The sequence below is a fragment of the Helicobacter sp. MIT 05-5294 genome, assembly GCF_000765675.1.
Lineage (GTDB): Bacteria > Campylobacterota > Campylobacteria > Campylobacterales > Helicobacteraceae > Helicobacter_D.
On sequence record NZ_JRPA02000002.1, the window covers coordinates 1 to 115,343 of the forward strand.

The 115,343-nt window shown below is 38.3% G+C and carries 118 protein-coding genes and 1 other RNA gene (1 of these 119 running past the window's edge); 90 read left to right on the forward strand and 29 right to left on the reverse strand.

Annotated features, from left to right (window positions below):
- Window positions 1-567 precede the first annotated feature (567 nt).
- Both LS69_RS01315 and LS69_RS10295 read right to left on the reverse strand, forming a co-directional pair.
- Complete coding sequence (locus LS69_RS01315; RefSeq protein ID WP_194145371.1) at window positions 568-795, reverse strand: hypothetical protein; 228 nt, start codon at window positions 793-795, stop codon at window positions 568-570.
- Window positions 746-895: a hypothetical protein gene (locus LS69_RS10295; protein WP_194145372.1), complete on the reverse strand. Its 150-nt coding sequence runs from the start codon at window positions 893-895 to the stop codon at window positions 746-748. Before LS69_RS10295 ends, LS69_RS01315 begins: the two co-directional genes overlap by 50 nt.
- A 326-nt stretch (window positions 896-1,221) precedes the next feature.
- Between LS69_RS10295 and rplU the strand changes: the two genes are divergently transcribed.
- The 20 genes from rplU (at window position 1,222) to LS69_RS01410 (ending at window position 21,506) form a co-directional block, all read left to right on the forward strand.
- On the forward strand, window positions 1,222-1,533 hold the full coding sequence (rplU, locus tag LS69_RS01320) for a 50S ribosomal protein L21 (protein ID WP_138121601.1): 312 nt from the start codon (window positions 1,222-1,224) through the stop codon (window positions 1,531-1,533).
- Window positions 1,534-1,554: 21 nt separating this feature from the next.
- Entirely contained in the window at window positions 1,555-1,812 is a 258-nt protein-coding gene (gene rpmA, locus LS69_RS01325; RefSeq protein WP_138121602.1) for a 50S ribosomal protein L27, read from the forward strand.
- Between the two features lie 76 nt (window positions 1,813-1,888).
- Window positions 1,889-3,001, forward strand: coding sequence for a GTPase ObgE (gene obgE / locus LS69_RS01330; protein ID WP_138121603.1), 1,113 nt, complete (start codon window positions 1,889-1,891; stop codon window positions 2,999-3,001).
- Window positions 2,988-3,770, forward strand: a complete 783-nt coding sequence (proB, locus tag LS69_RS01335) for a glutamate 5-kinase (RefSeq protein WP_138121604.1) — start codon at window positions 2,988-2,990, stop codon at window positions 3,768-3,770. The genes obgE and proB overlap by 14 nt, the downstream gene beginning before the upstream one ends.
- A gap of 235 nt (window positions 3,771-4,005) precedes the next feature.
- A complete protein-coding gene (locus LS69_RS01340; RefSeq protein WP_138121605.1) occupies window positions 4,006-4,587 on the forward strand; it encodes a DedA family protein in 582 nt (193 codons plus the stop codon).
- Window positions 4,588-4,609: 22 nt separating this feature from the next.
- Entirely contained in the window at window positions 4,610-6,037 is a 1,428-nt protein-coding gene (locus tag LS69_RS01345) for a leucyl aminopeptidase (protein ID WP_138121606.1), read from the forward strand.
- Between the two features lie 9 nt (window positions 6,038-6,046).
- The gene (ychF, locus tag LS69_RS01350) at window positions 6,047-7,153 is read left to right on the forward strand and encodes a redox-regulated ATPase YchF (RefSeq protein ID WP_138121607.1); all 1,107 of its coding nucleotides are present in this window, start codon (window positions 6,047-6,049) and stop codon (window positions 7,151-7,153) included.
- Window positions 7,154-7,342: 189 nt separating this feature from the next.
- Complete coding sequence (locus LS69_RS11030; RefSeq protein ID WP_275050950.1) at window positions 7,343-7,465, forward strand: hypothetical protein; 123 nt, start codon at window positions 7,343-7,345, stop codon at window positions 7,463-7,465.
- A 126-nt stretch (window positions 7,466-7,591) separates the two neighbouring features.
- A complete protein-coding gene (yajC, locus tag LS69_RS01355; RefSeq protein ID WP_138121608.1) occupies window positions 7,592-7,864 on the forward strand; it encodes a preprotein translocase subunit YajC in 273 nt (90 codons plus the stop codon).
- A 7-nt stretch (window positions 7,865-7,871) separates the two neighbouring features.
- Window positions 7,872-9,449, forward strand: coding sequence for a protein translocase subunit SecD (gene secD / locus LS69_RS01360; RefSeq protein WP_138121750.1), 1,578 nt, complete (start codon window positions 7,872-7,874; stop codon window positions 9,447-9,449).
- A 9-nt stretch (window positions 9,450-9,458) separates the two neighbouring features.
- Window positions 9,459-10,430, forward strand: coding sequence for a protein translocase subunit SecF (gene secF, locus LS69_RS01365; protein WP_138121609.1), 972 nt, complete (start codon window positions 9,459-9,461; stop codon window positions 10,428-10,430).
- Entirely contained in the window at window positions 10,430-10,771 is a 342-nt protein-coding gene (locus LS69_RS01370; protein WP_138121610.1) for a DUF6394 family protein, read from the forward strand. Before secF ends, LS69_RS01370 begins: the two co-directional genes overlap by 1 nt.
- 10 nt (window positions 10,772-10,781) lie before the next feature.
- Window positions 10,782-13,256: a leucine--tRNA ligase gene (gene leuS / locus LS69_RS01375; RefSeq protein ID WP_138121611.1), complete on the forward strand. Its 2,475-nt coding sequence runs from the start codon at window positions 10,782-10,784 to the stop codon at window positions 13,254-13,256.
- Window positions 13,256-13,777 (forward strand): LPS assembly lipoprotein LptE, encoded by a 522-nt coding sequence (lptE, locus tag LS69_RS01380; RefSeq protein ID WP_138121612.1) that lies wholly within the window; start codon window positions 13,256-13,258, stop codon window positions 13,775-13,777. The genes leuS and lptE overlap by 1 nt, the downstream gene beginning before the upstream one ends.
- Window positions 13,777-14,994, forward strand: a complete 1,218-nt coding sequence (locus LS69_RS01385; RefSeq protein WP_138121613.1) for a diguanylate cyclase — start codon at window positions 13,777-13,779, stop codon at window positions 14,992-14,994. Before lptE ends, LS69_RS01385 begins: the two co-directional genes overlap by 1 nt.
- Window positions 14,984-16,273, forward strand: coding sequence for a Mur ligase family protein (locus LS69_RS01390; RefSeq protein WP_138121614.1), 1,290 nt, complete (start codon window positions 14,984-14,986; stop codon window positions 16,271-16,273). The genes LS69_RS01385 and LS69_RS01390 overlap by 11 nt, the downstream gene beginning before the upstream one ends.
- A 9-nt stretch (window positions 16,274-16,282) precedes the next feature.
- Entirely contained in the window at window positions 16,283-17,218 is a 936-nt protein-coding gene (locus LS69_RS01395; protein ID WP_138121615.1) for a M23 family metallopeptidase, read from the forward strand.
- Entirely contained in the window at window positions 17,137-17,601 is a 465-nt protein-coding gene (locus tag LS69_RS01400; RefSeq protein ID WP_138121616.1) for a polymer-forming cytoskeletal protein, read from the forward strand. Before LS69_RS01395 ends, LS69_RS01400 begins: the two co-directional genes overlap by 82 nt.
- Complete coding sequence (mfd, locus tag LS69_RS01405) at window positions 17,588-20,632, forward strand: transcription-repair coupling factor (RefSeq protein ID WP_238699059.1); 3,045 nt, start codon at window positions 17,588-17,590, stop codon at window positions 20,630-20,632. The genes LS69_RS01400 and mfd overlap by 14 nt, the downstream gene beginning before the upstream one ends.
- A 49-nt stretch (window positions 20,633-20,681) precedes the next feature.
- The gene (locus LS69_RS01410) at window positions 20,682-21,506 is read left to right on the forward strand and encodes a TIGR00282 family metallophosphoesterase (protein WP_138121617.1); all 825 of its coding nucleotides are present in this window, start codon (window positions 20,682-20,684) and stop codon (window positions 21,504-21,506) included.
- Between the two features lie 269 nt (window positions 21,507-21,775).
- Here the strand turns inward: LS69_RS01410 and LS69_RS01415 are convergent, their stop codons facing one another.
- Window positions 21,776-21,985 (reverse strand): transcriptional regulator, encoded by a 210-nt coding sequence (locus tag LS69_RS01415; RefSeq protein ID WP_138121618.1) that lies wholly within the window; start codon window positions 21,983-21,985, stop codon window positions 21,776-21,778.
- Window positions 21,986-22,159: 174 nt separating this feature from the next.
- On the opposite strand from LS69_RS01415, the gene LS69_RS01420 reads away from it, so the two are divergent.
- From LS69_RS01420 to LS69_RS01445, 6 genes are all read left to right on the forward strand, one after another.
- Window positions 22,160-22,633: a hypothetical protein gene (locus LS69_RS01420; protein ID WP_138121619.1), complete on the forward strand. Its 474-nt coding sequence runs from the start codon at window positions 22,160-22,162 to the stop codon at window positions 22,631-22,633.
- A gap of 63 nt (window positions 22,634-22,696) precedes the next feature.
- Window positions 22,697-24,265, forward strand: coding sequence for a hypothetical protein (locus LS69_RS10300; RefSeq protein ID WP_194145373.1), 1,569 nt, complete (start codon window positions 22,697-22,699; stop codon window positions 24,263-24,265).
- Between the two features lie 432 nt (window positions 24,266-24,697).
- Window positions 24,698-25,201 (forward strand): ubiquinol-cytochrome c reductase iron-sulfur subunit, encoded by a 504-nt coding sequence (petA, locus tag LS69_RS01430; protein WP_138121620.1) that lies wholly within the window; start codon window positions 24,698-24,700, stop codon window positions 25,199-25,201.
- Window positions 25,202-25,211: 10 nt separating this feature from the next.
- Window positions 25,212-26,438 carry a cytochrome bc complex cytochrome b subunit gene (locus LS69_RS01435; protein ID WP_138121621.1) on the forward strand — a complete coding sequence of 409 codons (1,227 nt, stop codon included), beginning with the start codon at window positions 25,212-25,214 and terminating at the stop codon, window positions 26,436-26,438.
- 9 nt (window positions 26,439-26,447) lie between these two features.
- On the forward strand, window positions 26,448-27,293 hold the full coding sequence (locus LS69_RS01440) for a c-type cytochrome (protein WP_138121622.1): 846 nt from the start codon (window positions 26,448-26,450) through the stop codon (window positions 27,291-27,293).
- Between the two features lie 270 nt (window positions 27,294-27,563).
- Entirely contained in the window at window positions 27,564-28,001 is a 438-nt protein-coding gene (locus LS69_RS01445) for a GNAT family N-acetyltransferase (protein ID WP_138121623.1), read from the forward strand.
- On the opposite strand, the gene LS69_RS01450 is transcribed toward LS69_RS01445, so the two are convergent.
- From LS69_RS01450 to LS69_RS01460, 3 genes are read right to left on the reverse strand one after another with little or no spacing between them, the layout of a single operon-like run.
- Window positions 27,991-28,224 carry a hypothetical protein gene (locus LS69_RS01450; RefSeq protein ID WP_138121624.1) on the reverse strand — a complete coding sequence of 78 codons (234 nt, stop codon included), beginning with the start codon at window positions 28,222-28,224 and terminating at the stop codon, window positions 27,991-27,993. The genes LS69_RS01445 and LS69_RS01450 overlap by 11 nt on opposite strands.
- Window positions 28,166-29,569 carry an apolipoprotein N-acyltransferase gene (locus LS69_RS01455; RefSeq protein WP_238699060.1) on the reverse strand — a complete coding sequence of 468 codons (1,404 nt, stop codon included), beginning with the start codon at window positions 29,567-29,569 and terminating at the stop codon, window positions 28,166-28,168. Before LS69_RS01455 ends, LS69_RS01450 begins: the two co-directional genes overlap by 59 nt.
- Window positions 29,566-30,069 (reverse strand): YajQ family cyclic di-GMP-binding protein, encoded by a 504-nt coding sequence (locus tag LS69_RS01460; protein WP_138121625.1) that lies wholly within the window; start codon window positions 30,067-30,069, stop codon window positions 29,566-29,568. Before LS69_RS01460 ends, LS69_RS01455 begins: the two co-directional genes overlap by 4 nt.
- 121 nt (window positions 30,070-30,190) lie before the next feature.
- On the opposite strand from LS69_RS01460, the gene LS69_RS01465 reads away from it, so the two are divergent.
- From LS69_RS01465 to LS69_RS01485, 5 genes are read left to right on the forward strand one after another with little or no spacing between them, the layout of a single operon-like run.
- Window positions 30,191-30,727: a CvpA family protein gene (locus LS69_RS01465; protein ID WP_138121626.1), complete on the forward strand. Its 537-nt coding sequence runs from the start codon at window positions 30,191-30,193 to the stop codon at window positions 30,725-30,727.
- Between the two features lie 18 nt (window positions 30,728-30,745).
- Entirely contained in the window at window positions 30,746-32,254 is a 1,509-nt protein-coding gene (lysS, locus tag LS69_RS01470) for a lysine--tRNA ligase (RefSeq protein WP_138121627.1), read from the forward strand.
- Window positions 32,251-33,501, forward strand: coding sequence for a serine hydroxymethyltransferase (locus tag LS69_RS01475; RefSeq protein ID WP_138121628.1), 1,251 nt, complete (start codon window positions 32,251-32,253; stop codon window positions 33,499-33,501). Before lysS ends, LS69_RS01475 begins: the two co-directional genes overlap by 4 nt.
- Before the next feature lie 24 nt (window positions 33,502-33,525).
- Window positions 33,526-34,071, forward strand: coding sequence for a DUF1882 domain-containing protein (locus LS69_RS01480; RefSeq protein ID WP_138121629.1), 546 nt, complete (start codon window positions 33,526-33,528; stop codon window positions 34,069-34,071).
- A gap of 14 nt (window positions 34,072-34,085) precedes the next feature.
- Window positions 34,086-34,883, forward strand: a complete 798-nt coding sequence (locus LS69_RS01485; RefSeq protein ID WP_138121630.1) for an SPOR domain-containing protein — start codon at window positions 34,086-34,088, stop codon at window positions 34,881-34,883.
- A 387-nt stretch (window positions 34,884-35,270) separates the two neighbouring features.
- Here the strand turns inward: LS69_RS01485 and LS69_RS01490 are convergent, their stop codons facing one another.
- Window positions 35,271-35,555, reverse strand: coding sequence for a 4Fe-4S binding protein (locus tag LS69_RS01490; RefSeq protein WP_138121631.1), 285 nt, complete (start codon window positions 35,553-35,555; stop codon window positions 35,271-35,273).
- A gap of 150 nt (window positions 35,556-35,705) precedes the next feature.
- Between LS69_RS01490 and LS69_RS01495 the strand changes: the two genes are divergently transcribed.
- The 4 genes from LS69_RS01495 (at window position 35,706) to LS69_RS01510 (ending at window position 39,244) form a co-directional block, all read left to right on the forward strand.
- Entirely contained in the window at window positions 35,706-36,644 is a 939-nt protein-coding gene (locus LS69_RS01495) for a radical SAM protein (RefSeq protein ID WP_138121632.1), read from the forward strand.
- A 284-nt stretch (window positions 36,645-36,928) separates the two neighbouring features.
- Window positions 36,929-37,708, forward strand: a complete 780-nt coding sequence (locus LS69_RS01500) for an ABC transporter substrate-binding protein (RefSeq protein WP_138121633.1) — start codon at window positions 36,929-36,931, stop codon at window positions 37,706-37,708.
- 14 nt (window positions 37,709-37,722) lie between these two features.
- Window positions 37,723-38,424 carry an amino acid ABC transporter permease gene (locus LS69_RS01505; protein WP_138121634.1) on the forward strand — a complete coding sequence of 234 codons (702 nt, stop codon included), beginning with the start codon at window positions 37,723-37,725 and terminating at the stop codon, window positions 38,422-38,424.
- A 55-nt stretch (window positions 38,425-38,479) separates the two neighbouring features.
- Window positions 38,480-39,244 (forward strand): amino acid ABC transporter ATP-binding protein, encoded by a 765-nt coding sequence (locus tag LS69_RS01510; protein WP_238699066.1) that lies wholly within the window; start codon window positions 38,480-38,482, stop codon window positions 39,242-39,244.
- A gap of 53 nt (window positions 39,245-39,297) precedes the next feature.
- Here LS69_RS01510 and LS69_RS01515 read toward each other — a convergent pair whose 3' ends face one another.
- Window positions 39,298-40,647 (reverse strand): DASS family sodium-coupled anion symporter, encoded by a 1,350-nt coding sequence (locus tag LS69_RS01515; protein ID WP_138121636.1) that lies wholly within the window; start codon window positions 40,645-40,647, stop codon window positions 39,298-39,300.
- A gap of 7 nt (window positions 40,648-40,654) precedes the next feature.
- Entirely contained in the window at window positions 40,655-41,773 is a 1,119-nt protein-coding gene (gene dnaJ, locus LS69_RS01520; RefSeq protein ID WP_138121637.1) for a molecular chaperone DnaJ, read from the reverse strand.
- A gap of 157 nt (window positions 41,774-41,930) precedes the next feature.
- On the opposite strand from dnaJ, the gene LS69_RS01525 reads away from it, so the two are divergent.
- On the forward strand, window positions 41,931-42,758 hold the full coding sequence (locus tag LS69_RS01525; protein WP_238699061.1) for a TIGR02757 family protein: 828 nt from the start codon (window positions 41,931-41,933) through the stop codon (window positions 42,756-42,758).
- A 181-nt stretch (window positions 42,759-42,939) separates the two neighbouring features.
- Here LS69_RS01525 and LS69_RS01530 read toward each other — a convergent pair whose 3' ends face one another.
- Window positions 42,940-43,440 (reverse strand): hypothetical protein, encoded by a 501-nt coding sequence (locus LS69_RS01530; RefSeq protein ID WP_138121638.1) that lies wholly within the window; start codon window positions 43,438-43,440, stop codon window positions 42,940-42,942.
- A 154-nt stretch (window positions 43,441-43,594) separates the two neighbouring features.
- Here LS69_RS01530 and LS69_RS01535 point away from each other — a divergent pair, with 154 nt between their 5' ends.
- Entirely contained in the window at window positions 43,595-45,118 is a 1,524-nt protein-coding gene (locus LS69_RS01535; RefSeq protein WP_138121639.1) for a Na+/H+ antiporter NhaC family protein, read from the forward strand.
- A gap of 195 nt (window positions 45,119-45,313) precedes the next feature.
- Complete coding sequence (locus LS69_RS11035; protein WP_138121640.1) at window positions 45,314-46,408, forward strand: methyl-accepting chemotaxis protein; 1,095 nt, start codon at window positions 45,314-45,316, stop codon at window positions 46,406-46,408.
- A 391-nt stretch (window positions 46,409-46,799) separates the two neighbouring features.
- Here the strand turns inward: LS69_RS11035 and LS69_RS01545 are convergent, their stop codons facing one another.
- Entirely contained in the window at window positions 46,800-47,060 is a 261-nt protein-coding gene (locus LS69_RS01545) for a HypC/HybG/HupF family hydrogenase formation chaperone (RefSeq protein ID WP_138121641.1), read from the reverse strand.
- Complete coding sequence (gene hypB, locus LS69_RS01550) at window positions 47,038-47,730, reverse strand: hydrogenase nickel incorporation protein HypB (RefSeq protein ID WP_138121642.1); 693 nt, start codon at window positions 47,728-47,730, stop codon at window positions 47,038-47,040. The genes LS69_RS01545 and hypB overlap by 23 nt, the downstream gene beginning before the upstream one ends.
- Before the next feature lie 141 nt (window positions 47,731-47,871).
- Here hypB and ribA point away from each other — a divergent pair, with 141 nt between their 5' ends.
- Window positions 47,872-48,456, forward strand: coding sequence for a GTP cyclohydrolase II (gene ribA, locus LS69_RS01555; protein ID WP_138121643.1), 585 nt, complete (start codon window positions 47,872-47,874; stop codon window positions 48,454-48,456).
- Window positions 48,457-48,464: 8 nt separating this feature from the next.
- Window positions 48,465-49,694, forward strand: coding sequence for a molybdopterin molybdotransferase MoeA (locus tag LS69_RS01560; protein ID WP_138121644.1), 1,230 nt, complete (start codon window positions 48,465-48,467; stop codon window positions 49,692-49,694).
- A 34-nt stretch (window positions 49,695-49,728) separates the two neighbouring features.
- Here LS69_RS01560 and hypE read toward each other — a convergent pair whose 3' ends face one another.
- The 4 genes from hypE to LS69_RS01580 all read right to left on the reverse strand — a co-directional run bounded on the left by hypE (window position 49,729) and on the right by LS69_RS01580 (window position 51,978).
- The gene (hypE, locus tag LS69_RS01565) at window positions 49,729-50,754 is read right to left on the reverse strand and encodes a hydrogenase expression/formation protein HypE (protein WP_138121645.1); all 1,026 of its coding nucleotides are present in this window, start codon (window positions 50,752-50,754) and stop codon (window positions 49,729-49,731) included.
- 16 nt (window positions 50,755-50,770) lie between these two features.
- Window positions 50,771-51,097, reverse strand: an RNA gene (gene rnpB / locus LS69_RS01570) — RNase P RNA component class A.
- Window positions 51,098-51,200: 103 nt separating this feature from the next.
- Window positions 51,201-51,500, reverse strand: coding sequence for a YciI family protein (locus tag LS69_RS01575; protein ID WP_138121646.1), 300 nt, complete (start codon window positions 51,498-51,500; stop codon window positions 51,201-51,203).
- A 97-nt stretch (window positions 51,501-51,597) separates the two neighbouring features.
- Complete coding sequence (locus LS69_RS01580; RefSeq protein WP_138121647.1) at window positions 51,598-51,978, reverse strand: histidine triad nucleotide-binding protein; 381 nt, start codon at window positions 51,976-51,978, stop codon at window positions 51,598-51,600.
- Window positions 51,979-52,109: 131 nt separating this feature from the next.
- Here LS69_RS01580 and pheS point away from each other — a divergent pair, with 131 nt between their 5' ends.
- The 22 genes from pheS to LS69_RS01690 all read left to right on the forward strand — a co-directional run bounded on the left by pheS (window position 52,110) and on the right by LS69_RS01690 (window position 78,126).
- A complete protein-coding gene (pheS, locus tag LS69_RS01585) occupies window positions 52,110-53,105 on the forward strand; it encodes a phenylalanine--tRNA ligase subunit alpha (protein ID WP_138121648.1) in 996 nt (331 codons plus the stop codon).
- Window positions 53,102-55,468 (forward strand): phenylalanine--tRNA ligase subunit beta, encoded by a 2,367-nt coding sequence (pheT, locus tag LS69_RS01590; protein ID WP_138121649.1) that lies wholly within the window; start codon window positions 53,102-53,104, stop codon window positions 55,466-55,468. The genes pheS and pheT overlap by 4 nt, the downstream gene beginning before the upstream one ends.
- Complete coding sequence (gene aroA, locus LS69_RS01595; RefSeq protein WP_138121650.1) at window positions 55,465-56,769, forward strand: 3-phosphoshikimate 1-carboxyvinyltransferase; 1,305 nt, start codon at window positions 55,465-55,467, stop codon at window positions 56,767-56,769. Before pheT ends, aroA begins: the two co-directional genes overlap by 4 nt.
- Entirely contained in the window at window positions 56,770-57,594 is an 825-nt protein-coding gene (locus tag LS69_RS01600; RefSeq protein ID WP_138121651.1) for a 4-hydroxy-3-methylbut-2-enyl diphosphate reductase, read from the forward strand.
- Window positions 57,595-57,659: 65 nt separating this feature from the next.
- Window positions 57,660-59,339: a 30S ribosomal protein S1 gene (locus LS69_RS01605; protein WP_138121652.1), complete on the forward strand. Its 1,680-nt coding sequence runs from the start codon at window positions 57,660-57,662 to the stop codon at window positions 59,337-59,339.
- Between the two features lie 15 nt (window positions 59,340-59,354).
- Entirely contained in the window at window positions 59,355-59,840 is a 486-nt protein-coding gene (locus LS69_RS01610; protein ID WP_138121653.1) for a hypothetical protein, read from the forward strand.
- Window positions 59,841-59,857: 17 nt separating this feature from the next.
- A complete protein-coding gene (serA, locus tag LS69_RS01615; RefSeq protein WP_138121654.1) occupies window positions 59,858-61,441 on the forward strand; it encodes a phosphoglycerate dehydrogenase in 1,584 nt (527 codons plus the stop codon).
- Window positions 61,442-61,886: 445 nt separating this feature from the next.
- On the forward strand, window positions 61,887-62,432 hold the full coding sequence (locus tag LS69_RS01620) for a dTDP-4-dehydrorhamnose 3,5-epimerase family protein (RefSeq protein ID WP_138121655.1): 546 nt from the start codon (window positions 61,887-61,889) through the stop codon (window positions 62,430-62,432).
- Window positions 62,425-63,660 carry a GDP-L-fucose synthase gene (locus LS69_RS01625; RefSeq protein ID WP_138121656.1) on the forward strand — a complete coding sequence of 412 codons (1,236 nt, stop codon included), beginning with the start codon at window positions 62,425-62,427 and terminating at the stop codon, window positions 63,658-63,660. The genes LS69_RS01620 and LS69_RS01625 overlap by 8 nt, the downstream gene beginning before the upstream one ends.
- A complete protein-coding gene (locus tag LS69_RS01630; RefSeq protein ID WP_138121657.1) occupies window positions 63,653-64,717 on the forward strand; it encodes a GDP-L-fucose synthase in 1,065 nt (354 codons plus the stop codon). The genes LS69_RS01625 and LS69_RS01630 overlap by 8 nt, the downstream gene beginning before the upstream one ends.
- Before the next feature lie 79 nt (window positions 64,718-64,796).
- Window positions 64,797-66,017 (forward strand): DegT/DnrJ/EryC1/StrS family aminotransferase, encoded by a 1,221-nt coding sequence (locus tag LS69_RS01635; RefSeq protein ID WP_138121658.1) that lies wholly within the window; start codon window positions 64,797-64,799, stop codon window positions 66,015-66,017.
- Window positions 66,017-66,556, forward strand: coding sequence for a dTDP-4-dehydrorhamnose 3,5-epimerase family protein (locus LS69_RS01640; protein WP_138121659.1), 540 nt, complete (start codon window positions 66,017-66,019; stop codon window positions 66,554-66,556). The genes LS69_RS01635 and LS69_RS01640 overlap by 1 nt, the downstream gene beginning before the upstream one ends.
- 14 nt (window positions 66,557-66,570) lie before the next feature.
- Window positions 66,571-67,602, forward strand: coding sequence for a GDP-mannose 4,6-dehydratase (locus LS69_RS01645; RefSeq protein WP_138121660.1), 1,032 nt, complete (start codon window positions 66,571-66,573; stop codon window positions 67,600-67,602).
- Between the two features lie 4 nt (window positions 67,603-67,606).
- Window positions 67,607-68,629, forward strand: a complete 1,023-nt coding sequence (locus LS69_RS01650; RefSeq protein WP_138121661.1) for a dehydrogenase — start codon at window positions 67,607-67,609, stop codon at window positions 68,627-68,629.
- Complete coding sequence (locus LS69_RS01655; protein WP_138121662.1) at window positions 68,614-69,807, forward strand: class I SAM-dependent methyltransferase; 1,194 nt, start codon at window positions 68,614-68,616, stop codon at window positions 69,805-69,807. The genes LS69_RS01650 and LS69_RS01655 overlap by 16 nt, the downstream gene beginning before the upstream one ends.
- Before the next feature lie 55 nt (window positions 69,808-69,862).
- The gene (locus tag LS69_RS01660) at window positions 69,863-70,453 is read left to right on the forward strand and encodes a D-sedoheptulose 7-phosphate isomerase (protein ID WP_138121663.1); all 591 of its coding nucleotides are present in this window, start codon (window positions 69,863-69,865) and stop codon (window positions 70,451-70,453) included.
- The gene (locus LS69_RS01665) at window positions 70,453-71,127 is read left to right on the forward strand and encodes a nucleotidyltransferase family protein (RefSeq protein WP_138121664.1); all 675 of its coding nucleotides are present in this window, start codon (window positions 70,453-70,455) and stop codon (window positions 71,125-71,127) included. Before LS69_RS01660 ends, LS69_RS01665 begins: the two co-directional genes overlap by 1 nt.
- Before the next feature lie 57 nt (window positions 71,128-71,184).
- Window positions 71,185-73,425, forward strand: coding sequence for a hypothetical protein (locus tag LS69_RS01670; RefSeq protein WP_138121665.1), 2,241 nt, complete (start codon window positions 71,185-71,187; stop codon window positions 73,423-73,425).
- A gap of 219 nt (window positions 73,426-73,644) precedes the next feature.
- Entirely contained in the window at window positions 73,645-75,288 is a 1,644-nt protein-coding gene (locus LS69_RS01675) for an L-lactate permease (RefSeq protein WP_138121666.1), read from the forward strand.
- A gap of 9 nt (window positions 75,289-75,297) precedes the next feature.
- Entirely contained in the window at window positions 75,298-76,035 is a 738-nt protein-coding gene (locus LS69_RS01680; RefSeq protein WP_138121667.1) for a (Fe-S)-binding protein, read from the forward strand.
- Window positions 76,032-77,474 carry a LutB/LldF family L-lactate oxidation iron-sulfur protein gene (locus LS69_RS01685; protein WP_138121668.1) on the forward strand — a complete coding sequence of 481 codons (1,443 nt, stop codon included), beginning with the start codon at window positions 76,032-76,034 and terminating at the stop codon, window positions 77,472-77,474. Before LS69_RS01680 ends, LS69_RS01685 begins: the two co-directional genes overlap by 4 nt.
- The gene (locus LS69_RS01690; protein ID WP_138121669.1) at window positions 77,467-78,126 is read left to right on the forward strand and encodes a lactate utilization protein C; all 660 of its coding nucleotides are present in this window, start codon (window positions 77,467-77,469) and stop codon (window positions 78,124-78,126) included. The genes LS69_RS01685 and LS69_RS01690 overlap by 8 nt, the downstream gene beginning before the upstream one ends.
- 502 nt (window positions 78,127-78,628) lie before the next feature.
- Here LS69_RS01690 and LS69_RS01695 read toward each other — a convergent pair.
- The 7 genes from LS69_RS01695 to mltG form a co-directional block, all read right to left on the reverse strand.
- Complete coding sequence (locus LS69_RS01695) at window positions 78,629-79,729, reverse strand: radical SAM protein (RefSeq protein WP_238699062.1); 1,101 nt, start codon at window positions 79,727-79,729, stop codon at window positions 78,629-78,631.
- 163 nt (window positions 79,730-79,892) lie between these two features.
- Window positions 79,893-80,456, reverse strand: coding sequence for a 2-oxoacid:acceptor oxidoreductase family protein (locus tag LS69_RS01700; protein ID WP_138121670.1), 564 nt, complete (start codon window positions 80,454-80,456; stop codon window positions 79,893-79,895).
- Window positions 80,453-81,286 (reverse strand): 2-oxoglutarate ferredoxin oxidoreductase subunit beta, encoded by an 834-nt coding sequence (locus LS69_RS01705; protein WP_138121671.1) that lies wholly within the window; start codon window positions 81,284-81,286, stop codon window positions 80,453-80,455. Before LS69_RS01705 ends, LS69_RS01700 begins: the two co-directional genes overlap by 4 nt.
- A gap of 1 nt (window position 81,287) precedes the next feature.
- Window positions 81,288-82,415, reverse strand: coding sequence for a 2-oxoglutarate synthase subunit alpha (locus tag LS69_RS01710; protein ID WP_138121672.1), 1,128 nt, complete (start codon window positions 82,413-82,415; stop codon window positions 81,288-81,290).
- An 11-nt stretch (window positions 82,416-82,426) separates the two neighbouring features.
- Entirely contained in the window at window positions 82,427-82,738 is a 312-nt protein-coding gene (locus LS69_RS01715; protein WP_138121673.1) for a 4Fe-4S binding protein, read from the reverse strand.
- 94 nt (window positions 82,739-82,832) lie between these two features.
- Window positions 82,833-83,774 (reverse strand): malate dehydrogenase, encoded by a 942-nt coding sequence (locus LS69_RS01720; RefSeq protein WP_138121674.1) that lies wholly within the window; start codon window positions 83,772-83,774, stop codon window positions 82,833-82,835.
- Between the two features lie 165 nt (window positions 83,775-83,939).
- Window positions 83,940-84,890 (reverse strand): endolytic transglycosylase MltG, encoded by a 951-nt coding sequence (mltG, locus tag LS69_RS01725; RefSeq protein WP_138121675.1) that lies wholly within the window; start codon window positions 84,888-84,890, stop codon window positions 83,940-83,942.
- Here mltG and LS69_RS01730 point away from each other — a divergent pair.
- The gene (locus tag LS69_RS01730) at window positions 84,823-87,414 is read left to right on the forward strand and encodes an AsmA-like C-terminal domain-containing protein (RefSeq protein WP_138121676.1); all 2,592 of its coding nucleotides are present in this window, start codon (window positions 84,823-84,825) and stop codon (window positions 87,412-87,414) included. The genes mltG and LS69_RS01730 overlap by 68 nt on opposite strands.
- An 8-nt stretch (window positions 87,415-87,422) precedes the next feature.
- Window positions 87,423-88,127: an endonuclease III gene (gene nth, locus LS69_RS01735; RefSeq protein ID WP_138121677.1), complete on the forward strand. Its 705-nt coding sequence runs from the start codon at window positions 87,423-87,425 to the stop codon at window positions 88,125-88,127.
- A 17-nt stretch (window positions 88,128-88,144) separates the two neighbouring features.
- Here nth and LS69_RS01740 read toward each other — a convergent pair whose 3' ends face one another.
- On the reverse strand, window positions 88,145-88,510 hold the full coding sequence (locus tag LS69_RS01740; RefSeq protein ID WP_342747939.1) for a c-type cytochrome: 366 nt from the start codon (window positions 88,508-88,510) through the stop codon (window positions 88,145-88,147).
- Between the two features lie 73 nt (window positions 88,511-88,583).
- Between LS69_RS01740 and folD the strand changes: the two genes are divergently transcribed.
- The 5 genes from folD to LS69_RS01765 are packed head-to-tail and all read left to right on the forward strand — an operon-like array spanning window position 88,584 to window position 91,810.
- The gene (gene folD, locus LS69_RS01745; RefSeq protein ID WP_138121678.1) at window positions 88,584-89,435 is read left to right on the forward strand and encodes a bifunctional methylenetetrahydrofolate dehydrogenase/methenyltetrahydrofolate cyclohydrolase FolD; all 852 of its coding nucleotides are present in this window, start codon (window positions 88,584-88,586) and stop codon (window positions 89,433-89,435) included.
- Window positions 89,436-89,450: 15 nt separating this feature from the next.
- Window positions 89,451-90,275, forward strand: a complete 825-nt coding sequence (gene lepB / locus LS69_RS01750; protein WP_138121679.1) for a signal peptidase I — start codon at window positions 89,451-89,453, stop codon at window positions 90,273-90,275.
- Between the two features lie 60 nt (window positions 90,276-90,335).
- The gene (locus LS69_RS01755) at window positions 90,336-91,019 is read left to right on the forward strand and encodes a site-2 protease family protein (RefSeq protein WP_138121680.1); all 684 of its coding nucleotides are present in this window, start codon (window positions 90,336-90,338) and stop codon (window positions 91,017-91,019) included.
- Between the two features lie 8 nt (window positions 91,020-91,027).
- A complete protein-coding gene (gene rpiB, locus LS69_RS01760; protein WP_138121681.1) occupies window positions 91,028-91,450 on the forward strand; it encodes a ribose 5-phosphate isomerase B in 423 nt (140 codons plus the stop codon).
- Between the two features lie 21 nt (window positions 91,451-91,471).
- Complete coding sequence (locus tag LS69_RS01765) at window positions 91,472-91,810, forward strand: hypothetical protein (protein ID WP_138121756.1); 339 nt, start codon at window positions 91,472-91,474, stop codon at window positions 91,808-91,810.
- 18 nt (window positions 91,811-91,828) lie between these two features.
- Here LS69_RS01765 and LS69_RS01770 read toward each other — a convergent pair whose 3' ends face one another.
- From LS69_RS01770 to LS69_RS01785, 4 genes are all read right to left on the reverse strand, one after another.
- Entirely contained in the window at window positions 91,829-92,035 is a 207-nt protein-coding gene (locus LS69_RS01770) for a hypothetical protein (RefSeq protein WP_138121682.1), read from the reverse strand.
- 32 nt (window positions 92,036-92,067) lie between these two features.
- A complete protein-coding gene (kdsB, locus tag LS69_RS01775; RefSeq protein WP_138121683.1) occupies window positions 92,068-92,805 on the reverse strand; it encodes a 3-deoxy-manno-octulosonate cytidylyltransferase in 738 nt (245 codons plus the stop codon).
- A gap of 71 nt (window positions 92,806-92,876) precedes the next feature.
- A complete protein-coding gene (locus tag LS69_RS01780; protein WP_138121684.1) occupies window positions 92,877-93,587 on the reverse strand; it encodes a polyphenol oxidase family protein in 711 nt (236 codons plus the stop codon).
- Between the two features lie 12 nt (window positions 93,588-93,599).
- Window positions 93,600-94,595 (reverse strand): rod shape-determining protein, encoded by a 996-nt coding sequence (locus tag LS69_RS01785; RefSeq protein ID WP_138121685.1) that lies wholly within the window; start codon window positions 94,593-94,595, stop codon window positions 93,600-93,602.
- Between the two features lie 115 nt (window positions 94,596-94,710).
- On the opposite strand from LS69_RS01785, the gene LS69_RS01790 reads away from it, so the two are divergent.
- The 12 genes from LS69_RS01790 to LS69_RS01845 all read left to right on the forward strand — a co-directional run bounded on the left by LS69_RS01790 (window position 94,711) and on the right by LS69_RS01845 (window position 106,271).
- Window positions 94,711-95,937, forward strand: a complete 1,227-nt coding sequence (locus tag LS69_RS01790; RefSeq protein WP_138121686.1) for a M48 family metallopeptidase — start codon at window positions 94,711-94,713, stop codon at window positions 95,935-95,937.
- Window positions 95,937-96,839, forward strand: coding sequence for a HemK/PrmC family methyltransferase (locus LS69_RS01795; RefSeq protein ID WP_238699063.1), 903 nt, complete (start codon window positions 95,937-95,939; stop codon window positions 96,837-96,839). The genes LS69_RS01790 and LS69_RS01795 overlap by 1 nt, the downstream gene beginning before the upstream one ends.
- Window positions 96,840-96,988: 149 nt before the next feature.
- On the forward strand, window positions 96,989-98,347 hold the full coding sequence (gltX, locus tag LS69_RS01800) for a glutamate--tRNA ligase (protein ID WP_138121687.1): 1,359 nt from the start codon (window positions 96,989-96,991) through the stop codon (window positions 98,345-98,347).
- A gap of 1 nt (window position 98,348) precedes the next feature.
- Window positions 98,349-98,642, forward strand: coding sequence for a YggT family protein (locus LS69_RS01805; RefSeq protein ID WP_138121688.1), 294 nt, complete (start codon window positions 98,349-98,351; stop codon window positions 98,640-98,642).
- A gap of 19 nt (window positions 98,643-98,661) precedes the next feature.
- Complete coding sequence (locus tag LS69_RS01810; protein WP_138121689.1) at window positions 98,662-100,431, forward strand: lytic transglycosylase domain-containing protein; 1,770 nt, start codon at window positions 98,662-98,664, stop codon at window positions 100,429-100,431.
- Between the two features lie 98 nt (window positions 100,432-100,529).
- Window positions 100,530-100,739: a hypothetical protein gene (locus LS69_RS01815; RefSeq protein ID WP_138121690.1), complete on the forward strand. Its 210-nt coding sequence runs from the start codon at window positions 100,530-100,532 to the stop codon at window positions 100,737-100,739.
- Between the two features lie 234 nt (window positions 100,740-100,973).
- On the forward strand, window positions 100,974-101,240 hold the full coding sequence (locus LS69_RS01820; RefSeq protein ID WP_138121691.1) for a flagellar basal body rod C-terminal domain-containing protein: 267 nt from the start codon (window positions 100,974-100,976) through the stop codon (window positions 101,238-101,240).
- Between the two features lie 32 nt (window positions 101,241-101,272).
- Window positions 101,273-103,129 carry an arginine decarboxylase gene (speA, locus tag LS69_RS01825; protein ID WP_138121692.1) on the forward strand — a complete coding sequence of 619 codons (1,857 nt, stop codon included), beginning with the start codon at window positions 101,273-101,275 and terminating at the stop codon, window positions 103,127-103,129.
- On the forward strand, window positions 103,126-103,824 hold the full coding sequence (cysE, locus tag LS69_RS01830; protein WP_138121693.1) for a serine O-acetyltransferase: 699 nt from the start codon (window positions 103,126-103,128) through the stop codon (window positions 103,822-103,824). Before speA ends, cysE begins: the two co-directional genes overlap by 4 nt.
- Window positions 103,825-103,909: 85 nt before the next feature.
- Window positions 103,910-104,404, forward strand: coding sequence for a hypothetical protein (locus LS69_RS01835; protein ID WP_138121694.1), 495 nt, complete (start codon window positions 103,910-103,912; stop codon window positions 104,402-104,404).
- A gap of 146 nt (window positions 104,405-104,550) precedes the next feature.
- The gene (locus tag LS69_RS01840) at window positions 104,551-105,819 is read left to right on the forward strand and encodes a homoserine dehydrogenase (protein ID WP_138121695.1); all 1,269 of its coding nucleotides are present in this window, start codon (window positions 104,551-104,553) and stop codon (window positions 105,817-105,819) included.
- Window positions 105,820-105,902: 83 nt separating this feature from the next.
- The gene (locus LS69_RS01845) at window positions 105,903-106,271 is read left to right on the forward strand and encodes a YraN family protein (protein WP_138121758.1); all 369 of its coding nucleotides are present in this window, start codon (window positions 105,903-105,905) and stop codon (window positions 106,269-106,271) included.
- A 77-nt stretch (window positions 106,272-106,348) separates the two neighbouring features.
- Here LS69_RS01845 and LS69_RS01850 read toward each other — a convergent pair whose 3' ends face one another.
- Window positions 106,349-106,933, reverse strand: coding sequence for a hypothetical protein (locus LS69_RS01850; RefSeq protein ID WP_138121696.1), 585 nt, complete (start codon window positions 106,931-106,933; stop codon window positions 106,349-106,351).
- 300 nt (window positions 106,934-107,233) lie between these two features.
- Here LS69_RS01850 and LS69_RS01855 point away from each other — a divergent pair, with 300 nt between their 5' ends.
- From LS69_RS01855 to oadA, 9 genes are all read left to right on the forward strand, one after another.
- On the forward strand, window positions 107,234-108,061 hold the full coding sequence (locus LS69_RS01855) for a plasminogen-binding N-terminal domain-containing protein (RefSeq protein WP_138121697.1): 828 nt from the start codon (window positions 107,234-107,236) through the stop codon (window positions 108,059-108,061).
- Window positions 108,062-108,070: 9 nt separating this feature from the next.
- On the forward strand, window positions 108,071-109,450 hold the full coding sequence (gene glcD, locus LS69_RS01860; protein WP_138121698.1) for a glycolate oxidase subunit GlcD: 1,380 nt from the start codon (window positions 108,071-108,073) through the stop codon (window positions 109,448-109,450).
- 76 nt (window positions 109,451-109,526) lie between these two features.
- Entirely contained in the window at window positions 109,527-109,997 is a 471-nt protein-coding gene (fabZ, locus tag LS69_RS01865) for a 3-hydroxyacyl-ACP dehydratase FabZ (protein ID WP_138121699.1), read from the forward strand.
- Entirely contained in the window at window positions 109,994-110,800 is an 807-nt protein-coding gene (gene lpxA / locus LS69_RS01870) for an acyl-ACP--UDP-N-acetylglucosamine O-acyltransferase (RefSeq protein ID WP_138121700.1), read from the forward strand. Before fabZ ends, lpxA begins: the two co-directional genes overlap by 4 nt.
- Window positions 110,793-112,043 (forward strand): ATP-dependent protease ATP-binding subunit ClpX, encoded by a 1,251-nt coding sequence (gene clpX, locus LS69_RS01875; RefSeq protein WP_138121701.1) that lies wholly within the window; start codon window positions 110,793-110,795, stop codon window positions 112,041-112,043. The genes lpxA and clpX overlap by 8 nt, the downstream gene beginning before the upstream one ends.
- Window positions 112,044-112,067: 24 nt before the next feature.
- Window positions 112,068-113,102 (forward strand): rod shape-determining protein, encoded by a 1,035-nt coding sequence (locus LS69_RS01880; protein ID WP_138121702.1) that lies wholly within the window; start codon window positions 112,068-112,070, stop codon window positions 113,100-113,102.
- Between the two features lie 56 nt (window positions 113,103-113,158).
- The gene (gene mreC / locus LS69_RS01885; protein WP_138121703.1) at window positions 113,159-114,007 is read left to right on the forward strand and encodes a rod shape-determining protein MreC; all 849 of its coding nucleotides are present in this window, start codon (window positions 113,159-113,161) and stop codon (window positions 114,005-114,007) included.
- 245 nt (window positions 114,008-114,252) lie between these two features.
- Window positions 114,253-114,435, forward strand: coding sequence for a hypothetical protein (locus tag LS69_RS01890; RefSeq protein WP_138121704.1), 183 nt, complete (start codon window positions 114,253-114,255; stop codon window positions 114,433-114,435).
- A gap of 195 nt (window positions 114,436-114,630) precedes the next feature.
- Window positions 114,631-115,343: the 5' portion of a sodium-extruding oxaloacetate decarboxylase subunit alpha gene (gene oadA / locus LS69_RS01895; protein ID WP_138121759.1), read on the forward strand. Its footprint extends 1,075 nt past the window's final position; the window shows 713 of its 1,788 coding nt (coding positions 1-713); the start codon lies at window positions 114,631-114,633; its stop codon lies off the right edge, out of view.

The following is a 115,343-nucleotide window of genomic DNA, read 5'->3' on the forward strand; positions in this document are numbered from 1 at the left end:
TTAGAATCTCCCTCACAACTTAAACTCTATGAAGGTTATATCCATTGTAGTGGCTTACAATATCTATTACCTTTTACACAAAACTATATTAAACGATAATCTCATCTGCCAAAGGATTTTATGCTTCATATTTTTTTAGAAAAAATAGCTTAGAGCGCGTATCCCCAGGAGAAAGAATCTTTTACAATCTAGCACTAAAGACTTCTTGGGCATAAACAATGTAGGGGGTGATGGCACTTGAAGACTTGAATATCGCAAGGATTCTAGGTTTCACCCTCATAATGTCGCAGGAGCTCCTACTTCTTGCACCGAAGTTGTAAGTATCTAAACTGATTAAGGTTGGATATTCTTCTTCAGATAGACTATCCAACAACCGCCCAACATTAACCCGTAAAAAACAATCGCAACCAACGCTAATTTTTTCTTTTTTCTCCTTATAAGTGTTTTTCTACTAGATTGATGAGCTTTTTACTATTGTTGTGCAAACGACGAACAATTTCTCGCTTCTTATCCAAAATTTCTTCTGTATCCTCTGTGTGTAGCTCAATCCAACTTTCTTCTAAAGTTTCAACTTTTTGTTTGACGATTCCTTCCCAAAACTCTATTGCCTTTTGTCCTTATGGCAAAGACACAAACTTCAATTTCTCCTTGATACATTTCACAAAGAATCCTGTAGTTTTTCTCCGCTAGATTTGGATTTCTTTCATCTCCTCCACTCATAAAGGCGATGATTTTGCCATTAATCTCAACCAAAGCTATAAAATCTCCTGTTGTGAGATATTTTAAAGACTGCAATTTGGCGTCTTCTAAAAATTTTAAAAAACACCGTGATGATGATAGTTTTGCCAACTTCAGTTGCGTCTTTGAATTGTATAAAATGATTAATTTTAACCATTTTTACCTCCTTTTTTAAATATAAATTGAAAATAGTAGGTTGCAACAATAAGACATATTTTCTTGAATATTAATTTATAGTAAGAAATATTGTTGTAATTTGAAATCAAGATAAAATTTTATTTAATTCTCTCCATAGATTCGCACACTCTTCCACTGACAAGCCAACAACAAGATTAAATACCAAAACCATAGAATCCAAAACCACCTTCTAACAAAAACCAAATACACTATTTATTGCTTCAAGTAATCTTAATAAATTTTTAGCTAGAATCCCGACTTTTATTATTTTTAATAAAAAGAACTTCAAATTTAAGGAATTGTGTAATGTATGCAATTATTCAGAATGGAGGCAAACAATACAAGGTGAAGCAAGGCGATATTATTTTACTAGATTGCTTGAATCTTGAGCCAAAGTCAAAAGTTGAAGTGAAAGAAGTTTTAGCAATCTGCGAAAATGATGATGTGAAGCTCGGTGCGCCTTATATTGAGGGTGCAAAGGTTGAATTAGAAGTCATCAATGAGGGCAGAGGCAAAAAAGTCATCACTTTTAAGAAGCGTCGCAGAAAAGACAGCAAAACTAAGCGAGGCTTCAGGCGAGACTTTACACGCGTGCGTGTGATTAAAATCGTAGCTTAATTGCGACATTAAGGAGTTAATATGGCACACAAGAAAGGTCAGGGTAGCACCCAAAATAACCGTGATTCTGCGGGACGCCGCTTAGGTGTTAAGAAATTTGGCGGACAATTCGTTCGTGCGGGGAATATCATTATTCGCCAAAGAGGCACGAAAATCCACCCCGGAAATAATGTAGGAATGGGCAAAGACCATACAATTTTTGCTTTAATTGATGGCATTGTTTCTTTTGAAAGAAAAGATAGAGAACGCAAAAAAGTTTCTATTCTTCCTGCTTCTTAAACCTCTTTGTGGGATTCTAACTTTTAGGGTGAGATTTAGAATCCCAACGATTCTTTTTTAGTTTTAAGGTTATTTAATGTTTGTTGATAGTGTTGAAATCTTTGTATCTTCTGGCAAAGGTGGCGAGGGAGCCGTTTCGTTTCGTAGGGAAAAATATGTCTTAAATGGCGGTCCTGATGGCGGTGATGGTGGCAAAGGCGGCAATGTTTATTTTCAAGTGGATAATAATACCGATACACTTTCGTATTTTAGAGGACACAAACATTTCAAGGCGCAAAATGGACAACCCGGTCTCCCGCGCAACAAACACGGCAAAAAAGGCGAAGATTTAGTGATTATCGTGCCTCCGGGAACGCAAGTTTTTGAAGAGGACACACTCTTGTTGGATTTGTTAGAGGAAGAAGAAAAAATCTTGTTTTTAGAGGGTGGCAAAGGAGGTTTGGGAAATACGCATTTTAAAAGTGCAACCAACCAACGCCCAACCTATGCGCAAAAGGGCTTGTTGGGTGTAGAAAAAAAGATTCGTTTAGAGCTCAAATTAATCGCAGATGTGGGTTTGGTAGGCTTTCCAAATGTCGGCAAATCTACGCTTGTCAGCATCCTTTCTAATGCGAAGCCTGAAATTGCAAATTATGAATTTACTACCCTCATACCGAGTTTAGGAATCGTAAATGTCGGGGATTATCAATCTTTCGTGATTGCGGATATTCCGGGAATCATCGGTGGTGCGAGTGAGGGTAAAGGTTTAGGATTGGAGTTTTTGCGTCACATTGAACGCACACGATTCTTGCTTTTTGTGCTAGATATTGCAAACTATCGCACCTTAAAGGAGCAGTTCGCCACTCTAAAAACAGAATTAGAAAACTTCAGCTCTAAGCTATCAAATCGCCCTTTTGGGATTATGTTTTCTAAGATTGATACACAAAGTGAGGGTTTGCAAATGGAGGAAAATGAAGAATCCCAAAGCTTAGAAAAGCGCGTTGAAGAGTTTTTGGATACTTTTGGATTCCATTTGAAAAGAAAGGAATCTTTAATGTTTGTCCAAAAAGAAAAAGAGGATTTTGGAATTTCTTATGATTTTAATGCTCCTCTCTTTGTGGTGGGCGTTTCAAGCGTGAGTGGGAAAAATTTAGAATCGCTGCGCTTTCTTTTGTATTCCAGTTTAAAGGATTTAAATGCGCAAAAATAGAGTTGTGATTAAAGTAGGTAGCGCAATTTTAGTAGAAAACCGAAAAATAAATCTCGCACGGATAGAATCTCTAGTGAAACTCATCAGCGAATTAAGCGCGACTTATGAAGTGATTTTGGTATCTTCTGGCGCGGTTGCTTCGGGCTTCACTGCATTGGAATTGGACAAAAAAATAATGGCAAACAAACAAGCTTTGTCTGCCATCGGACAGCCGCTTTTAATGCAAATGTATGCCAAAGCATTGCAACCTTATGGAATCTTAAGTGCGCAAGTTTTGTTTTCTGCTTATGATTTGGATTCACGAAAACGCACACAAAACGCGCGTAATGCCGTAGAAATCTTGCTCCAAAACAAAGTATTGCCTATCATCAACGAAAACGACGCGACTGCAACGAGTGAGCTGAAGTTTTTAGGATTTGGCGATAATGACCAGCTTTCCGCTTATGTTACGCATTATTTTGACGCTTCTCTTTTAGCGATATTAAGCGATATTGATGGGTATTATGAAGAGAATCCAAAAGAGAATCCCAATGCAAAATTACGCAAGGTTGTAACAAAAATTTCAGAGGCAGAACTACAAGCCGAGGCGACACCTAATAATGCTTTTGCTACCGGTGGAATTGTAACAAAGCTAAAAGCCGCGCAATTTTTACTAGAAAACAATAAAGAAATGTTCCTCTCAAGTGGCAAGGATTTAGGCATTGTAAAAGAATTTTTGCTACAAGGTATACACTCCAAAGGCACACTTTTTACAAATAATAGTTTGTAATTTTGGTTTTGAAGTGATTAATGGGATTTTGCATAACGGTGGGTAACTCTTTTAGGCTTCTCGCAGTAGAAAATCTTAGCAACTTTGTGCAAAGACAAAAGACAACACTTAACGACTTTTTGCAATGCTGGGTTAGTGGTAACCTTAAGCAAAAATTTGCTAAAATGCGCAGTTTTTAAGTCAAATAAAGCATTTTGCATTTCAATTTGTATCTTTAGTTTAAGAAGTTTGCGCAATGGAAGAATTATTCACACAATGGCTGCAAGAATATGGTTATATTATTTTGTTTATTTGGAGCACTTTAGAGGGTGAGCTTGGGCTTATTATGGCTGGGATTATGTGCCACACTGGGCATATGACGATTCCTATTGCAATTATCGTTGCTGGATTTGGGGGATTTGTGGGAGATCAGGTGTATTTTTATATTGGACGCTACAACAAGCAATTCATCTATAAAAAGCTAAAAACCCAACGCAGGAAGTTTGCTTTAGCGCATTTGCTGTTGCAACGCTATGGTTGGCCTATTATTTTTGCGCAACGCTATCTATATGGTATGCGCACGGTGATTCCAATGAGTATTGGGGTTACGCGATATAGTGCGAAGACTTTTGCTTTTATCAACTTAATGAGTGCGATTGTTTGGGCTGCAATCACGATTTTACTTGCTTATTTCTTTGGTGAGCAACTCTTGCAAATCGTGCATTATGGCAAAGAACATTACTATATTGCGATTCCATTTGCAATTATTTTGGGTGGCGGAATTTATTATTATTTGCATAGAGCCACCGCAAAAGCAGAACAAAAAATCGCTAAATAAAGCTAAATAAGGAGAAAAATAAATGGAAATTTTAGCAAATTCTAAAAAAAGAGGAGATTTGGAAATCGTCCTTTTATATGATAAAAAGTTGCCAAAAAATCTAACAAAAGCTGAAAAAGAAGCGTTAGAGATTCGTAATTATAAGGGAGAGGGAAGTTGTTTTGTAGAATCAAGTAGAAAGTTTTTTGTTGGTGTTGAAAGTCATAATTATCCCTTTCCTAATGCTTTGCGCGATGCGTTAGCAAGTGCAGTGGGTGTGATTGGGAAGCTTAAAGTCAAGTCCGCCTCACTTCAAGTGAAAACAAAGCAAGAGGCTAGGGAAGTTTGCGAGGGGATAATGTTAGGTGCTTATTGCTTTGATACTTTCAAGACTAAGAAAAATGAAAATAACCTTAAAGAAGTGTATTTGCACACGACGCAATTTGCGCAAACTGATTTGGAATCTATCATTAAAGATTCCAAAATTTTAAGCGAAAGTGTGAATGCTATACGCGAATTAATCAATACGCCTCCGATGATTGCAACGCCAAAATATGTCGCGGATTTTGCACAAAGAATCGCGAAAGATTCCGGATTGGAATGCAAAGTTTATGATGAAAAATTTTTAAAATCAGAGAAAATGGGCGCATTTTTGGCAGTCGCAAAAGCAAGTGCAAACAAACCTTATCTTGTGCATTTAAGCTATAAACCTAAAGGCGCAAAGGGCAAAAAGTTGCCCAAAGTGGTTTTAGTGGGCAAAGGATTGACTTATGATTCCGGTGGGCTAAGCCTTAAACCCGGTGAGTTTATGACAACGATGAAATCAGACAAAAGTGGCGCGTGTGCGGTGCTTGGGATTTTGGAATCTGTGGCAAAACTTGGATTAAAAGCAGAAGTGCATGGGATTTTGGGGTTGGCAGAAAATATGATAGGAGGCGATGCGTATAAGCCCGATGATATTTTAATCGCGCGGAATCAAAAAAGCATTGAAGTGCGCAATACAGACGCGGAGGGGCGTTTGGTGTTGGCAGATTGTTTGAGTTTCGCAAGTGATTTAAATCCTGATGTGTTGATTGACCTTGCTACACTCACAGGAGCGTGTGTTGTGGCTTTGGGCGATTATAGCACGGGGATTATGGGATATAATCAAAAGCTTAAAGAAGACTTCGCCAAAGCAGCCTTTGAAGCGGGTGAGTTAAGCGGAATCTTGCCATTTAATCCTTATTTGAGAAAGCTATTTAATTCCGAAGTGGCGGATTTGTGCAATATCCCATCAAGTCGCTATGGAAGTGCGATTAGTGCAGGAATGTTTCTAGGTGAGTTTGTCAAAGAGTCTTTGGTGCAAAAATGGTTACATTTGGATATTGCAGGACCTGCCTATGTGGAAAAGGCTTGGGGTGTGAATCCCTTTGGGGCAAGTGGCGCAGGGATTCGTGCTGTTGTTCAATTTATTACAAATCTTGCGAAATAAAGGAAATTTATGGGGCTATCAATCGGAATTGTAGGACTTCCAAATGTCGGCAAATCCACGACTTTTAACGCGCTAACCAAAACCCAAAACGCACAATCTGCAAATTATCCTTTTTGCACCATTGAACCCAACAAAGCAATCGTGCCTGTGCCAGATACGCGCCTTGAAGAATTGGCAAAAATCGTGAATCCCCAAAAGATTCAACATTCTGTGGTGGAGTTTGTGGATATTGCAGGGCTTGTAAAGGGAGCAAGTCAGGGAGAGGGGCTAGGCAATCAGTTTTTGGCAAACATCAAGGAAACAGAGGTGGTTTTGCATATTGTGCGATGTTTTGAGGATTCCAATATTACACATGTGGAGGGCAGCATTGATCCTTTGCGTGATGTGGAAATTATTGAGACGGAATTATTGATTGCGGATATGCAGTCGTTGCAAAAGCGCATAGAGAGGCTAAATAGAAGTGCGAAAAGTGGCACAGATAAGGAAGCCAAGGCACAATTAGAAGTCGCACTTGCGCTTTTGGCTCATATTGAAAAGGGTTCGCCTGTGCGCGAATTTAACGATAAAAGCAATGAATGGTTTTTGCTTTTGGATAGAGAATTGCGATTCTTGAGTAACAAAGAAATCATTTATGGGGCAAATGTCGATGAGCAAGGGTTGGAATCGGATAATGAATTTGTCTTGCAACTCAAGCAATATGCCAAAAATAGCGGGGCGGAGGTAGTCAAACTCTGTTCTAAAATAGAAGAAGAATTAGTTGGTTTAAGCGAGGAAGAACAAGCGGAATTTCTTCAAGAATTAGGCGTGAGTGAGAGCGGATTAGACGCGATTATTCGTTTGGGATTTGAAAAATTAGGATTGATTAGCTATTTTACTGCGGGTGTGAAAGAAGTGCGTGCTTGGACGATTCATAAAGGCGATAAAGCACCTGTCGCGGCTGGAGTGATTCATAAGGATTTTGAAAAAGGATTTATCCGCGCTGAAGTGATTAGCTATGCGGACTTTGTGAAATATGGCGGTGAGAGCAAATCCAAAGAAGCGGGTGCTATGCGCGTAGAGGGCAAGGATTATATTGTCGTAGATGGCGATATTATGCACTTTAGATTCAATGTGTGATGCTTTTGTGATTTTAGAATCATTCGTCCTTGCGCGGAGTGAAGCGACAAAGTAGTCTATCATTTTATGAATTATTCACATTCTCTACCTCGTCATTGCGAGGCAACGCTGAAGCAATCCATAATCTCATATAAAGCGGATTCTACGACGGCGAGATTCAATAGTATAGATTTATAGCACGGGTGAAATTTGTTTCACAAATTGCACACCACGAGTTTTTATAAAGCTCTTGCAATGACTGCGGGTTTAGGATTATGGGTTGTTGAAATTATAGATTGCTATTTAATGCAGAATCTCGCAATGGCGCAGTAGTATAACGACGAAGATTCCACGCATTGTGCCTCTTAAATCGCGTGTGGCAAATTTCTATCCTTAAAGATTTAATTAGTAAAACTCTGCTAAAATCCGCATTTATTTTGCAAATTTAAAGGTTTAGTTATGGAAAATATCGGAAATACATTGACGCAGTTATTGCCTTTGATTGTTTTGATTGCGATTTTTTATCTTTTAATCATTCGTCCGCAACAAACACAGGCTAAAAAGCATAGAGAAATGGTTGCAGCACTTGATAAAGGTGATAAAATCGTAACAAGCGGAGGTTTTATTGTGGAGATTGTCAAGCGTGAGGAAGAATTTTTTATGGTGCGTTTAAACGACGATACAATCGTAAAACTCGCTAAAGATTATGTCGCTAAAAAGTTTGAGCAATAACCCAACGATGAAAAAAACTTTCAATTCTAAGCTACTTTTCTTTATCGTAGCGATTATTTTTGGAATCGCCCTTTCAATTCCCTCTTTTTTTCAAACCGCTGGACCTAAGATTGTGTTGGGGCTTGATTTGCAAGGAGGGTTGAATCTGCTTTTGGGCGTTAAAACGCAAGAAGCCATTAAGACGCGTTATTCTTCTGTTGCCTCGCAGATTAACTACTATGCGCTTGAAGAGCAAATTTTGCTGGACGCCTTAAGCGCAAAAGAAGATAATGTGAGTTTTGAATTGCTAGATTCTAATGAAAAATCCAAAATTGATGAATACTTAAAAGAGATTCCGGGTTTAAATATTGTAGAATCCAATCTTCATTACACGCTTTCTTTGACAGAATCCGAGATTGTCAATATAGAAAACTTTGCGATTGAACAAGCCATTGCAAATATTCGCAATCGTTTGGATCAATTTGGCTTATCCGAGCCAAGTGTAACCAAGCAAGGAGACGACGCGATTTTGGTGCAATTACCCGGTATCAAAACACAAGAAGAAGAGCAAAGGGCTTTGGAACTCATCTCCAAAGGTGGGCATTTGCAGATGATGGCAGTTGATGAAGCGCGTAATGCGAGAGTTTCAACTATGACAGAGCTAGAGGCGGAATCTTTTGGCGATGTGATTTTGCCTTTTATGAATAATACAGAACAAAAAATATTGCTTAAAGCGATTCCTATTTTAGATGGTGCAATGCTAACAGACGCGAGAGCGGCATACGACCAAAATGGACAGCCTATTATCAATTTCACACTTAATGCTCAAGGTGGCAAGATTTTTGGAGATTTCTCGGGAAAAAATGTCGGGAATCGTATGGCGGTCGTGCTTGATGGCAAGGTTTATTCCGCTCCTGTGATTCGTGAGAGAGTCGGTGGAGGAAGCGGACAAATTAGCGGTGGATTTAGTGTGCAAGAAGCAAGTGATATTGCAATTGCGCTTAGAAGTGGCGCATTACCCGCTCCAATCACCTTGCTAGAAAAACGAAGTGTAGGTCCCTCACTAGGAGCAGATAGCATCAAGGCTTCTTTGATTGCCCTGATTACCGGAGCTGTGCTTGTGATTGGCTTTATGATGTTTTATTATGGAATCGCAGGGCTGATTGCAAATGTGGCTATGGTGGTTAATATCCTCTTGATTGTTGCGGTTATGGCACTTTTTGGGGCGACTTTGACTTTGCCCGGTATGGCGGGGATTATTTTGACCGTGGGTATGGCAGTTGATGCGAATGTGATTATCAATGAAAGAATCCGCGAGGGATTCCGTGCAAGAGAAAATTTCGTTAAGTCTATGGAAAATGGCTATGCCAATGCCTCACGCGCGATTTTTGATTCTAATCTCACTTCTTTGTTTGCGGCGATTTTATTGTATGTGTGTGGGACAGGCACGATTAAAGGCTTCGCAATCACCATGACGATTGGAATCCTAGCTTCTATTATCACGGCTATTGTTGGGACACATGGAGTGTTTAGGGCATTGCAGAATCGCATTGTTAAATCAGGCAATTACGCGCTATGGTTTGGCTACAGAGAAACACGCAAATAAGGAAAGAGTATGGATTTTTTTAAGCATAATAAAATTTATGATTTTATGAAGATGTCCAGCTATGGAATCTTGCTTTCCCTAGTTTTGTTTGTGTTCTCGTTAGTTTTGTTTGTCAAGCCGGGTTTTAGCCTTGGCGTAGATTTCGCAGGAGGAACGCTTATCCAGCTACAATATAACACCCCTGCACCTTTATCGGAGATTCGCTCCAAATTAGAAGCGGTAGAATCCTATAAAGGAGCGCAAGTTAGCGAGTTTGGCTCACCAGAAGAAATTTTAATCAAACTTCCAACCGCAACTTCTAATGTCAATCAAGATATTGGGGAAGAAGTTGCTAGGGTTTTGCAGGATACAGGAGAATTAAGTATTCGGCGGGTGGATATTGTAGGTCCAAAAGTCGGAAGCGAATTGCAAGAAAAGGGGACTTTAGCCCTTGTTTTGGCTTTGGTGAGCATTATGCTTTATGTTTCCTATCGTTATGAATGGCGTTTTGCTTTGGCGGCGGTTTTGGCATTAGTGCATGATGTGGTGATTTCTGCGGGTGCGGTGATTTTGTTTGATATTGATTTGAATTTAGAGGTGATTGCTGCACTTTTAACGCTAATTGGCTATTCTATTAACGATACGATTATTATCTTTGATAGAATCCGAGAAACGATTGGTTTGCGCGCCAATGATAATTTGGAAAATGTGATTAATGAGGCACTTTCTGCGACACTTTCGCGCACAATGCTGACTTCGCTTACAATGTTTTTCTCTGTCTTTACGCTTTATCTTTTTGGCGGAGAGATTATCAAAGGATTTAGTTTGCCAATGTTAGTTGGCTCAATTGTGGGAAGTTATAGCTCAATTTTTGTTGCAAGTAAATTGGTGGTTTTGTTTAAATTTGATTTGAAAAAATACCACCAAAAAGTCGCAGAATCCGAACGCAAAGCATTAGAAAAAAAGAAATTGCGTGAAATGTATGAAAAAGGAAGAGTGTAATGGATTGGGGCAAAGTTCTTTTTATATTTTTTATTTTGATGAGTTTGACTTCAACGGTGGGCTTTTTGTATGACCAAAGCTTGGTGATGTTGTTTATTGCCGGGGGAGTGAATCTTCTATCTACGATTCTAAAAGTCGGGGTGCGCAGTTTTATGTCTGCCGAGCTTATGGCGGCTTCTCTTGTCGCAGATTTGCATTTAATTCCTGCTTTTATTTATATGCAGGTTTTTGATAATATCAATGTCGCAGTTGCTTTGGCACTTGGTGCAGTGGTGGCAAATATAGTATCTATCGTGTTTGTAGCTATTGAAAGTATTAAAAGCTATAACGATTATAATTAGGAGCTAAATCGTGGAATACAATGCAAAAGTAATTGAAAAAAAATGGCAGAATTTTTGGGAAGAAAATGGGCTTTATGAGCCAAAGCCTGATAAATCTTTACCTAAAAAATACATTTTAAGTATGTTTCCTTATCCTAGTGGCAATATCCATATGGGGCATGTCCGCAATTACTGCATTAGCGATGCGATTGCTAGAAAATTCCGCAAAGATGGCTTTAATGTCCTGCACCCTATTGGTTGGGACGCTTTTGGAATGCCTGCAGAAAATGCTGCAATCAAGCACAAAACACACCCTAAAGCTTGGACTTATTCTAATATTGAAAATATGAAGCGACAACTTTATAGCTTGGGATTCTCATTTTCTAAAACGCGCGAACTTGCGACTTGCGATTTGATTTATTCTAAATGGGAACAAAACCTCTTCATTGCGATGTGGGAAAAAGGCTTGATTTATCGCAAAAAAGGCTTTTTGAATTGGTGTCCAAAAGATCAAACCGTGCTTGCCAATGAACAAGTGATTGAGGGGAAATGTTGGCGTTGTGATACTCCTGTGGTGCAAAAAGAAATGTATCAATATTATATTAAAATCACGGATTATGCGCAGGAATTACTAGACGATTTAGACGCTTTAGAGGGTAAATGGCCTAACCAAGTGCTAACAATGCAGAGAAATTGGATAGGAAAATCCAAAGGCTTAAGCTTCGCGTTTTTACTAGAAAAAAAGATAGAATCCTCCACAGAAACTTTAGAATCTATAGAGGTTTTTACGACGCGTCCTGATACGATTTTTGGCGTGAGTTTTGTCGCTTTAGCACCAGAACACCCTTTGGTAAAAGCAGTTTTGGAAAATGCGCAAAACTATGGAATCTCTGAAGAGCAAAAAGCGCAGATTGTGGCGATTCAAAATACAAGCGAAAGAGAGAGGGCGCAGCAAGAAAAATTAGGAATCCCACTTGGAATTTCCGTGATTCACCCCTTAACCCAAGTTAAGATTCCGCTTTGGGTGGCGAATTTCGTGCTTATGAGTTATGGAAGTGGGGCAGTGATGAGCGTCCCAGCGCACGATGGACGCGATTATGAGTTTGCCAAAAAATACAATCTTCCAATTATTCCGGTGATTGCTCCTAAGGATTCTGGTGAAAAAGCACAAGAAAATAGTTGCGCAGAAGACTTTTATGATGGAGGTGGAATCCTCATTCATTCCAATGAATATAATGGCTTAGATAATGAAGAGGCGAAAGCAAAAATTATTGAATATTTTGAAAAGAATCAACTAGGAAAAGCAGTTGTGAATTTCAAGTTGCGGGATTGGGGTGTTTCAAGGCAACGATATTGGGGGACGCCGATTCCATTGATTCATTGTCCTAAATGCGGAATCGTTCCTGAAAAAAACCTACCTGTTGCTTTGCCTGAAGATGTCGTGATTGACGGGGAGGGGAATCCATTAGACAAACATCCTTATTGGAAGTATTGTGCGTGTCCAAAATGCGGTGCAAATGCGCTTAGAGAAACAGACACGCTAGATACTTTTGTGGAATCTAGTTGGTATTTTTTGCGCTACACGACACCTCAAGAATTGCGCGAAGATGAGGTTTTTTCGCGCGAAGATGAAAAGTATTGGATGAATGTTGATGAATATATCGGCGGGATTGAACATGCGATTTTGCATTTGCTTTATTCAAGATTTTTTACAAAAGTCTTACGCTCACTTGGATTAACGGATTCTAATGAGCCATTTTCTCATCTTCTCACGCAAGGTATGGTAACCAAAGAGGGCGCAAAAATGAGCAAATCTAAGGGAAATGTCGTAGACCCCGAAGAGATTATCACACAATATGGCGCGGATACTGCGCGTTTGTTTATTTTGTTTGCCGCTCCTCCTGTGCGCGAGTTGGAGTGGAATGATTCCGCACTAGAAGGTTCTTATCGCTTTATTAAAAGGCTTTGTGCTAAGGTAGAAAAAATACAAAAAAGCCAAAGTTTGCCCACAATAGAATCCAAAAATCTAAGCGAAAAAGAAAGATGTGCGCGTAAAAAAGTCTATGAGGCTTTGAAAAAATATCAAGAAACTTTTTGCCATGAAAGCGGCTATGCTTTTAATACGCTGATTGCGGCGTGTATGGAAGCTTTGAATGCACTAAATGAGCAAGATAATGTAGAGATTTGGAGTGAGGGATATTTCATACTTTTAAATATCTTAGAGCCGATTATCCCGCATATTTGTTGGGAGCTAAGTCAAGAATATTTTGGTTTGCAAAACTTCAAAGAGATTCCGCTAGATGAAGAAGCACTCAAAGAGGATTCTATCGTAATGGCAATTACGATTAATGGAAAGAGACGCGGAGAGATTAAAGCGGATTTGAACACAGAAGAAAAACAAATCCTAGAACTCGCCAAGAGGGAAGTTGCCAAATGGATAGAGGGCAAAACCATTATAAAAGAAATTGTTGTGCCAAATAAACTTGTTAATTTCGTGGTTAAATAATGGCAAAAATTTCTAAAATCTCTCTTTTTGCTGCATTTTTTTGCGCATTTTTGATTCTCCTTAGTGCGTGTGGCTATCAGCCCATAGCGCATAAAACTAAAAAAGCAGTGGGGGAAAGGGTTTTTGTGGAAGTCAAAATCAATCCACGCGACCCACAAAATAGCGTGGCATTAAAAGACGAAATCACACAAGCAATTTTTGAACGATTGGGCGTGAATGTCTCCAATAAAGCAGATTCTGATTCTACTATTGAAGTGCAATTACAGCACATAAGATTTTCTTCACTCGCGGAGAATCGCGTAGGATTTGCGACTTTTTATCGTTGTGAAGTGAGTGTGGAGTTTAAGTATTTCAATGCTTCAACACAAAAAACAAGGATATTCTCCAAAAAAGGTTTTCATAACTTTTCGCTTGATAACACCTCTATTATCACAGATTCTGTGCGCTTAGAAGCAATCAACGAAGCAGTGATTCAAGCGGTTGATGGTTTTATCTCACAAATAGGAATTGAAACACAATAATGCAAAATGCCCAAATCATTGCTAGAGAAGCATTAAAAGAATTGTTAAAAGAGGGTAAAGAGCCAACTCCGGAGCTTTATGAAGAGGCATTTTATGCACAGGCGAAAAAATTAGGAAACAATGTAGGAGAGAGGGGATTTAGCATAGAAAAAATCCTTGAAATGTTGGACAAAGAAATCAAGGCAAGTTTTTTTAATCGTCCATTTAAAAGCAAAAATGAACTTATTACGGCTTTGGTAAAATCTATCCATCATCTTTTCTTTTATAAAAAAAATTTTTACACTCAACTAGAGATTCTCAAATTGCTTTTGCGTTTGCTTTCCACCCATCCACAAAAGGAAATCAGCCAACTTGCCAAAGGGCAATTGCTAGAGATTGACAAGCTTAATGCACAATCTATGCAAATGTGGCGTGAGCGTTGGGCGGAACAAATCAAAGCCATTTCCGAATTGGATTTCGTGGATTTAGTAAAGGGTTTGGAGATTTTAAGTGGTTTTAAGATTCCAGATTCTCCCTTTCATCAGTGGCAAAAGGAAGTGCAGAGGGCTTTGGAAAAGGGCATTAGTAAAGAAAATAAACTGAAGTTTTTGCAACAATTAGAGGGAATCTTAAAAGAACAATTTACCAAAGCGCAAAATCAATCAGAAGAAATAAGCAAAGAGATTCCAAAAGAAAACAAACCACAGCCTCCCCAAAAACCCGCTCCTTTGAAATACCAACAAATCTCTTCTCTGCCTATTGACGCGATGACGACGCTTGTAAGTAAGCAAGGCATGCAAGAAGTTTTGGATTTCGCGGAATCGCAATTTATAGAACACCAAAAAAATTATTCGGTGATTGTGTTTGGAATTGCAGCCTATGAAAAAATCAAAGAACATTTTGGGGTAGAAGCGGCGAAGCGCGTATTGGCGACTTTGGGGAGATTGTTGAAGCAATACAGCAATGAAAGCGACTTGATTGCCTATTATGGCGAGGAAGAGTTTTTGGCATGTTTGTTGGAGCGCACGAAAGAAGAGGCAATCGCATTTATCCGCAATTTGGATTCTATTGTTAGTCAGAGTATTTTTATGTTTCAGCAAACACGCATTCATATTTCGCTAAGCGCACAAGCTTCTCATCGGGTGGAATCCGCGAGTTTGGAAAGTATGCTCAAGATTAGTTTAGAAGCATTTGAAAGACATAAAGACTCGAAAGGAATCATACAATATGAATCTTAACGCGCACAATCAAACACAATTAGAAAGATTTTTGGACGAAAAAGGCGCAGAATATGCTCCCTTTGATCCCACGCGTGCGCCAAGAATTTTGAAGCAATTACAGATTCCAACTCCTCCTAAACGAATCATTGTGCAAGTGATTGGCACAAATGGCAAGGGAAGCACGGGGAGATTTTTAAGCCTGATGTTACACCAATTAGGAATCAAGGTGGGGCATTTTAGTTCGCCGCATTTGCTGACTTTGTGCGAGAGGTTTTGGAAAAATGGCGCGATTCTATCAAGAGATGCTTTAAATGAGGCATTTTTGGCACTTGATTCTATGGCGGAATCGCAATTAGAACAAGCAAGTTATTTTGAAGCTTTAACTTTTTTGGCATTGAAAGTCTTTGAAGATTGTGAAGTTTTGGTTCTTGAAGCGGGGCTTGGAGGCGAGTTTGATTCTACGACAACTTGTGCTAAAGCTGATTTGACGCTCTTTAGTAGCATTAGTTTAGATCATCAAGAAATCTTGGGAAATACTCTAGAAGAAATCGCCACAACAAAGCTTAAAGCAATGTCTAAAAGGGCAATTTTAGGATTCCAAAGTGAAGAACCCTATGGAGAAAAAGGCAAGGTTGCAGGTATTATTCAAAGAATCTCACAAAAAATCGCTGGAGAGAAACAAGCAAAACTAGAAATTTTAGATGTAATTCCAAGTGAAATTTCCCAATGGATTCTTGCGCGAAATTATCCGCACTATCAAGCACAAAACCTTACCCTTGCGTATCGTGGATTCCTAGCTGCGCAAGATTTGTTGGCTACAAAAAAAATTTGGAATCAAGAAAAGCTGCAAAGATTTGCGGGGAAATTTGCACTAGATTGTATGCTAGAATCCTTGCCTTTGTTAGATTTGCAAGGGCGTATGCAGAGATTTGCGCCCAATGTTTATTTAGATGTCGCGCATAATGTTGATGCAGCTTATGCACTTGTAAAGCAAATAAAAAATGATTCTTTTAGTCAAAATAAATGTGTTTTAGTTTATAATTCTTATTTTGATAAGAATCCCTATGCAATTTTGTCTATATTAAAGCCAATCATTAAGCGGGTGGAAATCCTAGAAGTGCCAAATGAGCGGATAATAGAAAAAGCGCAATTAGAAAAGATTTTACAAGAATTAGAGATAAAGTTTCAAGAATTTAAAATGATAGAAAAGCAAGAAAATTATTTAGTATGTGGTTCATTTAGTGTTGTTGCAGAGTTTTTGGCGCGTTTTTCAAAGACTTCAGAGAATGAAAATTAGGAAAAAAGAGTGAAGAATCGTTTTGTTGTTACTATTACTGATGTGAATGGTTCAAAGCAATATAATATCCGTCAGTATATGAAGCAAATTGTGCTTTATGTGATTTTGCTTGTTGTGGTGATTTTTTTCTTTAGTTTTATTTCCATTAAGCTTCTTTTAAAAGAAGTCAAGCAGATTGAGACTAAACGCGATTTAATGCAACAAGAATATCTAAAGATTAACGAGAAAAACGAGCAATTACGCGCTTTGGTTGATGAAAAAACCGAAGAATTAGTCAAGGTTTCTGACCGCATTGAAGACTTAGAGGGAATCGTTGGTTTGAGCGATCAGACAATAGAAGCACCGCAAGATTTGAGTTTGATTGAGCGTGTGGATTTGGCAAGAATCACAGGAGCGCAAAAAGCCTTTGTAATGCAATTAATTCCTAATGGTGCTCCATTACGCGGGAGTTATCGCGTTACTTCTGAATGGGGAACGCGCGTGAATCCTGTGTTGCAACGCACAGCCCCTCATAATGGTATAGATTTTGGCATACCTGTAGGGACGCCTATTTATGCACCCGCTGATGGCGTAGCAGATTTTACTAATAATGGTTATAATGGTGGCTATGGAATTATGGTAAAATTAGAACATTCTTTTGGGTTCAAAACATTTTATGCGCATTTGAGCAAAATTGTTGTGAATAAAGGGGATTTTGTGCAGCGCGGACAACTGATTGCGTATTCTGGGAATACCGGCAGAAGCACGGGACCACATTTGCATTATGAAATTCGTTATCTAAGTCGCGACCTTAATCCCCGTCCCTTTGTAGAATGGACAATGCGGGATTACACGCAAATTTTTGAAAAGGAGAAAAACATAAAATGGCAATCTTTGCTAACAATGATAAACAAATTAGCGGAAATTCAGGAAACACCAGTATTATTGCGCAGGGAACAAAGATAAAAGGTGATGTGATTAGTGAGTGCAATCTGCATATTGATGGCACTTTAGAGGGAAATATTATTGCTAAAACCAATGTCGCAATCGGAAAAAACGGAAGCGTCAATGGCAGTATTAACTCGGAACATTTGGTAGTGAGTGGGAAATTAATGGGAAATTGTGAATGCAATATCGTAGAGATTCTACCACAAGGCAGGATTGATGGTAGCATTACAGCAAAAGAGTTGATCATTGAAAAAACCGGAGAGTTTGTTGGACAAAGTGTTGTGTATAAAAATAACGAATTTACCAATGGATTTGACAAAGCAAACAGAGGTGGCTTAGATAAATCAAAGATTACACCCTTTAGCGTGAAAAAATCAGAGGACGGCGGTGATTCAAAGTAGCGTTTATGCGTTCTTAAAAAATTCCAAAAAAGAATTTCACCACCATTTCAAAAATGGCTTGGTGATAATAAGTGAAGAGAAGCAAAGCGCGTTAGGTGCTTGTGATGTTGCCCGATTTTTGGGATTTAATGCTTTTGTATTGCCCGACTTTCGCGCTCATTTTGGCGAGGATTTGCGTAGCTTCCAAGAGGAATTAGGTGAGATTTTCGCCACATTGCGAGGATTTTATGCTTGTAAAGGCGAAAAAATCCTCTTTAGCCCCCTTTCCACGCTGTTGCATTCTTTGCCAAATGCCAAATCTCTACAAGGCATTTCTTTGCAAGTGGGCGTAGATTACCCCCTTAAAGATTTCAAAGAAACTTTATTTCATCTAGGCTATGAATTTGTAGATTTAGTAGAGCTTAGCGGAGAAGTCTCGGTAAGAGGGGATATTGTGGATATTTTCACGCAAGATTCGCAACCTTATCGGATTACATTTTTTGGCGATGAATGTGAGAGTATCCGCAAATTTGATGTGCAAAACCAACTTTGCTCCAAAGAAGAATTAGAAACCCTCACGATTCCACCGGCTTTTTTTAATCTCAATGCAGAATCCTACACGACTTTACAAAATGCAATTTTAGAACAGCAAGATTCGTTTTTAAAAGATGTTTCAAATAGTAGCACAATGGCGAGTTTTGGGTTTTGGTATTTGGATATAATTAACGCTGCGCAAGATTTTTTGCAGACTTATCCTTTTGTATTATTACCCAATGTTAAGGAATTAGCAAAAGAAGTTTTGGGATTCAAAGAACAAAACGAACAAAGTTTGCAAAGAATCTTAAATGGCGTGGAAATAGAGAGAGATTCGCAATATCAAGACTTTGAATACCAATTCAATACGCTAAAGAATTTTTTGGAATTTCATAAAGATAAGCGCATTACGATTCTTGCCAAAACGGAATCTCAAGTGCGTCAAGCAGGGTTTTCGCTAACTGATACGCGATTCCGTTTTATGCTTGATTGGGATATTTCTGTTAATATCTTGGGCAAAGACGAGCTGATTTTATCTCTTAATTCTCCTCAAAAGCAGAAAAAGCGTGTAAAGGCTAAGATATTTTTAGATGAATTGAATCTTGGCGATTATGTGGTGCATTGTGATTATGGGGTGGCAATTTTTAACGGAATCGTTCAGGCAAATATTTTTGGCGCGACAAGAGATTTCATAGAGTTACGCTATCTTGGGGAAGACAAGCTACTTTTGCCGGTTGAAAACCTAGATAGAATTGACCGCTATGTGGCAGATAGTGGCGGGATTCCAATGCTAGACCGCTTAGGCAAAGGTTCGTTTGCAAAACTCAAAGAAAAAGTGCGAGAAAAGCTTTTTGTGATTGCCAATGCGATTATTGAACTCGCAGCAAAACGCGAATTGCTTGATGGTGCGGTTTTTGATGTTACAAAAGAAGAAATTTTGATTTTCCAAAACCAAAGTGGATTCCATTATACAGAAGACCAAACCCAAGCGATTGCGGAGATTTTCAAGGATTTAAGCAATGGGCGCGTAATGGATAGATTGCTAAGTGGAGATGTGGGATTTGGCAAAACTGAAGTTGCAATGAACGCGATGTTTGCGGCATTTTTAAGCGGCTACCAATCCGCCATTATCGCGCCGACAACCTTACTTGCTTACCAGCATTTTAATACCTTGCAGGAGCGATTCGCTCCTTTTGGGCTGAAACTCGCGCGACTAGATCGCTATGTCAGCGCAAAAGACAAAAAAACTATACTTAATGGGCTTAAAAATGGAGAATTAAACGCAGTTGTTGGCACACACACGCTTTTAAATGTGGAGTTTAAGAATCTCGCGTTGATTGTGGTTGATGAGGAGCATAAATTTGGTGTCAAGCAAAAAGAAAGAATCAAAGATTTAAGCCAAAATATTCACTTACTTTCTATGTCGGCTACTCCGATTCCGCGAACGCTAAATATGGCACTCTCGCGCATTAAAGGCTTAAGTGAGCTTAAGATTCCTCCTAGTGAGCGACAAGCCACAAGAACTTTTGTTAAAGCTTATGATGAGGTTTTGCTAAAAGAAGTGATATTGCGCGAAATTAGACGCAATGGGCAAGTGTTTTATATTTATAACAACATTGCCACGATTGCACGAAAAAAAGATGAAATCTTAAGCTTTTTGCCACAATTAAAAATCGCGATTCTGCATTCTCAAATCCCCTCTAATGAAGCAGAAGATATTGTGCTAGACTTCGCTAAGGGCAACTATCATCTTTTGCTTTGCACAAGTATCGTAGAATCCGGGATTCATCTGCCTAATGCCAATACAATTATCGTAGAGGGTGCGGATTGCTTTGGAATCGCAGATTTGCATCAGTTGCGCGGACGCGTAGGAAGAGGGAACAAAGAGGGATTCTGCTATCTTTTGGTGAAAGATTTTGAACACATCACTGCTGATGCTAAAAAACGACTTTTGGCGTTAGAGAAAAACTCGTTTTTAGGAAGTGGTGGCGCACTTGCTTATCATGATTTGGAGATTCGTGGCGGTGGGAATTTAGTCGGAGAAGCGCAAAGTGGACATATCAAAAACATAGGATATTCGCTTTATCTAAGAATGCTTGAAGAGGCGATTTTCACTCTAAGCGGAGATGTGCAACAAAAGCAAAACTCGGTTGATGTGAAGCTTAGTATCACGGCGTTTTTGAATCCTGAATTGATAGAATCCGAACGCTTACGATTGGAAATCTATCGGAGACTTTCTCGCGCTCAAGAAGAAAATGCAGTTTTTTTGATTGAAGGGGAGATTGAAGAGCGATTTGGGCGGTTGGATATTTATACAAGGCAGTTTTTGGATTTGATTCGCATTAAGATTATTGCGCGAAATTGCGGAATCGCAAGTATTTTAAATTACCAGCAAAACATTTCTTTCGTGGATTTAAAGGGTGAGAAATTCACGCTTAAGGCGACAAGCAAGGACGAGGACGATTTGCTTAAGGCGGTTTTTGGGCATTTGGAGACTTTGAAATCGCAAAAATCGTAGATTCAAAGTTTGGGCGAAATAGGATTCTAAATAATTTTTAAGGAAAGCAATGCGTTTTGGGTTGATTGGAGATATTGTAGGCAAGATTGGGAGGCAACAAGTCGCTCGTTATCTTAAAGAAGCAAGAGAAAAATATCGCCTAGATTGCGTAGTGGCAAATGGCGAAAACGCAAGTCATGGATTTGGGCTTAGCATTTCTTGTATGCGGGAGTTGCAAGAAGCAGGTGTTGATGTCTTTACCGGCGGGAATCATATTTGGGATAAAAGGGATATTGTTTCGTTTTTGAGCTTAGAAAACTCTAGCGTTTTGCGTCCGCATAATTATCCGCAAGGCGTGGTGGGAAGTGGAATCTATCGCGGAAGTGTGCGTGAAGAATCCTTTGCGATTCTGAATTTAATGGGGCATTTTGGTATGCCTCAATGCGATAATGCCTTTATTTGTGCCAATCAAATCATAGAATCTTTGCGCCAACAAGGAATCGTAAATATCGTGCTAGATTTTCACGCGGAAGCGACGAGCGAAAAACGCGCAATGTTTTTGATGTTAAAAGGCAAGATTGGGGCGATTGTCGGCACGCATACGCATATTGGCACAGATGATTTGGAAATCTTTGATGGGACTTTTGGTGTGAGTGATATAGGAATGTGTGGCGCGAGAGAAAGTGTGATAGGAATGCGCGCGAAAGAGCCGATTGAGCGGTTTTTGACAGGTTTACCAAATCGTCTTGAAGTGCCGGAAGGAAGCGGAATCCCAAGCCTTTTTCAAATGATTGTTTGCGAGATTGTGCAGGGTCAATGCGTGGAGGCATTTAAGCTTAAAGCGGTGGATAATGGGGAGTTGCAAAAAACGCTAGAAGCAGTGAGGGATTCTTAGGTTCTTTCGTTATTACAGAATCGCGCCTTATCGTCATTGCGAGGCAACGCCGAAGCAATCCATGATTTAAAATTACTCACGATTCCGCCATTGCGTCATTGCGAGAATTGCAACGCAATTCGCGGCAATCTATAATTTAGAATCTCACCTTAAAGATTCTATTGCATTATTTTATTTGTAATTTATATTATAGATTGCCACGAAAATTTTTTAAATTTTCTCGCAAGGACGAAAAGCAGCTCTGCAAAAGTTAGTTATTTAGGATTCTATTATTTAAATCTCGCAATCTCATCTTGGAGATTCTGCTCCAAATCCGAAAGATAGTCATAGTTTTTCTTACTCTGCTCCAAGACTTCATCAAACTTAAAACCAAGCATAATAATGCGATAAAGATTGGGCTTGTGCTTCCTCCAATTATACAAAGTGCTAACATCAATCTCCAAATAATACGCCATATCTCGTTTGCTTCTTTTGGTCAAACCCTATCCTTAAAATCGCTAACTTTTGTTTTGATTTTACATAAAATTTTATTTATTCAAAACACTTGAAATATTCAATTAATTTATAGATAAAGCTTGAATATATCAATTGTTAAGATTTAAGAATAATAGTTGAATAATGCCGAATTTAATTTTCTAGCTTTGGAGGAAAAAATGGTAAAGATTAATCATTTTATAAGGGTTAAAGGTCAGCCAAATTCTGGTAAAACTACTACAATTACTTGGAGTTTCTTAAAGCTTTTGACGGAAAAACGATCTAATTTGAAGTGTTTAAGGTATCTTGAATATGGGGATTTTGTGGCTGTTATTGAGCGTAATGGAAAAATGATAGGTTTTGTTAGTGGAGGAGAAGCAATAGACGATGGTTATGAAGCCCTTTGTGAAATGTTTGAGGGTGAGATTGAAGTTTGCGTGTTTGCTACAAGAACTCATGGTGGTAGCAAAACAACTTTAGAGAAAATCTTGAGAGAAAATGACAAACAAGAAGCTGATGTGATTTTTAATAGCGGTTGGATTGACATGATGAAAGAGACACAAGAGCAAATGGTTGAAGTTAAAGAAGAAGTCGCTAATGAATTGCAAAAGCGAAGTGATGAGCTTCTTGAGCGAATCAAAGAATACTTATAAATACAAAGCTTAAAAATCAGGATTCCAAGGATTTTACCAAAGAATCCTAAAACAAGGGGGCAAATGCAATCTTCACCAAAACCTAAAAAAACCAAGATAGTTTTGCTAGGTGGGAGTAATTCTGTGGCTGTTAAAGGCTTACAGTTTGGACTAATGCAAGAACACATAGAGCTAACAAACCTAGCACTTGGTGCCACAGATAGTTTGCAGAATCTCTTTGAAATCTTCCATGTCAAAAACCAACAAGCATTGCAAGAAGCGGATTTTATCGTCATAGAGACGAATATTAACGATTCGCATATGATTCCAAAGGGTTTTAGTGTGCAAGTGATTGGGCGGAATCTCGCTTGGCTGTGTGAGGGGCTGTATCAGCTTGGCAAAAGGGTAGTTTGGCTTATCTTGCCATTCGTCCATGACAATCCCACACTCAATGCGTTTGTGAAGCAAAACGCAAACCATTATGGCTTCAATGTGATTGATATGCACGAAAGATATGCAAAACAAGGCTTAATGGAGTTTTTTAACACTAGCGATGCTTATCATCAAATTTATTCCTTGACAGCTTTAATGGGTGAGAAAATCATAGAATTTTTAGAGGATTTTAAACCTTTAAAGCCAAATGTAAGCAAGGCGCAAACTTTGCCACATTTTAAGATTCTAACTCCTGCTAGTCTTTTGGGCGCAGAATCCCTGCTTCCTTTTTCTTATAACAATTCTGCATACAATGAAGTGGCTTACAGAGTGAAGCGCGAGGATAGGCTGTATTTCCCAGAAGAGAGTAAGGGCTATGCGGTGGTTGGGATTAAGGTGTGGAGTTTTGGACTAAAGCATCAAAACAAAATGAGTTTTATCTTAGAAAATGCGCAAACAAAAATTGTTAAAATGATTCAAAATGGAGTTTTGCTCGTGCATTCTTTGAGAGATATTCTGTGGATTGATGAGGCGACTTGTTTTCGGATAAATACCGAAAATGAGCCGATGAGCGAATCTAGCGTGTGGTTGGACCAAAAAGCACAAGTCAGTGCGGATATTGATTATGTTGATGTGGTGGAGTTTTATCTCGCACATGGTGGGAAGTGGGATTATGAGATTCTTCCTTTAGAGGGCATAAAAGTAGAATCCCAATATGATTTTAGCTATTTAATCCCAAATGTTCTAGCCATCAAAGAAATGATAGAAGAATATAACGCACGAATGGATAAGAAGAGATTTGCTTCTTTGGAGAGTCAAATTAAGGCATTGAAAGATTCTAAACAAAATTCTAAAATAGTATTAGTAGGAGCGGATTTGCGGATTAAATCGCATCTTAGCTTTAGGCTTGGGAATGCGATGGTGCTAAATTCTAAGAGTTTGTGGGGAATGATAAGATTGCCTTATGTGTTAAGCTACATTAATGCTTCTTATAAACAAGAGCAAAGGCAATACCAAGAAAAAATTGCCAAAGACCCAACGCTAAAACTCCCTCCGTTAGAATCTTACGCGGATTATCAAGAAGCTTTAAAAATCAAAAACTACACTTCCTATAAACTAGGAGAGGGTTTAATGGTTGCGAATTGCGCGGGGAAAGGACGCACGATACTTTATCTCTTTAAAGCCTTTATGGCTAGAATTTTTGGCTTAAAAGTCGTATAATTTTTGTTTGTTATTCATTTGCTATTGTGTCGTTGCAGAATCTCGCCCCTTGTTATTGCGAGGAAGCGAAGCTGACGCGGCAATCTGTAATTTAGAATCTCTCCTTAAAGATTTCATTGTATTATTTTATTTGTCATTTACATTATGGATTGCCACAGCCTCTTTTCAGGGGCTTAGCAATGACGGCTAGGTAACCCACGATTCTATTGCCATAGAATCTTGCAAAGACAAAAGCAACCTTTGCACTTCTTGCAAGGACACAATGGTTATTTTGGTTTGTCGGATTTACAATTTTGCAACTTTTTGTAGCGTTTTAGTCGGGAAAATCACACAAAAATTTGCAGAGTTTTTTAAAAATAAAGTTTTCTTTTGATAAAATACTAAGTTTCTTAACAAAAATTTTAAGAATTTGTTTCAATGAGGAGGAAATAGATGGCAGAGAATGTCAATCGTAGAGATTTCCTTGGTATGACTCTAGGAGGGATTGCGGCTATTGGCGTTGGTGCGTCGTTGGTTGCGATGAAATCTTCTTGGGATCCATTGCCAAGTGTTGTTTCAGCTGGTTTCACAACTATTGATTTAAGCAGTATGGCTGATGGCGAATATAGACAAGTGGAGTATAGAGGCACACCTGTTTATGTGATTAAAAAAACTGCAGAAATGAAAAAATGTGAAGAAAGAGATGTGGTTGTGGGCAATGCAGATTATAGTTTAGGTATCCAAATTTGCACCCATTTAGGCTGTATTCCATCATACGATTCTAAATCTAGTGAGTTTCATTGCGCTTGTCATGGTGGGCGATTTGATGCTTGCGGTAGAAATGTATTTGGTCCTCCTCCAACTCCAATGGCGATTCCACCTTTTAAGATTGAGGGTGCGAAATTGGTGCTTGGCGAAGAAGGTCCTGAATACCTAAAACTTGTAGGCAAGGCATAAGGAGTAGCGTATGGCACAAATTCATAAAGCAGATGGCATTATTGATTGGTTGGATCAAAGGTTAGCGGTTAAGCCTTTGATGAAAGTTTTGATGACGGAATATTGGATTCCAAAAAACATTAATTTCCTTTGGGCAATGGGTGTGGTGTTGGTTGTCTTATTTAGTCTCTTGGTGATTTCTGGATTGTTTTTATTAATGTATTACAAGCCTGATACAAAACTCGCATTTGATAGCGTGAATTATACAATTATGCAAGAAGTGAAATATGGTTGGCTGTGGCGACATTTACACGCTGTGAGTGCGTCTGTTTGTTTCTTGGTGATTTATATTCATATGTTTGTTGCAATCTATTATGGTTCATACAAGCGCGGAAGAGAGATGATTTGGCTTACAGGTATGGTTCTTTTTGGTTTATTTTCCGCAGAAGCATTTAGTGGATATATGCTTCCTTGGGGACAAATGAGCTATTGGGCGGCAGCGGTTATTACAAACTTATTTGGCGGAATCCCTGTAATTGGGGCAGATTTGGTTGTATGGATTCGCGGAAACTTTATCGTAGCAGACGCGACTTTGACAAGATTCTTTATGCTACATGTTGTGTTGTTGCCTGTGGTGATTATGCTCGTGATTGCGGTGCATTTCTACTCTTTGAGGATTCCGCATGTTAACAACGCTTATGGCGAAGAATTAGACTTTGAAAAAGAAGCTGAAAAGTATAAAGCAGGCAACAAAAAAGAATCTAAAGTGATTCCATTTTGGCCTATGTTCTTATCTAAAGATTTCTTTGTGGCAAGCTTCTTCTTGGCGATTTTGTTCTATCTTACTTGCTATCATTTTGCCTTTGCGCTTGACCCGATTAACTTTGATCCCGCAGATCATCTTAAAACCCCGCCACATATTTATCCTGAATGGTATTTCTTGTGGAGCTATGAGATTTTAAGAGGTTTCTTCTTTAGCGCAGATTTAGGCTTGATTGCATTTGGAATCGCAAATGTTGTCTTTATGCTTTTGCCTTGGTTGGACCGCAGTGATGTTGTCGCACCCGCACACAAACGACCGGGATTTATGATTTTCTTCTGGCTTTTGGTTGCAGATATGATTATTCTTACGATTTGGGGTAAACTCCCTCCAACAGGTGCGAATGCTTACATTGGATTTGCCGCAACGATTGCATTCTTGGCATTGTTATTTGTTGTGTTACCGATAGTAACGAAGCTTGAAAACAAAGAAAAATAAGGAGCGATTATGAAAGAAATTTTAGCATTAATCGTTGTTGTGGTGCTTACCGGGATTATTTATTGGGGTGTTGAGCCTTTTGCGCATAGCCAAATGAATCCAGCAGTAGCTCCTGCAGATTATGAGTTTAAGGATTTGCAACCTCTTGCGGTTAAAGAGGGAAATGCTGCAAATGGCAAAGAGATTGTAACTACAAATTGTCTTGCTTGCCATTCTATTAAAGTAGAGGGAATGGAATCCCCATTTGCTCCAGAAGATGCACTTGCAGCTTATGGTGTCGTCCCACCGGATTTATCAACTGCAGGGTTGATTTATCAAGAAAACTTCTTGGGTAATGTTATCAAAAATGTTTCAGTTGCAACCAAGCAAACTCATAAATTTGATGGCAATCATCCAATGCCAGCATATTATGATATGATGAGTGATGAGGAAATTGCTGATATGGTTGCTTATTTGAAAAGCATTGCGCCAGAAACTTTAAGCAATAAGGAAGTTTTTGTTGATGCTTGTGGTCGTTGCCATAGTGTGCGCTATGATAAATGGAGTGCAGAGGGTGGTATGACGGATTATTTGGGTGCAAAAGTTCCTGATTTATCTATGATGATTCGCAGTAGAAGTTTGGATTATTTACATACCTTTATCAATGATCCACAAAAGCGACTTCCCGGCACTGCAATGCCACGCGTTGGCTTGACACAAGAAGCAGAAAATCAAGTCATTGCTTATATGGAATCTGTCGGTGATAGCAAAAAAGATGAGCGCGAAGCACTCGGCTACAAACTCATTATTTTTATGGTGATTATGGGCGTTGTGGCTTATTTGTGGAAACGCAAAATTTGGTCAGATGTGCATTAATCCATTCATCAAAGCAGGGTTTTTTCTCCTTGCTTTGATATTCTCTTTCTTTTAATTGGCTTTGATAAAACGCTTAAAAACTCTAAAACACATAACCAAAACATCTTTTAATCTTGCAAATATTAACTTTTGCGGTTTGGATTTACCATCAATAAGATTCTATCCAAAGAATCGGAAGCTACTTTAAAAAGACTTTTGTTAAAATATCGCAAATCCCAAATAAATCCATCTTGTCTTTGTCTGCGTGGAAATGTTTAAAAGGAATTGAGAATGCAATTAGTAGTGAAAAGCTTTGAAGAATTGAGTCTGGAGGAATTATACGAGATTCTTAAAATACGCGTTGCGGTGTTTGTGGTGGAGCAAAATTGCCCTTATCAAGAAATTGATGATAAAGATAAGCGAAGTTTTCATTTGTATCTTAAAGATGAAAAGGGAATTTTGGCGTATTGTCGCGTCGTGGAAGCGGAGGTTTCTTACAAAGAAGTTTCTATTGGTCGGGTGATTTCTGTGAGACGAAATTGTGGATTGGGGGAAATGATTGTCAAAGAGGGGATTAGAATTGCACAAGAAAAATTACAAGCAAAAGCAATAAGAATCGGCGCACAAGTCTATGCAAAGGGCTTTTATCAAAAATTTGGATTTGAACAAGTCTCGCAACAATACCTAGAAGATGGAATTTGGCATATTGAAATGTTACTCAAACTTTAAAAACCGCAGATTCCTTTTGAATGCTATAAATGTGATGATTTTGGGGCTGTATTTGTGATATTTGGCAGAGATTCTTTGAGATGGCTAAGAGATTCGTAAAGCCAAGTTTTAGCGCGGTGCAAAAGCATTTCGCGCCGATAGAATTATGCAGAATCTTAACAATGTTAAGGCTTAAGTGTGAAATCCAATGAAGCATTGCTAGAATGAAAAATTGTCGTTCCATAATTTTTAGCAAAATACAACATTAAGAGTTTTTGCAAAGTAGGTTCAATGCTTGGAGAAAACCACGCATTGTTGCTAATTGCGATGAGGTTTTGGGGAGAATTTTGATAAAACTCTTCCCTAGTTGCTTCATAGCAAATTGCGATTTGGAATCGCTCATTACCGATAAGTGTGGAGTTTGGCGATTGGAGTTTGGCTTGTTCAAAATCCTCCGCGCCTTCAAAAAAGGTCTTATTGATCCAACTTGCTAGAAAGTGAGGTAAAGGAATCTGCTCACCAAATGGCACGAGAATTTGCTTGTGAAAAACCTGCATTTCTCCATTTTGAAACAAATAAGCACTATTGAAGATTTTGTGATTCTCTTGATAAAGGGAGCCGGTTAGAATCGCAATGTCAGCACTCGCCTCTTTTAGGGATTCTATAAGGCTTGGATAGAGGTTTAATGCAAGTGGAAAGGCGGTTTCAGGGAGGATTACCAAATCATAATTTTGCGCCTTTGCTTGTCTTATTTTATCATAATTTTGCGCAATAATGGTTTGTAAATGTTTGGAATCCCAACGCAGATTTTGCGGGATATTAAGGCTTAAAGTTTGGATTTTTAGTTGTGTAGGGGTTTGAGGTTTGGGTTTAGAATCCCAATTTATAGAATCTTGAAAGCCAAAGAGTATTAAATAAAACGATAAAATCCAAACAACACCTGCTTTATAAAGCTTTTTTGTGAGCATAAGACTAAAAATCAGCACACCAATAAGAAGCAAAAATAGGGTGAATTTAGAGGGAGAAAAATAGCTTTTGCTTAGCATAGATTCTAGGATAAACCAATTAAAACCAAAAGGGTGAATCCACGAAGAGAGAGTGAGGGCAAACAAGCGATAAATAGGGCTTTTAAAAAAGCAAAAGAGATAAAATATCCCGCCATAAATCAGTGCAAAAACAATCCAAACCAATGGAATCAAATAGGCAATTCCAAAGAATCTAAAACTAAAACCAACCCAATAAAACCATAGGATTCCAATCAAAGCACCACAGATAAACGCACCCAAACGCGAAAGTTTAAAATATAAAAAGATTCCACAAAGTGCGCAAATTGTGGAGAAAATTGGGGCGTTAGAATCCCCTAAAAAATGCTCCAAGTAGATAAATGCACTGAAAAATAATGCGCACAAAGCCCCAATTAAGGAAGCAATCCATTTGTTTTGTGGAATCTCATCGCATAAAAATAGCCTTTCTCCAAAGTTTTTGGGATTCTTATTAGATTCGCCTTTGCGCACTTTTGTTTGGGCGGAATGCTTTTTTGTGCCCCTAGTCTTTGGTGTGTCTGATGAAAATTTTAGTGTGAATTTCACGCGAAATTTCCAAAGCTTAGAGAAATTTCTAACTCCATTTTGCGTAAATGCGCAATCACTTTTTGCAACTCGTCAATATCTTTTGCTTTGACGCGAATCTCGTTACCTAAAATCTGTGTGCTGACTTTGAATTTTTCGTTTTTAATCGTCGTATTGATAGTTTTGGTGCTTTTATCATCTAATACATCGTTAAGTTTATAGGTAATTTTTGTATTGCCACCACTTGCGGATTCCGTATTTTGCTCCTTAAGGACTTTTAATGAGAGATTGCGTTTGATGAGTTTGGAATCCAAAATATCTTTGATTGCCTTTGCTTTATTTGCGCTTGTTGCTAGGAGGGTTAGGGTTTTTTCTTTTTCATTGAAGTTTAGCTCTTTTGCCTTGTCGTCTTTGAAGTCAAAACGATTCTCCACTTCCTTTTTTGCTTGTTCTAGCGCGTTTTTAAACTCTTGAATCTCTACTTTTGCTGAAATATCAAAGCTATGTTCTTTTGCTGCCATTGTTGCTTCCTTTTGCGAAAAATTTACTAAAAATTATTAAATTTTATTTTAACATAAAATGTTTTTAGGTTTCTTTTGTGTAAAATACGCATTTTATTGAAATTTTGTTTCAAGGTGTGTAATGGAAGATTTTAGTTGGTTTGATTTGGTGTTGGGTGCTTTGATTCTGCTTTTGGCGATTCGGGGCGTGATTAATGGCTTCGTGCGCGAATTTTTTGGCTTTGTTGGAATCGTGGGTGGTGTGTATGGTGCTTCTGTTTATGGAAGTAGCGTAGGAGAATGGATTAGTGCGAATATCTACACTTTTAAAAACCCCTCCGCTATCTCTCTTGTAGGATTCTTGGTATTATTGGCAGTCATTTGGGGGGTTGCGTTGATTTTAGCAGAAATTGTGCAGAAATTAGTGCATTTAAGTGCATTGGGAGGATTGAATCGTATTTTGGGATTCTGTTTTGGTGCTTTAAAGATTTTTATGATTTTCGCGATTCTCCTTGCCACACTTGCCAATATCCAATTTGCTAGAAGTTTTATTGAAAAATACACGCAAGGAAGCTATCTTTATCCAATGTTGCTAAGCACAGGAACTGCGGTTATTAAGCTAGATGTTGTGCAGAATAACACACCCGAAATAGAGAATTTGCAGAAAAATATATTCTAAAATTTTAAAAGGTAAAAAATGTTTGAAAATGATGCTTATGTGCTTGGCAGAATCACAAAAGCCAATACATTACGCGAAATGGGAATCAATCCTTACGCAAATGGGATTTTAAAGGAATCCTCCACGCAAGATTTTTTGCGCGTATTTGATTCTCTTAAAGCCTTACCAGAAGGTGAGCAAAAAGACGAGAGCAAATCCGCGCAGATTGCAGGGCGCATTAAATTTGTTCGCTTAATGGGCAAAGCAGCGTTTATTAAGATTGAAGATACGCAAGGAATCTTGCAAATCTATCTATCCAAAAACGAATTAGGCGATGACTTTGATGTGTTTAAAAAATATATAGAAGTTGGCGATATTGTAATGGCAAAAGGGTTTCCTTTCGTAACAAAAACAGGTGAATTAAGCTTACATGCTTTAGAATTTAAGCTTTTGACGAAAGCCATTAGCCCTTTGCCGGAAAAATATCATGGATTGGTGGATATTGAATTGCGCTATCGTCAGAGATATTTGGATTTAATTATGAATAAAGAGGTGCGTGATAGCTTTGTGTTGCGTTCTCAAATCATTTCAAATGTGAGAAAGTTTTTTGAACAAAAAGGCTTTTTGGAAGTTGAAACACCCATGATGCACCCAATTCCCGGTGGAGCAAACGCAAAGCCTTTTGTAACTTATCACAATGCCTTGAATGTAGAGCGGTATTTAAGAATCGCACCTGAACTATATCTCAAACGCTTGATTGTCGGAGGGTTTGAAGCGATTTTTGAAATTAACCGAAATTTCCGCAATGAGGGTATGGACCATTCGCACAATCCGGAATTTACGATGATTGAATTTTATTGGGCGTATAAAGACTACAAAGATTTGATTAAAATCACGCAAGAATTGTTTGTGAGTTTATTAGAATCGTTAAATTTGCCTAAAACTTTACCTTTTGATGGCAAAGAGATTCAAATGGACCAATTCAAAGAAATTTCCTATATTGACGCACTAGTGGAGATTGGCGGGATTCCACGAGAAGTCGCAATCAATACAGATAAACTCTATGATTATTTGATACAATCAGGTGTGAAGTTGGAATCCAAAATGGAATTAGGAAAACTGCAAAGTGAAGCCTTTGATGCTTTTGTAGAAGAAAAACTCATCAATCCGACTTTTATCACAGATTTTCCGATTGCAATCAGCCCTCTTGCAAGGCGCAATGATAAAAATCCAGAAATTGCCGACCGCTTTGAATTGTTTATTGGAGGAAGTGAAATAGCCAATGGTTTTAGTGAGCTAAACGACCCATTAGACCAATTAGAGCGATTCAAAGAGCAGGTGAAGGCAAAAGAAGCGGGGGACGAAGAGGCGCAATATATGGACGAAGATTATATTGCAGCCCTTTCTTATGGTATGCCACCTACTGCGGGAGAGGGCATTGGGATTGACCGCTTAGTAATGTTATTGACGGGGAATACAACCATTAAAGATGTGATTTTATTTCCTGCATTAAAACCGCAAAAACCACAAAAAAGGATAGAAGAATGAGCTATATATTAGAAGAGCAAGACCCGGAAATTTTGGGCTTTATTAATCAAGAGTTGGAGCGTCAAAATACACATTTGGAGATGATTGCAAGTGAAAACTTCACCTTTCCAAGTGTTATGGAGGCTATGGGGAGTGTGCTGACCAATAAATACGCAGAGGGCTATCCTTATAAGCGATATTATGGCGGTTGTGAGTTTGTAGATAAAATTGAAGAATTAGCGATTAATCGCGCCAAAGAGCTTTTTGGTTGTGCTTTTGCTAATGTGCAGCCTCACGCGGGTTCACAGGCGAATTGTGCGGTTTATTCCGCGCTTTTAAAGCCTTATGATAAAATTTTGGGAATGGATTTAAGCCATGGGGGACATTTAACCCATGGAGCAAAAGTAAGCACCACAGGGCAAATGTATCAAAGTTTCTTTTATGGCGTGGAGCTTGATGGAAGGATTAATTACGACAAAGTTGCAGAGATTGCAAAAGTCGTCAAACCTAATTTAATCGTATGTGGTTTTAGTGCTTATTCAAGAGAGTTAGATTTCGCTCGTTTTAGAGAAATAGCCGATAGTGTAGGGGCAATTTTAATGGCGGATATTGCGCATATTGCTGGACTAGTTGTCGCGGGAGAATATCCGAATCCTTTTCCTTATGCAGATGTGGTAACAACAACGACACATAAGACTTTGCGCGGACCGCGTGGAGGATTGATTCTAACCAACGATGAAGAATATGCTAAGAAAATTGACAAAGCAGTATTTCCCGGAATACAGGGAGGACCGCTAATGCATGTGATTGCAGGTAAAGCAGTGGGGTTTGGTGAGAATCTAAAACCTTCTTGGAAAAATTACGCTAAACAGGTGAAAGCAAATGCGCGAGTGTTGGCAAAGGTGTTAATGGAGAGAAATTTCAAAATCGTGAGTGATGGCACAGATAATCATTTGATTTTGTTGTCTTTGTTGGATAAAGAATATAGTGGCAAAGATGCGGATTTGGCATTGGGTAATGCGGGAATCACGGTGAATAAAAACACCGTTCCGGGAGAAACACGAAGCCCCTTTGTAACGAGTGGTGTGCGCATTGGATCTCCTGCATTAACAGCAAGAGGATTCAAGGAAGCAGAGTTTGAAATTGTGGCAAATAAAATTGCAGATGTGCTAGATGATATAACAAATCTGCAAAAACAAGAAAAAATCAAGTCTGAATTAAAAGAACTTGCGCTAAAATTTCCTATTTATAATAAGGCAATTTTTTAAAGATTAAAGATAAGGGAGCGAGCAATGGTATCGGATATGGATTTAAAACTTATCAAAATGATTACTTCGCATTATTGGTTAAAGTCGCCGGGAATCGGAGAGAAAATTCATCATAATGGGAGAATCTTTTATGATAAATTCAAAAAAGTTGATGAACCCATAACACGCAATTTACTTCAAAGTCATTTTAAAAAAGAAATTATCATTGCGCATTCTTTGATTAACGCACACGATAAGGTGGAGAATATTGTTTTTGACTACAATGGATTCAATGCAGAACGCTTTTGGCATCGTGCGCAATTACTCTTAAGAGAAGAAGGGTTTATTAATTTTACTGCGTATGAAACCAAAACACCCGGACATTTGCATTTGTATGTGCATAAAGGACATACGACTTTTCAAGAAGCGTGTCAAATCTCTAAAATGTTAGGCGCGAAACTTGCACAAAAAATGCCAACAGAGTGGAAAATGTTTCCTTCGCTTGATATTCCCAAAAGTTTTAACATTCTAATTGTGCCTTATAATGTTTATAGAAAAGAACGCGGTGCTTCGTGGTCGAAACATATGTAAAGGAGGGTAAGGAAATGAAAGAGTTAGAATCCCATAAAGACACAACACACGATTTGGAATTAGATGATTTGCTTATTAGTAATGGCGAGGGAGATGAGTTAAAGGGCGGAAACAATAAAAAGTTGATTTTATTAAGCGCGATTGGTGTTTTATTATTCGCGGTTGTTGTATTGGTTGTTTATTTGTTTCAAGGAGATTCTCAAGATTCTGATTATAATACGCCAAATCTTGAAACACAAAAACCGATTGAATCTGCGACTTCTCAAAATGCACAGGCTTCAAATGCAAACCAACAAAATACAGATTTTGGACAAGTTCCGATTCAAAACAATACAAGCAGCGATGATCAATTCCAAGCGATTATTAACCAAATCAAAGCGCAACAAAGCGAGAATAACCCTGCATCACAGGCTTTGCCAACAGCTCCATCTACGACACCAAAAGCAGAATCCCCAAAACCTGCACAAACAACACAAGTAGCTCAAACTGCCCCAAGACAAGAAAGGCAAGAATCTCCAAAACCAAGCGTAAGCGATAGTTTTAGAGATGTTAGAGTCAATGATCCTGCCTTGCAAGGAAGTGAGGCGACAAGAGGATTTTATGTTCAAGTAGGTTCATTTAGTAAATTCTCTCCAAACAAGCAGCTATTGGGATTAATTAATGAGGGGAAATTCAGTTATCGTATGCAAAAATCAGGCGATAATAATCGTTTGTTGATTGGTCCGTATGGAACAAAACAAGAAGCTCAAGATAGATTAAGCGAGATTCGCTCCAAAATCAATAAAGATGCTTTTATTAAAGAGATTAAATAAGCTTCATACCTTTTTGACAATATCCGCTCACGCTTTGTGAGCGCAATTTTGCTACCGCGTTAAGTGTTGCTTTTTGTCATTGCGAGGAACGAGCGAAGCGAGAGAGTGGCGCACATTGTGCGTTAGCAATTTACCCACACTCGCAAATCCCCACGCTTAGAATCTCGCCTTAGAGATTCCATTATATTATTGATTGATTGTTTAGATTATGGATTGCTACGAAGTCGCATTTAGCAACTTCTCTCAATGACAGGTTTCCTTTTCTTGCCTATGAGTTTTGCATTAGGCTTTGACTAGGATTGTGATTGAATGTGAATTTCGGGATTCCGTTTGTATTTATCAGTATGAGAGAGTAAATCAGCCCCTTAAAGGAGCTAAAGAGAGTATCTATTCAACGACAGGCGTATGCGCACTTCTTTTGTCATTGCCAATATCGTCTCTGTGAGGTTGTGAGGCGACTACCGCGTCCCACACGATACAGCCTTCTGTTGGACAAGCGGACGCACAGGCGGGTTCGTCGTTATGTCCGACACATTCTACACATTTTTCACTATGAACAAAGTAGCAACCATCGTCATTTGGGTTGTCATCATCATCTACGATTGCTGTTACAGGACATTCGTCAATGCACGCACCACAGGCGATACAAATATCAGTAATTTTAACAGACATTATTTCTCCTTAAAATTTAAGTTTGAGTAACAAGTATATATTAAACTTCATAAAATAGTGCTTTAAAAATAAAATTAGCCCCACAAAGGCTATTTTATTGTGTAAAATAGTGTAAAATTGCTAATGAAATTATTTTTTAAGGCTTTATCTATGGGTGGTATTATTTTTGGTCCTGTGCGCTCTAGACGCTTTGGAGAATCTTTAGGTGTGGATTTGTCTCCTTATGTGAAGCAATGCAATTATGATTGCCTTTATTGCGAATTGGAGGGGAAAAAGGCGCAAGATTCTATGGAATCCCCTTTGGAAGTGGAGACGATTTTAAGAGAGATTCAGAAAGGATTGGCGCATTTTCCAAACATAGAATCCCTAACCATTACCGCAAATGGAGAGCCGACACTTTATCCTTATTTGTATGAGTTAATGTTGCGATTAGAAGATGTGAAAGGTGCGACACAGACTTTGCTTTTGACCAATGGTTCTTTGCTGTGTGAGCCTAGCATCGCACGCGCGTGTTTGTTGTTTGATAAGGTTAAGTTTTCGTTAGATGCGTTGAGTAAGGAAGTGTTTAAAAAGATTGACCGCCCGAGCAAAACAATCAATTTAGAGCAGGTATTACATGGAATCTATGACTTTAGTGCGGATTTTATGGGCGAATTGTATGCAGAGATTTTATTTGTTAAAAGCATTAATGATTCCTTAGAGGAAGTAAAAAAAATGGCAAAATTCCTTGCTCCTATGCGTTTAAAGAGATTAGATATTGGCACGATTGACCGCCCTCCAGCTTATAAAGTGGAGCGTATTTCAGAGAAGCAATTAGAATCTTTGGGAAGAATTTTTTTGGATTTTGGTATTCCAACCTTTGTTGCTAAAAGAATAGAATCCAATAGACAAGAGAATTTGATTTTAACCCAAGAGGAGATTCTTAAAACCCTTGCTATGCGCCCTCAAAGCTTACAAGACATCAGCACTCTTTGGCATTCCTCTACTAAAAAGATTTTGCAGGAATTGTTGCAAAGTGGCGCAGTGGAGAGAATAGAAAGCAATGGCGAGGAATTTTTTAGGATTCCTTATGACAATAAAATACAATAAAACATTGGTAAAATCGTAAGTTGGTAAATCTTCATTGAGAGACTTCGCAGAAGTCGTAGTAATCCATAATGTAGGCTACTAGAGGATATAATGGAATCTCTAAAGCGAGATTCTGTGTTATGGATTGCCACACTTCGCCACGCTTTGGCCGCAATGACGCAGTATGTAAGAATGCGAGAAAAAGGCTTTAAACGATAGATTGCATAAGAATTTTGATAAAACCTCCGCAAAGGCAATCAATTTTTGTTATAATCCAAATCCAATGTTTTCTTTAAGGAAGTGATATGCGAAAAATTGTCTGGACGAGTTTGTTGGTAGTTTGTGCGGTGGTTTGTTTGCAAGGGTGCAAAGGCGATGAGAAGCTGACAATGGCGACTGCTGCGGAGTTTCCTCCTTTTGAATATAAAGAGGGTAGTGCGTTTAAGGGGATTGATGTTGAGATTGCAGAAGAGATTGCTAGAAGATTGGGTAAGGATTTGGAGATTCAAGATATGGAGTTTGATTCTGTTGTGAGTGCGGTGAGTAGCAAAAATGCGGATTTTGGCGCAAGTGGTTTGACAATTAACGAGACGCGTTCAAAAGTCGTAGATTTTTCTACTCCTTATTATAATGCAAATCAAGTGGTGATTATTAACGAATCCGATTCTGAATTAAAAGCCATTGGTAGTGATGCTGCCGCACTTGTTAAGGCAATCAACGCAAGAGAGGGTATTAAAATCGGTGTGCAAACCGGCACAACCGGAGCATTTTATGCGCAAGGCGATAAGGATTGGGGATTTGATGGCTTTGCAAAAGCGGAAGTTAAAGGCTTTGTGAATGGTTCTTTGGCAGTAAGCGCATTGGTAAATGGGCAAGTGGATATTGTGATTATTGATGAAGCTCCTGCGCGTTTAATTTCCCAAAATTACGCGAATACGGAGGTTTTGAGTGCGTATTTGACAGAAGAAAGATATGGAATCGCAGTTAAAAAAGGAAACAAAGAATTGCTAGATTCTATCAATGGCGTTTTAGAAGCAATGAAAACAGAGGGTGTGTTGGATAAAATCATCAAAAAATACTATTAAAATAAAGTCATTTTATGCTAGATAAAATCAGTATTTTTTATAATCAACTCATCTTAAAGGGCGGTTATGCTCTTGTTGTTGAGGGATTGTTTGTTACGATTCTACTCGCTGTATGTGGTTTGTTAATTGGAATCTTTGTTGGCACACTCTTAGCAATTCTTATTACCAAAGAGGACAAAAACGCATTGGAGCGCGTATTAGTTGTAGTTGGCAAACTCTATGTGGGATTCTTTCGCGGGACGCCTATTGTTGTGCAATTATTATTTATTTATTTCGTGATTCTGCCGCTTTTTGGACTTGCAGGAAGCAATGCCTTGTTGGTGGCAGTTGTTATTTTTGGCTTGAATAGTGGCGCGTATGTGAGCGAGATTATTCGTGGCGGAATCCTAAGCGTAGATAGTGGGCAAAACGAAGCAGCAAGGGCTCTTGGGCTAAATTCCAAACAAAGTATGCATTTTGTGGTTTTCCCCCAAGCCTTGAAAAACGCCTTGCCAAATTTAGGCAATGAGTTTATTACCCTACTTAAGGAAACTTCAGTGGCAAACTATGTAACCGTGCATGACTTAACTTATGCGTTTAAGACGATTGGAAGCGCAAGTTATGAATATATGATTCCATATTTTTTCTTAGCGTTTTGTTATCTTGTGTTGGTGATGTTGGCAAGTTTTATCGTTAAAAAATACGAAGGGAAACTAAGAAAAAGTGATAAGCGTTAGAAATTTAGTCAAAAAATATTATGAGAGTGGCACAAAAGAAAGCAAAAAAGAAAAAATCGTGCTTGATGGCTTGAATGTGGAGTTTGAACGCGGTGAAAAAGTCGTGATTGTCGGACCTAGTGGAAGTGGCAAAAGCACTTTTTTGCGTTGTTTGAATTTGCTTGAAACCCCAAATAGTGGCGAGATTTGGCTAGAGAATCGGAGAATCTCTGAAATCAGCATAGATTTATATCCGGAGCTTTCTGCGTTTAAAGGAAAGCAGTTGAAGCGTAAGATTCAAGAATACGACAAAAGAGACCGCCAAGATATTAATGAGGCGCGCGCCCAAATGGGTATGGTGTTCCAACATTTTAATTTGTTTAATAATTTAAATGTGTTAGAAAACATTACCTTAGCTCCTATGAAGCTTAAAAAAATGAGTGCTAATGAAGCAAGGGAAGTCGCGTTGGCTTTACTAGCGCGTGTGGGTTTGTATGATAAAGCCCATGAATATCCTGCGCGTTTAAGTGGGGGGCAGAAACAGAGGGTTGCGATTGCGCGTTCTCTTGCAATGAAGCCCAAGGTAATGCTTTTTGATGAGCCTACAAGTGCGTTAGATCCTGAAATGGTTGGGGGAGTTTTGGATTTAATGAAAAGTTTGGCAGAAGAAAAAATGAGTATGGTTTGCGTTACGCATGAAATGGGATTTGCTAAAGAAGTCGCTACGCGCGTTTTGTTTATGGAGCATGGCAAGATTTTAGAGGATTCCCCGCCGCAACACTTTTTTGATTCTCCTAAAAACGAGCGTTTGCAATACTTCTTAAGCCATATTCGGCGGTAAATTTATCCTAGAGATTCTGCGATTATGGAATCTCGCATTACTTTTTAAGACAATCAAACAAAACGCCAAACAAACCAAGCAAAAACAAGAATCAAAACAATAGAAAACAAATTGACAAATGCGCCGTATTTCATCATTTCTGTTTGTTTAATATAGCCTGTGCCATAGACGATTGCATTGGGAGGAGTGGCGACAGGTAGCATATAAGCGCAACTTGCACCAAAGCCAATCACGAGCGGAAGCACGGAATGTGGCATACCTAACGCATCTCCTACGACGCCAAAGATTGGCACTAATAACGCCGAACTTGCGGTGTTGCTTGTAAATTCTGTTAAAAAAATAATGAAAAGTGCGGAAGCAAGGATAATCATTAGCCAATTACTATGCCCAAAGAGCGCAGTAACGCCATTGGCAAGCACTGCACTCGCGCCAGAGTCTTTTAGAATCGCACTTAAGGCAAGTCCTCCACCAAAAAGCCATAAAACGCCCCAATCTGTGTTGCTTTGGATTTCTTTCCAAGTCGCAACACGCGTAATGCCTATGGCGACTGCACAAGCTAATGCAATCATAGAATCCAAATCTTTGATTCCGCCAAACCATTCGCTAAGTTTCGCGCTAAAAATCCAAGCAAGTGCAGTGATTCCAAAAATCACTAGAGTGATGATTTTTTTAGAATCCCATTGCGTTTTTTCTAATTTTAAATGAAAAGTTTGGTTTAAATTAGGTTTGAGTAGCAAATATAAAATTCCAACCATACAAGGTAACATAATGCACATAAATGGAATCCCAAGTTTCATCCACTCTAAAAAATTCATTCCAAGATAGGAAGCGGCGATGATATTAGGAGGGCTTCCAACCATTGTGCCAAACCCCCCAATTTCCGAGCTATAAGCGACGCCCAAAAGCACAAACAAAAAAGTCCCGCGATGTTTTGAAATTTCTAAATTAGACAGAATCCCAAGTGCTAAAGGCAACATAATCGCGGCAGTTGCTGTGTTGCTAATCCACATAGAGAGCAAAGCACTCACTCCAAAAAGCATTAGAATCGCTACGCCCATTTTGCCTTTGGCAAGGAGAATCAAGCGGTTAGCAATCAGCCTATCTAAGCCTTGAATGTGTAATGCGCTAGCGAGTGCGAATCCGCCAAAGAAAAGGAAAATTACCGGGTTTGCGAAAGTTTTGAGTGCATTGGTAACATCTTGCAATTCAAACAACACCGCAAGTAATGGCACAATTAATGCTGTGATAGTTGTATGGACAGCTTCGCTAACCCAAAGAATCCCGACAAATGCTAAAATGCAGATTCCAAGATTCGCTTCTTTGGTGAAAGGTAGCCAAACAAAAAGCGCACCAAATAATAAAATATCTATCCCAATAATCCATAAAGCCCTTTGAATCTGCATTTTCTCTCTATTTAAACCAATTTTTGATTTTTTCTACCAAACCTTCTAAGCAATTAATGGGCTTGGATTCTTCATAGCCAAAAGATTGGTGGAGTTGCAAGAGTAATTCGCGCTGTTTTTCGTCCAACTTATCAGGATATGAAATATTGGCAACAGCGATAAAATTCCCTCTTTTGCCACTATTGACACTTTTGATTCCTTCGCCATGGAAGATGAATTGTTGCTTGTCTTTGACACCCATAGGGATTTTGAGTTCCAATTCTTTGGTAAGGGCTGGAATCTTGATTGTTCCGCCAAGCATTACAAGTGTGAAAAATACCGGCACTTCTAAATAAACATCGTTGCGATGTCGGATAAAATGCGCATCTTCTTGCACGACAATTTCTACATACAAATCCCCGCGTGAGCCATCTGGCATTTGATTTCCGCGTCCTTGCACACGGATTTGATTTTGATTATCCACACCCTCTGGAATCTTAATTTCAAATTTTTCTTGTTTTTCTTGATAGCCTTTGCCGGAGCATTTTTGGCATTTCTCCGCGCTCATTTCTCCGCTTCCATGACATTTGGAGCAGGTTTGCGCGAAAGTCATAAAGCCTTGTGAAAAAGTCTCACGCCCACTTCCTTTACAAGCACTACAAGTCGTTACTTTGCCGTCTTTTGCGCCACTACCTTTGCAAGATTCGCAGGAGCTTTTGTAGAGAATCTCAATTTCTTTTTTGCAGCCAAATACCGCTTCATGGAAGCTAAGCTCTAGTTCTATGCCTAAATCACGCGAATATTTTTCGTTTTTCTTCTGCGCTCCGCCAAACCCGCCAAATCCTCCAAACCCTCCACCAAAAACGGAATTGAAAATATCAAAGATACTTCCCTCCATATCGCCAAATCCAAAACCGCTGGATTCCAAGCCTTTTTTGCCATAAGTATCATAGATTTGCCGCTTTTCTTTATCGCTTAAGACTTGATAGGCTTCATTGACTTTTTTAAACATTTCTTCAGCATTTTTATCGTCAGGATTCCTATCGGGGTGGTATTTTAACGCCATTTTACGATAAGCTTTTTTGATTTCTTCTCCACTTGCATTGCGTTCTATTTCTAGGATTTCGTAATAATCAAATTCTTCCAAAAATACTCCTAATCTTTAATGTTTTTTGGTAAATAAAAATTTCGCATTTTAGCGCAATCAAGTTTAGAAGTGATTAAAAAATCGGGATTGTTGTGGATAAAAATTTGATGATTTTTAAAGATTTTTGCTAAGATTCTAAAATTAATAAAGGAAAGTTATGGAATCCAAATGCGCACAATTTGCCCCAAAAATGCTTGAAACTCCAACTTCAAATCCTCAAGTTGCGATTGCACAAAAACTTAGGATTCCAAAGAATCCCTCCAAAAAATTCCTTTATCATTTGTTAGAAGAACAATATTATTTGTTTAATACCAAAGATTCTATTAATGAGAATTTGCCCGACCCGCTAGGCGTTGCAAGGGAGTTTCCAAGCGATAAAGTCGCACTATTTTGCGCCTTGTTTGCCTATGGCAATGTGCATTCTATCGTGAAGTTTTTGCAATCTTGTAACCTAAATGCACTTGTAAATCCCAAAGATTGCGCAATTTCTTGCACTTCTAAAGTCTATCGCTTTCAAAACAATGCAGAGATTCAATGGTTCTTCCAAACGCTTTTAAATTTGGAATCCCTGCAAGAGATTTTTTATCAAGGTTATCGATGCGATTCTATTTTGGGTGGCATTCGTTCCTTGCAAAGCACATTTTATCGCAAGTTAGACAAACCTACGCAAGGATTGCAATTTTTGCTAGGTTTGCTAGATTCTACTTCGCCGCTTAAAAGGTGGAATCTCTTTTTGCGTTGGGTTGTGCGTAAAGATTCTTTAGATTTGGGATATTGGGAGGGAGTAAAAAGAAGCGATTTGTTGTTGCCATTAGATACGCACACTTTTAGAATCGCTAGAAGATTGGGACTGCTAAAGCGAAAAACTTATGATTTTAAAGCTGTGTTGGAGTTGAGTGAAAATCTAAAGAGATTTGACGCCAATGACCCAATTAAATATGATTTTGCTTTGTATCGTATCGGGCAGTTAGGCTTGATAGAGTAGCATACCCTTTCGTCGTTGTGAGAAATTGTCAGACTTCGTGGCAATCTATAATGTAAGCTACAAATAAAATAATGCAATGGAATCTCTAAAGCGAGATTCTGTATTATGGATTGTCACAGCCCTTTGTCAGAGGCTTCGCATAACAGCGGCGTCTTGCCTATTGTATTTGCATAAGGGAGGATTAGAATCCGCCAAAATACCTAACCGCTCCAATTTTTCTATCCACTTGACTTAGTAGATTTAGATTCTCTTTGCTTAGATTTGTGTTTTGTAAAAGATTTTGGGTTTGTGTAGAATCTAGGCTTGGGTTAAATTTATACAGCACATCAAAGCCCATTTTTTCTTCCGCACTTAAGATTTCACTTTGTTGCATTGCATTGCCTAAGTTCCCTAAGCTTTCGGAATTTTTCGCGAAATTTTCACTGAAATTTTTGGCAAAATCTTGCAGCTTGGTAAGTTCAGAGCTGATTTCAAAAGAATCGTGAATCTCTGTTGTTGTGCTTGTGGGTTGAGTGCCTAAATCAAACAGGCTAGAGATTCCTTCAACGCCTTGCGTATTTTGTGTGCCAAAAAGCGAGTTAGAATCTTTAGAATATCCAATGTTGCTAGAATTTGTGCTTTGTTTTTGGGTGTAGGATTGGTTGAGCAAACTCCACGCATTGTTTTTGTCATTTACATTCATAGCTTTTCCTTTGAATCTAAAATTTACGATTGCTAAAGCAAATTTTATTCCAATATTTCAAATTGCTTAAATTGAAGTTTAAGGGCGGAGCGACTTAAGAAAACAGCAAAGGAATTATGCTACAATGCACACTTTTGATTGTTAGGAGTTTATAATGTATGCAGATTCTGCATTAAGCCTTGTTGTACCATTGTGTGTGATTGCATTAGTTTTTATTACGCGAAGAGTTGTATTCTCGCTATTTGCCGGAATCGTCCTTGCAAGTTTTATGCTAAACGATTCTTTTTTTGGTGCGTTAGAATATGTTTTTAATGTGATTGCAGGAGTGTTTTATAGCGATGGAGAAGTGCAATCTAATGCCTTGTATGTGTTTGGATTCTTGATTTTGCTTGGAATCTTGACACAATTAATGCAGTGTTCGGGCGGAATGAATGCGTTTGTGCATTGGGCTAGAGTGCGCGTCAAAAGTGCGCGTGGCTCGGAGTTTGTAGCTTTTGTTGCTGGAATCGTAATTTTTATTGATGATTATTTTAATGCTTTGACCGTGGGACAAATTGCGCGTCCTTTGAATGACGCAAACCATTCTACAAGGGAGCGTTTGGCTTATATTATTGATTCTACTTCTGCGCCGATTTGCATTTTAATGCCAATTTCAAGCTGGGGAGCTTATATTTTAGGAATTATGGGTGGATTGTTTGAAGAAACTTCAAGCTTTAGCGTGTTGGCACAAAGCATTTGGGGAAATTATTATGCTTGGTTTGCTTTGCTTGGAGTTTTTTTGACGATTTGGTGGCAGATTAACCTGCCTGTTATGCGCCATAATCAAGGTGTAGGCATAGAAGAGTTTGATGAAATCAAACCCCACAGCGGAGGGAGTGTTTGGCTTTTGGTGATTCCTATTGCAGCGTTGATTTTCTTCGTGGGATTCTTTATTTTTTATAGTGGCTTTCAAGAATCCAAAAGCTTTAATTTGATTGAAATGTTAGCTAATGCACAAACAGGATTTTCGCTGTTTTGGGGTGGAATCTGTGCTTTGGTGATTTCTGTGATCATTGCGTGGAATCGCATTGAGAGAAACGAATATTTTTTAATTACTAAAGACGGGTTTTTGTCTATGTTGCCCGCGAATCTCATTTTGATTTTGGCGTGGGCGATTGGACCGGTGATTAAAGAAGATTTGCAAACAGGGATTTATCTTGCGAATTTAAGTAAAGATTTCTTGGCAAGTGGCGTTTTGTCCGCTAATGTTGTCGCTCCGATTGTTTTGTTTGTGAGTGCAAGTTTTATCGCGTTTTGCACGGGAACGAGCTGGGGAACTTTCGCGATTATGTTGCCTATTGGTGCGAGTATTGCGACGATTAATGGGATTGATATGGCATTGAGTGTTTCAGCTGTTCTTGCAGGAGCAGTTTATGGCGACCATGCTTCGCCGATTTCTGATACTACGATTCTTTCAGCCACAGGAGCGGGTTGTTCGGTGCAAAGCCATTTTATCACACAGCTGCCTTATGCGACAACCACAGCTTTAGCGGCATTGGTGAGCTTTGGGGTGGCGGGTATTTCAGATTCGCTTATTTTGGGGTATTGTGTGGGATTCTTTTTAATGTTTGGAAGTTTTTATGGATATAAGAGATTTTTTAGCAAACCATTAGATTTTAAAGAGTTAAAAATTGCCTAAATATGGGGAATCTATATTTATTATAAATTTAAATTAGGATTAATATTTTTTATACCTGATTAAAATTGAGATAAAAAATCTCTGAAAATATTACCGACTTTAATTTGGTTTAATTTAATTAGTTATAAAATATTTATCTTAAAAATTTTAGATTCAGAAATGACAAACAAACTAAAAGCAAAGGAGAATAAAACGATGTTCGGCAGTCAATATAAAGAGCAACTACATCGTGTGTTGGAAGAAAATAAACTTCTTAAAGAGAAGCTTCAAGAGGCAAAAGCACACAATGAAGAGTTGCATACAAAGATTCAAGAAATGTCAGCAGAGGAGGAAAAGCCCGATAAAATCGGAACTTTTAAAAATATGACTTTATCTCTTGTGAATGGTTGTGGTAAAAACCTAAAAATACTTCAAGATGACTTTAGTAAGACCGTGGATTTGTTGCGTTCAGCAAAGTCTATTGCGGAAGGTAATAGAAAAAATTCTGTTGAGATTCAAGATATTTTAGCAGATGGTTTGTCTAATATGACTGCAAAACTTTCTGAATTTAATAGTATGATTACGCAGGTTCAAAATGACTTTACGGCAATTTCATCGGTAATTGCGCTGATTACAGACATTTCTGACCAAACGAATCTTTTGGCATTGAATGCGGCTATTGAAGCGGCAAGAGCCGGAGAGCATGGGCGAGGATTCGCAGTCGTGGCTGATGAGGTGAGAAAACTCGCAGAAAGAACGCAAAAAGCGACAAAAGAAATTGAGATGAACATCCAAGTGGTGCAACAAAACTTCTCCGAAGTGCAAACTTCTTCTGATGATATTATTAAAGAAATGGAGCATTTAGGCTCACAAAATGAAGTTTTAGAGCATATCAAGCAATCCGCCGACCAAATTTATATCGATACAGATAAAATTTTGACGGTTACTTTTGTCGGATTAATCAAGCTAGACCACTTGTTCTTTAAGATTAATGGCTATAAAGCAATCTTCAATGAAGATATGGAAGCGAAATTTGCAGGACATCATGATTGCCGTTTGGGTAAATGGTATGATACAGGCACAGGTAAGCAGTTGTTCTCACAATATGCAAGTTATCCAAAAATAGAGCCTCCACACCAAGGAGTGCATGATAATATCATTGCTGGACATTCTTTGATGAAGCAACACGGCGGTGCTCATGATTGTTTGGAAGATATTTACAAATACTTCCAAGCTGCCGAGTTGGCAAGTGATGATGTTGTAAAATATCTTGATGGTTTGGCAGAAGAAAAACTAGCAACCTTAGTATAAGAGTGCGTTTGCAAAACTAAATCTACAATATAAAGCGCGGAATCTATAAATCATTTTATGCGATTCCGCAAGTCTTTAAAATCTGCTATTTGTTTTTGTAAGGAATCGTAATGCGATTTTGTAATGTGCAAATGCGTGAGTTTGTATCTAAACTTGCAAATCTATAACCCAAAACAACCCGCCGTCATTGCAAGAAGTCTCTTAAAGTGTTACTTGCCATCATTGCGAGATTCTGCGGTAAGCGGAATTAAGGATTTCATTGCATTATTTCCTTGAAGACAACATTATAGATTGCCACGAGTTTTTAGTGAATCTCTCGCAATGACACAATGGCGACCTGCAATGATACTAGGCAACACGCATTTGTGGAATCTTGTAATAAAATGGCGATTTACGACATTCCTTTAAGTTCCGCTTCCTCTTCTTCAAGTGTTTTGATGATTTCTGCGTAAGTTTCTAAAGAAAGCTTGGCTTGTTCTGCGTCAATTTTGCCCATCACATAGCCGATATGAAGTAGCACATAATCGCCGATTTTGATTTCCTCATTCATCAAATCCAAACTTGCCTCACGCGTTACTCCAAGCGTATCAAGCATTGCGGTGTTGTTTGTAGAATCAATAGAAATGACTTTAGAAGGTATGGCAAGACACATAGTTTTTTTCCTTGTTTTGTTGTAAAAATTTGCAAAATTCGCGTTGGGATTCCACATCTTTAGAAGAAATTAGAAAAATCGGAATCTCTTTTTTGAGTTTTTCCAAATCCTCCTTGACTTGTGCGACTTTAAAGTTAAAAACATCTATCAAATCTGCTTTGGAAATAATCACTGCGTCGGCGCATAGGAAGATTGTAGGATATTTTAAGACTTTATCATCTCCCTCTGGTGTGGAGAGCAGCACGATATTCATATTTGCACCCAAATCATAACTTGCCGGACATACGAGATTGCCGACATTTTCTATAAAAATAAAATCCTTCAAATCTCCTTGTGCGCGTAAGATTCCTAATGCTTCTTGCACCATTAAAGCCTCTAGGTGGCACGCGTCCCCTGTGGTGATTTGGTGTGCATTGACGCCAAAAGTATTGAGGCGTGCCGCGTCGCGGTTGGTTTGCAAATCTCCCTCTATCACGCTAAATTCTAAGAGTTTGTGTTTGGCAAGATTCTCTAATAAAGTCGTTTTTCCACTGCCCGGAGAACTCATTAAATTAATAACAAAAAGATTGTCTTGCGCGTAAGTTTTGCGCAACTCCATTGCAACCTTGTCGTTTTTAGATAGAATCCTTTGTCCTATTTCAATGCTTCTTGTATTGCTTTGCGATTCCATTGCCAAATCCTTTTATTTTTGGCGCATTGTAGCTAAATTTAAAGAGAAATACAAAAGAAAATTTTGAAGTTTTAAACCGCAACTTATCACAAATTAGCTATATTTTAGTTTTAAATTTAAATTTTTATAAAGAGAAGTAAAATGATAGAAGTTTCAAAACAAGCCAATCTCCCAACGCAATTTGGGGATTTTAAAATCCAATCTTTTAGAGAAAAAAAGACCTTTGGAAATGAAACTTATGTGCTAGAACATTTAGTTTTAAGAACTACGGAGATTCCAGAGATTCCGCTTGTGCGTGTGCATTCTGAATGTCTAACAGGAGATGCGCTTTTAAGCCTTAAATGCGATTGTGGCGGCGAATTACACGCAGCATTGCAAAGAATCGCAAAGGAGCAGGGAATGTTGATTTATCTGCGTCAAGAGGGGCGCGGAATCGGGCTTTTTAATAAAGTTAATGCTTATGCTCTGCAAGATACAGGGCTAGACACGATTGAAGCGAATCTTGCTTTGGGATTCCAAGAAGATGAGCGTGATTATAAAATAGTCCAATTTATTTTTGATTATTACAAACTGCGTCAGATTCGTTTGCTGACCAACAATCCTGCTAAAATCAAGGCGTTTGAATCTATGATTGCCTTGCAAAGAGAGCCAATAATCGTGGAATGCAATGCGCACAATGCGCATTATTTGGAGGTTAAAAAAACCAAAATGGGACATTTACTTTAAGGAAAATTATGAAAACAAAAATCAGCTACGAAGAGGCAAAAGAGATTTTAGAATCCCAAAATATTGCGCCTTTATCAAAAGAACGCGTGTTTTTGCACGAAAGTTTGGGGCGTGTGTTAGCAGAGGATATTTTCGCTACACAAGATATGCCAGAAGTCGCGTGTTCTAATATGGACGGATATGCGGTTTATTCTAAGTTTTTGGGACTCCAAACACCTTTTGTGATTTTAGAAGAGAATCCCGCAGGAAACGCCAAAGAATGCGTGTTGCCACTTGATGCACCTTATGCGATTAAGACTTTCACGGGTGCTAGGATTCCACAAAATGCAGATGTTCTTGTGCCGCTTGAGCAAGTGCAAGTCGAAACAAAAGCGCAATCCCAGACCTTACATCTTTTGGAGATTCCAAAGGTTGGGCAATATATTAGAGAAAAGGGTGCGCATTATAAAAAAGGCGAGAATCTTCTCGCTAAAGGAATGCGGCTTAATGCGAATCATATCGGGCTTTTGGCGAGTTTGAATCGCGTGTTTGTGGAAGTTTATGAACGCGCCAAAGTCGGGATTCTAGTGAGTGGCAATGAATTGCTAGAGATTGGTGAAAATGCGCACGATGGGGCAAATATTTATAACGCTAATGGGCATTTGCTTGTCGCAAAAGTGCTTGAATGTGGCGGAATCCCAAAGCTTTATCCGATTCTAAAAGACCAAAAAGAACAGGTGGAAAATCGTGTCTCTTTGGCACTCCAAGAATGTGATTTGGTGGTAAGTAGCGGAGGGGCGAGTGTGGGGGATTATGATTTTATCACTGCATTTTGTAAGGAACACACGAGCGAAGTTGTGTTCAAAGGCGTTTCTATTAAGCCCGGACAGCATATATCCTATGCGCATTTTGGAGGTAAGCAATTCTTCGGTTTACCCGGATTTCCAAATTCTACTTTGGTAACCTTTGAGCTTTTTGTTAAGGAGATTTTGTTGCGTTTAAATGGAACGCATTTGCGCCAAATTATGCTAGAGATTCCATTAGTGCAAGATGTGAGTAAGACGGATTCGCGTTTGGAATTTCGCGTGTGCAATGTGCGTAATATCAAGGGAAAATGGACAATGGATTTTGAAGGCAAAAAAGACTTCCAAAGCGCGATTTTGAATAATTTTTGTCCGCTAGATTTTGCGTATAATGGATTATGTATTTTAGAAAATGCCAAAAAAGCAGGGGAGTTGGTGCAGGTGATTTTGTTGTAACTCTTTATGCGATTCCAGCGTGATTTACTCACATTTAGCAGATTCTAGGTAACAATTCCCCGCTTGGATAATCCAAAAATCTTCTTGCGCCAAAAGGCGTTTTTAGGATTACTTTTGCCGCATTTTCTGCGGTGGTATAACCAATTAATGCTGCGTTTTTTGCGCCTTTTTGATGGAGAATCTCTAAGGCTTTTTGTGCGTCTTCTTGTGCGACACATAGCACACACATTCCCTCATTGGCGAGATTATAGGCTTCAAAGCCGAGCAATTCGCAGATTCCGCGCACTTGTGGCAAAATAGGCAAACTCGCCTCTTCAATCTCTATGCCAATGTTTGAAGTATTTGCCCATTCGTTTAGCACACTTGCGATTCCGCCTCTTGTCGCATCACGCAAAGCATAGAGTTTGAGTTTAGCTTCAAAAAGGGGTTCAAGGATAGGATAAAGCAGGGTGCAGTCGCTTTGCAAATCGCTTTGCAATCCGATTCCCTCACGATTGGAATAAATCACCGCACCATGTGTGCCGATATTGCCACTAACCAAAATCGCGCAATCTTGCGGAATCCCAAATGCACTTAAACGCAAATGAGGATATAAAAACTCTCCTAGTGCGGTAGTTGTGATAAATATTTTATCCAAAGTGCCTTTGGGAAGCACTTTTGTATCCGCCGAAATGAGCTTCGCGCCACTTTCTTTTAGCGTGTTAGAAAAGGATTCTACAATGCGTTTTAAATCTGCAATCAAAAACCCCTCTTCAATCATAAAACTCGCACTTAAATAACGCGCCTTTGCTCCCATCATTGCGACATCATTGCAACTTCCACAAACGCAGAGTTTGCCAATATCTCCACCGGCAAAAAACAAAGGAGAGACGACATAGCCATCGGTGCTAATTGCGAATTTCTCTGCATTTTGGAGTGAGCCAATACCCGCGTCTTCGCCATTGCCTATTACACAACCTTCTAAAAGAGGACAAAAAAGCTCTGCAATAAGGCTTTGCGATTCTATACCGCCGCTTCCATGACTTAGCAAGATAGAATCCAAATTTGTTAAATGTTTCATAAAAACCCTCATAATCAAATTAGGTGTAGCGATAAGCCGAGTTCTGTTTATGTGGCTATTTATCTGGATTTTGTCTTGCAACAAAATTCTAGCGAAAGGTTCAAAATTTGGGATATTAACCATACCTTTCTTGCTGCGGATTGGGCTTGCAATACGAAGCAACTTGCGTTGCTTCTGGTGAGCTTTTACCTCGCCTTTTCACCCTTGCCATACCCCTTTGGGTGGGCGGTTTGTTTTCTGTTGCGCTTTCCCTTAGATTACTCTAGCCATTCTTTAAATGGAATCCTATCCCAATGCAGCTCGGACTTTCCTCTCTGTTTAGAGCAACCACTTGCTACACCTAAAAGGGATTGTAGCAAAAATGTAATAAAAAAGAGTTTTAAGTATGGAATCTTAAAAGAAGCACATAAAAAGCAAAGTTAAGGATTCCAACTTCAATGGTAGGTTTATTCACCTAAAAAACTTTTCAAAAATTCTTGATGCAATACAGGCGTAAATTCCAAAACTTGATGGGTCGCGACAGAATTGAGTGCGTAAGGATCGTTTTTAAAAAACTCTTCCGCATTTTCTCTGGAATCAAAAGTGCCAATTACGATTCCGCCAATTTTTGGATTCTGCGGTCCGCTTGCTAGGAGGTTACCACTCTCATAGCCTTTTTTCAAGAAAGCACGATGAGCGGGGAGAATCTCTTCAATTACATTCATAGGTTGGGTGTAGGTGATGAGAGTTACAAATAAATTTTTCATTGCATTTTTCCTTTAAAATTTTTATCAATTTCCTTGCCGTTTATCCAACAAAGCAAAACAAGATTTAGGAATCTTATCTAGGATTCCTAAATTATCTCTACATACCTTTTTTGGCGTCTTCTAGTCGTTGCTCATCAGAGATATTAGGAGCGAGATTGTCCCAACGCAACTTCGCGCCACCTAAGATATGGAAATGCAAATAAGGCACTTCTTGTCCGCCATCTACTCCGACATTGCTAATGATACGATAACCGCTTTTGTCTAAGTTCAAAGTGCGAGCGACTTCTTGAATAAAACTTGTAAAACCAGCCATTTCGCTAGGATTTAATTCCTGAAAGTCTTTGGCAAATTTCTTTGGAATCGCAAGAATATGCACGGGGGCTTTAGGGGAAATATCGTGAAATGCAAGGAAATCGTCGTTCTCTAACACTTTATTGCAGGGGATTTCACCTTTGATGATTTTTTCAAATATACTCATTTTTAAACCTTTTTAAAGTCATTTTTGAAATTTTACCTTATTTTCTCAATGGATTTACCTATAATTTTAAGAAAAGTAAATAAAACTTTACAATACAATCTCAAAATTATTTCATGAAAGTTGGGAAGAGAATGACAGAAATATTTTCTAAAATACAAAATGCGCAAACTACCGCAGAATTAGAGGAAATTCGTGTTTTAGTGATGGGCAAAAAGGGGAGTTTAACAGCAAGATTTGCTGCATTAAAATCTTGTCCAGAATCCGAAAAAAAGGCTTTGGCAAAGGAATTAAACACGCTCAAAATGGAGTTTGAAAAGGCTTTGGCGAACAAAAAAGAACAACTCGCGCTCAAAGAGCTTGAAGAAAAGCTAAGCGCAGAAAAAATTGATGTTTCGCTTTTTAGTTCAAGCTCACAAAAGGGCGCAAATCACCCTGTAATGTTGATGCTAGATAGAATCGTAGAATACTTTGTGGGAATGAATTTTTCTCTCAATGTCGGTCCTTTGGTTGAAGACGATTTTCATAATTTTGAAGCGTTAAATCTGCCCAAATATCACCCAGCAAGAGATATGCAGGATACTTTTTATTTCAAAGATGGCAAATTGCTGCGCACACACACTTCTCCTGTGCAAGTGCGCACAATGGAATCCCAAAAACCGCCCATTCGTATGATTTGCCCCGGAAGTGTGTTTCGGTGCGATTATGATTTGACGCATACTCCTATGTTTCATCAAGTAGAAGGGTTGGTTGTAGAAGAGGGCAAGGATTCTGTGAGCTTTGCGAATCTCAAATTTATTTTGGAAGATTTTTTGCGTTATATGTTTGGCGATGTTAAGGTGAGATTTCGTTCAAGCTTCTTTCCATTTACAGAACCGAGTGCAGAAGTGGATATGAGTTGTATTTTTTGCAAAGGTGCAGGTTGTCGTGTCTGCTCACATACAGGTTGGTTAGAAGTTTTGGGTTGTGGAGTTGTGCATAATAATGTATTTAAGGCAGTGGGTTATGAAAATGTGAGCGGATATGCTTTTGGGCTTGGTGTGGAGAGATTCGCAATGCTTATGTTTAGTGTGCCAGATTTACGGGCTTTCTTTGAAAGTGATTTAAGAATTTTGGAGCAATTTAAATGATTTTTACGCGCAGTATATTAAATCAAGTTTTATTAACAGAAAATGTCTCTTGTGAAGAGATTTGCAAAACCCTTAACAAAATAGGGCTAGAGGTGGAATCTTTCCAAAAAATCATTGCTCCTAACAAGGTGGTTGTGGGCAAGATTCTTGAATGCCAAAAGCACCCTGATGCAACCAAGCTCAATGTATGCAAAGTCGCAGTTGGTGGCGAAGATGGGGCTTTTGAAACGCGTCAAATTGTTTGCGGTGCGCCTAATGCAAGGGCGGGTATTTATGTCGCAGTCGCACTAGAGGGGGCAGAGTTACCACAAGTTACAATCCAAAAAGCCGTGCTTAGAGGTGTGGAGAGTTGCGGTATGTTGTGTTCTACCACAGAGCTTGGATTCCCAAAGGTTAATGATGGAATCGTAGAACTTGATTCTAGTATCGGCGAACTTGTGATTGGTAAAAATTTAAGCGAATATCCAAGCTTCAATGAAGAAGTGTTTGAAGTCTCCATCACACCTAATCGTGGGGATTGTATGAATTTGCTTGGAATCGCTAGAGACTTAAGCGTGGCGTTGAAGTTAGAACGCAAAGCAGTTTGTCTTATGCCAAAAATATCTGAAAATGCTCCCGGAATCGGGCGTGTGTTGCAAGTCGTAGCGAATGAAAAGAAACAAGCCTCCTTACTCTACAAAGTAATTGAAATTCAAACCTTTTCCTTGCCTTTAAATGTGGTTTTATTTTTGGCTTACAATGAGAAATTGGGCAATGATTGGCTAAGCAATGCGCTACACTTTGGGACACTCTTTAGCGGAGTGCTTTTGAATGCCTATCCGCAAAGCATTTGTCAGCTAGAAGATAAAAATGGCAAAATCGTGCTAAATCTGAAAAAAGACGCGCATGGGTTTGAATGTGTTTATCAAGAAGATAAAAAGCTCTCTATAATCGGCGTTAGTGGATATGAAAGTCTGCAACCAAAGTCAAAATTAGAAAACGAAAAAGAGTTTATTATTTTAGAAGCGAGTTATATCCCGCCAGAAGTGATTGCGCAAAAGGTGATGGAATCCAAGCTAAAAGTTGATGAGAAGATTTTTGCGTTTTCTTCACGCGGAAGCAATATGGATTTGAATCTTGGTTTATCTGTGCTTACAAATTTGCTTTTAAGCGGTGAAGCGGTGCTATATAATGACACACAAGAAGTTTTGAATCTTCCGACAAAAGAGCCAATCACCATAGAGATTCCATTGCTATCAAAAGTGATTGGTGTGGAGTTGGAAAAACTGCAAGTGATTAATATTTTAAAGGCGTTGGAGTTTAAAGTGGATCTTCCTAATGATGAGAAACTCTTAATTGCAACTCCGCCATTGTTTCGGCACGATGTTGTGGGATTCCAAGATATTGCAGAAGAGGTTATTCGTTTTGTGGGGATAGATAATGTTCCAAGTGCGCCTTTAAGATTTATCCAACAAGACCAAACAAACGAGGCTTTGAAGCTTTATCGCTACCGACGCAATCTTGCCAAAAAAGCCGTAAGCGTAGGATTTAATGAAGTCGTGCATTTCTTGTTTGAAAGCAAGGAAAAATTGCAACGCTATGGATTCCCTGTTTTGGAAAATCAATTAGAATTGCTCAATCCAATCACGCAAGATTTAAATACTTTGCGTAGCACTTTGCTAGTCGGGCTTGTGCGTGCAGCTGCACAGAATCGCAACAATGGATTCTCTGCTATTAGTTTTAGTGAAATTGGTATTGTTTATGATAAATGGCGTAACCAAAGCGAGAAAATGGCGTTTTTGCAAAGCGGATTATTAAGCGAGGAACTTTATCCCAATGCAAAGGGAATCAAGGGAGATTATTATGAGTTTTGTGATAGGATTGCGCGTGTGATAGGGGAGTTTAGTTTGGAATCCTTTAAAAGTGAAATTAGCTTATTTCATAGTGGGCAATGCGCAAAAGTCTTGCAAAATGGCAAGGAGATTGGAATCTTGGCTTCTTTGCATCCGCAAGTTGCATTGGAGTTTGGATTGGATTCTACTTATTTATGCGAAGTTTCTTTGGAGTCTATCAAAAACGCTTTGCCACAAGTCAAAATGTATTCTAAATTCCAAAAAGCACAGCGTGATTTAAGCGTGGTTTTGGATAGAGAGATTCCTTATTATAAGCTAAAAAATGCAATCCAAAGCTTGAAGATTCCGCATATTGTGAAGTTTTATCCGTTAGATGTTTATTATGATGAAGCCTTAGGTGATAAGTTGAGCTTGACGCTTCGTTTTGAATTGCAATCTGAAGTAAAAACACTAGAAGAAAAAGAGATTGAAGCGGCGATTCATCAAGTTTTAGAAATGCTTAAAGCGGATTTTAATGTGGAGTTACGATGAAATTAAAGGTTTTTAAATCACGCCAATTTACATTAGACACCGATAGAATTGCAGCGGATAAGTCTATTTCACATCGTTGCGCTATTTTTTCGCTTCTAAGTGATAAACCAAGCTTTGTGTGTAATTATTTAGAGGGTGAAGATACCTTAGATACCCTAAATATCGCCCAAAAGCTAGGTTTAAAGGTGCAAAGAGAGCAAGGCGGTTTGCGTTTGATTCCTCCATTGAAAATTGCCGAGCCTGATACGATTTTGTATTGTGGTAATGCGGGGACAGCGATTCGCCTTTATTTAGGGCTTTTGAGCGCACAACAAGGAATTTTTGTTCTAAGTGGCGATGAATATCTTAATAAGCGTCCGATGAAACGCGTAACCCAACCGCTAAAGAGCATAGGGGCGGAGATTATTGGGAGAGAAGAGGGGAATTTCGCTCCTTTGGTTGTATTGGGAAACGAAAAGCTTAAAAACTTTGATTATACAAGTAAGATTCCAAGTGCGCAAGTCAAATCCGCGATGATTTTAAGTGCGTTATTTGCGCAAGGAGATTCCCTCTATCGTGAGCCAGAGCTTAGCCGTGATCATAGTGAGAGAATCCTAAAGGGTATGGGTGCGCCCATAGAATCTAAGACTTTAGAAAATGGCACGATAGAGATTAAGATCCAATCTTTACAAGGAAGTAAGCTTGATTGCCTTGATATGGAGATTCCAGCAGACCCTTCTAGTGCATTTTTCTTTGCACTTGCAATCGCAATTACTCCCAATACGCAAGGAATCTTACGCAATGTTTTGCTGAATAAAACAAGAATAGAGGCTTTTAAAGTTTTGGAGCAAATGGGAGTGAAGATTCAATACAACCTTACTTCCGAAACCTATGAAAGCATAGGAGATATTGAAATTACAGCCCCTAGTTCTCTAAAAGCGGTGGAGGTGAGTCAAAATATCGCGTGGTTGATTGATGAGATTCCAGCAATCGCAATCGCAATGGCTTGTGCTAATGGAATCAGTCGTGTAACACAGGCAAAAGAATTGCGTGTTAAGGAGACAGACCGCATTTGCGCAGTGGTGGAGAATCTTAAGCTTTGTGGTATTGAAGCGAAGGAATTAGACGATGGGTTTGAGATTGTCGGGGGAGAGTTGCAAAGTGCGTGTGTGAAAAGCTTTGGCGATCATAGAATCGCAATGAGCTTTGCAATCGCAGGGCTTGTGTGTGGAATGGAGATTGAAAACGCGGAGTATATTAATGTTTCTTTCCCGAATTTCTTGGAGATTTTAGAATCCATCACTTCCATAGAGAGAAATTAAATGCGCGTGAAATTGGCTAAAAACTATGGATTTTGTTTTGGTGTAAGACGCGCAATTAAACTCGCAGAAAGCAAACCCAATGGCATTACTCTAGGCTCTTTGATTCATAATTCCAAAGAAATCAATCGCTTAAAAGAAAAGTTTAATGTGGTTGTGAATGAAAATATTGAGGAGATTCCACCCAATGCTGAAGTGATTATCCGCACTCATGGAATCCCAAAACAGGATTTGCAAAGACTAAAAGAAAAAACTTCCAAAATCACTGATGCGACTTGTCCTTTTGTAACCAAACCACAAGTGATTTGTGAAAAAATGAGCGCACAGGGTTATCAGATTATTATTTTTGGCGATATGAAGCACCCAGAAGTCAAGGGCGTGATGAGTTATTGTGAAAGCGACCCAATAGTGGTGGAAAGTTTGGAGGTTTTAAAATCCGCAAAACTCGCAGAAAAAGTCGCATTAATCTCACAAACAACCAAAAATATTGAATTGTTTTTAGAAATTGCTAACTATTTGATTCGTAATTGCTCCGAATGTAGAGTGTTTAATACGATTTGCAATGCGACATTTGATAATCAAGATTCTGCGCGGAATCTTGCAAAAGAAGTTGATGTAATGGTGATTGTGGGCGGGAAGAATTCCTCTAATACCAAGCAACTTTATAATATCTCTAAGGAGCATTGCGAGGATTGCTATTTGATTGAGGATTTTTTGGAGTTAAATCCATTATGGTTTGAAAATAAAAATTTGTGTGGAGTGAGCGCGGGAGCTTCAACGCCAAATTGGATTATTGAAAAAGTTGTAAAAACGATTGAAAATTATTAATTTTTATACTTTTAAAAGGCAAATTTTAATAAAATTGAAAGATTTTATTTTTAAAAAGGGCACAGATGGCTGTTGGAATTAACACACACGAGTTAGAAAAGATAGTGATTGACGAAAATGAAGATTTTGCTTCAATGTTTGAGCAATTTGAAAAGAGAGAGAGTGAGAGCGTTTCACAAGGTGAGATTGTAGCAATCAATAACGACCAAGTAATTATTGCGGTTTCTGGTGAGAAAAAAGAGGGCATTATTTCAATTGACGAAATTAAAGATGCAAAGGGTGAATTGTTATTTAAAGAGGGTGATTCGTTGCCGATTGTTATTGTTGGCAAACGCAATGAACAGCCAATTGTTTCTTATAAAAAAGCAATTCGTAGAGAAAAAGTGCGCCAATATATCAAAGATTTAGGCGAAGATTACAAAGATAAGATTGTAGAGGGCGTTGTAACAAGAAGAAACAAAGGCGGATATGTTGTTGAAAGTGAAGGTATAGAGTTTTTTATGCCAAAATTTGCAGCCGCTTTCAAAGAAGGTAGCAAGGTTGAGGGTAAAAAAATCAAAGCTTGTATCATCAATGTGAAGCCCGATGAAGATAGCATTGTGATTTCACGCAAACGACTTTTTGAGATTGAAAATACATTTAAAAAAGATGCGATTGACAATCTTCTTAAACAAGATGGAATCTTACAAGGCAAAGTCAAGAAGATTACGAGTTTTGGAATGTTTGTCGATGTAGAGGGCGTAGAGGGATTAGTGCATTATACAGAAATTAGCTACAAAGGACCTGTGAATCCTTCTAAGCTTTATAAGGAAGAAGACATTGTGCCTGTTAAAGTGCTAAACTACGACAAAGACAAGAGGCGCCTAGCACTTTCTATTAAGGCAACAACTGACGATCCTTGGAAAGAGATTGAGAACGAATTAGAAGTGGGCGATGCGATTAAAGTAACCGTGAGCAATATTGAACCCTATGGCGTGTTTGTGGATTTAGGAAACGACATTGAGGGATTCTTGCATATTTCTGAAATTTCCTGGAATAAAAACATTCAAAACCCTGAAGAGTTTTTAAAAGCAGGGCAAGAGATTGATGTTGAAGTGATTGAAATTGATACAAAAGATCGTCGTCTAAGAGTTTCTTTGAAAAAGCTACTTGATAAGCCTTTTGAGCAATTTGCTAAGAAACATAGAGAGGGAGAGGTTTTAAAAGGTGTGGTTGCAACGCTTACGGATTTTGGTGCTTTTGTTAAGCTAGATAATATTGATGGTTTGTTGCACAATGAAGATGCTTATTGGAATAAAAATGAGAAGTGCAAGGACTTGATGAAAGTGGGCGAGACGATTGAAGTAAAAATTGCCAAAATTGATAGAGAAAAAGAGCGCATTTCTTTAACAAGAAAGGGCTTGATTGCCTCACCTGTAGAGGAATTTGCTAAAAAATATTCTATGGACGATGCGGTTGTTGGAATCGTTAGAGATATTAAAGACTTTGGCGTGTTTATCAAGATTGACGACGAAATGGACGCTTTGATTCGCAACGAGGATTTACCACCGCTTAAAAAAGAAGAAGTCAAAGTCGGCGATAAAATTAATGGCGTGATTTCTTTGATTGACGCAGAAAACAATAGGATTCGTGTTTCTGTGCGCAGACTAGAAAGACAAAAAGAAAAAGCGAATCTTAAAAACTTCAATAGCAATACCAATGACAAAATGACTTTAGGGGATATTATTAAGGATCAAATCCAATAATTAAAGTAAAATAATATGCAAGCAAGAGTATTAATCGGAATCTTTTCTATTCTCACTTGCATTTTATTGTTTGTTTTGATTCGTGGTTATATTGAAGCAATGAATGTTTATTCTTTGCCCAAAGTCAGCCCTTACGAACTTGCCCAATTTGATAGCAATAAAACCAAACCGCTCGCGATGCCAGATTGGCTTGATAGATTGTCAGGACAAGATGAGCGTGAGTTTATTTACCCCGCTTCAGAAATGCAAGTCAAGTTACTTTTTGCAAATGAATTGAAACAATCTTCCAAAGAGATTTACAGGGTTTCAGTGGGTGTGATTAACGATTATCAATTTTTTTGCATTAATCAGGTTTTAGGGGCATACAATATAGAATATTCTTATTATAAAATTGGTGAGAATATTTCTCTTGTTGTTGCAACAGAAGACGAAAATTATCTTCGTAGTGTGCTAGAAAAGCTCAAGCACTATGAGATTCATTATACTTTATCTAAATCTTAACATAGGGAGAGTTTTTGATGTCAAAATATACAATTATTGTGTGCGACCACATTCATCAAAGTGGTTTGGATTTGTTGGCAAAGGATACAGAAGTAGAAATGCTAAATTTAGCGAGTTTGCCTAAAGATGAGCTAAAAAAGGAGCTGCATAAGGCAGATGTAGCCATTACGAGAAGTTCTACTGATGTTGATGAAAGCTTTTTGGAATCCGCTACAAAATTGCGCGCAGTTGTGCGTGCAGGGGTTGGCGTGGATAATGTAGATATTGAAAACTCTAGCAAAAAAGGCGTGGTGGTAATGAATGTCCCAACTGCCAATACAATTGCCGCGGTGGAGCTGACTTGCGCACATATCTTAAGTGCGATTCGTAGATTCCCAGAGGCGAATGCCCAGCTCAAAGTGGAGCGTAAGTGGAAAAGGGAAGATTGGTATGGCACAGAGCTAAAAGATAAGAAGCTTGGAATTATCGGCTTTGGTAATATTGGGAGCAGAGTAGGGAAGCGTATGAAAGCCTTTGAAATGGAAGTGATTGCCTATGACCCTTACATTAATCCCGCCAAAGCCACAGACGCAGGAATCGCATATACAAGAAATTTTGATGATATTTTAAGCTGTGATATTATTACGATTCACACACCAAAAAACAAAGAAACAATCAATATCATTGATAAAGCGCAAATTGCCAAAATGAAAGAGGGCGTGATTTTGATTAACTGCGCACGCGGCGGTTTGTATAATGAAGATGCCTTGTATGAGGCGTTAAGTTCAGGTAAAATTCGTTTTGCGGGGATTGATGTTTTCACAAAAGAGCCGGGAAATACGAATAAATTGTTGGATTTAAAAAATATTTATGTAACTCCACATATTGGCGCAAACACTTTAGAATCTCAAGAAAAGATTGCGATTCAAGCTGCACTTGCCGCATTAGAAGCAGCACGTGGCTCAAGCTTCCCTAATGCTTTGAATTTGCCTATTAAAGAAAATGAATTGCCAAGTTTCATGAAAGCTTATTTGGAGCTTGTGCAAAAAATGGCGTTTTTTGCGATTCAAATTAACAAGGACGAAGTGCGTTCAATTACTCTAGAGGCAGAGGGAGAAGTGCGAGACTATCTCTCATCACTTTCAACTTTTGCTTTGGTTGGAATCCTAAATGCGACCATTGGGGATAAAGTGAATTATGTCAATGCTCCTTATGTGGCAAAAGAACGAGGCATTGAAGTGAAGTTAGAGGGCAAGGAATCCCAAAGTGTTTATAAAAATCAAATTAAACTAACTTTGCTTACTCAAAATGGCGAATTTAGCGTAAGCGGAGCGGTATTTAATGAAGATACGCCTAAAATTGTAAATATTAATAACTTTGCCCTAGATATTGAACCAAAAGGCAAGATGATTCTCTTTAGAAACGATGATACTCCGGGCGTGATTGGATTTGTCGGCACAACTTTGGCAAAACACAATATTAACATTGCTGATTTTCGTTTGGGACGCTATGGCAAAGAGGCTTTGGCATTGATTGTAGTAGATGACGCAGTCTCCCAAGAAGTGTTAAATGAGCTTGCAAGTTTGGAAGCTTGTATTTCTGTTAAATATGCGGTGTTGTGAAACATAGGGTGTTTGTGGCATATGTGAATTATGAAGAGTTGGGTATTTAGGACTTTTTAGAATATCACAATAAAATTCTCTAGTTTTTATACTTCTAATGAGACGCAAATGGCTTATTGCGCATTCATAGCCAACATAAAGTTGGCTATGATTTGCCAACACATTTTGCAAGATAGCAAAGCTGATAAAATGTGCGTTATATTAGTGATTTATTCATTCTTACACTTATGATTTAAAAATTAAGAAAAATTTTATAATAGAGACCCCAAGGGCGAGATTTTGGTATATCCTTTGCAAAAATAAAAAGCAATGTGGAATCTTGAAATGCAAATGAGGGTTAATAATGAGAGATTTAAGCTAAAATTTATCTAAAAAATGCCCCCCCCCCCCCCCTAAATAATATGTTATAATCTCGCTCTCTAATGCGTGTGTCAAGGAGCAAGAAATGGCGATGGAATTTGAAATAGAAGAATCCAAGATTATCAAGGGCGTTTATATCATCACTCCTAATAAATTTAGTGATTTAAGAGGTGATATTTGGACGGCATGGACGAAAAAACACTTGGGTGATTTGCTTCCATTGGATTTCGTGCTAGATAAATTTACTTTTTCACATTTTAATGTTTTGCGCGGGATTCATGGTGACCATAAGTCATGGAAGCTTGTTACTTGCGCGTATGGCGAGATTCTTCAGGTTGTGGTGGATTGCAGAAAAGACAGCCCAACTTATCTAAAATGGCAAAGTTGGGACATCTCATCAGAAAACCAAAAGCTAATTCTTCTCCCACCAAATATGGGCAATGCTTGTTATGTGAAATCTAAAAATGGCGCATTGTATTTTTATAAATGGGCTTATGAAGGAGAGTATGTTGATGCTAAAGACCAATTTACTTATGCTTGGAATGATGAGAGAATCGGTATAGATTGGGGAGTTAGTAATCCTATTTTATCGGAAAGAGATATATTAGTTGCAAAGGAAAACAATGAATAAAGATTCTAAAATTTATGTCGCAGGGCATAGAGGCACAGCTGGAAGTGCTTTGCTAGAAGTGTTATCACAGCAAGGCTTTGAAAATATTATCACTAGAACTCACATAGAGCTTGACTTGATAAATCAAGAACAAGTCGCAGAGTTTTTCGCGCAAGAGAAGCCTGAATATGTGTTTTTGTGTGCAGTGTTACCTTGTGGTGCTGCGAATGTCGCACAAAGGGGGGATTTCCTCTATGAAAATATAATGATGCAAAACAATATTATTCATTCTAGTTTTCTAAATAATGTAAAAAAACTTATTTGCTATGGTTCGGGCTATATGTATCCAGAGAGCGCGAAGAATCCGCTTAAAGAGGAATATTTGTTTAGCGGTGAGTTGGAATGGGGTGCAACCTCTTTTGGTGTGGCAAAGATTGCAGGGGCTGTGCTTTGCGAATCCTATAATATTCAATATGGCACAAATTTCTTATGTCTCGCACTGAATAATCTCTATGGAACAAGGGCGAATTTTGACTTTGCCAAATCTAGGGTTTTACCTGCATTGCTTAGAAAGTTTCATTTGGCAAAACTCCTAAGAGAGGGCAGAGAGAAAGAGATTCTGCAAGAACTACAAGTTCAGAATTTTAAAGATGCTAAAGAATATCTGGAAAAATTTGGAATTAGTGAAAAAAGCGTAGAGATTTGGGGGACGGGCGAGGTAAGAAGAGAGTTTTTACATAGTTTTGATTTGGCAGATGCGAGTATTTTTGTAATGCAAAATGTAGATTTTAAAGATTTACATAATGGTGGCAAACAAATTAGAAATACGCATATTAATGTCGGCACTGGGGTGGATTATACGATTAGAGAAGTTGCTTTAATGGTGAAAGGAATTGTAGGGTTTGAGGGGGATTTGAAGTTTAACCCAAGCAAACCTGATAGTTCTATGGATAGACTTATGGATATTTCTAGGATTCAAAAACTAGGGTGGAATCCACAAATTTCGCTAGAAAAAGGAATCCAAATGATGTATCAATGGTATCAAAATACGCATTCTAACACCTCTGCGGGGGGGGGGGGCTTTTTAAGTGCTAAAAGTGGTTGCGCAAATGATGAAATTGCAGAATCAAAGTCAAATCAACTTATGGATTGTCGCGATTCTGCTATCACAGAATCTTGCAATGATAACCATAGTGCAGTGGGCGCAAATAATCCTTGCTTTATTCTCAAGGAGGTGCGCTATGCTTAAGAATGCTAAAATCTATGTCGCAGGGCATAGGGGGCTTGTAGGTAGTGCAATCGTCCGAGAACTCCAAAGACAAGGTTATCAAAACTTAATTTTAAAAACTCACGCAGAGTTAGATTTGACAAACCAAAAAGCAGTCGCAGAGTTTTTCGCACAAGAAAAGCCAGAATATGTGTTTTTAGCAGCTGCATTTGTGGGGGGAATGTTAGCGCAGCTGAAATTTAGAAGCAATTTTTTATATGAAAATTTAATGATGCAAAACAATGTGATTCATCAAGCTTATTTAAATGGGGTAAAGAAACTAATCTTTTTAGGCTCTCTTTGTGTTTATCCCGAGCATACAAGTTTGCCAATCCAAGAAGATTCTATGCTTAATGGATATTTGCAACCCAACAACGAGCCTTATGGAATCGCAAAAATCGCAGGAAGTAAGATGTGTGAATTGTATTCTAAATCTTATGATCTAGATTTTATTCCTATTATGCCTTGTAGCGTTTATGGGATTGAAGATAATTTTGACATAGAAACTTCCCATGTCCAAGCGGCAATTTTTAGAAAAATCTATTTGGCGACTTGTTTGCAAAATAGAGAGGATTCCACACTGATAAGTGACTTAAAAATGCAAAGCAAAAGTGAAGCAATAGAATATCTGAAAAGTTTAAACATAACCGCAGATGAAGTGCAGTTGTTAGGTGATGGGACGCCACAAAGAGAGTTTTTATATAGTGATGATTTAGCAAGATCTTGTGTGTATTTGGCGCAAAACATTAGATTTGCACAAATTGATAATGCAAGTGCAAAAAATGCAAATATCAATGTAGGAACGGGCGAAATGGTGTCCATTAAAGAGTTAGCAGAAGTGATTGCCAGAGTCGTAGGGTTTAAAGGCAAAATTAGTTTTCAAAGTGACTTCAATCAAGCAGGGAACAACGGAACAGCGAAGAAGCTTGCAAGTTTAGAAAAAATCCATGCACTTGGTTGGAGAGCTGAAATTAGTTTAAAAGATGGAATCCAAATGATGTATGAATGGTATGTTAAACAAAATACGGCAAGGAGGTGAAAGTGTAGCTATTTTTAGGGTTTTTTTAGGTTAAATTTTAGAAGGTTTATAAACAAACAATTCATAAGAAGGAGAAAAAATGATGAATTATTCCTTAGCCTCATCGACTTGGGATTCTAAAGAATTACAAGCAATTCAAGGGGTGATTGAGAGTGATATTTTTACAATGGGTAAAAAAGTAGCGGAGTTTGAGAAAGATTTCGCAAGTTTTGTGGGTTCTCAATATGCTGTGATGACAAGTTCGGGTTCTACGGCAAATCTGATTGCCACTGCCGCGCTATTTTACACAAAGAATCCTAAGCTTAAAAGAGGAGATGAGGTAATTGTCCCAGCAGTTTCTTGGAGTACGACTTATTATCCGCTTTATCAATATGGCTTGAAATTAAAGTTTGTAGATATTGATTTGCATACATTAAACTATGATTTAAATGCGCTCGAAGAAGCAATTAGTGAAAAGACAAAAATGATAATGTGTGTGAATTTGCTTGGCAATCCAAATGATTTTAATGCAATTAACCAAATGGTTAAGGGCAAAAACATCTTGTTATTAGAAGATAATTGCGAATCTATGGGGGCAGAATTTGAAGGTAAACAAGCGGGAACTTTTGGGATTATGGGGACATTTTCCACCTTTTATTCTCATCATATGGCAACAATGGAAGGCGGATTTGTCGTAACTGATGATGAGGAACTTTATCATATTTTGCTTTGTCTTCGTGCGCATGGTTGGACGAGAAATTTACCTAAAGACAATAAAGTAGCACCCAAGAGTGATGATTGGTTTAGCGAATCGTTTCGTTTTGTGCTACCCGGATATAATGTGCGCCCTGTGGAAATGAGCGGAGCAATCGGGGTTGAACAGCTTAAAAAGCTTCCGAATTTTTTAAAACATCGCAGAGAAAATGCGAATCTCTTTTGTGAATATTTTAAGAATCACCCAGATTTTATTGTTCAAAAAGAGATTGGGTCAAGCTCTTGGTTTGGATTTTCTTTGGTAATTAAACCGGATTCCAGACTCAAAAGGAAAGAGATTATCAAAATGTTAGAAGAAAATAAAATTGAATACCGCCCGATTGCGACAGGGGATTTTACGCAAAATGAAGTGATTAAGTATTTTGATTACGAAATTTTTGGCGAATTAAAAAATGCAAAGTATATCCAAGAGAAAGGATTTTTTGTAGGGAATCACCAAGTAGATATTAGCAAACAAATCCATTTGCTTGCTAAAGTGCTGCGGGGGGGGGGGCTTTTAGTAGCTAATAACCCTGCTTATTATGCAGCCAATTCAAAGGCTGCATAATGGCAATGGAATTTGAAATAGAAGAATCTGAGATTATCAGGGGCGTTTATATCATCACTCCTAATAAATTTAGTGATTTAAGAGGTGATATTTGGACGGCTTTTACGCAGGAGCTTTTAGGGGATTTAGCGCAAGGATTAAGATTTAAGCATGATAAATTCATTAATTCGCATTTTAATGTTTTGCGTGGAATCCATGGAGATGAAAAGACTTGGAAGTTGGTTACTTGTGTTTATGGGGAAGTGCGTCAAGTAGCGGTAGATTGCAGAAAGGATAGCCCGACTTATCTAAAGTGGCAGAGTTGGGACATTTCACCCGCAGACCAAAAGTTGATTTTACTTCCTCCAAATATGGGCAATGCGCATTATGTGCGCTCAAAAGAAGCCGTGTATTACTATAAACTCGCCTATGATGGGGAATATTTGGATGCTCCTAATCAATTCACTTATGCGTGGAATGATGAGAGAATCGGTGTAGATTGGGGGGTTAGCAATCCTGTTTTGTCAGAGCGAGATATTCTAGTAATGAGGCAGAAATAATTGTAAGGTAAAAAATGAAAACAACAGCATTGATTACAGGTTTTACAGGACAAGTTGGTTCGCAAATGGCGGATTTCTTACTTGCAAACACTGATTGGGAAATTATCGGCTTAATGCGTTGGCAAGAAAGTATGGATAATATCTATCATTTAAGTGATAGAATCAACAAGAAAGATAGAATCAGTATTTTTTATGGGGATTTGAACGACTATTCAAGTTTGCAAAAGCTTTTTGAAAGTAAAAAGCCTGATTTTATCTTTCATCTAGCGGCGCAAAGTTTCCCTAAAACTTCTTTTGAAATTCCGCTTGAAACTCTACAAACCAACATTATTGGCACAGCAAATATTCTAGAAAATATTAGAATCCTCAAACAAAAAGAGGGTTACAGCCCTGTGGTGCATGTTTGCTCTTCAAGTGAAGTTTATGGTAGAGCAAAAGTAGGGATAAAGTTAAACGAAGAAACGCCATTCCACGGCGCAAGTCCTTATAGTATTAGTAAGATTGGCACAGATTATTTAGGGCGATTCTATGGAGAGGCTTATGGAATCCGCACTTTTGTAACGCGTATGGGGACGCATAGCGGTCCAAGACGCAGTGATGTGTTTTTTGAAAGCACGGTGGCAAAGCAAATTGCGCTGATTGAAGCGGGTTATCAAGAGCCGATTATCAAAGTAGGGAATCTTGAGAGCACACGCACTTTTCAAGATTGTAGAGACGCGATTCGCGCGTATTATCTTTTAGCATTAGAATGTCAAAAAGGTAAGATTCCTAATGGAGAAGCTTTTAATATCGCAGGAGAAGAGGCGTTTAAGCTTCCTGAAGTGATAGAGATTCTGCTAGGTTTTAGCACAAGAAAAGATATTCAAGTGCAAACAGATAGTGAAAGATTCCGCCCCATAGACGCAGACTATCAGATGTTTGATAATACGAAAATTAAAAGTTTTATTGATTGGAAACCAGAGATTCCGGCTAGGAAGATGTTTGAAGACTTGCTAAACCATTGGCGAGAGGAAATTTCTCGCGGAAGAATCCCATTAAATAGGTAACAAAATGAAAATCATAAGAAGTATGACGCCGCTTAGGCTTGGACTTGCAGGTGGAGGGACAGATATCGATTTGTATTGTGATAAATATGTAGGATATGTGTTGAATGCTACGATTTCAAAGTATATTCACTGCACATTAAAAGTTACAGATAATGGGAAGATTTTGTTTGCTTCTCCTGATACCAATGCAAGAAGCGAATATAAAAGCCAAGAAGTTCTTGAGTTTGATGGTAAAATGGATATTTACAAAAGCATTTATAATAGAATCGTGAAGGATTTTACAAAGAAGTCTTTGAGTTTTGAGCTTTATACTTATTCTGATGTGCCAAGTGGAAGTGGGCTTGGTGGAAGCTCAACCTTGGTTGTTGGGATTCTTAAAGCATTTGTGGAATGGTTACACTTGCCATTAGGTGAATATGATATCGCAAAACTAGCTTTTGAAATAGAAAGAGAGGATTTGGGTATCGTAGGTGGCGCACAAGATCAATACGCAGCGACTTTTGGTGGATTTAATTTCATGGAATTTTACAAGGGTAAAAGAGTGATTGTGAATCCGCTAAGAATCAAAAATTGGATTATGAGTGAGCTAGAAGAACAAATTGTATTGTATTTTACTAATATCACGCGGGACGCCAAAGATATAGAAGAACACAAAAAAGGCAAACTAGGAGATGATAAATCCTTAAACGCGATGCACGCCATCAAGCAAGACGCAAGTAGCATGAAAGAAGCTTTGTTAAAAGGAGATTTTAATGCAGTCGCGCAGATACTTGGCAAATCATGGCAAAGCAAAAAGGTGATTTCTGAAATCGTAAGCAATGATGAGTTAGAGAGAATTTATAATCTAGCAATTAGCAATGGGGCTTATAGTGGCAAGACAAGTGGAGCCGGGGCAGGAGGCTTTATGTTTTTTATGGTTGATCCTGCCAAAAAATACGAGCTCATCAAGCTATTAAATCAACAACAAGGCTATGTTGAGGAATTTAACTTTACTAAAGAAGGAGCCAAATCATGGGTGATTCATTGATAAAAGAGTGTCCTTTGTGTTTAGAAAACAAAGGATTCTTTGAGATTTTTGGGGTGCAAAATACTTTTGCAAGTTCGGATATTTTTCCATTGCATATTCAAAAATCCATAGGTGATGTGGGTTATGGTAATGGAGATTGTGATATTAAGGTTGTGCAATGTCAAAATTGTGGATTTGCATTTAATGCAGATTTTGATATGGACAAAATGATACAGGCTTATAGTGTGCCAGAATACTATGCACAAAAATACTTCACCACAAGACTTTCTAAGGGGATAATAGATCTTAGGGATAAGTTTTTAGGCTTTTTGAATAAAGATAGCGTGGTTTTAGAGATTGCTCCGGGACATTGTGATTTGCTATTGGCTTTGGCAGGTGAAGTGAAATTTATTTATTCGCTTGATCCTAGCGTCAATAGCCAAAAAACAACAGCGAAAAATCAAAAGCACATTGTTGGATTTTTTGACAAAGAGCTTTTGGACAAAGAATTAGAGCATAAATTAGACTTTATTTATTTTAGGCATTTGTTGGAGCATATTGAGCACCCTAGGAAATTTTTAGAGGATATTACTAGTTTCCTAAATGAGGGTGCAATGATTTATATAGAAGTTCCCAATTTTTTAAATAATGTCCAAAATGGGAGATTCTATGAGTTTTATCATGATCATGTGGGATATTACCAAGAAAATGTTTTAATCAACACACTAAATGAGCTTGGCTTTGAATTTTTAGATGTTTTGTATCCTTACGATTCGCAATGGATGGGATTGTTTTTCAGGAAAAACACAAAACTCCATAAGGAAAAATTGCCCGTTAAATTTTTTGACTTAGAAGATACGAATCGTTTTTCTAAATCTGTTGATTTGTTAAATGGCTATTTAAGTGAAGCAGATAGCGTAGCGGTTTATGGAGGAGGGATTCTTGCAAATTCTATGTTGCCATTTATCACACAAGAAAACAAGGCGAAACTTAGAGTTTGTTTGGATAAAAATCCGGAAAAATTAGGTAGATTTTTACAAAGCTCACAAATACAGATTAAAGAAGCGAATCCGCAAAACTTGGAAGATATTGATTGTATCCTTATGGCTATGGCTTTGCACGAAAATATGGTGTTAGAATCCGAGATTTTAAATTTCTCTCGTAATGGACTTTGGCGGGGGGGGGGGGGATTATCCTAACTGCTAAAGGAATCAAAAAATTAAAATTATAGATAAAAATTATAAGGAGTAATAAATGAAAGATTATATTAAACGGCAGATTTCAGATTCGCTAGAAACGAAGCAGAAAATTCTCTTTAATGAGACGATATTAGAACAAATTAGACAGGCGGCTTCAAAATGCGTAGAGATTTATAAAAATGGCAATAAAACTTTGATTGCTGGTAATGGCGGAAGTGCCGCAGATGCACAACATATCGCAGGGGAATTTGTCAGTAGATTTTACTTTGATAGACCCGGGATTCCCTCTATCGCACTTACTACGGATACAAGCATTTTAACAGCTATTGGCAATGATTATGGGTATGAAAGGCTTTTTGCTAGACAACTAGAAGCAAATGGAGTCAAAGGAGATTTGTTTATCGGAATCTCCACAAGTGGCAATAGTGCAAATATCCTCGACGCTTTGAAAGTGTGCAAAATCAAAGGGATTTTTAGTGTAGGTTTCAGCGGAGAAAGCGGAGGAAAAATGCAAGAGCTTTGTGATATTTGCATCAAGGTGCCTTCAAAAGAGACGCCCAGAATCCAAGAAAGCCATATTTTAATAGGGCATATTATTTGTGCTATTGTTGAGGAAGAGATTTTTGGTAAAGGGTTTGCAAACTAATGCAGGCGATTGTTTTGTGTGGTGGTTTAGGGACTAGGCTTAGAGAAATCACTAAAGGGATTCCAAAGCCTATGGCATTAATTAATAGTAAGCCTTTTTTGGAATATATTTTAAAATATCTAAAATCACAAGGAATCACAAGCGTGGTTCTTGGTGTTTCCTATCGGTATGAAATGATTTGTGAGTATTTTGGGGATAACTTTTTGGACTTGGAGATTCTATATAGTATCGAAAAAGAACCGCTTGGCACGGGTGGGGCGATTAGAGAATCCTTGAAGTTGGCGCGTGAAAGTTTGGTTTATGTTTTAAATGGAGATACTTATTTTGATATTAATCTAAAATCTTTAGAGTTAGAAAAAGAAAGCAAGATTTGCTTAGGACTAAAAAAGATGCAAGATTTTGATAGATATGGCTGCGTAGAGATTGACAAGCAGGGATTCATTGAAGCTTTTAAAGAAAAAGAGTTTAGAAAAGAAGGCTTGATAAATGGTGGCATTTATCTAACGGGCAAGGATTTGTTTGATGGTTTTACATTGGAAGAAAAGTTTTCTTTTGAATCCTTTTTGCAAAGCCATTTTGTGGGATTAAAAGCTAGTGGGAAAGTTTTTGAGGATTATTTTATTGACATTGGGATTCCACAGGATTATTTGAGGGCTCAAGAAGAGATGGAATGAGTAAATTAAGAATCTTAGAAATATAGATCATTGTAACTACAAACCAAAGGAGCAAAAATGGCAGCATTTTTATTAACCATCAGTAAAACAGGTAAAGAAATCAACAAAGAAGCATTATCTTCCGCATTTAACAGACAAGAAAATGAACTTGTGGTGCAAAAATGTGCCAATGCAGCATTATATGTATTGAAATTTGGTTCTGTAATGGACGATACATTATTGCAAATCAATGATTCTTATTCCTTTGTGCAAGGTTTTATGCGAAATAGAGATTCTCTAAAGCGCAACTTGCATTTAAGAATCCTAGAAAATACAGCCATTAAAGCATGGGATATTTCTACTCCTTGTGTGCATATCTTTTTAAACCCTACACTTGTTAGAGTGCAAAATGGTTTAGGTTGTGGGGAAGTTTGCTTTTATTATCAAAACAAAGATTTTATGTTTTTTACTAATCAAATTAAACTCTTAGCTCAAGTTGCCACATTAGAGCTTAGAGAAGAATCTATGATAGCTTATGCTGGGCGGACACATTCTGTAAGCGAAAACACTCTTTTTAAAGATGTTATAAGAGTAGTTGGAGGAGATATTGTTAGGGTTGATTTGCAGACTTTACAAACACAAACCCTAAAGCCAAATATCGCAGAATCTGTTGATACAATGGATATTAAAGAGGCAATGAATAAAGCAGTTGCACTATATAGTGATTATCTAAGTGATGATTATATTTTGCAATCTGACAGAGTTTTGGGATTATCTGGTGGCAAGGATTCGCGTGGAGTTTTAGCAATTTTAGAGGTAAATGGTTTATTAGGTAATAAGATGTTGGTAAAAACAACAGGAGAATTTTATTCTCCAGAGGTTTTAAGCGCACAAGCGGTGATGTCTTGCTATCCTGAAGTCAAACACCAAATTACACCACGCAGCGAAATAAATCTCACAACAGAAAATATGGTAACGCGCGTTATAGGGAGTGCGTGGGCTTGTGATTTGCAGCTTTCTCTCGCAGATATGCTAGGAATTTCCTATAATAATAATATTACCTTTGGCGGGCATGAAAATGGGTTAAAATCAAAACGCATTACAAATGATTCGAAGAAATTTTTGCAAAATAGCAAACAAATTTTAAATGCCGGTAAATTCCTAACCCAAGAAGCACAAAATGCCTTAGAAAATGAGTTTGAAAATTATATTATTCCTTATCTGCAAGATATAAATCCCAATCAATTAGAACTCGTGGCACACCTTTTCGCTAGAAACTCCATCTTTGTTGCGCAGGGAAATACTTCGGTAAATGTTGGAGGTTGCACGATTCACCCCTATTTGGATTATGAGTTAAGCAGGATTGTAATGTCTGCACCCAAAGAATTAACCAATACACAGTTATTATATTTCACCCTTATGTCTATGTCCAACAAGGGAATTGCAAATCTCCCCTTTTGTGCAGATTCGTTTCCTAAAGAATTATTCTCTTTATTGCAGAAGCTTAAAATACCTTTTAACAAAAGTTTATATAATGTGATTCCTTTTAGCTTTAACGAACATTTCCCAACAGAAAAACGATTTGGATTCCTCCCTAAACGCACAATAATGCTTGGCACATTCTCTCAATGGATTGAAGAATTTATTAAAGCTAGACCTAATAGTTTTGGATTCTTAAATCAAAACTTCTTTAATGCACTTAAAAAAGAACCCAAAGACATTAATTTCGCAGAAATGTATAGAATCTTAGGTATGCTTGTTTGTTGTCTATATTATGAATATGGAAATGCACTCTTTAGCCCTAAAAATCATCAAGAAATTTGTGAAGATTTGAAAAAGCAACTTACAAAAACAAGCACAATGCAAGTCTCACAAGGTATCATTACCCCTATTGAAACTAAAGACTATAATAATTGTATTGCGCATTTTACGCAAGAAAACCATAGATTACAAACAAGGATTTGTTCTTTTTCTCCTTTAAACATTGAAGAATCTCCCTATACAATCACCTTAGATACAAAAGAAAAAAAGAATTTAAGCATTGAATGTTATTTTTCCAAAGACAAAGAAATCAAAATCGGTGCAGGATTGATGAAAATCTATTGTGATGATAAAGATAGAGAATTAGAAGGCTTCTCCTATTCTGCGGGGGGGGGGGGGTATTATGTGTATTTAGATAGATTATCCGATTATTTGTTTGCATTAAAGATTAAGATTCCAGAAGATGTAAGCAAAGTAGAATTAGTCTTTAGTGTATGGAATAAATCAAAGAAGCAAAAGATTTATTTGCTTGAAAAACCAAGAGTGGTGTTGAAGTAGGGGGAACACAGAGAAATCATCAAAGGGTTGGATTCATCTATTGATTAAGCTAATGGTTGGTTTCTTTGGGTATCCATAAACTACTGCGAAAAATAAACAAAAATGTTACCTTTTGGCTTAAAATTCATTAAAATCTCTCCAAAAGTAAAACATTTTATTTTTTTTAAATAAAATGTTGAATAAATTTAGAAACATAAATTTTAACCTTTTGGAGGAATTATGTGGCAACAGATTACTGACCCGCTAGGGAATATTATCTTAAGTGCAGTGGTGGCTTTTTTGCCTATTTTGTGCTTTTTGGTTTGTTTATTAGCTCTTAAGCTTAAAGGCTATCAAGCAGGTTTTGTCACTGTGATTGTCGCAAGTGCAGTGGCGTTTTTTGTTTATGAAATGCCTTTTTCGCTTATTGGCGCGTCTTTCGTGCAAGGCTTTGCGCAAGGTATGTGGCCTATTGCGTGGATTATTATTGCGGCGATTTTCTTGTATAAGCTTTCTGTGAAGTCTGGCTCTTTTGAAGTGATTAAGCAAAGCGTAATGTCCATTACGCCTGACCACAGAATCCAAGTGATTTTGATTGGGTTTTGCTTTGGCTCATTCCTAGAAGGTGCGATTGGATTTGGCGGACCTGTTGCGATTACGGCGGCACTTTTGGTGGGGCTTGGACTAAAGCCACTTTATGCAGCAGGACTTTGTTTGATTGCCAACACTGCGCCTGTGGCATTTGGTGCGGTTGGGATTCCAATTATCGCAATGTGTAATCTAGTAGGCGTGGATCAACATGCAGTTTCTGCAATGGTTGGTAGAATGCTTGTGCCTTTAAGCCTCACCGTGCCCTTTTTTATTGTATTCTTAATGGACGGATTCAAAGGCGTTAAAGAGACTTTTCCAGCGATTTTTGTTGCGGCTGTTTCTTTTACCGCGACACAATTTTTAAGCTCTAACTTCTTAGGTGCGGAATTGCCCGATATTGTCTCTGCGATTGTTTCTTTGGCTTGCACCACTTTATTCTTGAAAGTTTGGAAGCCTAGCAATATCTTTAGATTGGATAATGAAACGAATTTTTCAAACAACGAGCAGTTGGAATTGGGCGCGGTAGTGAAAGCGTGGATGCCTTTCATCTTGTTGATTATTTGTATTGTGATTTGGACGCAGCCTTGGTTTAAAGCTTTGTTTGCCAAAGGCGCGATTTTTGATTATACGCAAGTAACGATTGCGTTTAATAATATCCAAGGCGGAATCCTAGATGAAAATGGCAAGGCAATTTCTTTGAGTTTGCCGATTAACTTTGTTGCATTACAAGCAGGAACAGCGATTTTGTTAGCAGCATTTTTGACAATCTGGACGCTCAAAATCAAAGCAAGTGATGCGGGAGAATGCTTTTGGGACACTTTAAGAGAAATGGCGATTCCTTGCATTACCATCGGGCTTGTTGTTGCGTTTGCTTTCATTGCTAAAAACTCTGCGATGAGTGCGACTTTGGGATTAGCCTTTGCGCAAAGTGGAGATGCTTTTGCGTTCTTTAGTCCCGTGATTGGTTGGATTGGTGTTTTCTTAACAGGAAGCGATACAAGTGCGAATCTTCTCTTTGGTCCATTGCAACAAGTAACTGCTGGAGAATTGGGAGTAGGTGAAGCATTATTCCTAGCGGCTAACTCTGTGGGAGGCGTTGTAGGTAAGATGATTTCTCCACAAAGCATTGCGATTGCGTGTGCGGCGGTTGGTTTGGTAGGAAAAGAATCTGAATTATTCAAATTTACTTTGAAATATTCTGTTGGATTTATTTTGTTGATTGGGATTTGGACCTTTATCATTGCATTTTTCTTAAATGGTATAATCCCCGATATTGTTCCGCTTGTAAAATAAGGTAAAACAATGAGAAAAGTTTATTTTTTTGCTACTTGTTTAGGCACAGCTGTTTGTCAAGAAGCTGTGCTAAGCGGTGTCAAACTCCTCACGCGTGAGGGGGTTGAAGTGGTGTTTAAAAAAAATCAAACCTGTTGCGCCCAACCCTCTTTTAATTCAGGCTATTTCAAAGAAAGCAAAGAAGTTGCACTTCATAATATCCAACAATTTAGTGAGGATTATCCGATTGTCGTGCCAAGTGGCTCGTGTGCAGGTATGATGAGCCATGATTATTTGGAGCTTTTCAAAGGAGATTCCGATTTTGATTTGGTGAAACGATTTAGCGAACGCGTCATTGAATTAAGTCAATATTTAGATGAAGTTTTGGCGGTGGATTATGAAGATAAAGGGGAGAATGTTAAGGTTACTTGGCATTCTAATTGCCATGCGTTAAGGATTCAACAAAGCGCACAAGCAAGTAAGAATCTTTTAAAACGACTAAAAAATGTAGAACTGATTCCTTTGGAGTTTGAAGAGGAATGTTGCGGATTTGGTGGGACATTTTCGGTTAAAGAACCCGAAATCTCCAATGCAATGGTAATGCAGAAAATCAAAGACATTCAAAGCACGGGCGCGAAGTATGTTATCAGCGGTGATGGAGGCTGTTTGTTAAACATTCAAGGCACGATGAGTAGATTGGGCATTGATACAAAAGGAATCCATCTTTATGAATTTTTACTCAAGCGATTGGAAGGGGTGAGCTTATGAGTGTAGAACACAGAATCCCGCATGAAGAAATTGTGCATACAAAGTTGAATGATTCCCAAATGAGGGAAAATCTAAGCGTTGCTATGCACACACTTCAAAGAAATCGTTTAAAAATCATTGATGAAAAGTTTGAAGATTGGCAAGGGCTGCGACAAAAGGCAAAACAAGCGAAAAACAATGCTTTGATGAGCTTAGAGGAAAGGTTGTTAGAGTTTGAAGAAAATGCTACAAAAAATGGCATACAAGTGCATTGGGCTTCTAGTAGCGATGATGCTTGTGAGATTATTTATGAATTAATGAAAGAGAAAAATATTCGCAAGATTCTTAAAGGCAAATCTATGGCGAGTGAGGAAATCGGGCTGAATCACTTTTTAGAAAAAAAAGGAATCCGTGCGATTGAAACAGATTTGGGCGAATTGATTTTGCAACTCAATGGAGAAAGCCCAGTGCATATCGTCGTTCCTGCGATTCATCGCAATCGTTACGAAGTAGGTAAGATTTTTGAAGAAAAATTGGGTGCGAGTTTGGAATCTGAACCCGAAAAGCTCAACGCAATCGCAAGAAAACACTTAAGAGATGAGTTTGAAGGTTTGCAAATGGGCTTAAGCGGGGTGAATTTCGCAATGTCAAAAGAGGGTGCATTTTGGTTGATTGAAAATGAAGGAAATGGGAGAATGTGCACCACAGCTCCAGAGATTCATGTCGCAATTTGTGGGATTGAAAAGGTTATGGAGACTTTTGAAGATGCGGCGACAATGGTGCATTTGCTAACACCCTCTGCGACAGGACAATTTATCCCAACTTATAACAACATCATCACTTCTCCACGAAAAGACGGAGATTTAGATGGACCTAAAGAAGTGCATATCGTGCTTTTTGACCACCATAGAAGCGATATGCTTTCTCATTTAGATTATTATGAGGCGTTGCGTTGCATTCGTTGTGGAGCGTGTATGAATTTCTGTCCTGTTTATGACAAAATCGGTGGACACACTTATCAGACGATTTATCCCGGACCTATTGGCGAAGTGATTAGTCCGAATCTTTTTGGTATTGATTTAACGGGCGATATTTTGAGTTTTTGTTCGCTTTGTGGAAGATGTAGCGAGGTTTGTCCTGTGAAGATTCCTTTGGCGGATTTGATTCGCAAACTTAGAGCAAACAAGATTGGGCAAGGTAAGAATCCCCCGTTGGGTGCGAGTATGCTAAAACCCGATAAAAACGAGGCATTGGGTATGCAAGGATTTGCTAAAGTCGCAACCAATGGCGCATTGTGGAGATTTTCTTTAGGTAGTGCGCATTTCTTTAATGGTGCGTTGCATCGCTTTAAGGATTCTTTGCCTGTGATTAAAAAATGGAGTGCTTTCAAGGATTTACCACAACTTAAAGGTAATCTATATCAAGAGATTCAGAAGTTGCAAGGAGTGCATTATGAATAGTAGAATAGAGAGCATTTCAGAGCGAAGTAAAAAGCAGATTTTAGAGCGATTGGCTCGAGCTTATCAAATACCGGAGTTTGAACGCAAACCCAATATTGACCCTGTCATTCATATCCGAAGTAGCGGAGAAAAGCTAGAAGAGATGAAGCGCAAAATGACGGACAATAAATATATTGTAGAGGAATGCGAAGAAAATGAGCTAGAGGATAAGATTAATCAGATAGTCAAAGGCTATGGCTATCAAAAAATGATTTATTCTGAAAGCTTGGGATTGGATTTGGATAAGATTGAAGCAAGTCAAAAGGTATGTTTCAATCAAGAGATTGAGAATCTAAGGGAAGAGGTTTTTCATAGTGATTTTTCTGTCGTAAGGGCAAGGGTTGGCGTGAGTTCGCATGGTGTTGCGTTGGTGCACTCTCATAAAACACAGCCTAGAATGCTATCTCTTGCGCCTACGCTTTGTATTATTTTGCTTAAAAAGGACGATATTGTGGAGAGCCTAGCGGAAGCGTTGAATTTAGTCAAAGCAGAAAATCATATTTTGCCTAGCAATATTTTGTTTATCGCAGGTCCATCGCGCACAGCGGATATTGAGCTTATTACGGTTTTTGGTGTGCATGGCTCACAAAAGGTGCATATTATTTTATATTGATTATCTTTTGGTAGAATAGGGTGGTTGTAGGGTCTTAACTCGGTTTGTTGGTTTTAAGGATTCCATTGCAGAATCCGCTTTTGCAACATTATGGATTGCCACGAAGTCTTGTGACTTCTCGCAATGACGCTAAAATAATCAACCTGTCATTGTGAGTGAGTGAAGCGAACGCGGCAAATTACAGCCTAGAATCTTACCAAAAGATTTCATTACATATTTTTCTTGAGGTGTAACATTATTGATTGCTTCGTCCTTGCAAAGAAGGCTTGCTAATCCATAATGCTACCAATGTGTCATTGCAAGGAATGAATGCAGTGAGAGACTGCGGCAATCTATAATTTAAAAGAAAAGAGGATTCTACAATGGTGGGATTCTAGATTATGGATTGCCGCACTCGCAAATCTCGCTCATAATGACGCAGTAGCAAAATCCCCTTAAGTTTATCATCATGGATTTGCATAGCGCGGGTGAAATTTGTTTTACAAATTGTACACCACGATTCTTATTCCAAATACTCCCCAATCTCTTTTTTAGAAGTTTTCCATTCGCCAATGCTTTTCCATTTGGCAAGATTACAAAAACGACAAAAAGGAATCGGCTTGGCAAGGAATTGCAAAATCTCGTGATAATCCTTTGCCTTGTAAATATCTATAAAATCTATTGGAGTGATAGGAAGATTTTGATGAAAAGCAGCATTGAAATATTGGATATTAGGCGCAATGCTACAAGGATAGATTTTGCCATTTTTGAAGTGTGTGCAGTTGTTTGCTTGATGACAATAAGAAAAACCATTTAAAGAATCCAAAGAACCCTTTAAATCCAAAATGGTTTTGTAAGAGGTTTTTTGAATATTTGAATTATCATAAAATATCAGCGGAATCCCAAAGTCTTTGCATTTTTGTTCTATCACTTCCCAATTTACTTTAATAGGATATTTAGTGGGGTGAATCTCTATTTTATTCTCCCTACAAGATTCCCAAAAGTCTTTAGGTTGGGATTCTAGTAGGATTCCATTTGTAACTAGCCAAATTGCACTCTTAGGAAAGTATTTTCGTGTAACTTGAAAGAAGTCTTTGCAATTTGGATTCAGCAGAGGTTCTCCGCCCATTAAATGGAATCTCCCAACAAGTCCAAAAGTAAGGTTTGATAGCCTTTCCATATCTTGTTTAAACTGAAGAATATCAGGGAATCCTTTGGGGGCGAGTTGTGAGAAATGATTGCAACTAAAGCAGTTGAGATTGCAATGCTCGGCTAGATGAATCTCTAGGATTCTAAGATAGCTTTGTGGGGTGAGCTTTGTTAGTTTGGAATCTTGTAGTTTTATTTTTGATTCTTGGGATTTTAATTGGTTTTGTAGGATTTGGTTTTGTTTAATGGAGTCTAAAAGTTTTAGTTGTGTAGAATCCAAATTGATTTGCAGTTGTGCTAATTCTGCCTTTAACTTTTGGTGTTGTTTGGAGTTTTTAACAAGTGAGAGAATCCAACGCTTTTTATCTTTAATAAAAATTGCGAGAGGATTTGGCTTTGTCTCCTTGCAATGATGAGAAAGATTTTCTAGCTTATTGCCCCCCCCCCCCATATTATTTGTATGATTTGATTGCATGAAAGTCCTTAAAAATAAAATGTGTGATTTTAGCGAAAAATCTTTAAGATAAGACGCGCGAATTGGCTAAAAAATCGCTTTTGGAGATACTAGGATTAATAAAGGAAGCATGGCTGAAGTGTCTAGATAGTCCTTAGCCCTAAAAGGCTAAGGGAAAGAAAAATTATAAAGAACCTTTCGCTAAAGCTTCTTTGGCATATTTTTCGCCAAGTTCAAAGGCTTTTTTGTTAAGCTCGACAACTTTTGCAGGAACTTTGCTAATCATCGTATCATAAACCAAATCGCGATTGACGCATTGGGTGAGTGTTACGGTTACTGCAAGTGCTACAACAGATTGTGTTACAACATTGCCCACTTCGTTTTTCGCGATTGTAATGATTGGAATCGGGTAGATTTTGAATTTCTTTTTGTCTTCCGCGTTTGGAGTTACGAGGTTTGGCTCTACCACGATAATTGCGCCTTCTTTTAAGCCATCTTTAAATTGGTCATAACTCACTTGTGCGGTGGAGAGCATATACTCTACTTCCCCGTCATTTGCGTAAGGATAAAGAATCTCGTTTTCATCTAACAAAATATCAACCTTTGTCGGTCCGCCACGCACTTGAGAAGTATAAGTCGCAGCTTTGACGCCATAGCCACCTGTCTTGATTTGAGCTTCTGCAAGAATCTCACCTGCTAGGAGAACGCCTTGTCCTCCAACACCTGTAAAGCGGAGTTGTTTTCTCATTTTGCACCCCCTTTTTTAGCTTGTGCTTTTTCTTGCACTTGTTTATAGGCTTTGCAGTATTCTAACTTGTTAGTATCGTGATGAAGGATTCCTGTTGGGTATTTGCCTTGTTTTTCTTCATCGCTTAATTCCTCATATTTTTTCTTAGAAACAATGCGACTTTCAATCCATTTTAGAGTATCAATCGCTTCTCCCATTTTGTTTTTTCTACCTAAATTCACATGGCAGTTACTGAAAATATCAAAGAAGCTAAAGCCCTCATTGGAGAATCCCTCTACTAAGGCTTTTTCTAGTTTTTTAGGATCTAGCACAGATTCTCTTGCGACGAAACTAGCACCCGCAGCTATGGCAAGTTTGCATGGGTCAAATTCTGGATCTACATTGCCATATTGTGCCGTTACCGTCCACATTCCTCTAGGCGTAGTAGGTGAAGTTTGGGAGTTTGTCAAACCATAAATAAAGTTATTAATCAAGACATAATTAATATCAATATTTCTTCTACAAGCATGGATTGTATGGTTACCACCAATCGCTAAACCATCGCCATCGCCACCCACAACAATAACTTTTTTGTTAGGATTGGCAAGTTTAATTCCTGTCGCATAAGCAAGTGTTCTTCCGTGTGTTGTATGCACGGTGTTGCAATTCACATAAGAAGAAACGCGTCCGCTACACCCGATTCCACTTACTAAACAAACATCGTCCATATTCCAGCCTAATTTGTCAATCGCACGCACGATGGATTTGAGAATCACACCATCGCCACAGCCCCAACACCAAAGTGTTGGCATTTTATCAACTCTCAAGTATTCATCATAATTAAATGCCATTTTATAACTCCTTAATTTTGCTCATAATTTCTGTTGGGGATAGAGGGCGACCATTTGCTTTTGCAAGGAGTGCAACCTCTTTTTTCATTGCATGTTCTATTTCTTTGACATATTGTCCTTTGTTGAGCTCTGCAACAAGGATTTTGTCAAACTTTTTGCCTAATTTTGCAAGTTCTTCTGTGGGTGAGGGCCAAAGTGTAATAGGTCTAAATAAACCAACCTTTTTCCCTTCTTCTCTTAGTCTATCGACTGCTTCTTTCGCACTTCTTGAAGTAGAACCATACGCAATCAATAGAATCTCGGCATCTTCTAGCTTATATTCCTCATAGGTTACGATTTCTTGCTTTTTGCTTAAGATTTTGTTGAAAAGCCTGTCAATAAGCTTTTGAGAAAGCACAGCATCTTCTGTCGGGAAGCCTGTTGGTCCATGATGAAGCCCTGTAATATGGTAGCGATAGCCTTGAAAGAAAGGATTAAGAATTGCAGGTTCATCTTGTGGTACATCATAAGGTTTGTAGGAATTTTTATCCCCTTCAAATTTGCGACGATTCACGATTTTGCTTTGCATTTCGTTTAAATCTGGAACAATCGCCTTGCCGTGCATATGTCCCAAAGTTTCGTCCAAAAGCAAGAAAACAGGTGTCATAAATTTTTCTGCTAAATTAAATGCTCGGAAAGTTTCTGTGTAAGCTTCTTCTAAGCTTCCTGGACATAAAGCAATAGACTGATAATCTCCGTGTGTTGGGTGAGCTGCTTGTGCGACATCGCCCTGCGCAACGCGTGTTGGAAGTCCTGTTGAGGGTCCTCCGCGCATAACATTGACAATTACAAGAGGCACTTCCGCCATAAAGCTAAGTCCGATTTGTTCAGCTTTTAGCGAGATTCCTGGTCCTGAAGTCGCTGTCATAGATTTGACGCCACTCATAGAAGCACCAAGTGCGACAGAGATTCCGGCAATCTCATCTTCCATTTGTATGAAACTTCCATTTTCTCTTGGAAGCAAAACACTCATTTCATGGGCTACTTCACTAGAGGGTGTAATGGGGTAACCTCCAAAAAACTTACAGCCTGCATCTATTGCTGCGTGTGCGACAAGTTCATTTCCGCTTGAAATTAATTCTCTACTCACTTCTTACTCCTTTATACAGCCATATAGCCATTTGCTTTGATGGCTTCGGCTCTTTGTTTTGCTTCTTCGGTCAATTTTGCAAACTTAAACTCTTTTCTGTCTGCAACAGAGATTGCAAAATCAGGACAATGCAATTCACAATCTTGACAGCCAATGCAACTTTCTGGGTGAAGCACTTCTACCATTTTGCCCAAAACTCTATGTTCGTCCAATCGCATTGCAAGAGTGCCTGTTGGGCAAACAGATACACATAAATCACATGCTTTGCAGCGTTTTTCATTAACCCAAACGGGTGTATTATCTGGGGCTTTTAATAATCCCATTTTTAACTCCTTAAACTTTTAAATTTTAAACCTATTTCCCGTAATGCCGCAATTTGTAAAATATTTTTTAGTATATTTGCCTCCTTGAAATAGATTAAAAGTAATCTTTTTTTAGCGCATCAATTAGGCTTTTAACCGAATTAATGGAGCGTTCAAATTGCGCTGTTTCTTCTGCGTTGAGTTGCAATTCTACAATGCGTTCAATTCCGTGGATTCCAAGTTCTACCGGAACGCCGCCTACAACATCGTTATAACCATATTCACCCTGCAATAATACAGAACAAGGCAGAATCTTGTGGCTATCACTCATAATCGCCCTTACCATTTCTGCTGCTGCTCTTGCAGGTGCAAAGTAAGCCGAACCTTTTTTGAGACAGCTTACAATTTCAGCTCCTGCGTTGCGTGTGCGCTGCACAATCTCTGCTATTTCGTCTTGGCTTAAGAGTTCTGAAAGTGGCACACCATTGACCATAGAAAAACGCGCTAAAGGCACCATATCATCGCCATGCCCACCCATTACAGGAGCAATGATTTGACCGGGTGCGCATTGTAGTTTTTCGTAAATAAAGCTCACCATTCTTGCGCTATCTAATACACCTGCCATACCTAAAATTTGTTTTGGGTTGAAATTGGTTTCCCTCAAGGCGGTATAAACCATTGCGTCTAAAGGATTGGTAATCAAGATAACAATAGCTTCTGGAGAGTTTTCTTTGATATTTTTGGCAACCTCGCTAATGACTTTTGCGTTTGCAAAAAGCAAGTCGTTGCGACTCATACCCGGCAAACGCGGAGAACCTGCGGCAATCACAATCACATCACAACCTTTTAAGTCTTTTGGAGATGCGATTACACCGAGCTTGGTAAATTTCGTGCCTACACAGGAAGCTTGAAACATATCCAGCAACATTCCTCTTGCACGGTCCTTATCTTTGTCTTGCAAAACAATCTCATAGGGTGTTGTTGCCGAGAGAATGTAGGCGAGTGTAGAACCCACATTACCTGCACCAATGATTCCAACCTTTTTAACTCTTTCCATAGCTTTATCCTTAAAATGAGCTTTAGAATAACTTTAAGAATTATCATAAAAGATAATTTCAAAAAGCAAACTTTTATTTAACTTTTTGCTCAACTTATTCAAAGGTATTTTCAAGTATTTTTTCTTAAATTAATCTTATATTTTGAGTTTTTTTCACGCTTTTTCTTATTTTGAAAAATTCTTTAAATGTTCATCGTAATTTTTTGCAAAAGAATGCACACCATTTTTGTTTCTCACGAAGTAGAGATAATCAACATTGGCAGGAAAGATTGCCGCTTGGATTGCCTTAAAGCTAACACTCCCAACAGGTGCTTTAGGGATTCCATCATAACGATAAGTGTTGTAACTAGTTGTATCATTTCGTATCATTTCTGGGGTAACTTTGGTATGAGAATATTTGCCATAGTTTAGTGAGCCGTCCATTTGCAAACGCATTTTTTTCTCTAAGCGATTCCGAATCACAGCAGAAACTAGTGGCATTTCTTCTTCGTTTGCGGATTCTTTTTGAATAATAGAAGCGATGATAATATATCTAAACCATTGATTTTGGTCGTATTGTCCTAGAAATTTTATCGCCCATTTTTCGTGTTCTTTTAAAGAAGTATTGACAAGATAATACATCAAATGCACTTCGCTAATGCCTTTGGGAACTTTGTAAGTGTTTGCTAGAATCACTCCTTCAATCATCGGGGCATATTTCTCATAAGCTAAGTGGAGGGCATTTTCGTTTAAGTTTAGTTGTTGGCTAATGTTTTTGATAAAAAAATACAAAGTTTCTCCCGGGATTAGCGTAATCTCTTCTAGCGCGGCTTTGGCGTTGGCAAGTGCGTAGAGGAAATCCCCCTTGCTAAGGCGCGTATGTCCGATATTTAGCCAACCGCTTTGAGGGTATCCAAAAAATCTAATGATTTGTTTGTCAATCTCTAAAAGGTCAAAGTTATTTTTCTTTAAGTATGCTATAATTTCACCCGTTCCGCCTTTTGGGATATAAACTACTTGGCTTGAATGAATTGGAATTTGTAAATAAAAGCACAAAATGATAAGTAAAATGAAAAAACCATCTACTAGAATATTCAAAATCGTCTTATTTTCTGTTTTTTTTCTTGGGATATTCATTGCTCTTTATGCCTTTTTATATTATGGAATTAAAATTGAGCGATTCGGACTAGTCGGCGCACAAATTCAGGGATTTTATCTAAGATTAGATAAAAAACTGATTTTAGAGATAGAATCTTTAAATTTAAATGCAATAGAATCTACGCAAAAAGCCGATGATTTTGATATTAATGAGCAAATTTTTTATGCTAAAAATATTCATTTTATCCTGCAATATTTTCAAAAAATTGACATTCAACGCATTGATTTTCAAGGTTATCAAGCTAATCTTTTTTATAATGGAGAGAATTTCACACTCAATTTACCTGAAATCTATGCCAAAATCAATCTTAAAGAAGACGCTTCTAGGGTGCTTATTTCTATTCAAGATTTGTATCTTAAAAACTATGGAATCTATTATCAAGGAAGCGGAGAATATGATTTGCGCCGCCAAAATGTGCAGATAGATGGTTCTTTAAGCTTTGTAAATCGCAAGAGTTATTATTCGTATTTGCAGCTCAATCTCTCTGTGCAAAGCAACCTCAAAACGCTTGTTTTAAGGGGCTCTAGTAATACTTTTGTGGATATTCATTTTTTAAAAGATTTGTTGCCAAAATTTGAAAACCAACTCGTAGAAGAATGGATTTTTGATAATTATAGTGTGGAATCCGCGCGGGTTAATGAGTTTGGAATCACGATTCCGCTAAAAAGCAAGAATCTCTTAAAGGATTCCATAGATTCCCTCTATGTCTTAGGAGAAGCGCACAATGCCGAAGTGATTTTTCACCCTAAACTTCCTCCAGCCCACGCGGAATTTGTAAAGTTGGTTTTCCAAAATAATACTTTGGAATTTTATCCTCTCAATCCAACTTACCAAAATCGCAATGCAAATGGCACACAAGTGGCGATTAAAGAGATTGTTAGCGAAAATCCTATTTTGCAAGTTAATCTAAAAGCCAACACTGCGCTAGATTCCACGATTTTAAAGGTTTTAGAAGCTTATGAGATTCCTTTGCCTCTAAGTGCGCCACAAGCAAAAATCGCGGCAGATTTGCATATTGGTGTGAATTTAGAGACTTTGGAAGTAAGCACAAAAGGAATCTTTAAAGCAAAAGATATTGAAGTGTTGCTTAGTGATGTACCACTCATTTCAGATTCTTTGGGTGTGGTGCTAGAGAATGATAGGGTCAAGGTAGAATCCAAAAACACGCGTTACTTGGATTTGTTGCGATGCGATTCTAGTTTTGTGATTGATTTGCCTACGAAATCCATTAGCGGGGATTTGTTGGTTGCTTCGCTTTTGCTCTCTAAAGACGCGCCTGAAGTTTTGCAAATAGCCAACCAATCATTGCCTTTTAATGTGGATTTTACCAATAATGACAAGATTCTTTTCGCGCTTCCGACCTTTGATTTTAATGCGCTTTTGGGTAGTGATTATCGTTTTAATCTTGAAAATTTAACGGCAATCTTGCCATTTTCTAAAATCTTGCAAGAATATAAAGTCCAAAGTGGCAAAATGCAGGTTGCTACACGAGATTTTGAAGATTATCATGCGGAGATTTCTTTGCAAACAGGGCAGGAGATTCTACTGAATAAGCAAGATGACCAACCTCTAAAAGAAGCAGAATTAACCTTTGATTATAATTCACAAGGTTTTACTTTAGGATTTAACGATAAATCCTTTATTTTACGCAGTGAAGGGGAAGTTAAAAAAGCTTTTTTAAACAATCTTAACCTAAGTTTAGATTTGGATCAATTCACTAAGGGTAATGCAGAAAATAAAGATACGCTTTTGGTAGAAGGGAAAGATTCTAATTTATGGATTAAAGGACGCAAGGTTTTGGCGGATTCGTTTAATATTACTTTGGTTAATGGAGAGATTAAAGCAAGTCTAAAGCATAAAAATGGACAGGCAGACTTCTATCAACGAGGCGATTCTATGACTTTGGACGCAAGGGAATTTGGCGATGAATTTGTCAATACGATAATCCAAAAACAAGGTGTGCAAAACGGACGCTTTTTTATTAATGCTAATACAAATGACAAGGGTGTGCTGGTGGGTAAAATCTCGCTTTTGAATACTTCTTTAAATCAACTTAATATTTTGCAAAATGTTATGGCGTTTATTGATACGATTCCATCACTATTAAGCTTGAAGACGCCGGGATTTAATCAGCAAGGTTATTATGTCAATGAAGGCGTGGTAGAGTTTGGGCTAAATGATGAATTTTTGGCGATTGAATCACTGGATTTGAAAGGCTCATCAATAGATATTAAGGGGCGTGGAATCGTGCAAATAGAATCCCAAGCAATTGATTTTAATGCCGAGTTAATTACAGCAAAGTCGTTAAGTGGGATTATCAATAAGATTCCGCTTGTTAATTATATCGTGTTGGGCAAAAATGGCACGATTTCGACCGCTTTTAAAGTGGGAGGGACTTTGGAGAATCCGCAGGTTCAAACACAGGCGGTGCAGGATTTTTTACTCTCTCCTTTTAATGTCCTTAAACGCGTGGTTACTTCACCGATTGAAATTTTTAATTAAGGATAAAAATGCCAACAAAGAAAATTCATCAAGAATCTCATAAAACCAAAGAATCTCGCAAAGATTCTAAAGTCAAAAAGGCTACTAAAGCGGAAACTTCGCAGATTAAAGCGTTGTTTTTAGAACATTATAAAAATGCAAAAACAGAGTTAAAATACCGCAATGATTTTGAACTTCTCATTGCAGTAATGCTTTCTGCACAATGCACGGATAAACGCGTCAATCTCATCACTCCCGCACTCTTTGAAAAATATCCTACGCCACAAGATTTACAAGATGCTTCGCTAGAGGAGATTAAAGAATGTATCAAGACTTGTAGTTTTTTCAACAACAAAGCAAAGAATCTCCAAGCTATGGCAAAGGAGGTTTGCGAAAAATTTGGCGGAGAGATTCCATTAGATCGTGAGGTGCTAAAAACTTTGCCCGGAGTAGGGCAAAAAACAGCGAATGTCGTGCTAATAGAATCTCAAGCAGCAAATTTTATCGCCGTAGATACACATGTTTTTCGCGTTTCTCATCGTTTGGGTTTAAGCTATGCGACTACGCCTATCGCCACAGAAGAGGATTTGACGCGTGTTTTCAAAGATAATCTTGCGACACTTCATCAAGCAATGGTGTTGTTTGGGAGGTATGTTTGTAAGGCAGTCAATCCAAATTGTGCTGAATGCTTTTTAGAACCCCTTTGTAAAAGCAAAACCACTTATCGTTGTTAGGTTCTTTGGCGAATCAGCTATTCTTCTGTATTTTGCGGTGTTTCAATGGATTCTAAATATTTATAAATCGCTTCAATTTCATTAGCGGTTAGATAGTATTTTGGCATAATCTTCTTGCCTTTTTGCAATGCGTTTTCAAAATGCTTAAGGCTTAAGTTGTTAATGCGCGGTCCTTGCAAACTTAGATCTTTGCGCTTGTGTGTGTAGTTTGCAATCTGCTGTCCCTCCCCAAAGCGTCCATGGCATTCTACACAACCGATTCCGCGCGGGTTAGTATAAAGCATTTTGCCATACTCTAAAGTCGTAATAAAGCTTTCTTCTGCGCCAATAATGAATCCAAAAATACCCATAATCACCAAAAAAGTTTTAAATACTTTTTGCACTTGCATTTCCTTAAACTTTTAAAAAATCTTTTTTGATTATAATAACAAAATTATTTTTTAAAGGGTATTATGAATGCAGATTTTAGATGGAAAAACTCTCGCACAAAAGATTGAAACAGAAATTAAATCTGAAGTTGAAATTTTAAGCAAACAAGGCATTACGCCCGGTTTGGCAGTGATTTTAGTAGGGAGTGATCCTGCCTCACAAAGCTATGTTGGTATGAAAGCCAAAGCATGTAAGCGCACGGGAATCTACTCTATTACGCACGAAATGCCCCAAAACATTGCGCAGGATTCTTTGTTGCAAACCATAGAAATGCTAAATCACAACCCAAATATTGATGGAATCCTAGTGCAACTTCCTTTACCCAAACATATTGATACTACTGCGGTGTTAGAGGCGATTGCGCCCCATAAAGATGTTGATGGATTCCACCCTTTTAATATGGGGCGTATTTTGGCAAATTTAGAAGGATTTATCCCAGCAACTCCTATGGGAGTTTTGACACTTTTGAAACATTATCAAATCCCAATACAAGGGAAAAATGTCGTGATTGTCGGTGCGAGTAATATCGTGGGTAAGCCGCTTGGCGCATTGTTTTTGAACGAAAATGCCACTATTACGCTTTGCCATATTTATACACAAGATTTGATTGAGCATACGAAAAATGCAGATATTTTGTGCGTTGGGGTGGGCAAACCCAATCTTATCACAAAAGAAATGGTTAAAGAAGGCGCGATTGTTGTAGATATTGGAATCTCTAAACTGCCTAATGGGCAGATTGTGGGCGATGTGGATTTTGAAAATGTCGCGCCTTTGTGTGAATTTATTACGCCTGTTCCCGGTGGTGTGGGACCTATGACGATTGCTTCTTTGTTGCAAAACACTTTAAAATCTGCTAAACTCCGTAGTTTCAATCGCTAAAATTAAGGAAAAAGAATGAAAACGATTTTTACAAAACTTTATGAATTTATCAATAGTTGGGTTGGGACGATTCTTATTGTGCTTGGGATTATTTTTTTTGTTGCACAAGCCTTTGTGATTCCAAGCGGAAGTATGCTTAATACAATGTTGATTGGCGATAATTTGTTTGTCAAAAAATATGCGTATGGAATCCCAACGCCTACGATTCCGTGGATTGAGCTTAAAATTTTACCTGATTTTAATGACAATGGGCATTTGTTTGAGGGTGAGCGTCCTAAGCGCGGGGATATTGTGATTTTTCGCTATCCAGAATCGCCTAAAATTCACTATGTCAAACGCAATGTCGCAGTAGGCGGAGATGAGGTGCTTTATACGCAAAAAGGGCTTTGGGTGTATTTTGGTAGCGATTCTGCTTATCAAGGAAAATCCACAGAATCCTTAGAGTTTAGAGGCAAGACTTTTTATTATGATCCTTATTTTGCTACACACCCGGGAGTGCAGTATGCAGAGGAATTTCCCGATGCTTTTAATCAGTTGATGATTCTATCTTATCAAGGCGAGTCTTTGGGTATGGAGCGCATAAGTTTGCCAAATGGTGAGTTGGGATTCTATACAAAAGTCGCAGAAGATGAGTTTTTTATGATGGGGGATAATCGTAACAATTCTAATGATTCGCGTTTTTGGGGTGCGGTAAGTTATAAATATGTGATTGGCAAACCTTGGTTTGTGTATTTTAGTTGGGACGATGATTTTAAGATTCGTTGGGAGCGCATTGGCAAAAGCATAGAATCACTAGAAGAGCAAATGCGCAAACAATCCCAAAGCGAAATGGCGCAATGAAGCAAGATTTGCAAATGCGAATATACAGAAGATTAGGGTTTGAATCCAAAGGGAGATTTTATGCTTGATTTGCCATTTGCTTTTAAGCTACCAATCCTCATTGTCGCTTTGCTCATTTCTATTATTGGACACGAAATTATGCACGGATTTGTGGCATTGAAATTTGGCGATACGACTGCAAAAGATGCGGGGAGGTTGAGCGTAAATCCGCTTTTGCATATTGATTTGGTAGGTTCAATTCTTGTGCCGGGATTATTATTTGCTTTGAATGCGCCTTTTTTGTTTGGTTGGGCGAAACCTGTGCCTGTGCAAATGCTGAAAGTCTTAAATGGTGGAGGGTATTTTGGGGCTTTTGCTGTTTCTGTCGCTGGTGTGGCTTATAACTTCGCTCTCGCAATCCTTTCTGCAATGCTAATTTATGCTTTTAATGGCGGAATTTTTAGTGGATTCTTTGAATATTTCCCTAATCCTAATTTTATCGCCTTGCTTGTGGTTTATTTTTTCTTGCAATTATTGATTTATAATGTGGTGTTGGGTGTTTTTAACTTGATTCCGATTCCACCATTAGATGGTTCTAATGCGCTAAGTTATTTGGGATTGATGTTTGGGAGTAGCTTTTTTGTAAGATTGTTTGATAGAGTGCCACCAATAGCGGGTATGATTGTGTTAATGGTGATTTTAGGCACTCCTTTGTCTTATTTGATTTTTGCACCTGTGCAATATATTATTAATTTACTATTATAGGAGGTTTGATGAAATTTTTTATCGCGAGTGATCACGCAGGATTTGAGTTAAAATCGCGTGTGATAGAAATGCTACACCAAATGGGTCATGAAGTAGAAGATTTGGGACCACAAGATTCTAATCGTGTAGATTACCCTGATTTTGCGAATCTTTTGTGTGAAAATGTCTTAAAAAATGACAAAAATTTCGGAATTTTGATTTGTGGAAGCGGAATTGGAATGAGTATTGCTGCTAATCGCCACAAAGGCATTCGTGCTGCACTCTGCCATGAGCCTTATAGTGCTGCATTAAGCCGCGCCCATAACGACGCTAATGTCTTGTGTTTGGGAGCTAGAGTTGTAGGCGATGGGTTGGTAGAGTGGATTTTAAAAAGTTTTTGCGATGGAGTGTTTGAGGGAGGGCGGCATTCTGCTCGTGTGGAAAAATTATGATTTTTTAAGGAAAGCAAAATGATGGCACAATTTACGCAATGGTTGTTTCTAACCGCATTTATTTTATTTGTTTTGTTTATGGTAGTAAAAACATTTTTTTATAAAAGTGTCGCACAAAAAGAAGAAAAAAATAGTGCTGTGATGAAGCTCACCTTGCAAGAAGCCGAAATTTTAATCCGCAAACACCAATTACAACTCCAAAGAGCTTTGGGTAATATTGATATTCTAACCGATGAGATTACTGCGTTGCGTAATGAAGTCAAAGCACTGAAACAACGCAATTCGCAATATCGCGTAGAGGGCGAAAAATATAAAAGTAAGATTAAGGATTTAGAACAAAAAATAGAAGCCTTGTTGTAGAATCTCTTGGGCATATCATTAGGCGTAAGGATTCCGCGCCTCATATTTGTTGCTTTTCGTCTTTGCACAGTGAAGCCAAAGCAATCTTGTGCTATGAAATTTGGAATCTTTGCGGGGTTCTAAATTAAGCTTTGATTGTAAGATTGTAAGATTGTAAGATTGTAAGATTGTAAGATTGAGGGGGCTAGGATTCTTTTGATGACGCTTAAAAAGCTCTTTTATCAAATCTTAAATCTCCTTATAAGCTCCCACGCGCTTTAAACGCCAAATTGTTTTAAGGCGCGTTCCATATCTTCTTTGGTGTCAATCCCAAAAGATTGTGATTGCACTTTTGCAATCACAATAGTTTTGGCGTTTTCTAGGGCGCGTAATTGTTCTAGCTTTTCTAGTGATTCCAAAGTGGATTTTGGTAGTTTGCAAAACTCCTGCAAACTCGCCCCGCTAAAGGCATAAATCCCCAAATGCCCTAAATATCGCGCGTCGTTAGAATCTATGGTATTTTCTCTATCATAAGGAATCAAGGAGCGTGAAAAGTAAATTGCCTCGTTTTTGGCATTTAACACGACTTTTACTAGATTTGGGTCTTTGGCTTCTTCTTTGGTGATAGCTTTCGCGCAACTCCCCATAAAAGGAATAACACCGCGAATTTTTGCCTCATTTTCCATTAAGTGTTTTAGACGCAAAATCACTTCTTGTTCTAAAAACGGCTCATCACCTTGTAAGTTGATGATGATTTCTTCTTTGGAGAGGTTTAGAATTCTCGCGCATTCTGCGATTCTATCTGTCCCGCTTTCGTGTGTGTTGCTTGTGAGGATTGCGCGCACTCCATAGCGTGTACAAACTTCCGCGATAATGGGTTCATCACACGCTACGACAACATCATCAATGCTTTTGGCTAATTCTGCAGTGCGCACAACCATCGGGATTCCGCGAATCTGCGCTAAAACTTTATTGGGGAAACGCGAAGATTTCAATCTTGCAGGGATAATAATCATCAAAACTCCTTTTTAAATTTGCTTGGCTTAAGGCTGAATTATAGCATAGAAAAGAAAATGCTTTTTAAGATTTAAGTCAGATGAGCAAACAAGCCAAAGCGTCCGCATTGTGGGTTTGCACGATAAGAAAAGTAACCCTCACCACAGCAAGTGCAATGCGGAGAAAAGGCATAATGGGTGATTTTTGCTTCTTGGAATTGTGCAAGAATCACTGCGGTTAAATCCAAATAAATTTTGCCTTCGCGCGAGATTCTGCCACATTCTAAGGTATTCCCGCTAGGAGATGCGAAAATTTCTTCTCCTACTTCATAACAACACGCGCGAATGGAAGGTCCCACATAAGCAAACAAATCAGCAGATTTAGTGTGGAATCGCACTTGCATTTGCGCTAACGCATTGGGGATTATGCCTTTTTGCAAGCCAACTCTTCCGCCATGAAGCAATGCAAAAACTTGATGTTTGCTATCAAAAAGCAAGATTGGATTGCAATCTGCTACCATAATTAGCCCGATTAAGTGTTTTTGTGTGATTAAGATTCCATCGCCATCGCCTAGTAATCCTCCGCTTTTTGCCTCTAAAATCTCCTTGCCATGCACTTGGTTAAGATATGCAAGAGAAGAAAGCCCAAAAGGCGCGATACAAAGGGAGCGGTTGTGTTCTACGCATTCTTTGCTATCTCCCCCGGCGTGAAAGGCGATATTTAAAGGGGTGCGACTTAAAAAAGCGCGGATTCCTTGCGGGGTTGGAATCTCTAATATGGGTGCGTTTTGGCTAGGATTCATCAAATGGAATCTTTAGAGGCTTTTTTCGTATTCTTCGTAATTTTGCATAATCTGCCAAACGCCTTTAGAAATATCCAAAAGCGGGTCTGGAGAAAGATGGATTTGCATATTAAGCTCTTTGGATAAGAAATCTTGGATTCCCGGAATTAGTGCCAAGCCTCCCGTGAGTGTCGCACCATCTTCAATCAAATCCGGTGCAATTTGTGGTGGGGCATTGTGGATTGCTTCAATAATAACGCTTTTGATTTTATAAATACTATTTAAAATCACTCCCTTAAATTCTTCTAAATTTAACTCGCATTCTATGGGCATACCATTAGCAAGGTTTTTTGCCCCGATATAAATTGTCGGATTCTTGTCAAAGACATTGATTTTGCGTTTGAGAGTTTCTGCCATTTCCTTACTGATTCCGATATTTTTATTGTGGCGACAATACTCCACTAAGGCATAATCCATAAAATCTCCCGCTTCTTTGGTGAAAGCACTTGTGATGAGTCCATTGAGAGAAATAATGCTCACTTCTACTAATCCACCCCCCGCATCAATAATCATCTTCGCGCGTGCGGTGCTGATGTCTAATCCCGCACCTACACTTGCGCTAAAGGGGTCTTCTATCAGCAAGACTTCTTTCGCTCCTGCGAGCATTGTCGCTTCATAGAGGGAATGCCGCTCTACTTGCGTGAGATTCTGCGGGATACTAATGCCCACTCTTGGGGCTAATGAACCTGCTTTGCCTTTTTGTAGAATCGCATTCATAAAGATTTTGGTGGTTTCAAAATCACTAATTGCGCCATTTAAAAGCGGGTTGATGACTTCTATTTCGTTGGGTGTGCGTCCTACCATTTTCTTAGCGCAATCCCCAATAGCAAGAATGCGGCGCGAGTTGAATCGGTTTTCAAGCGCAATGCAAGTCGCTTCACAAAACAATGCTTCTTCTAAGTTGTTGCGCACGATGGTATTTACCGTGCCTAAATCAATCGCAATGTCGTTTCGTTCAAAAATTCCCATTTAAGATTCCAATTACATAATAAGCTTTTTGTAGATTATACATTATTAAACAATAATTTTACGCATACTTTTTGTTATAATGCGCGAAAATTTAAAAATTTTATCAAGGTTTGCAATGGTATTAGTTCTTTGTTATGCTTTATTTTTTAGTTTTCCTAAACTCATCTTGTCGCTTTTGCAGTTGAATTTTCTCAAAAACGAACGCACCAAAACTCCCTATATTTTGGAATCTGATGCGTTTATCAAAGCCGCAGATTATGCAATCATGCGCGAAAAAATCGCAGTTTATGGTAGCCTTATGGATTTAGTGTTGGTGGGTTTTTGGATTTGCTTTGGGCTTTCTGCTTTAGATTCTGCATTGGAGCTTGTTTTGGATTCTGCTCCTCTTGTTAAATCCGTTATTTTTGTGCTTTGTTTTCTTGGGGTTGGAAGTTTGGCAAATTTGCCTTTGGAAGCGTATCAAACTTTGGTGGTTGATAAACAATTTGGCTTTGCAAAAGGTGGGGTGAAACTCTTTGTTTTGGATACTTTAAAGTCTTTTGCTTTGCTTATTGTTGTGGGTGGAATCGTGATTTTTGCCTTTAGTTGGATTATCTTAAAAGTGCAGTTTTGGGAACTCTATGTGTTTTTGTTTGGAGTGATTTTGATTGTTTTGGTGAATTTCTTGTATCCTTTGTTGATTGCGCCGATGTTTAACAAATTTACTCCGCTTGAAAATTCGGAGCTAAAAGGTGAAATTGATAAGCTTTTAGAGCGCGTGGGATTCCAAAGTAAAGGCGTGTTTGTGATGGACGCTTCCAAGCGTGATGGGAGATTGAATGCGTATTTTGCCGGGCTTGGGAAAGCAAAGCGCGTGATTTTGTTTGACACTCTGCTAGAGAAGATTCCTAATGCTTCCATTCTTGCGGTTTTAGGACACGAATTGGGGCATTTTAAACATTATGATGTTTATAAAATGATGGCTTTGGTGCTTGGATTTTTTGGTGTATTGCTTTTGTTGGTCGCAAATTTGCCAGAATCTTTGTTTGCAATGGCGAATCTAGCGGTGAGTGTGCATACACTTCTTGTATTTTTGCTACTCTTAAGTGCGCCAATTGGATTTTATTTTATGTTATTGGTGAATTGGCGGAGTTGCCAAAACGAGTTTGGAGCGGATAGATTTGGTGCGAATTTGACAAGCGCACAATCCCTCGCTAAAGCCTTGTTAGTGTTAGTTAAAGAAAATAATTCTTTCCCACTTGCTCACCCTTTATATATGCGATTTTTTTATAGCCACCCACCTTTAATGGCGCGTTTAAAAGCATTGGGTTGTGAGGATTTGGCACATATTAAAGAAGATTAATGGAATCCAAAATGGAATCGCAAAGCAATTTTGAGGCTTTTAATTCTCTTAACAATTCTCTTTCTTGGAGCGTCAAGGAAGCCTTAGAATATGGCGCGGAGAGTTTAAGAAAAAGCGGGATTATGCGCCCGGTTTTGGAATCTGAAATCCTACTTTCTTTTGTGCTAAAAACAACACGAGTTGCTTTGCATTGCCATTTTGACGAGCGGATAGATTCTTTTTGGTTGGAATCTTTTAAACGACTTATTAAGCGCAGAAGCCTGTATGAACCCATAGAATACTTAACAGAATGCGTGGGGTTTTTTGGTGAGGAGTTATACATTTCGCATGGTGCATTGATTCCGCGTCCTGAAACGGAGATTTTAGTGCAAAAAGCATTGGATTTGATTCTAAGCAAAGATTGTAAGAGAATCGCAGAAATTGGTGTAGGAAGTGGTGCGATTAGCGTATTACTTGCGCATTTGCTCCAAAATACCAAGCGAGAGTTTCACGCGAGTGATATTTCACCAGAAGCACTCTTTAACGCGTATGTTAATAAAGTCAAATTTAAAGCTAATAATCTGACTTTGCACCATAGTTCTTATTTGGATTTTAATCAAAGCTTAAAGATTCCTTTTGATTTACTGCTTTCCAATCCGCCTTATATTCAAAAGGGTGAGATTCTGCCACCTTCTTTGAAATACGAGCCTCAACGCGCTTTGTTTGGTGGCAAAAGAGGCGATGAGATATTGTTGCATATTATTCAGCTTAGTTTTGAATCTAAGATTCCATTTCTTGTTTGTGAAATGGGTTATAATCAACGAGAAAGTGTGGAATCTTATTTACAAACACTACCACATAAAAAGCTGGAATTTTATCAAGATTTAGCAGGTTTGGAGCGGGGATTCTTGATTGAATTTTAGAATCAGCTTAGGTAGATTTGGTGGTGGAATCCCGCATAGATTTTAAGAATTTATTGTAATTTCTAGTGGTTTTTGCGAATTATAATCTTGCTTATGCTAAAATCCGCGCCATTTATACTTAAGTCATAATTAAAACTAAAGGTTGATAAATGCTACGATTCGCACCTTCTCCAACCGGAGATATGCATACAGGAAATTTGCGTGCAGCAGTGTTTAATTATATTTTAGCCAAACAAAGAGGCGAGAAATTTTTGCTCCGCATTGAAGACACGGATATGCAAAGAAACATTGAAGGCAAAGACAAAGATATTATGTTTTTGCTCAATCTTTTTGGAATCACTTGGGATAATCTCGTTTATCAAAGCAATAATTTCCCGCGCCATCGTCAGTTTGCAGAATACCTAATCTCCAAAGGAGACGCGTTTTATTGCTATTGCACTAAGGAATTTTTAGAAAACAAGCGCGAGGAAGCAAAGGCGCGACACGAGGCTTTTCGCTATGAGGATTCGTGGGCGGAATTAGAGAAAGAAAGCAATCCAAAACCCGTTGTGCGGTTGCGTGGTTCTCAAAACGCGATGAAATTTACCGATTGTATTAAGGGAGAGATTGAATTTGCTCCCAATGAAATTGATAGCTTCGTGATTCTCAAAGAAGATGGAATCCCAACTTATAATTTCGCGTGTGCGGTTGATGATATGCTTTATGATGTAGATTTTATTGTGCGCGGTGAAGATCATGTGAGCAATACTCCCAAACAAATGCTAATTCATAAAAATTTGAATTATGACAAAGAAATTAAGTTCGCCCATTTGCCTATTTTGCTTAATGATGAGGGCAAAAAAATGAGCAAACGCGACAATGCTTCTAGTGTGCAATGGCTGTTGGATTCGGGCTTTTTGCCACAAGCAATTGTGAATTATTTGATTTTAATGGGAAATAAAACACCTTGCGAGGTTTTTACTTTGCAAGAGAGTTTAGATTGGTTTGATATTGGCAAGATTGCCAAAGCACCCGCTCGTTTTGATATTGACAAGCTAAAATTTCTCAACAGAGAACATTTCAAACGATTCAATGAGCAAGATTTAGCGGTGCTTTTGGGGTATAAAGATTCTTCTATTGGCGCGTTGGCAAAGATTTATTTGCAAGAAGCTAGCACACTTAATGAAATCCGAGAAAAAGTAGATAGGATTTTTGCCAACAAAGCATTAGTATTAGCGCAGCTATCACTGCAAAATCAAGAGATAGAATCTCAAGAACAAGAGATTTTGGAGTTTAAAGCGGAAATTGAACAATTACAGAAAGTGCTTTTGGAGATGTTAGAAGAAAAAGACTTTACAAGAAGTGATTTTAACGACTTCAAACAACAAGCAATGGAGAGAAGTGCATTCAAAGGCAAAAAGTTCTTTAAACCGCTAAGATTCTTGCTTACAGGTTTCGCTCATGGTCCAGAGCTTAGTGATTTATTCCCGATTTTGCGGCTGTATTTGAAAGATATTCTAAGGAGTTGAAATGGTTTTAAGCACATTTATAGAAGCCCTTGCTCAAATTTTAAGTATGGTGATTAATATTTATATTTGGGTAGTCATTATCGCGGCACTTATTACTTGGGTGCGTCCTGACCCTTATAATCCAATCGTTCAGATTCTATACAAGCTTACAGAGCCTTTGTATAGCAAGGTGCGCAAAGTGATTCCTACTTTGATAGGAGGAGTGGATATTGCGCCGATTCTTGTAATTTTGGCGTTGAAGTTTATTGATTTGTTTGTTGTGAAGCTACTTTTTGGATTGGCGCATAGTTTGTAGAATGTTTTTAAGGATTCCAATGAAAAATCTTTTATTTTTACTTATTTTGATTAGTGCGCTTTTCGCTCAAAATGCACAAGAAACTAAGCAGAATCCAAAACCTGCGACAAACAAATCTACCACAAGTCAGCAAACGACGAAGAAAAAAGAATCCAAACAGACAAAAACAACTTCCAAAGCGGAAAATGACAAAATAGCCTTAAATCAAAAAATCTCTCTGGATTATCTCAAAAAGCAACCCGCAGGGGTTTCGCGGGATTTTTATATTTGGCTGTTTTTACAACAAGATATTACCCCAAAAGAAGCCAAAGAAGCGTATGATTTGGCGGTTAGGAAAAATGCAAAACTCTTTGGATTGTATTTCAAAAAAGGAAGCAATAAAACCCTTTCACGCAAAACAATTTGTGAGCGAATGAGTTTGGATAAACTTCTCAAAGAGGATTCTAAATGTATCGCATTGGCATTAACAACCAAAAAAGCGGAATCTCTAGACAAAAAAGCCTTAAAGAGGCTTTCGCAAAATGTGCAACCCCACAATCAAAGACTCGCTAAACATTTGAATATTTTAGCCAACAAAGATCCTTTTGCACATCTCATCACTCAAGACGCAAAGACTTTCGGAGATTTTTATTTTGCGATTTCACAAAACTATCGCAATCGTTTGAATTTCGCAATTTCAAAGGAGACTTTGGCGCGATTGCTCAAAGAACACAATGAAACTTTCAATCGCGCTTTAAAAAGTATGATTATGAATACTTCTTTGGAGACTTTTAATCGCTCACTGACCGCATTAGAGCCTAATGGTGAGGTTTTGAAAGCGTTAGACGCTGAAACTTCCTTTTATCTAGGGCTAAATGCAATGCGATTCCAAAAAAACTCTCAAGCATTAGCGTATTTTACACATTCTAAAACACACGCAAAACACGCATTCAATAGGAATCGCGCGAGTTTTTGGCTGTATCTAGCAAGCAATGATAAACAATATTTAAAGGCTTTGAATGATTCTAAAATCGTAGATGTTTATGTGCTTGCAAGTCTTGAAATAACAGGAGAGAAACCGAAATTTAACCTTGTGTATGATGTCCCAACACAGCAAAAAAAGGCAAATTGGAATTTTAAGAATCCTTTTGAATGGGAGCGCATTCGCGATTCCTTTAAGTCTATTAAAGGCAAAGAAGCCCAAACGCACCGCCAAAAATTACTTGCAAAAGTGGATAGTGATGAGACAAAAGCGCATTATATTTGGCTTGCTCGCACGAAAGATACAGAGTATTTTCTGATGCCTTATAAAGAAGTGTTTTCTAAGTTTCCATCAGACAAACAAGCCTTGCTTTACGCACTTGCAAGGCAAGAGAGTTTGTTTATCCCCACAGCAATCTCAACTTCTTATGCGTTGGGGTTGATGCAGTTAATGCCTTTTAATGTCAAAGCCATCGCAAAAGAGCTAAAAGAGGACGATAAAGTAGGATATTTTGATATGTTTGACCCGGCGGTAAATGTGCCTTATGCGGAGTATTTTACGCGTCCTCTTGTGCGGGAATTTAGCCACCCACTTTTTGTCGCCTATGCTTATAATGGCGGACCGGGATTTACGCGTAGATTGCTTGGAAAAAATCAATTATTTAAAAAGCAAAATCCATTAGATCCTTGGTTTAGTATGGAGATGATTCCTTATGAGGAATCACGCGTGTATGGCAAGAAAGTATTGGCAAATTATTTGATTTATCAAAAGAAGCTTGGCAAAGAAATTACAATGCTAGATTTGTTACAGCAAAGTTTAGTGTATTGATTTATTTGACAAAAATGTCAATAATTTGCTTTATTTAAGCTTGGTGTTGCAAAAATTGACTATAATTATAAGATGAATTAAAAAATAAGGAGCAAAATATGGATATAACAGGTGTAGGTGGTTCTGCGGTATATTCTAACTATGGCTCACAAATGAATACGGAATCCCGAAATTCAGAACGCGCACAGCAAGACCAACAAGCGCAACAAACACGCAATGAACAAGCACAGCAAGAGCGACAAGCCCAAGAACAAGCAGAGCGCACAAGAGTTCCGGATTATTCCAATGGCTTTAGCGTAGAAGCATAGCCCAATTAGCACGAAAATCATCGTGCTAATTTGTGTTTGCAACGCTTAATTCCAAGAAAAATAGAATAATAGAATTCCAAAAAGTCTTTAAAAAACTTCTAAAAGAAACAAGTCAATAAAATTCCCATTAAAAGATTAAAAAACACAGATTCCAAATCCTTTTTAAAAATAAATTTTAGATTTTTTAGTTATAGTTTTAGAAATCTTTAATCTATGAAAATTTAAGGGCGAAGAATGAATGCGATTAGTCAAAATAACGGAATCTCTTATGGTGTGTTTAGCGGAATCAGCACAAATGCGCAACAAATAGCTGAAAATTCAGAGAATCTCTCACAAGTAGGCGCGGTATCTAGCGCAACGCTTTCTTTGGGGAATAGCAAAGCAGATTTAACGCAAGAGATGATAGGGCAAATGGAATCCAAAAATAGTATAGAAGCAAATGCGCAAGTGATTCAAACTGCGGATTCTATATTGCAAACTTTGCTAGATATTCAGGCATAAGGCTAAAATTAAGGTTACACAAAGGGGTTAAAATGGTAGATTATGGGATTGAATATTGGGGGAAAGATGATTTTATCATTGAAGATGGGTTGGTAAAAGTCAATTACAAAACCAAACCCGCATTAATTAATATCGTCAAGCAAGTGCGTGAAGAAGGCTATCGTGGTCCTCTTTTGGTGCGTTTTCCGCATCTGATGAAAAAACAAGTAGAAAAGATTTTTACAAGTTTTGAAAATGCAATTCAAGAATATCGTTATAAAGGCAAATTTAAAGCAGTTTTTCCTATCAAAGTGAATCATTATCCCAATTTCGTCTTGCCCTTGATGAAAAACACCACACATCGCTGTTATGGATTAGAAGCAGGAAGCAAATCAGAGTTGATTATTGCAATGGCTTATACGAATGAAAATGCGCCAATTACCGTGAATGGCTTTAAAGACAAAGAAATGATTTCTCTAGGATTCATCGCTGCAAAAATGGGGCATGATATTACACTAACCATTGAAGGATTAAATGAGCTTGAAACCATTATTGAAGTTGCCAAAACTCTAGGAAAGCCTTATCCCAAGATTGGACTTAGAATCCGATTGCACAGCACAGGCATAGGGATTTGGGCTAAAAGTGGCGGGATAAATTCCAAGTTTGGTTTGACGGCAAGTGAGCTTGTGGAGGCGATTTCGTTGTTGCGTAAAAACGACTTACTCAATAAATTTACAATGATTCATTTTCATATTGGTAGCCAAATTAGCGATATTTCTCCGCTCAAAAAAGCCTTAAGAGAAGCCGGGAATATTTACGCAGAACTCCGCAAAATGGGCGCAAAAAATCTTAACAATGTTAATATTGGCGGAGGACTTGCAGTAGAATATGCCCAACACGAAAACCAACAGAATCGTAATTACACACTCGCGGAATTTAGTGGCGATGTTGTTTTTACACTTAAAGAAATTGCCAAAAACAAAAAAGAGCCAGAACCTAATATTTTCATAGAATCCGGACGCTATGTTTCTGCCAATCACGCGGTATTAATCACGCCTGTTTTGGAGTTGTTTTCTCAAGAATATGACGAAAAATCCCTGCATTTAAAAGACAAAAATCCCCCTTTGGTGGAGGAGCTTTTGGATTTGTATCACACGATTAATGAGCGTTATGCGATAGAATATTTGCATGATAGTTTGGAGCATATGGAATCCTTGCTTACGCTTTTTGATTTGGGTTATATTGATTTGCAAGACCGCAGTAATACAGAAGTGCTTGTGCATTTGATTATCAAAAAGGTGATTAAACTCTTAAAACACAAAAATCATAGTGATATTATTCGGATTCAAGAGCAAGTGCAAGAGCGTTATTTACTAAATTGTAGTTTCTTCCAAAGTTTGCCAGATTATTGGGGATTGGCACAGAAATTCCCTGTGATTCCGCTAGATAGGCTGAATCGTCGTCCTACACGCTCGGCTAGTCTTTGGGATATTACTTGTGATAGCGATGGGGAAGTGGCGTTTGATAAAAATGCGCCTTTATTCTTGCATGATATTGATGTGAATGAAGAAGAGTATTTCTTAGGATTCTTTTTAGTTGGAGCATATCAAGAAGTGCTGGGAATGCGCCATAATCTCTTCACGCACCCAACAGAATTTAGTGTGGTTTTTGACGAAGAAGATGGACAATACACGATTGAAAATTTATTGGAATCGCAAACAATTTTAGATGTATTAGAAGATTTGGATTATGATACAAAAGAGATTGAGCGTTGCTTGAAACAGCGGCTAGAAGATAGCAAAGAAATCACAGAGGATACTAAAAAAGAGGTGTTGGGACAACTCTATGTAATGCTTAGCGAAAATGGCTATTTAAGGACGGTGTTTAAAAGCGGAGGAGAAAAATCTTGAATTACGCCTCTACATTATTTGGCACAATTAAGGAAGATTTCGCGGTAATTTTAGAAAAAGATCCCGCCATTAATTCTAAAGTGGAATTATTTTTTAATTATCCGGGATTGATAGCCTTAGTGCATTATAGAATCGCGCATAAGCTTTACGCTAAAGGCTTTAGAGTGTTTGCTCGGATTCTTATGGGAATTACACAATGGCTAACTAATGTGGATATTCACCCCGCTTGTAAAATCGGGCATCGCGTGTTTATTGATCATGGGCATGGAGTGGTGATTGGCGAGACCGCAGAAGTGGGCAATGAGGTAATTATTTATCAAGGTGTGAGTTTGGGTGGTGTGAGTTTGGAGCGCACCAAAAGACACCCTACGATTGAAGATTCTGTAATTATCGGTGCAGGTGCAAAGGTGCTAGGCAATATTGTAATAGGGGCAAACTCCAAAATCGGTGCAAATTCTGTGGTGATTCGTCCTGTGCCTCCAAACTCTACGGCAGTTGGAATCCCGGCGAAGAATATCGTCAAAGGAATGAGTGATGACCTCAATAAGATTCCAGATATTTCCTATCAACTTTTCCATTATTTACAAGAGCGTTTGGAGCTGTTAGAATCTGTCGCGCCTAAAAATATGGAGTATATGGAATCGCGTAAAAGACTAGAGACTTTATACCAAGAATTTTTAAAGGTAAAAGTTTAATTTTTGCCTTGATGTAACGATAAAATGGCTGAAGTGTCGTGGGATTTTGCTATAATTCTCTCTAAGAAAACAAAAGGAGGTTGCAATGTCTTTTAAGATTAATACACAGCCCTATAAAGTCAGCTATCCGCAGGTTTCTACAAGCACACCGATAGCTAAACCTAGCACAAGCACTCCGATAAAAAACACAATCAACACCGGCAAAGCAACCACCACACCGCAAGTGAAATATCCCACGCAAAATTTGTTAGATAAATACCGCTCCCCGGGTTCTTTTTATAATGCGCAAAATTCCTTAAATCATCAATTTGGGATTCAAAATAACTCTAGCAGCATTAACAGCGAAGTAGATGAGGGCAAAAAGGCACTTTTGGAAAATTTGCAAAGCCAAAGCAATGCCTTTAATTATGGCATTAATAGCGGGGATTCCACGCTTAGTTGGAGTGATGCGCTCGGGCAGTATTTGGAGTTAGAAGATAGTGCTTTGCAAAAGCAACTACAAGCCCAACAATCTCAAGAGGCTCAAAGCGATTTTTTAAACGAACTTTTGTGGAATCTCAAAAAGAATCTACCTCTATAAATTCGTGCTTTAGGGTTTGAAACGCGTTTTAAATGCGGAATCTCATTAAAGCATAACAGCGCACAAAGGCAAATTGCGAAACTTTCTCAATTTTCTTTTACCTTAAAATGCTATAATTAAGCTTTAAAATTTTCTCAAGGACAAGTATGAAACAGCTTACATTGGGGATTATTGGATTAGGCACGGTGGGTAGCAGTGTCGCGGAAATCCTAAAAAATAATCAAGCATTGATTGCAGCGCGTGCAGGCTATGAGATTCGCATTAAACAAGGCGTTGTTAAGGATTTATCTAAAAGCCGTCAAGTGTTTGATTTCCCTATTACTAATGATGTGGATTCTATACTCAATGACCCAGAAATTGATATTGTCGTAGAATTGACAGGTGGCGTGGAAGCTCCTTTTGAAATCGCCAAAAAAGCTTTGCGCAATTCCAAAGCATTGGTAACTGCCAACAAAGCAATGCTTGCTTATCATCGCTATGAATTGCAAAAAATAGCAGGAGATTTGCCGATTGGTTTTGAAGCAAGTGTCGCAGGTGGAATCCCTATTATTAAGGCATTGCGTGATGGATTGGGAGCGAATCATATTTTAAATATTTGCGGAATCATTAATGGCACTTGTAATTTTATTTTAACCAAAATGAAAGAACAAGGCGTAGAATATAAAGAAGTTTTGCAAGAAGCGCAGGATTTGGGCTATGCAGAAGCTGACCCTACCTTTGATGTGGGTGGGTTTGACGCGGCGCATAAATTGTTGATTTTGGCGAGTATTGCTTATGGGATTGACGCGAAGCCAGAAGATGTTTTGATTGAGGGAATCACAGAGATTACGCAAGAAGATATTGCATTTGCTAAGGAGTTTGGCTATCATCTTAAACTGCTTGGAATCGCCAAAAAAGATGGAGATGAGATAGAATTGCGTGTGCATCCTACTTTGTTGCCAAAAGAAGCGATGATTGGAAAAGTTGATGGGGTGATGAATGCGATTAGCGTTGTTGGGGATTATGTCGGTGAAACGCTTTATTATGGTGCGGGTGCGGGTGGAAATGCTACGGCGAGTGCCGTGATTTCAGATATTATTGAGATTGCACGCACTAAAAGTTCTCCAATGCTTGGATTCAAAACAGCAAGTAGCCATTTGCGCCTTAAGCCACAAGATAGAATTATCAGTGCGTATTATTTGCGTATTTTAGTGCTTGATAAGCCCGGAGTGTTGGCGCAGATTGCGAAAATCTTTGGCGAAGTTGGAATCTCTATTGATACCTTTTTGCAACGCAAGGCAAAGGACAAAAACCACTCCACGCTTTTGCTTTCCACGCATTCTTGTAGTGAAGCAGAGATTAAAGTCGCCATTGGGCTTATTAGCGCACTAGAAGTCGTGCATGCGATTCCGGTGATGATTCGCATTGAAAAATAATTTTAGATTCCATTGTGTTTTTTAGGGCTAGAAATTTAAAAGAGTCGCAACGCGAAAAGGGGCAGAGTAAAGAAGAGCGGAGTTTGGATTCTAAGGATTTTCGCAACACCACCCAAAAGGGCAAAGAAGCTGAAGAAGCCGCGTGTAGATTCTTAATAGAACAGGGCTTTGAAATCATAGAAAGAAACTTTTATACGCGTTTTGGAGAGCTAGATATTGTGGCAAAAAAGCAAGAGGTTTTGTATTTTGTTGAAGTGAAAAGTGGCGTGGGATTTGAGCCTGTGTATAATCTAAATCCCTCTAAACTAGAGAAACTCACAAAGACGCTGAATATCTATCTGAAAACTCACAGAATCGCAATGCCTTATTGTTTGAGTGCTTTGGTTTTGTTTAAGTCAATGCCGAAAGATTCCTTTGAAATTCGTTGGTTGGAGAATCTTACAATGTTTTAAGGTCTTAAAAGTCAATGGATTTTTGAATATGCTTGGAATCCCTGCTGACATAATGTGTCTTTATGGTTGCAAAGGATTCAACTCATCGTATCAATTTGCACATTGCCGCTATAAATTGCGTGGCTAAACTCTCTTAAAATGCGCTGTGTTTTTGCTTCTGTGTTTTTGCGTAAAATATCATTATAGTTGCTCGTAGGATTCTTGTTGTAGTTTTTGGTATAAAGTCCCTCTAAGTGATTAAGGCTGTTTTGAAACTCTTTTGCGACTTCCCGCCAACCCTCTTTTGTGATTCCTAAGAATCCAAGCTCGTTTTCGTCTTTGTCGTTAGAGTTAGAATCTTGAGATTCTTTTTCTTTCTGTTCTACGCGTTCCACACTCGCGCTTAAATTACCTGCGCGTGTTAGCATTTGGGCGACAGAAATCTTTTCATTGGGCGACATACCCGCAGTTACGCGTTCAAAGGCTTGGTATTGTTCATCATTCATCAGTTCTAAACTAATCATACCATAGGTGATTCTTTCTGTTTCAAAACTCTCTTGATTTTGTTGGTGCGATTCCTTGCTTTGCGTTTTATTGGTGGATTGCACATTTTCATTGAGAATACGATTTGCCTCATTATTATAGATTCCACTTAGAGAATTTAAATTCTGATTAATAACCATCGTAAAACAAAATCCTTTCTAGTTGAAATTTCGCAGCAAGACTGTAAGCGGGTTGAAATGGATTCTAACGAACACATTGCGCGTTTTGTTGATTATTGAAGAATCTCGCTTCAGTCTTTTGTCTTGAAATCTAAGCAAAAAGGATTCCAACTTCTAGAATCGTCCTTGAAAAGCCTTTGAAAATTTATTGAAATTTTGTAGAAATTCCATAAAATCTTGCTACGCTTTAAGCAAAGATAAACTATAATTTCAGGATTTTTTAATATATTAAAAAACTTCTAATTTAAGGTTTGTTGCATTATGAAAGATTTAAAATTTATAAAATATTCCTTTTTTCTCCTTTGTTTTTTTGGTATTTCCCTTTTTGCTTCCCCTTTTGGTAATAAAATCATCGTTCCCATTATAGAGCTAGATCAAGATTCCGAGCATTATGCGTATGTTCCTGCCTTTGATCTTAAAGTAGGCGAAAGTGGTGAAATTGTCCGCTGGTTTGATAGTGAGCATTCCGGTATTGTGGCAAAAGCCGCAGTGATAGAGATTCAAAATGGTCGTGCGAAAGTCGCCTTTGAACCCTTTGTTGGATTGGAGCAAACCGCATTTCCAACGCCAATCTTAATGCCACAAAAAAATGATGAGGTGATTTTTCGTAGCTTTAACGACAGAGCGTTTTTGATTGCGCCAACACAAGATATTTATGAGAAAGTCAAAAATGCGTATCCGGAGATTGTATGGCTACACCCGGATTTGTTTGCGGCGTATTTGATGGATATAGGACATACTGCGCCGGTAAAAGGGGATTTTCGTAAAATCTGCACACAATATGCAGCAGGGATTATTTATTTGGTGAATCTTAACGAAGGTCAAGCATTGGATTGTCAGACTTTTCGTCCAGTCAAAAAAGACTATATCACAGGACGCGCTCCGATAGAAGATCGTATGTTGCCATTCTTCTCACGCATTGGTAGAGGGAATCAAGAATGGTTTTCTTATCTTTTTAATGACATTAAAACGCAGGATTATTATGTTTATTTCGACGCACTTGTCAAAGGAGAGATTCGCGATGAAGACGCGACATTTTTTGGAAGAATCACAAATTATTTCCTTAACGGCGTCAAAGATATTTTCTAGGGGCTTTTTATGACAGAACAAAATATCAAGGATTTAAAAGCGATTGTTGGAGAGGGCGAATGCTTCAGCGATAAAGCACATTTGAGTGCTTATTGCTATGATGCAACCAAAGAGAGAAAATATCCTGAATGCGTTGTTTTTCCTCACAATGAAGAAGAAGTCAGTCGTGTATTGAAGTATTGTAATGAACATTTGATTCCTATTATCCCACGCGGTGCAGGGAGCGGATTCACAGGCGGTGCGCTTGCAGTGCAAGGTGGGGTGATTTTAGCATTAGAAAAACATATGAATCAGATTTTAGAGATTGATATGGAAAATATGGTTGCTAGAGTGCAGCCCGGTGTCGTGAATATGCAGTTACAAAAGGCAGCAGAAGCAGTGGGGTTGTTTTATCCGCCAGATCCTGCGAGTGAATATTACTCTACGCTTGGTGGTAATGTGAGTGAAAATGCAGGAGGAATGCGCGCGGCAAAATATGGAATCACAAAAGACTTTGTGATGGCATTGCGTGCGGTATTGCCTAATGGCGATATTATTCGCGCGGGTAAAAAAACGATTAAAGATGTGGCAGGTTATAATGTGGCGGGGATTTTAATTGCAAGTGAGGGGACTTTGGCGGTTATTACTGAAATCACTCTGAAGTTGCTTAGCAAACCCAAATATAAACAAAGCGCAATGGGCGTATTTCCAAGCATTCAAGCCGCAATGAACGCGGTTTATAAAACAATGGCAAGTGGAATCTCTCCTGTGGCAATGGAGTTTTTGGATAATCTTAGCATTCGTGCAGTGGAGGAGAAATTTCATAAAGGTTTGCCAAAAGATGCGGGTGCGATTCTCATCACAGAAGTAGATGGAAATTTGCCTGAAGAAATTACCTATCAGATTCAAAAAGTAGAGGAGAAATTTCTCGAAAATGGTGCGAGTCAATTTATCAAAGCAAACAATGAACAAGAAGCGGCGGATTTGTGGTTTGCTCGTAAGAATGCAAGTCCAAGTATTACGATTTATGGAAGCAAGAAACTCAACGAAGACATTACCGTCCCGCGTTCTAAATTGCCAGAGTTATTAGAGAGAATTGCAGAAGTTTCTAAAAAATATGGCGTTGTGATTCCGTGTTTTGGGCATACAGGTGATGGAAATGTGCATACTAATGTAATGGTAGATGGTAGTAAGCAAGAAGAATTAGAAAAAGGACATCAGGCGATTGAAGAGATTTTTAAAATCACCGTGGATCTTGGTGGAACGCTAAGTGGTGAGCATGGGATTGGAATCTCAAAAGCACCTTTTATGCACCTTGCTTTCTCGGAAGAAGAAATGGATTTATTCCGTTCTATTAAAAAGGCTTTTGATCCTAATAATATTTTGAATCCGGGAAAAATGGCATTATAATCAAAGAAAAAGGAAAATTAGGTTTGGTTTGTTTTATTTTTGTGTTAAAATTTAATTTTAATTTTAAGGATTCTAAATGATTTATGATGTGCAAAAAATTCGTGAGATTCTGCCACACCGCTATCCTTTATTGCTTGTAGATAGGGTGGTTTCTATGTCTCCAAATGAAAAGATTGAAGCCTATAAGAATATCACCATTAACGAAGAAGTGTTTAATGGGCATTTTCCTGTGCAACCCATTTATCCAGGGGTTTATATTATTGAAGGACTTGCACAAGCGGGAGGAGTTTTGGCGTTTGTTAGTATGTTTGGAGATGAAGCGCAAAATACAGGAGATAAAATTGTTTATTTTATGAGCATTGATAGAGCAAAATTTAGGAATCCTGTTGTTCCCGGAGATAAGCTTGTTTATAAGCTAGAAGTCTTGAAGCACAAAGGTGGGATTTGGGTTTTGCAAGGTTATGCTTATGTGGAAGATAAGCTAGTTGCCGAAGCAGAATTAAAGGCAATGGTAGTGGATAATGCAGAAAAAAAGGCGCAAAAGTGAAAATAGCAAAATCAGCGAGAATCGCACAGACTGCCATTATTGAAGAGGGTGCAGTGATTGGCGAAAATGTCGAGATTGGGCATTATTGCGTGATTGGTAGCAATGTCAAAATTGGAAAAGATTGCAAGATTTACAACCATGTAACCATTTTAGGCAATACGACTTTAGGCGTGGGAAATGAAGTTTTTCCCAATGCGACTTTAGGCACGAAACCACAAGATTTAAAATACCACGATGAACCCAATGAATTGATTTTTGGCGATTATAATAAAATACGCGAATTTACAATGATTAATCCCGGCACAGAGGGTGGAGGTGGCAAAACGATAATCGGCAGCCACAATTTGTTAATGGCTTATGTGCATATTGCGCATGATTGCATTGTTGGAGATTCTTGTATTTTGGCAAATGGTGCAACACTAGGTGGGCATATCGTGCTAGGAAGTCATATTAATATAGGAGGCTTAACGCCGATTCATCAATTTGTAAAAGTTGGCGATTATGCGATGATTGCAGGTGCGAGTGCGCTCTCTCAAGATATTCCTCCGTTTTGTATGGCAGAGGGGAATCGCGCAGTAATTAGAGGATTGAATTTACATCGTTTGCGCAAAAACTTTGAACACCACGAAGTGGATAAGATTCATAATGCGTATAAGCGTCTCTTCTTCGGTAATGCTCCTATTAAGGAGATTGCGCAAGAGATTCTTGATGAGGGCGTAAAAGATGCGAATGTTAAAAAAATGTGTGAGTTTATTATCCAATCTACAAGGGGAATCCCTTTTATAAGGAAAAATAATGAGTGAAAAAGTTTGTGATTTTTGCAAATCTAAAGAATCCCATAAGAATCCATTGATTGCGGGGAATAATGTTTGTATTTGTAAAAATTGTATCATTGCTTCTTATAGTTTGCTTGTAGGCGGTGAGCAGCATTTCGAAGAAGAGTTGGAATCCCCTGTAAGTGAAGAGCTAAATATCGTCCCCCCTAAAGAATTAAAAGCGGTGTTGGACGAATATGTGATTGGTCAAGAAAAGGCAAAAAAGGTTTTCAGTGTCGCGGTGTATAATCATTACAAGCGTGTGTTGCAAAATAAAGAGCAAAAAGACGAAGAAGATACAGAGATTGCTAAATCTAATATTTTGTTGATTGGTCCAACAGGAAGCGGAAAAACCTTGATGGCACAGACATTGGCAAAATACTTAAATATTCCGATTGCTATTTGTGATGCGACGAGTTTGACAGAAGCGGGTTATGTCGGAGAAGATGTAGAGAATATTTTGACACGCTTACTTCAAGAGGCAAATGGCGATGCGCAAAAAGCACAAAAAGGCATTGTTTTTATTGATGAAATTGATAAAATTTCAAGACTTTCAGAGAATCGTTCTATCACGAGAGATGTTTCGGGTGAGGGAGTGCAACAAGCATTGCTAAAAATCATAGAGGGAAGTATCGTAAATGTCCCTCCAAAAGGTGGTAGAAAGCACCCTAATCAAGAGTTTATTCAGATTGACACCAAAGATATTTTGTTTATTTGTGGCGGGGCATTTGATGGGTTAAAGGATATTATTGAGCGCAGAATCGGGGGGAATAGTTTAGGATTCCACCATAAGACTGCCAAAAAAGTCGCACAAGAAGATATTTTAGAGCAAGTAGAACCCGATGATTTAGTGAGTTTTGGTCTGATTCCGGAACTCATTGGTCGTTTGCATATGATTGCGACTTTAGAGGAAATCACCAAAGAAGCGATGATTGAGATTCTGCAAAAACCAAAGAATGCCTTGACAAAGCAATACAAAAAACTTTTTGCCTTTGATGATGTGGTTTTAACCTTTAAAAAAGAAGCGTTAGAAGAGATAGCAAATCTTGCGATTGCTAGAAAAACAGGCGCAAGAGGGTTGCGTTCAATTATGGAGGAAATTATGCTAGATATTATGTATGAGTTGCCAGAATTGAAAGGTTACGAGGTGATTATCACCAAAGAGTCGGTTTTGAAACAAGCAAAACCTGTGCTAGTAAAACAGAAAAAAACAAGCAAAAAGAGTGCTTGAATCCCACTATAAAGAGAGAAGAATATGGTATTAGATAAAGTTATTGGTTGGTTTTCACATGATATTTCAATTGACCTTGGGACAGCAAATACGATTGTTTTAGTAAAAGGACAAGGTGTTATTATTAATGAACCTTCGGTTGTAGCAGTGCAAAACGATCGCTACGGCAAAAATAAGATTCTAGCAGTTGGTCATGAGGCAAAAGATATGGTGGGTAAGACGCCCGGAAGTATTCTAGCAGTGCGCCCAATGAAAGATGGTGTGATTGCGGATTTTGATATGACAGAAAAAATGATTCGTCATTTCATTGAAAAGGCACATAGAAGAAAGGCATTGATGCGTCCTAGAATTATCGTTTGTGTGCCTTATGGATTAACAGGAGTGGAGCGCAAAGCGGTTAGGGAATCCGCTATTAGTGCGGGAGCTAGGGAAGTCTTTTTGATTGAAGAGCCAATGGCAGCGGCGATTGGTGCAGGTTTGCCTGTCAAAGAACCTAAAGGAAGCTTGGTTGTGGATATTGGCGGAGGGACAACAGAGATTGGAGTGATTTCGCTAGGAGGGCTTGTAATTTCAAAATCCTTGCGTATCGCAGGGGATAAGCTGGATATGTCTGTGGTGGATTATGTGCGCAGAAAATATAGTTTGCTTATTGGAGAAAGAACAGGGGAAGAAATTAAAATCCAAATTGGTTCCGCGGTAAGCCTTGATGAGCCGCTTGTAATGCAGGTTAAAGGGCGCGACCAAGTGAGTGGATTATTAAACACGATTGAATTAACAAGCGAAGATGTGCGCGAAGCGATGAAAGAGCCTTTAAAAGAAATTTCCAATGCCCTAAAAGATGTGTTAGAGCAAATGCCACCAGATTTAGCGGGTGATATTGTAGAAAATGGGGTTGTCCTTACCGGTGGTGGGGCGTTGATTCGTGGGCTTGATAAGTATCTCTCTGATGTGATAAAACTTCCTGTATATGTGGGTGATGAGCCTTTGTTATGTGTGGCAAAAGGCACAGGAAAAGCATTAGAAGAAATTGATGTTTTACAACAGCTTTCTTATGAGTAGTTAGTTTATTAGAAATTTTTGTTGAAAACTTAAACAATGATGAGTGGTAGAAATAGATGAAAAAACTTTTTCTTTGGATTATCTTTTTGTTTATTGTATTGTTTGTTTCAATGAAAATTTCTACCGAAGTGCAAAATAAAATCCTATTTTTAAGTGATAGTATCAAAACGGGCATTTTGAATCTCAATAGCAATACCCTAAAAGCAATCCAACGCCATTTTCATCAAGTCGAGCAGATTAAACAGCTTTCTAACTCACTTCAAGAAAAGCAACAAATAGAATACTTATTGGAAGCTTTAAAAGTGGAATATAACGATTTATTGGCTTTGGTAGATTCTCCCTTGCGCCTCAATCTCCCAGAGCTTTCGCTCGTGCGTATGCTTTCGTTTGTGCATATGAATGATCATAAAAAGATTTGGTTGGAATATAAAAGTAAAAAGCCACATCAAGAGGGAACGATTTTTGGCTTGATGAATGAAAATAAAGTAGCGGGAATTGCGATTTTGCAGAATCATCGTTTAGAGGGATTCCTCAATGGAGATGAAAAATGCAGTTATAGTGTTGTAGTAGGAGACAAAAAGTCGCAAGGAATCGCAAAATACGATATTAATAAAGGTTTTATTGTGGATTATATTCCGCTTTATCCCAAAGTAGAAGTGGGCGATATTGTGCAAACGAGTGGCAATGACAATATTTTTTATCCCGGTATTTTTGTGGGTGTTGTGGAAGCGGCTGAATTGCGACAGGGTTATCAAATCGCCATTGTCAAACCCGCTTTAAATGCGGTTTCAAAGTTTTATTGGCTTGTAGATGTGGAGGATTTAAGCCTCGTTACTAGTGTTGAAGAAAATGCGACACAATCGCAAGAACCTTTGGGGATAGATTCCGCTAAACTCTCGCAATAAACTTCATAAATTTTCATTTTCTCATTCGCAAATTGTGAGATTCTACGAAGAATCTTGTTTGCTATTTAAATACAACTTCACGATTCTTTCTCTCTTGATGTAGTTTTTGTAAGTTCTTAAATTCCAAGGATTTTTAGGAATCTAATCTAAAATAATCCATAAAATTTTGCTTTAGTCTAGGGTTTAATTTTAAAATGGAATGAAATTTGCTTTATGATTTATAAAGTCAAATAAAGGAGCAAAATATGGAATTTCTTGATGAAGGACTTAGTTTTTGTAGTTTTTTTGAAGTAGTAGAGTTAGAATCCGAGAGCCAAAACAAGCAAAGCGAACAAAATAAAGAGGACAAAAGTTGCAATACAATTCATCTAAATAGCACAGAGCAAAACGAAAAATTAATAATTTTGTATTCTAAACGCGCAAGTTAGAATGATTATTTTTGCGATTCTTTGTCTATTTAAGCGGGAATTGCAAATCTTAAAAAAGCTAAAGTGATACCAAAAAGACCACGAAAGCATAAAATATTGTAAAATTCTCCCAATACGCTTAAAAACATTGTAATTTGTTGTTATAATATACACTCAAAACCTAAATTTGCAAAACTTAACTTTGGAGCTTTGATGATGATAAAGATCACTGAAAATAGTTTGAGAGATGGACACCAATCTTTGCTTGCGACGCGTATGCGAACAGAAGATATGGTAGAAGCGGCACAGCTTTTTGAACAAGTTGGATTCCATAGTGTAGAAGTGTGGGGCGGGGCGACTTATGATACTTGTTTGCGCTATTTAAAAGAAGATCCTTTCGAGCGTTTGGCGATTTTTAAAGAGATTTTTAAAAAAACTCCAATACAAATGCTTTTGCGTGGGCAGAATCTCATCGGTTACCGACATTATGCCGATGATGTTGTGCGCGAATTTATCAGGCTTTCTGCGCAAAATGGCGTAGATATTTTTAGAATCTTTGATGCGCTTAATGATATTCGCAATGTAGAAGTTTCCATACAAGAAGTTAAAAAGCAAGGAAAACACGCGCAAGGTGCGATTTGTTACACAACTTCCCCCGTGCATACGATTCAAAGTTTCGTAGAATATGGCAAGGAGTTGGCAAAACGCGGTTGCGATTCTTTGGCTATCAAAGATATGGCGGGATTGATTACGCCTAATGCGACCTTTGAACTTGTCAAAGCATTAAAAGAAAAAATCGGCTTACCCTTAGCATTGCATACGCATTCTACTGCGGGATTTGCGTTTGGTTCGCATTTGAAAGCAATAGAAGCGGGTGTGGATATTGTGGATCTTGCCAATTCTGCATTAAGCGAAGGCACGAGTCACCC

What these genes read in the sequence shown, in the direction of transcription:
- LS69_RS10295 (WP_194145372.1), bottom strand. Translation starts at nt 895, where the DNA reads ATGGTTAAAATTAATCATTTTATACAATTCAAAGACGCAACTGAAGTT.
- rplU (WP_138121601.1), top strand. Translation starts at nt 1,222, where the DNA reads ATGTATGCAATTATTCAGAATGGAGGCAAACAATACAAGGTGAAGCAA.
- rpmA (WP_138121602.1), top strand. Translation starts at nt 1,555, where the DNA reads ATGGCACACAAGAAAGGTCAGGGTAGCACCCAAAATAACCGTGATTCT.
- obgE (WP_138121603.1), top strand. Translation starts at nt 1,889, where the DNA reads ATGTTTGTTGATAGTGTTGAAATCTTTGTATCTTCTGGCAAAGGTGGC.
- proB (WP_138121604.1), top strand. Translation starts at nt 2,988, where the DNA reads ATGCGCAAAAATAGAGTTGTGATTAAAGTAGGTAGCGCAATTTTAGTA.
- LS69_RS01340 (WP_138121605.1), top strand. Translation starts at nt 4,006, where the DNA reads ATGGAAGAATTATTCACACAATGGCTGCAAGAATATGGTTATATTATT.
- LS69_RS01345 (WP_138121606.1), top strand. Translation starts at nt 4,610, where the DNA reads ATGGAAATTTTAGCAAATTCTAAAAAAAGAGGAGATTTGGAAATCGTC.
- ychF (WP_138121607.1), top strand. Translation starts at nt 6,047, where the DNA reads ATGGGGCTATCAATCGGAATTGTAGGACTTCCAAATGTCGGCAAATCC.
- yajC (WP_138121608.1), top strand. Translation starts at nt 7,592, where the DNA reads ATGGAAAATATCGGAAATACATTGACGCAGTTATTGCCTTTGATTGTT.
- secD (WP_138121750.1), top strand. Translation starts at nt 7,872, where the DNA reads ATGAAAAAAACTTTCAATTCTAAGCTACTTTTCTTTATCGTAGCGATT.
- secF (WP_138121609.1), top strand. Translation starts at nt 9,459, where the DNA reads ATGGATTTTTTTAAGCATAATAAAATTTATGATTTTATGAAGATGTCC.
- LS69_RS01370 (WP_138121610.1), top strand. Translation starts at nt 10,430, where the DNA reads ATGGATTGGGGCAAAGTTCTTTTTATATTTTTTATTTTGATGAGTTTG.
- lptE (WP_138121612.1), top strand. Translation starts at nt 13,256, where the DNA reads ATGGCAAAAATTTCTAAAATCTCTCTTTTTGCTGCATTTTTTTGCGCA.
- LS69_RS01385 (WP_138121613.1), top strand. Translation starts at nt 13,777, where the DNA reads ATGCAAAATGCCCAAATCATTGCTAGAGAAGCATTAAAAGAATTGTTA.
- LS69_RS01390 (WP_138121614.1), top strand. Translation starts at nt 14,984, where the DNA reads ATGAATCTTAACGCGCACAATCAAACACAATTAGAAAGATTTTTGGAC.
- LS69_RS01400 (WP_138121616.1), top strand. Translation starts at nt 17,137, where the DNA reads ATGGCAATCTTTGCTAACAATGATAAACAAATTAGCGGAAATTCAGGA.
- LS69_RS01410 (WP_138121617.1), top strand. Translation starts at nt 20,682, where the DNA reads ATGCGTTTTGGGTTGATTGGAGATATTGTAGGCAAGATTGGGAGGCAA.
- LS69_RS01420 (WP_138121619.1), top strand. Translation starts at nt 22,160, where the DNA reads ATGGTAAAGATTAATCATTTTATAAGGGTTAAAGGTCAGCCAAATTCT.
- LS69_RS10300 (WP_194145373.1), top strand. Translation starts at nt 22,697, where the DNA reads ATGCAATCTTCACCAAAACCTAAAAAAACCAAGATAGTTTTGCTAGGT.
- petA (WP_138121620.1), top strand. Translation starts at nt 24,698, where the DNA reads ATGGCAGAGAATGTCAATCGTAGAGATTTCCTTGGTATGACTCTAGGA.
- LS69_RS01435 (WP_138121621.1), top strand. Translation starts at nt 25,212, where the DNA reads ATGGCACAAATTCATAAAGCAGATGGCATTATTGATTGGTTGGATCAA.
- LS69_RS01440 (WP_138121622.1), top strand. Translation starts at nt 26,448, where the DNA reads ATGAAAGAAATTTTAGCATTAATCGTTGTTGTGGTGCTTACCGGGATT.
- LS69_RS01445 (WP_138121623.1), top strand. Translation starts at nt 27,564, where the DNA reads ATGCAATTAGTAGTGAAAAGCTTTGAAGAATTGAGTCTGGAGGAATTA.
- LS69_RS01450 (WP_138121624.1), bottom strand. Translation starts at nt 28,224, where the DNA reads ATGGAACGACAATTTTTCATTCTAGCAATGCTTCATTGGATTTCACAC.
- LS69_RS01460 (WP_138121625.1), bottom strand. Translation starts at nt 30,069, where the DNA reads ATGGCAGCAAAAGAACATAGCTTTGATATTTCAGCAAAAGTAGAGATT.
- LS69_RS01465 (WP_138121626.1), top strand. Translation starts at nt 30,191, where the DNA reads ATGGAAGATTTTAGTTGGTTTGATTTGGTGTTGGGTGCTTTGATTCTG.
- lysS (WP_138121627.1), top strand. Translation starts at nt 30,746, where the DNA reads ATGTTTGAAAATGATGCTTATGTGCTTGGCAGAATCACAAAAGCCAAT.
- LS69_RS01475 (WP_138121628.1), top strand. Translation starts at nt 32,251, where the DNA reads ATGAGCTATATATTAGAAGAGCAAGACCCGGAAATTTTGGGCTTTATT.
- LS69_RS01480 (WP_138121629.1), top strand. Translation starts at nt 33,526, where the DNA reads ATGGTATCGGATATGGATTTAAAACTTATCAAAATGATTACTTCGCAT.
- LS69_RS01485 (WP_138121630.1), top strand. Translation starts at nt 34,086, where the DNA reads ATGAAAGAGTTAGAATCCCATAAAGACACAACACACGATTTGGAATTA.
- LS69_RS01490 (WP_138121631.1), bottom strand. Translation starts at nt 35,555, where the DNA reads ATGTCTGTTAAAATTACTGATATTTGTATCGCCTGTGGTGCGTGCATT.
- LS69_RS01495 (WP_138121632.1), top strand. Translation starts at nt 35,706, where the DNA reads ATGGGTGGTATTATTTTTGGTCCTGTGCGCTCTAGACGCTTTGGAGAA.
- LS69_RS01500 (WP_138121633.1), top strand. Translation starts at nt 36,929, where the DNA reads ATGCGAAAAATTGTCTGGACGAGTTTGTTGGTAGTTTGTGCGGTGGTT.
- LS69_RS01505 (WP_138121634.1), top strand. Translation starts at nt 37,723, where the DNA reads ATGCTAGATAAAATCAGTATTTTTTATAATCAACTCATCTTAAAGGGC.
- LS69_RS01515 (WP_138121636.1), bottom strand. Translation starts at nt 40,647, where the DNA reads ATGCAGATTCAAAGGGCTTTATGGATTATTGGGATAGATATTTTATTA.
- LS69_RS01525 (WP_238699061.1), top strand. Translation starts at nt 41,931, where the DNA reads ATGGAATCCAAATGCGCACAATTTGCCCCAAAAATGCTTGAAACTCCA.
- LS69_RS01530 (WP_138121638.1), bottom strand. Translation starts at nt 43,440, where the DNA reads ATGAATGTAAATGACAAAAACAATGCGTGGAGTTTGCTCAACCAATCC.
- LS69_RS01535 (WP_138121639.1), top strand. Translation starts at nt 43,595, where the DNA reads ATGTATGCAGATTCTGCATTAAGCCTTGTTGTACCATTGTGTGTGATT.
- LS69_RS11035 (WP_138121640.1), top strand. Translation starts at nt 45,314, where the DNA reads ATGTTCGGCAGTCAATATAAAGAGCAACTACATCGTGTGTTGGAAGAA.
- LS69_RS01545 (WP_138121641.1), bottom strand. Translation starts at nt 47,060, where the DNA reads ATGTGTCTTGCCATACCTTCTAAAGTCATTTCTATTGATTCTACAAAC.
- hypB (WP_138121642.1), bottom strand. Translation starts at nt 47,730, where the DNA reads ATGGAATCGCAAAGCAATACAAGAAGCATTGAAATAGGACAAAGGATT.
- ribA (WP_138121643.1), top strand. Translation starts at nt 47,872, where the DNA reads ATGATAGAAGTTTCAAAACAAGCCAATCTCCCAACGCAATTTGGGGAT.
- LS69_RS01560 (WP_138121644.1), top strand. Translation starts at nt 48,465, where the DNA reads ATGAAAACAAAAATCAGCTACGAAGAGGCAAAAGAGATTTTAGAATCC.
- hypE (WP_138121645.1), bottom strand. Translation starts at nt 50,754, where the DNA reads ATGAAACATTTAACAAATTTGGATTCTATCTTGCTAAGTCATGGAAGC.
- LS69_RS01575 (WP_138121646.1), bottom strand. Translation starts at nt 51,500, where the DNA reads ATGAAAAATTTATTTGTAACTCTCATCACCTACACCCAACCTATGAAT.
- LS69_RS01580 (WP_138121647.1), bottom strand. Translation starts at nt 51,978, where the DNA reads ATGAGTATATTTGAAAAAATCATCAAAGGTGAAATCCCCTGCAATAAA.
- pheS (WP_138121648.1), top strand. Translation starts at nt 52,110, where the DNA reads ATGACAGAAATATTTTCTAAAATACAAAATGCGCAAACTACCGCAGAA.
- pheT (WP_138121649.1), top strand. Translation starts at nt 53,102, where the DNA reads ATGATTTTTACGCGCAGTATATTAAATCAAGTTTTATTAACAGAAAAT.
- aroA (WP_138121650.1), top strand. Translation starts at nt 55,465, where the DNA reads ATGAAATTAAAGGTTTTTAAATCACGCCAATTTACATTAGACACCGAT.
- LS69_RS01600 (WP_138121651.1), top strand. Translation starts at nt 56,770, where the DNA reads ATGCGCGTGAAATTGGCTAAAAACTATGGATTTTGTTTTGGTGTAAGA.
- LS69_RS01605 (WP_138121652.1), top strand. Translation starts at nt 57,660, where the DNA reads ATGGCTGTTGGAATTAACACACACGAGTTAGAAAAGATAGTGATTGAC.
- LS69_RS01610 (WP_138121653.1), top strand. Translation starts at nt 59,355, where the DNA reads ATGCAAGCAAGAGTATTAATCGGAATCTTTTCTATTCTCACTTGCATT.
- serA (WP_138121654.1), top strand. Translation starts at nt 59,858, where the DNA reads ATGTCAAAATATACAATTATTGTGTGCGACCACATTCATCAAAGTGGT.
- LS69_RS01620 (WP_138121655.1), top strand. Translation starts at nt 61,887, where the DNA reads ATGGCGATGGAATTTGAAATAGAAGAATCCAAGATTATCAAGGGCGTT.
- LS69_RS01625 (WP_138121656.1), top strand. Translation starts at nt 62,425, where the DNA reads ATGAATAAAGATTCTAAAATTTATGTCGCAGGGCATAGAGGCACAGCT.
- LS69_RS01630 (WP_138121657.1), top strand. Translation starts at nt 63,653, where the DNA reads ATGCTTAAGAATGCTAAAATCTATGTCGCAGGGCATAGGGGGCTTGTA.
- LS69_RS01635 (WP_138121658.1), top strand. Translation starts at nt 64,797, where the DNA reads ATGATGAATTATTCCTTAGCCTCATCGACTTGGGATTCTAAAGAATTA.
- LS69_RS01640 (WP_138121659.1), top strand. Translation starts at nt 66,017, where the DNA reads ATGGCAATGGAATTTGAAATAGAAGAATCTGAGATTATCAGGGGCGTT.
- LS69_RS01645 (WP_138121660.1), top strand. Translation starts at nt 66,571, where the DNA reads ATGAAAACAACAGCATTGATTACAGGTTTTACAGGACAAGTTGGTTCG.
- LS69_RS01650 (WP_138121661.1), top strand. Translation starts at nt 67,607, where the DNA reads ATGAAAATCATAAGAAGTATGACGCCGCTTAGGCTTGGACTTGCAGGT.
- LS69_RS01655 (WP_138121662.1), top strand. Translation starts at nt 68,614, where the DNA reads ATGGGTGATTCATTGATAAAAGAGTGTCCTTTGTGTTTAGAAAACAAA.
- LS69_RS01660 (WP_138121663.1), top strand. Translation starts at nt 69,863, where the DNA reads ATGAAAGATTATATTAAACGGCAGATTTCAGATTCGCTAGAAACGAAG.
- LS69_RS01665 (WP_138121664.1), top strand. Translation starts at nt 70,453, where the DNA reads ATGCAGGCGATTGTTTTGTGTGGTGGTTTAGGGACTAGGCTTAGAGAA.
- LS69_RS01670 (WP_138121665.1), top strand. Translation starts at nt 71,185, where the DNA reads ATGGCAGCATTTTTATTAACCATCAGTAAAACAGGTAAAGAAATCAAC.
- LS69_RS01675 (WP_138121666.1), top strand. Translation starts at nt 73,645, where the DNA reads ATGTGGCAACAGATTACTGACCCGCTAGGGAATATTATCTTAAGTGCA.
- LS69_RS01680 (WP_138121667.1), top strand. Translation starts at nt 75,298, where the DNA reads ATGAGAAAAGTTTATTTTTTTGCTACTTGTTTAGGCACAGCTGTTTGT.
- LS69_RS01685 (WP_138121668.1), top strand. Translation starts at nt 76,032, where the DNA reads ATGAGTGTAGAACACAGAATCCCGCATGAAGAAATTGTGCATACAAAG.
- LS69_RS01690 (WP_138121669.1), top strand. Translation starts at nt 77,467, where the DNA reads ATGAATAGTAGAATAGAGAGCATTTCAGAGCGAAGTAAAAAGCAGATT.
- LS69_RS01695 (WP_238699062.1), bottom strand. Translation starts at nt 79,729, where the DNA reads ATGCAATCAAATCATACAAATAATATGGGGGGGGGGGGCAATAAGCTA.
- LS69_RS01700 (WP_138121670.1), bottom strand. Translation starts at nt 80,456, where the DNA reads ATGAGAAAACAACTCCGCTTTACAGGTGTTGGAGGACAAGGCGTTCTC.
- LS69_RS01705 (WP_138121671.1), bottom strand. Translation starts at nt 81,286, where the DNA reads ATGGCATTTAATTATGATGAATACTTGAGAGTTGATAAAATGCCAACA.
- LS69_RS01715 (WP_138121673.1), bottom strand. Translation starts at nt 82,738, where the DNA reads ATGGGATTATTAAAAGCCCCAGATAATACACCCGTTTGGGTTAATGAA.
- LS69_RS01720 (WP_138121674.1), bottom strand. Translation starts at nt 83,774, where the DNA reads ATGGAAAGAGTTAAAAAGGTTGGAATCATTGGTGCAGGTAATGTGGGT.
- LS69_RS01730 (WP_138121676.1), top strand. Translation starts at nt 84,823, where the DNA reads ATGAAAAAACCATCTACTAGAATATTCAAAATCGTCTTATTTTCTGTT.
- mltG (WP_138121675.1), bottom strand. Translation starts at nt 84,890, where the DNA reads ATGAATATCCCAAGAAAAAAAACAGAAAATAAGACGATTTTGAATATT.
- nth (WP_138121677.1), top strand. Translation starts at nt 87,423, where the DNA reads ATGCCAACAAAGAAAATTCATCAAGAATCTCATAAAACCAAAGAATCT.
- folD (WP_138121678.1), top strand. Translation starts at nt 88,584, where the DNA reads ATGCAGATTTTAGATGGAAAAACTCTCGCACAAAAGATTGAAACAGAA.
- lepB (WP_138121679.1), top strand. Translation starts at nt 89,451, where the DNA reads ATGAAAACGATTTTTACAAAACTTTATGAATTTATCAATAGTTGGGTT.
- LS69_RS01755 (WP_138121680.1), top strand. Translation starts at nt 90,336, where the DNA reads ATGCTTGATTTGCCATTTGCTTTTAAGCTACCAATCCTCATTGTCGCT.
- rpiB (WP_138121681.1), top strand. Translation starts at nt 91,028, where the DNA reads ATGAAATTTTTTATCGCGAGTGATCACGCAGGATTTGAGTTAAAATCG.
- LS69_RS01765 (WP_138121756.1), top strand. Translation starts at nt 91,472, where the DNA reads ATGGCACAATTTACGCAATGGTTGTTTCTAACCGCATTTATTTTATTT.
- kdsB (WP_138121683.1), bottom strand. Translation starts at nt 92,805, where the DNA reads ATGATTATTATCCCTGCAAGATTGAAATCTTCGCGTTTCCCCAATAAA.
- LS69_RS01780 (WP_138121684.1), bottom strand. Translation starts at nt 93,587, where the DNA reads ATGAATCCTAGCCAAAACGCACCCATATTAGAGATTCCAACCCCGCAA.
- LS69_RS01785 (WP_138121685.1), bottom strand. Translation starts at nt 94,595, where the DNA reads ATGGGAATTTTTGAACGAAACGACATTGCGATTGATTTAGGCACGGTA.
- LS69_RS01790 (WP_138121686.1), top strand. Translation starts at nt 94,711, where the DNA reads ATGGTATTAGTTCTTTGTTATGCTTTATTTTTTAGTTTTCCTAAACTC.
- LS69_RS01795 (WP_238699063.1), top strand. Translation starts at nt 95,937, where the DNA reads ATGGAATCCAAAATGGAATCGCAAAGCAATTTTGAGGCTTTTAATTCT.
- gltX (WP_138121687.1), top strand. Translation starts at nt 96,989, where the DNA reads ATGCTACGATTCGCACCTTCTCCAACCGGAGATATGCATACAGGAAAT.
- LS69_RS01805 (WP_138121688.1), top strand. Translation starts at nt 98,349, where the DNA reads ATGGTTTTAAGCACATTTATAGAAGCCCTTGCTCAAATTTTAAGTATG.
- LS69_RS01810 (WP_138121689.1), top strand. Translation starts at nt 98,662, where the DNA reads ATGAAAAATCTTTTATTTTTACTTATTTTGATTAGTGCGCTTTTCGCT.
- LS69_RS01815 (WP_138121690.1), top strand. Translation starts at nt 100,530, where the DNA reads ATGGATATAACAGGTGTAGGTGGTTCTGCGGTATATTCTAACTATGGC.
- LS69_RS01820 (WP_138121691.1), top strand. Translation starts at nt 100,974, where the DNA reads ATGAATGCGATTAGTCAAAATAACGGAATCTCTTATGGTGTGTTTAGC.
- speA (WP_138121692.1), top strand. Translation starts at nt 101,273, where the DNA reads ATGGTAGATTATGGGATTGAATATTGGGGGAAAGATGATTTTATCATT.
- LS69_RS01835 (WP_138121694.1), top strand. Translation starts at nt 103,910, where the DNA reads ATGTCTTTTAAGATTAATACACAGCCCTATAAAGTCAGCTATCCGCAG.
- LS69_RS01840 (WP_138121695.1), top strand. Translation starts at nt 104,551, where the DNA reads ATGAAACAGCTTACATTGGGGATTATTGGATTAGGCACGGTGGGTAGC.
- LS69_RS01850 (WP_138121696.1), bottom strand. Translation starts at nt 106,933, where the DNA reads ATGGTTATTAATCAGAATTTAAATTCTCTAAGTGGAATCTATAATAAT.
- LS69_RS01855 (WP_138121697.1), top strand. Translation starts at nt 107,234, where the DNA reads ATGAAAGATTTAAAATTTATAAAATATTCCTTTTTTCTCCTTTGTTTT.
- glcD (WP_138121698.1), top strand. Translation starts at nt 108,071, where the DNA reads ATGACAGAACAAAATATCAAGGATTTAAAAGCGATTGTTGGAGAGGGC.
- fabZ (WP_138121699.1), top strand. Translation starts at nt 109,527, where the DNA reads ATGATTTATGATGTGCAAAAAATTCGTGAGATTCTGCCACACCGCTAT.
- clpX (WP_138121701.1), top strand. Translation starts at nt 110,793, where the DNA reads ATGAGTGAAAAAGTTTGTGATTTTTGCAAATCTAAAGAATCCCATAAG.
- LS69_RS01880 (WP_138121702.1), top strand. Translation starts at nt 112,068, where the DNA reads ATGGTATTAGATAAAGTTATTGGTTGGTTTTCACATGATATTTCAATT.
- mreC (WP_138121703.1), top strand. Translation starts at nt 113,159, where the DNA reads ATGAAAAAACTTTTTCTTTGGATTATCTTTTTGTTTATTGTATTGTTT.
- LS69_RS01890 (WP_138121704.1), top strand. Translation starts at nt 114,253, where the DNA reads ATGGAATTTCTTGATGAAGGACTTAGTTTTTGTAGTTTTTTTGAAGTA.